Source organism: Sorangium sp. So ce295 (genome assembly GCF_051527405.1).
GTDB classification, from domain to species: domain Bacteria; phylum Myxococcota_A; class Polyangia; order Polyangiales; family Polyangiaceae; genus Sorangium; species Sorangium cellulosum_B.
Genome location: NZ_CP150324.1, coordinates 6,991,240 through 7,106,582, shown reverse-complemented (window position 1 = coordinate 7,106,582; position 115,343 = coordinate 6,991,240). Strand labels below are relative to the sequence as shown.

89 protein-coding genes and 1 pseudogene (1 of these 90 running past the window's edge) are annotated in these 115,343 nt (G+C 70.9%); 40 read left to right on the top strand and 50 right to left on the bottom strand.

The genetic code is table 11. The features are described 5' to 3' along the window. Positions 1–260: 260 nt before the first annotated feature. On the top strand, positions 261–2,135 hold the full coding sequence (locus WMF11_RS26875) for a N,N-dimethylformamidase beta subunit family domain-containing protein (RefSeq protein WP_437972734.1): 1,875 nt from the start codon (positions 261–263) through the stop codon (positions 2,133–2,135). Positions 2,136–2,287: 152 nt separating this feature from the next. Beyond that, positions 2,288–3,271, top strand: a complete 984-nt coding sequence (locus tag WMF11_RS26870) for an aldo/keto reductase (protein WP_437972733.1) — start codon at positions 2,288–2,290, stop codon at positions 3,269–3,271. A 113-nt stretch (positions 3,272–3,384) separates the two neighbouring features. Here WMF11_RS26870 and WMF11_RS26865 read toward each other — a convergent pair whose 3' ends face one another. After that, positions 3,385–4,341 (bottom strand): hypothetical protein, encoded by a 957-nt coding sequence (locus tag WMF11_RS26865; RefSeq protein WP_437972732.1) that lies wholly within the window; start codon positions 4,339–4,341, stop codon positions 3,385–3,387. A 287-nt stretch (positions 4,342–4,628) separates the two neighbouring features. Continuing rightward, entirely contained in the window at positions 4,629–5,372 is a 744-nt protein-coding gene (locus WMF11_RS26860; protein ID WP_437972731.1) for a hypothetical protein, read from the bottom strand. 162 nt (positions 5,373–5,534) lie between these two features. Here WMF11_RS26860 and WMF11_RS26855 point away from each other — a divergent pair, with 162 nt between their 5' ends. The 4 genes from WMF11_RS26855 to WMF11_RS26840 all read left to right on the top strand — a co-directional run bounded on the left by WMF11_RS26855 (position 5,535) and on the right by WMF11_RS26840 (position 12,245). Then, complete coding sequence (locus WMF11_RS26855) at positions 5,535–6,005, top strand: hypothetical protein (RefSeq protein WP_437972730.1); 471 nt, start codon at positions 5,535–5,537, stop codon at positions 6,003–6,005. Positions 6,006–6,321: 316 nt separating this feature from the next. Then, complete coding sequence (locus tag WMF11_RS26850) at positions 6,322–7,248, top strand: PAS domain S-box protein (protein WP_437902146.1); 927 nt, start codon at positions 6,322–6,324, stop codon at positions 7,246–7,248. A gap of 237 nt (positions 7,249–7,485) precedes the next feature. Then, a complete protein-coding gene (locus tag WMF11_RS26845) occupies positions 7,486–9,027 on the top strand; it encodes an NCS1 family nucleobase:cation symporter-1 (RefSeq protein WP_437540875.1) in 1,542 nt (513 codons plus the stop codon). A 437-nt stretch (positions 9,028–9,464) separates the two neighbouring features. Then, positions 9,465–12,245 carry a hypothetical protein gene (locus WMF11_RS26840; protein ID WP_437972729.1) on the top strand — a complete coding sequence of 927 codons (2,781 nt, stop codon included), beginning with the start codon at positions 9,465–9,467 and terminating at the stop codon, positions 12,243–12,245. A 59-nt stretch (positions 12,246–12,304) separates the two neighbouring features. Here WMF11_RS26840 and WMF11_RS26835 read toward each other — a convergent pair whose 3' ends face one another. The 5 genes from WMF11_RS26835 to WMF11_RS26815 all read right to left on the bottom strand — a co-directional run bounded on the left by WMF11_RS26835 (position 12,305) and on the right by WMF11_RS26815 (position 18,223). Next, positions 12,305–13,558, bottom strand: a complete 1,254-nt coding sequence (locus WMF11_RS26835; RefSeq protein ID WP_437972728.1) for a vWA domain-containing protein — start codon at positions 13,556–13,558, stop codon at positions 12,305–12,307. Next, a complete protein-coding gene (locus WMF11_RS26830; RefSeq protein WP_437902143.1) occupies positions 13,555–14,913 on the bottom strand; it encodes an AAA family ATPase in 1,359 nt (452 codons plus the stop codon). Before WMF11_RS26830 ends, WMF11_RS26835 begins: the two co-directional genes overlap by 4 nt. A 188-nt stretch (positions 14,914–15,101) precedes the next feature. Further along, the gene (locus WMF11_RS26825; RefSeq protein ID WP_437972727.1) at positions 15,102–15,710 is read right to left on the bottom strand and encodes a hypothetical protein; all 609 of its coding nucleotides are present in this window, start codon (positions 15,708–15,710) and stop codon (positions 15,102–15,104) included. Positions 15,711–16,029: 319 nt separating this feature from the next. Further along, positions 16,030–17,028, bottom strand: coding sequence for a hypothetical protein (locus WMF11_RS26820; RefSeq protein WP_437972726.1), 999 nt, complete (start codon positions 17,026–17,028; stop codon positions 16,030–16,032). Between the two features lie 139 nt (positions 17,029–17,167). Beyond that, entirely contained in the window at positions 17,168–18,223 is a 1,056-nt protein-coding gene (locus WMF11_RS26815; protein ID WP_437972725.1) for a hypothetical protein, read from the bottom strand. A gap of 577 nt (positions 18,224–18,800) precedes the next feature. Here WMF11_RS26815 and WMF11_RS26810 point away from each other — a divergent pair. Both WMF11_RS26810 and WMF11_RS26805 read left to right on the top strand, forming a co-directional pair. After that, a complete protein-coding gene (locus WMF11_RS26810; protein ID WP_437972724.1) occupies positions 18,801–19,385 on the top strand; it encodes a DUF3995 domain-containing protein in 585 nt (194 codons plus the stop codon). A 5-nt stretch (positions 19,386–19,390) separates the two neighbouring features. Beyond that, positions 19,391–19,984, top strand: coding sequence for a TetR/AcrR family transcriptional regulator (locus WMF11_RS26805; protein WP_437972723.1), 594 nt, complete (start codon positions 19,391–19,393; stop codon positions 19,982–19,984). Positions 19,985–20,003: 19 nt separating this feature from the next. Here the strand turns inward: WMF11_RS26805 and WMF11_RS26800 are convergent, their stop codons facing one another. After that, positions 20,004–20,324, bottom strand: a complete 321-nt coding sequence (locus WMF11_RS26800) for a hypothetical protein (RefSeq protein WP_437972722.1) — start codon at positions 20,322–20,324, stop codon at positions 20,004–20,006. Between the two features lie 386 nt (positions 20,325–20,710). On the opposite strand from WMF11_RS26800, the gene WMF11_RS26795 reads away from it, so the two are divergent. Continuing rightward, a complete protein-coding gene (locus WMF11_RS26795; RefSeq protein WP_437972721.1) occupies positions 20,711–22,783 on the top strand; it encodes a TonB-dependent receptor plug domain-containing protein in 2,073 nt (690 codons plus the stop codon). A 66-nt stretch (positions 22,784–22,849) separates the two neighbouring features. Here WMF11_RS26795 and WMF11_RS26790 read toward each other — a convergent pair whose 3' ends face one another. The 3 genes from WMF11_RS26790 to WMF11_RS26780 form a co-directional block, all read right to left on the bottom strand. Continuing rightward, the gene (locus WMF11_RS26790) at positions 22,850–23,482 is read right to left on the bottom strand and encodes an NUDIX hydrolase (protein ID WP_437972720.1); all 633 of its coding nucleotides are present in this window, start codon (positions 23,480–23,482) and stop codon (positions 22,850–22,852) included. 160 nt (positions 23,483–23,642) lie between these two features. Then, the gene (locus tag WMF11_RS26785; RefSeq protein WP_437972719.1) at positions 23,643–25,319 is read right to left on the bottom strand and encodes a carboxylesterase/lipase family protein; all 1,677 of its coding nucleotides are present in this window, start codon (positions 25,317–25,319) and stop codon (positions 23,643–23,645) included. 11 nt (positions 25,320–25,330) lie between these two features. After that, on the bottom strand, positions 25,331–25,573 hold the full coding sequence (locus tag WMF11_RS26780; protein WP_437972718.1) for a hypothetical protein: 243 nt from the start codon (positions 25,571–25,573) through the stop codon (positions 25,331–25,333). On the opposite strand from WMF11_RS26780, the gene WMF11_RS26775 reads away from it, so the two are divergent. Next, a complete protein-coding gene (locus WMF11_RS26775) occupies positions 25,572–27,506 on the top strand; it encodes a hypothetical protein (protein ID WP_437972717.1) in 1,935 nt (644 codons plus the stop codon). The two genes, WMF11_RS26780 and WMF11_RS26775, sit on opposite strands and share 2 nt — an antisense overlap. 51 nt (positions 27,507–27,557) lie before the next feature. Here WMF11_RS26775 and WMF11_RS26770 read toward each other — a convergent pair whose 3' ends face one another. From WMF11_RS26770 to WMF11_RS26755, 4 genes are all read right to left on the bottom strand, one after another. Further along, positions 27,558–29,372, bottom strand: coding sequence for a hypothetical protein (locus WMF11_RS26770; RefSeq protein ID WP_437972716.1), 1,815 nt, complete (start codon positions 29,370–29,372; stop codon positions 27,558–27,560). A gap of 287 nt (positions 29,373–29,659) precedes the next feature. Continuing rightward, a complete protein-coding gene (dsrP, locus tag WMF11_RS26765; RefSeq protein WP_437972715.1) occupies positions 29,660–30,934 on the bottom strand; it encodes a sulfate reduction electron transfer complex DsrMKJOP subunit DsrP in 1,275 nt (424 codons plus the stop codon). 15 nt (positions 30,935–30,949) lie between these two features. Next, positions 30,950–31,852 (bottom strand): 4Fe-4S dicluster domain-containing protein, encoded by a 903-nt coding sequence (locus WMF11_RS26760; RefSeq protein WP_437972714.1) that lies wholly within the window; start codon positions 31,850–31,852, stop codon positions 30,950–30,952. Continuing rightward, complete coding sequence (locus WMF11_RS26755) at positions 31,849–32,469, bottom strand: hypothetical protein (RefSeq protein ID WP_437972713.1); 621 nt, start codon at positions 32,467–32,469, stop codon at positions 31,849–31,851. The genes WMF11_RS26760 and WMF11_RS26755 overlap by 4 nt, the downstream gene beginning before the upstream one ends. A gap of 276 nt (positions 32,470–32,745) precedes the next feature. On the opposite strand from WMF11_RS26755, the gene WMF11_RS26750 reads away from it, so the two are divergent. The 7 genes from WMF11_RS26750 (at position 32,746) to WMF11_RS26720 (ending at position 40,597) form a co-directional block, all read left to right on the top strand. Continuing rightward, on the top strand, positions 32,746–32,988 hold the full coding sequence (locus WMF11_RS26750; RefSeq protein ID WP_012237335.1) for a hypothetical protein: 243 nt from the start codon (positions 32,746–32,748) through the stop codon (positions 32,986–32,988). After that, positions 32,985–35,408, top strand: a complete 2,424-nt coding sequence (locus WMF11_RS26745; RefSeq protein WP_437972712.1) for a molybdopterin-dependent oxidoreductase — start codon at positions 32,985–32,987, stop codon at positions 35,406–35,408. The genes WMF11_RS26750 and WMF11_RS26745 overlap by 4 nt, the downstream gene beginning before the upstream one ends. Beyond that, a complete protein-coding gene (locus WMF11_RS26740; protein WP_437902125.1) occupies positions 35,405–36,178 on the top strand; it encodes a nitrate reductase cytochrome c-type subunit in 774 nt (257 codons plus the stop codon). The genes WMF11_RS26745 and WMF11_RS26740 overlap by 4 nt, the downstream gene beginning before the upstream one ends. Beyond that, positions 36,175–36,531 (top strand): hypothetical protein, encoded by a 357-nt coding sequence (locus WMF11_RS26735; protein WP_437972711.1) that lies wholly within the window; start codon positions 36,175–36,177, stop codon positions 36,529–36,531. Before WMF11_RS26740 ends, WMF11_RS26735 begins: the two co-directional genes overlap by 4 nt. Positions 36,532–37,207: 676 nt before the next feature. Continuing rightward, positions 37,208–38,461 carry a carboxylate--amine ligase gene (locus tag WMF11_RS26730; protein ID WP_437972710.1) on the top strand — a complete coding sequence of 418 codons (1,254 nt, stop codon included), beginning with the start codon at positions 37,208–37,210 and terminating at the stop codon, positions 38,459–38,461. Beyond that, a complete protein-coding gene (locus WMF11_RS26725) occupies positions 38,427–39,206 on the top strand; it encodes a metallophosphoesterase family protein (RefSeq protein ID WP_437902122.1) in 780 nt (259 codons plus the stop codon). Before WMF11_RS26730 ends, WMF11_RS26725 begins: the two co-directional genes overlap by 35 nt. 86 nt (positions 39,207–39,292) lie before the next feature. Further along, positions 39,293–40,597 carry a GNAT family N-acetyltransferase gene (locus tag WMF11_RS26720; protein ID WP_437972709.1) on the top strand — a complete coding sequence of 435 codons (1,305 nt, stop codon included), beginning with the start codon at positions 39,293–39,295 and terminating at the stop codon, positions 40,595–40,597. A gap of 105 nt (positions 40,598–40,702) precedes the next feature. Here WMF11_RS26720 and manA read toward each other — a convergent pair whose 3' ends face one another. Then, positions 40,703–41,902 (bottom strand): mannose-6-phosphate isomerase, class I, encoded by a 1,200-nt coding sequence (manA, locus tag WMF11_RS26715; RefSeq protein WP_437972708.1) that lies wholly within the window; start codon positions 41,900–41,902, stop codon positions 40,703–40,705. Positions 41,903–42,028: 126 nt separating this feature from the next. Here manA and WMF11_RS26710 point away from each other — a divergent pair, with 126 nt between their 5' ends. Together WMF11_RS26710 and WMF11_RS26705 are read left to right on the top strand one after the other, a co-directional pair. Further along, the gene (locus WMF11_RS26710; protein ID WP_437902119.1) at positions 42,029–42,649 is read left to right on the top strand and encodes an MmcQ/YjbR family DNA-binding protein; all 621 of its coding nucleotides are present in this window, start codon (positions 42,029–42,031) and stop codon (positions 42,647–42,649) included. Positions 42,650–42,868: 219 nt separating this feature from the next. Beyond that, complete coding sequence (locus WMF11_RS26705; RefSeq protein ID WP_437972707.1) at positions 42,869–43,900, top strand: endonuclease/exonuclease/phosphatase family protein; 1,032 nt, start codon at positions 42,869–42,871, stop codon at positions 43,898–43,900. Between the two features lie 46 nt (positions 43,901–43,946). Here the strand turns inward: WMF11_RS26705 and WMF11_RS26700 are convergent, their stop codons facing one another. The 6 genes from WMF11_RS26700 to WMF11_RS26675 form a co-directional block, all read right to left on the bottom strand. After that, positions 43,947–44,579 carry a DUF6151 family protein gene (locus WMF11_RS26700; protein WP_437540800.1) on the bottom strand — a complete coding sequence of 211 codons (633 nt, stop codon included), beginning with the start codon at positions 44,577–44,579 and terminating at the stop codon, positions 43,947–43,949. Between the two features lie 48 nt (positions 44,580–44,627). After that, positions 44,628–46,082 (bottom strand): endo-1,4-beta-xylanase, encoded by a 1,455-nt coding sequence (locus WMF11_RS26695; protein WP_437972706.1) that lies wholly within the window; start codon positions 46,080–46,082, stop codon positions 44,628–44,630. Between the two features lie 458 nt (positions 46,083–46,540). Further along, a complete protein-coding gene (locus WMF11_RS26690; RefSeq protein ID WP_437972705.1) occupies positions 46,541–47,560 on the bottom strand; it encodes an SUMF1/EgtB/PvdO family nonheme iron enzyme in 1,020 nt (339 codons plus the stop codon). Between the two features lie 691 nt (positions 47,561–48,251). Beyond that, entirely contained in the window at positions 48,252–48,638 is a 387-nt protein-coding gene (locus WMF11_RS26685; protein WP_437902114.1) for a VOC family protein, read from the bottom strand. Positions 48,639–48,735: 97 nt separating this feature from the next. Then, positions 48,736–49,428: a DUF4956 domain-containing protein gene (locus tag WMF11_RS26680; protein WP_437972704.1), complete on the bottom strand. Its 693-nt coding sequence runs from the start codon at positions 49,426–49,428 to the stop codon at positions 48,736–48,738. Further along, the gene (locus WMF11_RS26675; protein WP_437972703.1) at positions 49,425–50,222 is read right to left on the bottom strand and encodes a polyphosphate polymerase domain-containing protein; all 798 of its coding nucleotides are present in this window, start codon (positions 50,220–50,222) and stop codon (positions 49,425–49,427) included. The genes WMF11_RS26680 and WMF11_RS26675 overlap by 4 nt, the downstream gene beginning before the upstream one ends. 510 nt (positions 50,223–50,732) lie before the next feature. Between WMF11_RS26675 and WMF11_RS26670 the strand changes: the two genes are divergently transcribed. Then, a complete protein-coding gene (locus WMF11_RS26670) occupies positions 50,733–53,156 on the top strand; it encodes a substrate-binding domain-containing protein (protein WP_437972702.1) in 2,424 nt (807 codons plus the stop codon). 11 nt (positions 53,157–53,167) lie between these two features. On the opposite strand, the gene WMF11_RS26665 is transcribed toward WMF11_RS26670, so the two are convergent. The 5 genes from WMF11_RS26665 to WMF11_RS26645 all read right to left on the bottom strand — a co-directional run bounded on the left by WMF11_RS26665 (position 53,168) and on the right by WMF11_RS26645 (position 58,099). Next, positions 53,168–54,238 (bottom strand): ABC transporter permease, encoded by a 1,071-nt coding sequence (locus WMF11_RS26665; RefSeq protein ID WP_437540786.1) that lies wholly within the window; start codon positions 54,236–54,238, stop codon positions 53,168–53,170. Further along, on the bottom strand, positions 54,235–54,414 hold the full coding sequence (locus tag WMF11_RS26660; protein ID WP_437540784.1) for a hypothetical protein: 180 nt from the start codon (positions 54,412–54,414) through the stop codon (positions 54,235–54,237). Before WMF11_RS26660 ends, WMF11_RS26665 begins: the two co-directional genes overlap by 4 nt. A 45-nt stretch (positions 54,415–54,459) precedes the next feature. Beyond that, the gene (locus tag WMF11_RS26655; RefSeq protein ID WP_437902110.1) at positions 54,460–55,488 is read right to left on the bottom strand and encodes a substrate-binding domain-containing protein; all 1,029 of its coding nucleotides are present in this window, start codon (positions 55,486–55,488) and stop codon (positions 54,460–54,462) included. 331 nt (positions 55,489–55,819) lie between these two features. Further along, positions 55,820–56,890: a hypothetical protein gene (locus tag WMF11_RS26650; RefSeq protein WP_437972701.1), complete on the bottom strand. Its 1,071-nt coding sequence runs from the start codon at positions 56,888–56,890 to the stop codon at positions 55,820–55,822. A 192-nt stretch (positions 56,891–57,082) separates the two neighbouring features. After that, positions 57,083–58,099, bottom strand: a complete 1,017-nt coding sequence (locus tag WMF11_RS26645) for a hypothetical protein (protein ID WP_437972700.1) — start codon at positions 58,097–58,099, stop codon at positions 57,083–57,085. A 729-nt stretch (positions 58,100–58,828) separates the two neighbouring features. On the opposite strand from WMF11_RS26645, the gene WMF11_RS26640 reads away from it, so the two are divergent. From WMF11_RS26640 to WMF11_RS26620, 5 genes are all read left to right on the top strand, one after another. Continuing rightward, complete coding sequence (locus WMF11_RS26640; RefSeq protein ID WP_437972699.1) at positions 58,829–59,512, top strand: RNA polymerase sigma factor; 684 nt, start codon at positions 58,829–58,831, stop codon at positions 59,510–59,512. Further along, positions 59,509–60,267, top strand: coding sequence for a hypothetical protein (locus WMF11_RS26635; RefSeq protein WP_012237317.1), 759 nt, complete (start codon positions 59,509–59,511; stop codon positions 60,265–60,267). Before WMF11_RS26640 ends, WMF11_RS26635 begins: the two co-directional genes overlap by 4 nt. Further along, a complete protein-coding gene (locus tag WMF11_RS26630; RefSeq protein WP_012237316.1) occupies positions 60,264–62,813 on the top strand; it encodes a CHAT domain-containing protein in 2,550 nt (849 codons plus the stop codon). Before WMF11_RS26635 ends, WMF11_RS26630 begins: the two co-directional genes overlap by 4 nt. A 344-nt stretch (positions 62,814–63,157) precedes the next feature. After that, positions 63,158–65,107: a S8 family serine peptidase gene (locus WMF11_RS26625; RefSeq protein ID WP_437972698.1), complete on the top strand. Its 1,950-nt coding sequence runs from the start codon at positions 63,158–63,160 to the stop codon at positions 65,105–65,107. 558 nt (positions 65,108–65,665) lie between these two features. Then, complete coding sequence (locus WMF11_RS26620; protein WP_437972697.1) at positions 65,666–66,760, top strand: hypothetical protein; 1,095 nt, start codon at positions 65,666–65,668, stop codon at positions 66,758–66,760. Between the two features lie 101 nt (positions 66,761–66,861). On the opposite strand, the gene WMF11_RS26615 is transcribed toward WMF11_RS26620, so the two are convergent. Both WMF11_RS26615 and WMF11_RS26610 read right to left on the bottom strand, forming a co-directional pair. After that, the gene (locus WMF11_RS26615) at positions 66,862–67,686 is read right to left on the bottom strand and encodes an SDR family oxidoreductase (protein ID WP_437540775.1); all 825 of its coding nucleotides are present in this window, start codon (positions 67,684–67,686) and stop codon (positions 66,862–66,864) included. Between the two features lie 68 nt (positions 67,687–67,754). Further along, entirely contained in the window at positions 67,755–68,021 is a 267-nt protein-coding gene (locus tag WMF11_RS26610; RefSeq protein ID WP_437972696.1) for a hypothetical protein, read from the bottom strand. Positions 68,022–68,325: 304 nt separating this feature from the next. Here WMF11_RS26610 and WMF11_RS26605 point away from each other — a divergent pair, with 304 nt between their 5' ends. Then, the gene (locus tag WMF11_RS26605; protein WP_437972695.1) at positions 68,326–72,213 is read left to right on the top strand and encodes a serine/threonine-protein kinase; all 3,888 of its coding nucleotides are present in this window, start codon (positions 68,326–68,328) and stop codon (positions 72,211–72,213) included. A gap of 112 nt (positions 72,214–72,325) precedes the next feature. Here the strand turns inward: WMF11_RS26605 and WMF11_RS26600 are convergent, their stop codons facing one another. After that, the gene (locus WMF11_RS26600) at positions 72,326–73,267 is read right to left on the bottom strand and encodes a hypothetical protein (protein WP_437972694.1); all 942 of its coding nucleotides are present in this window, start codon (positions 73,265–73,267) and stop codon (positions 72,326–72,328) included. A 372-nt stretch (positions 73,268–73,639) separates the two neighbouring features. Here WMF11_RS26600 and WMF11_RS26595 point away from each other — a divergent pair, with 372 nt between their 5' ends. The 3 genes from WMF11_RS26595 (at position 73,640) to WMF11_RS26585 (ending at position 76,410) form a co-directional block, all read left to right on the top strand. Continuing rightward, the gene (locus WMF11_RS26595; protein WP_437972693.1) at positions 73,640–74,428 is read left to right on the top strand and encodes an SDR family NAD(P)-dependent oxidoreductase; all 789 of its coding nucleotides are present in this window, start codon (positions 73,640–73,642) and stop codon (positions 74,426–74,428) included. Positions 74,429–74,560: 132 nt separating this feature from the next. Then, complete coding sequence (locus WMF11_RS26590) at positions 74,561–75,943, top strand: MFS transporter (RefSeq protein ID WP_437972692.1); 1,383 nt, start codon at positions 74,561–74,563, stop codon at positions 75,941–75,943. A gap of 101 nt (positions 75,944–76,044) precedes the next feature. Then, complete coding sequence (locus WMF11_RS26585) at positions 76,045–76,410, top strand: hypothetical protein (protein ID WP_437972691.1); 366 nt, start codon at positions 76,045–76,047, stop codon at positions 76,408–76,410. A gap of 37 nt (positions 76,411–76,447) precedes the next feature. On the opposite strand, the gene WMF11_RS26580 is transcribed toward WMF11_RS26585, so the two are convergent. Then, positions 76,448–77,284 (bottom strand): hypothetical protein, encoded by an 837-nt coding sequence (locus WMF11_RS26580; protein WP_437972690.1) that lies wholly within the window; start codon positions 77,282–77,284, stop codon positions 76,448–76,450. Between the two features lie 226 nt (positions 77,285–77,510). Between WMF11_RS26580 and WMF11_RS26575 the strand changes: the two genes are divergently transcribed. After that, complete coding sequence (locus WMF11_RS26575) at positions 77,511–78,029, top strand: DUF2243 domain-containing protein (protein ID WP_437972689.1); 519 nt, start codon at positions 77,511–77,513, stop codon at positions 78,027–78,029. Here the strand turns inward: WMF11_RS26575 and WMF11_RS26570 are convergent. Further along, a complete protein-coding gene (locus tag WMF11_RS26570) occupies positions 78,003–78,836 on the bottom strand; it encodes a hypothetical protein (protein WP_437972688.1) in 834 nt (277 codons plus the stop codon). The two genes, WMF11_RS26575 and WMF11_RS26570, sit on opposite strands and share 27 nt — an antisense overlap. Before the next feature lie 103 nt (positions 78,837–78,939). Continuing rightward, the gene (gene ybaK, locus WMF11_RS26565; RefSeq protein ID WP_437902100.1) at positions 78,940–79,425 is read right to left on the bottom strand and encodes a Cys-tRNA(Pro) deacylase; all 486 of its coding nucleotides are present in this window, start codon (positions 79,423–79,425) and stop codon (positions 78,940–78,942) included. A 40-nt stretch (positions 79,426–79,465) separates the two neighbouring features. On the opposite strand from ybaK, the gene WMF11_RS26560 reads away from it, so the two are divergent. After that, a complete protein-coding gene (locus WMF11_RS26560; protein WP_437972687.1) occupies positions 79,466–80,758 on the top strand; it encodes an ABC1 kinase family protein in 1,293 nt (430 codons plus the stop codon). Between the two features lie 38 nt (positions 80,759–80,796). Here the strand turns inward: WMF11_RS26560 and WMF11_RS26555 are convergent, their stop codons facing one another. Continuing rightward, the gene (locus tag WMF11_RS26555; protein ID WP_437972686.1) at positions 80,797–81,717 is read right to left on the bottom strand and encodes a hypothetical protein; all 921 of its coding nucleotides are present in this window, start codon (positions 81,715–81,717) and stop codon (positions 80,797–80,799) included. A 214-nt stretch (positions 81,718–81,931) separates the two neighbouring features. Between WMF11_RS26555 and WMF11_RS26550 the strand changes: the two genes are divergently transcribed. Continuing rightward, positions 81,932–82,456 (top strand): hypothetical protein, encoded by a 525-nt coding sequence (locus WMF11_RS26550; protein ID WP_437972685.1) that lies wholly within the window; start codon positions 81,932–81,934, stop codon positions 82,454–82,456. 46 nt (positions 82,457–82,502) lie between these two features. Here the strand turns inward: WMF11_RS26550 and WMF11_RS26545 are convergent, their stop codons facing one another. The 9 genes from WMF11_RS26545 to WMF11_RS26505 form a co-directional block, all read right to left on the bottom strand. Next, positions 82,503–83,366, bottom strand: coding sequence for a sulfurtransferase (locus tag WMF11_RS26545; protein ID WP_437902097.1), 864 nt, complete (start codon positions 83,364–83,366; stop codon positions 82,503–82,505). Between the two features lie 78 nt (positions 83,367–83,444). Next, positions 83,445–83,930 carry a response regulator gene (locus WMF11_RS26540; protein WP_437902096.1) on the bottom strand — a complete coding sequence of 162 codons (486 nt, stop codon included), beginning with the start codon at positions 83,928–83,930 and terminating at the stop codon, positions 83,445–83,447. An 83-nt stretch (positions 83,931–84,013) separates the two neighbouring features. After that, a complete protein-coding gene (locus WMF11_RS26535) occupies positions 84,014–89,377 on the bottom strand; it encodes a trifunctional serine/threonine-protein kinase/ATP-binding protein/sensor histidine kinase (protein WP_437972684.1) in 5,364 nt (1,787 codons plus the stop codon). Positions 89,378–89,997: 620 nt separating this feature from the next. After that, complete coding sequence (locus WMF11_RS26530) at positions 89,998–90,483, bottom strand: response regulator (protein ID WP_437902094.1); 486 nt, start codon at positions 90,481–90,483, stop codon at positions 89,998–90,000. 515 nt (positions 90,484–90,998) lie between these two features. Then, positions 90,999–91,232 (bottom strand): hypothetical protein, encoded by a 234-nt coding sequence (locus WMF11_RS26525; RefSeq protein ID WP_437972683.1) that lies wholly within the window; start codon positions 91,230–91,232, stop codon positions 90,999–91,001. Positions 91,233–91,341: 109 nt separating this feature from the next. Further along, positions 91,342–93,222, bottom strand: a complete 1,881-nt coding sequence (locus WMF11_RS26520) for a DUF885 domain-containing protein (protein ID WP_437972682.1) — start codon at positions 93,220–93,222, stop codon at positions 91,342–91,344. A gap of 64 nt (positions 93,223–93,286) precedes the next feature. Beyond that, complete coding sequence (locus WMF11_RS26515) at positions 93,287–93,601, bottom strand: rhodanese-like domain-containing protein (protein ID WP_012237276.1); 315 nt, start codon at positions 93,599–93,601, stop codon at positions 93,287–93,289. 188 nt (positions 93,602–93,789) lie between these two features. Beyond that, on the bottom strand, positions 93,790–95,751 hold the full coding sequence (locus tag WMF11_RS26510) for a family 2A encapsulin nanocompartment cargo protein cysteine desulfurase (protein WP_437972681.1): 1,962 nt from the start codon (positions 95,749–95,751) through the stop codon (positions 93,790–93,792). Then, entirely contained in the window at positions 95,738–96,646 is a 909-nt protein-coding gene (locus WMF11_RS26505) for a family 2A encapsulin nanocompartment shell protein (protein WP_437902090.1), read from the bottom strand. Before WMF11_RS26505 ends, WMF11_RS26510 begins: the two co-directional genes overlap by 14 nt. A gap of 517 nt (positions 96,647–97,163) precedes the next feature. On the opposite strand from WMF11_RS26505, the gene WMF11_RS26500 reads away from it, so the two are divergent. The 5 genes and pseudogenes from WMF11_RS26500 (at position 97,164) to WMF11_RS26480 (ending at position 100,020) form a co-directional block, all read left to right on the top strand. Further along, a complete protein-coding gene (locus WMF11_RS26500; RefSeq protein ID WP_437972680.1) occupies positions 97,164–97,340 on the top strand; it encodes a hypothetical protein in 177 nt (58 codons plus the stop codon). Next, positions 97,337–97,759: a hypothetical protein gene (locus tag WMF11_RS26495; protein WP_437540735.1), complete on the top strand. Its 423-nt coding sequence runs from the start codon at positions 97,337–97,339 to the stop codon at positions 97,757–97,759. Before WMF11_RS26500 ends, WMF11_RS26495 begins: the two co-directional genes overlap by 4 nt. Positions 97,760–97,870: 111 nt before the next feature. Continuing rightward, positions 97,871–98,164, top strand: a pseudogene (locus WMF11_RS26490) (short-chain dehydrogenase); the annotation flags it as partial. Positions 98,165–98,334: 170 nt separating this feature from the next. Continuing rightward, a complete protein-coding gene (locus WMF11_RS26485) occupies positions 98,335–99,045 on the top strand; it encodes an HPP family protein (protein ID WP_437540732.1) in 711 nt (236 codons plus the stop codon). 438 nt (positions 99,046–99,483) lie between these two features. Then, complete coding sequence (locus WMF11_RS26480; protein WP_437902089.1) at positions 99,484–100,020, top strand: hypothetical protein; 537 nt, start codon at positions 99,484–99,486, stop codon at positions 100,018–100,020. A 78-nt stretch (positions 100,021–100,098) separates the two neighbouring features. On the opposite strand, the gene WMF11_RS26475 is transcribed toward WMF11_RS26480, so the two are convergent. Then, positions 100,099–101,130, bottom strand: a complete 1,032-nt coding sequence (locus WMF11_RS26475) for a tetratricopeptide repeat protein (RefSeq protein ID WP_437972679.1) — start codon at positions 101,128–101,130, stop codon at positions 100,099–100,101. A 367-nt stretch (positions 101,131–101,497) separates the two neighbouring features. Between WMF11_RS26475 and WMF11_RS26470 the strand changes: the two genes are divergently transcribed. Next, positions 101,498–102,421, top strand: coding sequence for a hypothetical protein (locus WMF11_RS26470; protein WP_437902087.1), 924 nt, complete (start codon positions 101,498–101,500; stop codon positions 102,419–102,421). Between the two features lie 52 nt (positions 102,422–102,473). On the opposite strand, the gene WMF11_RS26465 is transcribed toward WMF11_RS26470, so the two are convergent. The 4 genes from WMF11_RS26465 to WMF11_RS26450 all read right to left on the bottom strand — a co-directional run bounded on the left by WMF11_RS26465 (position 102,474) and on the right by WMF11_RS26450 (position 107,849). Then, on the bottom strand, positions 102,474–103,634 hold the full coding sequence (locus WMF11_RS26465) for a hypothetical protein (protein WP_437972678.1): 1,161 nt from the start codon (positions 103,632–103,634) through the stop codon (positions 102,474–102,476). An 8-nt stretch (positions 103,635–103,642) separates the two neighbouring features. Continuing rightward, complete coding sequence (locus tag WMF11_RS26460; protein ID WP_437972677.1) at positions 103,643–105,178, bottom strand: hypothetical protein; 1,536 nt, start codon at positions 105,176–105,178, stop codon at positions 103,643–103,645. Positions 105,179–105,298: 120 nt separating this feature from the next. Beyond that, a complete protein-coding gene (locus WMF11_RS26455; protein ID WP_437972676.1) occupies positions 105,299–106,627 on the bottom strand; it encodes a cytochrome P450 in 1,329 nt (442 codons plus the stop codon). A gap of 31 nt (positions 106,628–106,658) precedes the next feature. Next, on the bottom strand, positions 106,659–107,849 hold the full coding sequence (locus tag WMF11_RS26450) for an STAS domain-containing protein (protein WP_437902083.1): 1,191 nt from the start codon (positions 107,847–107,849) through the stop codon (positions 106,659–106,661). A 572-nt stretch (positions 107,850–108,421) separates the two neighbouring features. Between WMF11_RS26450 and WMF11_RS26445 the strand changes: the two genes are divergently transcribed. After that, on the top strand, positions 108,422–109,648 hold the full coding sequence (locus WMF11_RS26445) for a cytochrome P450 (RefSeq protein WP_437972675.1): 1,227 nt from the start codon (positions 108,422–108,424) through the stop codon (positions 109,646–109,648). A 95-nt stretch (positions 109,649–109,743) separates the two neighbouring features. Here the strand turns inward: WMF11_RS26445 and WMF11_RS26440 are convergent, their stop codons facing one another. Further along, complete coding sequence (locus tag WMF11_RS26440; protein WP_437902081.1) at positions 109,744–110,403, bottom strand: carbonic anhydrase; 660 nt, start codon at positions 110,401–110,403, stop codon at positions 109,744–109,746. 64 nt (positions 110,404–110,467) lie between these two features. Continuing rightward, positions 110,468–114,451, bottom strand: a complete 3,984-nt coding sequence (locus WMF11_RS26435; protein WP_437972674.1) for a M36 family metallopeptidase — start codon at positions 114,449–114,451, stop codon at positions 110,468–110,470. 668 nt (positions 114,452–115,119) lie between these two features. Between WMF11_RS26435 and WMF11_RS26430 the strand changes: the two genes are divergently transcribed. Continuing rightward, positions 115,120–115,343 carry the 5' portion of a diacylglycerol/polyprenol kinase family protein gene (locus WMF11_RS26430; RefSeq protein WP_437972673.1) on the top strand. Its footprint extends 724 nt past the window's final position, so the window shows 224 of its 948 coding nt (coding positions 1–224); the start codon lies at positions 115,120–115,122; its stop codon lies beyond the right edge, outside the window.

Below are 115,343 nucleotides of genomic sequence, written 5' to 3'. Positions count from 1 at the left end.
CACCGATTCAGCTCTCCGGGGAGGGTCTCGGCACCCTCCGCCCGGTGGTCCGAGCGTGGTCTGTCGCCCGCGAGCGCGGCAGCGCGGGTGCCAGGGCAGGTTCCGCGATCGGGGCTTGACGTTTCCGAAATGCTTGGACTCCGTTCCACGGAACGGCCGTGATTCCTGGCGCGGTGATTCCGGGCGTAGCCGTCACCCCCCCGCACGCCAGACCGCGGCCCGCCCGTTGCTCCCGGGGGAAGCGGAAGGGCAGGAGGCTCATGGCTATCGACGCGTATACCGCGCGCAAATCGGTCATGCAGGGCGAGGCGATCGGGTTTCACGTGAGCAACACCGCGGCAGATCCCGCGGTGCAGATGGCCATCGAGCGGATCGGGGCGCGCGCGTCGCTCGGCGCTTCTGTCAGGTTTTCCGCGGGCGCCCACGCGACGCCGCCGGACGCCTACGCGGTGGGCTGCGGCTGGCCCTGCGCCCATGAATGGCTCGTCCCTCCCGATTGGCCGAGCGGCGTCTATCTGGCCACCCTGAAGAACACGGATGGCGAGGAGGCGTCGCTGCGCTTCGTGGTGAGAGCCCGCGCCCCTGGCGCGAGCATCCTCGTTTGCATCCCGTTCTTCACCGACGAGGCCTACAATGGCTGGGGTGGCAAACGGCTCTATCCATGGGCCTCGCCGGACCGCTCCAGGAGGGTGTCCTTCGAGCGCCCCGGCGGCACGGAAGCGAAGAGCGCGCTGCCGCTCGTGCGCTGGCTGGAGAGGGAGCAGATCGCGGTCGATTATTGCTCCAGCATGGACCTGCACGCGGAGCCCGACCTCTTGCGAGGTGTTCAGCTCCTCGTCAGCACGGGCCACGACGAGTACTGGTCCAGAGAGATGCGCGATACGGTCGAGGCATTCGTGCGCTCAGGCGGCAATGTGGCGTTCCTGAGCGGCAATACGTGCTACTGGCAGGTCCGCATCGAGGACCAGGGCCGCACGATGGTCTGCTACCGCGACGCCGTCGAGGATCCGCTGGCGGGGATCGACAACGATCGTGTGACCGTGCAATGGGCCAACGCCCCCGTGGATCGCCCGGAGAATCACATGACGGGCGTCGGCTACCGGGTTGGCGCCGGCAACTGGCTCGACCCGGAGGCGCAGAAGGAAGCGGTCTACCGGGTGAATTTCCCCGAGCACTGGGTCTTCGACGGCACGGGGCTCGCGCTCGGAGATGCCTTCGGGAGAGGCTCGGTCGGCTACGAGACCGACGCGGCCGAACTCGTCGATGTCGGCGGGATCGCGCGCGCGACCGGGCTGGGCGGCACGCCGTCGACGTTCGTGGTGCTGGCCGTCGCCGATCTCCGGCAATGGCGGGCGCAGGGGCAAGGCGGGCTCGCGACCATGGGCATCTACCGCCGCGGAGGCACGGTGTTCACGGCCGCGAGCGTCGACTGGGCGGCCCCGTTCGACGAGGGGACCGCTCCGGAGATCGAGCGCATCACGCGCAATGTGCTCGAGAAGCTCTCGCGCCGGTACCCCGAGCACGGCTGGCAGCGGGTGGGCAGCGCGCCGCGCATCGCGGCGATGACGGGCGCCGAGGGCCTCCTCTTCGCGGCCACCGAGGACGGCGCGCTGCTGTGGCGGGAGCCGTCGAGCCAGAACCTCCCCTGGAGGTCCGCGGGGGTGGCCCGCGGCGTCGTCGCCATGCCGTGCCCGATCGAGGCCGAGGCGGAGCAGCCGATCGGGATCTTCCTTGTGACCGCCGAGGGGCGCCTCTTCTTCCGCGAGCCCTTGCGCGAGGAGGTCGTCTGGCGGCCGGTCGGCGCTGGGCCCGGTATCGTGGCGATGGCCACGACCCATTTCGATCTGTTCGCGGCGACGAGCGGCGGCCTCTTGCTCACGCGCCCCACGCGGGGCGGCGATGTCCCCTGGAAGCCCATCGGGCGCGCGGAGGGCGTGATCGCCATGGCGGCGATCAACGGGAAAGTGTACTCGGTCACGGGGGAGGGGCGCCTCTCATGGCGTGCGCCGGTGCGCCACGAGAGCCCATGGGTCTCGATCGGAGAGGCGAAGGACGTGCGCGCGCTCGCGGGCGCGCAGGGGAGGCTCTTCGCTGCGACGGGCACGGGCGCGCTGCTGGCGAGGGACGGCTTCTAGCGCTGCTGCGGGAAGTTGCCCCGGACAGGCAGAAGACCGCCATGGCGGTTCGTCGCCGCGCCGCCGCGCCGGCTGCCTCTTGACTCCGGCCGCCCGCTACCTCTTACGGTGGCGTCCGCCGCCGCCTCTCCGCGGCGCCAAGGAGCCCAACCATGCACACACGCAAGCTCGGAACTCTCCAGGTCTCCGCCCTCGGCCTCGGCTGCATGGGCATGAGCGATTTCTACGGCGAGCGCGATGAGGCCGAGTCGATCGCAACGATCCACCGCGCCATCGAGCTCGGCGTCACGCTGCTCGACACAGCGGACATGTATGGTCCCTTCACGAACGAGGAGCTCGTCGGCCGGGCCATCGCGGGCCGGCGCGATCGCGTCGTCCTCGCGACCAAGTGCGGCATCGTCCGCGACCCGAACGACGTCACGGTCCGCGGCATCAACGGCGCGCCGGAGTACATCCGCTCGGCGTGCGACGCGAGCCTGCGGCGCCTGCGCGTCGACGTGATCGATCTCTACCAGCTGCACCGCGTGGATCCGAAGACGCCCATCGAGGACAGCGTCGGCGCGATGGCGGACCTCGTGAAGGCCGGCAAGGTGCGCGCGATCGGCCTCTCGGAGGCGAGCTCGTCGACGCTCCGGCGCGCCCACGCCGTGCACCCGCTCGCGTCGGTGCAGACGGAGTACTCGCTCTGGACGCGCGATCCCGAGGACGACGTGCTCGCCACGTGCCGCGAGCTAGGCATCGGCTTCCTCGCGTACAGCCCCCTCGGCCGCGGCTTCCTCACGGGGCAGATCCGGCGCTTCGAGGATCTCGCGCCGGACGACTACCGCCGCATCTCGCCGCGATTCCAGGGCGAGAACTTCCAGCGGAACCTCGATCTCGTCGCGAAGGTCGAGGGCGTCGCGCGGGAGAAGGGCGTGAAGGCGTCGCAGCTCGCGCTCGCGTGGGTGCTCGCGCAAGGGGACTTCATCGTCCCGATCCCCGGCACGAAGCGCCGCACCTACCTCGAGGAGAACGTCGCCGCGGAGGCGATCACGCTCGGCGAGGCCGATCTGCGGCGCCTCGAGGCGGTGGCGCCGAAGGGCGCGGCCGCCGGCCTCCGCTATCCGGAGGTCGGCATGCAGTCCGTGAACCGGTGAGCGACGCGGCCTGAAGAGCGCGGCTCGGCCGCGCTCGCCGGGCGGCCGCGCGCGTCGCTCGCGATCGAGGGAGCGGCGTTCTGTGAGCGAGCAGCGACCGTGCTTGCGGCACCCTACTGGCACGCGGTGGGCACGCTGCCCCAGTGGCTCTTGGCGACGACGAAGCCGTCCGGGCCGGACGTCGAGTGTGAGCCGCACAGCCCATTGGCGTCCGAGATCACGGAGTCGATGCCGATGCCGTACTCCCAGTATTTGACCTCGAGGCTCGAGTCGTGGGTCGTGCCGCTTCGCACCGGGATGGAGGGGACGAGGATGCCGCTCGACTCGAAGAACTCGAAGCCCTCGATCGAGATCGAGAGCGTCACGTTGCGCACCTGGCCGACGCAGGTCGTCCTGCACGTGGGGTAGCCGGCGGTGCTCTCCACAGTGAAACCGGAAGGGCAGCTGGACGCATACGTGCAGTAGCCGGTGCATTTGACGGGCAGGGGCCCCGGCAGGTCCACGCACTCGTACTCTCCGCGGCCCTGGATCGTCTGGCGCCGGGTCTCGAACCCCCCTGACGTCACCGAGGTTCGGCTGCCGAGCTCTCGGTACAACACGTAGTCGTTCTTGAACGACTCGTCGTTCGTGCAGAGGCCGCCGTTGCAGTGCGCGACCGCGGCGAACAGCCCGGACTCCTGGCCTTCCAGGAGATAGCGCTCCCCCGCGATCTCGACCGCATGGTCTTCACCACCCAGCTCGCCGATCAAGCCCGCCTTCGCCGCGGCGATCTCGTCGGGCGAGCCGATCGACACGCCGGCCACCTTGATGGGCCGGCCGTCCTCGTCTCGTTCGACCGTCACCGGGCCCATCTCGAGCTCTTCGGCCCGCCTGGCGACCCACCCGAGCGCGTCGTGCTCGCTCGCGAAGCGCAGCCCGCCGCCAGCCGAGGGCTGGGCGAGAGGGGCGGCGTCGTCCGCCTCGGTCGACGCGGCGGTGCAGCCCATCATGAACGCCGCGGCGAGCAGAGGCGCGGCTCGGTACGTTCGGCGAGGAGTGTTGGCGAGAAGCCTGTGAGTTCTGTCGGTCATGGCGCGATTCTTTAATCACGCTCCGTGCCACGCCTCGCGTCGAGGGCCCACGACCTGGCCAGGCGCTCCGGGGACGCGACGCCGCGGTGCGCGAGCGCGGGGTGGCCTGCGCTGGTTTGCTCAACTTGAGCAGGGACTCGCGCAATCAGGGCGGCGTCGCGCAGGTATGGCCAGGCGCGCGGGCCACAGCGGCGGGGACATCCGCGCGGCACGAAGGCGCGTTGCACTGGGCGCCAGCCCGCGACGGATTGGGATGTGGGCCGGACGCCCCGAGGGGCGCGCGGCGATCACACCTCTTCGGGCACCCCGGGCAGCCGGAGGACGCACAGGGGACCCTCGGACGAGAGCAGACCGGCGAGCGCCGGATCGGTCATCACCTCGTGGAGATCGCGCTCCGCTTCGTCGACCGTGCACCGTCGCCGCACGAGGCGGACGACCTGCGAGTAGTCCACATGATCCGGATCGTGCGCGAGCCCGAGCGGTTGCCACAAGGTCTGCTGGCCGTGCCTGTGGGCCGCGCCCGGGTCGAACCAGCCGTAGTTGGCGGCCCGGTCGGGGCGGTCCGCGAGGCGGTTGGTGAGTACCCAGTGCTTGCCCACGTTCTCGATGAGCCCGGTCCTCCCTGCGACCTGCTCCTCGAGGCGGCGGTGGTGCTCCAGCATGCGGGAGGTGTTCGCCATCGAGGCGTCCGGGGCGCCGATGCACGGCGGGATCCGCACGGTGGCCTGCTCCCACACGAGGTCGCAGAGGCGCGTCGTCAGCATCGCGCACTCGAGCAGATCCGCGATTCGCTGGGTCGTCCGGGCCGAGGCGTTGACGCGGACGGAGTCCTCCGCGTCGCCGATGCGGAGCGCGTCGGCGCTCACGAGGAACGTCGCGCGGCGCTCGTCGAGCTGGCTGTACACCGGGACCCACGAGATCGGCGCCAGGTGGCCGGCCTGCACCGCTTCGAGGATGGCCTCCTCGCGCGCGGCGCACGCGTGCTCTGGAAGGCCTGCGACGAAATCGGTGCCTCTCAGGACGTCTGTCATGCTCCCCCCTCCCGCGAGCGCGACGGCGGCGCTCCAGGTGGAAGCGTGAGCGGAAGCGGACGCGGCAGGAAGAGGTTTCGCGCTCTCGCCTGCGGCGTGCCCACGGCCGCGCGCACCTGCGCCGCTTTGCGCTGTCCGTCCGCTCGCCCTAAGCTCCGCCCCATGTCGCCCTCGGCGAGCCGTCCATCCCCCTCTTCTCGCTCCCTCCTCGTCGCCTGCGCCGCTCTCCTGGCCGCGCTGGCCGCCGGCTGCGGCTCGAGCGCCGCCCGGGGGCCCGAAGCGGGGGCCGAAATCGCGTCGATCGACGCGCGCCTGCGCGGCAGCTTCCGGCTCGTCCGGTTCGAGCCCGAGGTCCCGCTCGAGCCGATGCTCGCGTCGATGCTCGAGTTCCAGTACGCGCACCTGGTCGTCCGCTTCGATGGCAAGCGCATCCTCGCGGACTCGCCCGGCCTCCACGTGGACCGCGCCTACGAGATCCGCGACCCCGCATGGGATCGGTTCAAGCTGGTCTCCTACGACGAGGCGGGGGTCGCCTACGAGGCGCTGTGCGAGTTCTCGGACCAGGGAGAGCTCGTCGTGCACGCGCAGACGCCGCCCTGGAAGGGCGTCGCCACGCTCCGGCGGGCGCAGTAGCGAGCGGCCTGTCCTCTCGCGTCGACGCAGGCGAGCGCCGAAGCGGGAGCAGATCCGCGGCGAATGCGCCTGCCATGCTCTCTTGATGAGACGAGGAGACGCACGCTCATGCATGCGTGATCTGGTGCGCTGCGGTGCGTCGATGGGACGACAGGGCATGCGCTGTAGGAAGCGCTGCGCGCGCCCTCGGCACGCTCGAAGTTCACCCGGCGGGGTCGTCCTTTGATAAGATAGCTAGGACGGACGTAACTGTCCACACGGCGCGCCAAGGAATCACCGGATCATGAACGACGGCGAAGCGGATGTTGTCGCTACCATGCGAGCGGAACTGGAGTTGCTCCGCCGGCGCAACGCCGAGCTCGAGCGGGAGCTCGCCGAGAAGCAGCGCGTCGAGAACGACCTGCGGGAGAGCGAGGCGCGCTACCGGGGCATCGTCGAGGACCAGACCGAGCTCATTTGCCGCTTTCGGATGGATGGCACGCTGACCTTCGTCAACGACATCTACTGCCGGTACTTCGAGAAGACGCGCGAGGAGCTGGTCGGCCACCGCTTCATGCCGATGGTCCCCGAAGAGGACGGGCTGCTCCTCGCCCGGCAGTTCGCGAAGCTCGGCCCCGAGAACCCGATCGTCCACACCGAGCACCGCGTCATCCTCCCGAACGGCGCGGTGCGCTGGATGCACTGGACCAACCGCGCACCGCTCGGCGAGGGGGGGCCGCTCGCCGAGTTCCAGGCGATCGGCGTCGACGTCACCGAGCGCCGGCACGCCGAGGACGAGGTGAGGCGCCTCAACGCCGAGCTCGAGCTGCGCGTCGCGGACAAGACGAAGCGGCTCGAGCAGATGGTCCGCGAGCTGTCGACCCCGCTCATGCCGGTGGCGGATCAGGTCATCGCGGTGCCGCTGATCGGCTTCCTCGACAGCGACCGCGCCGCGGCGACGCTCGAGACCGTGCTCAACGGGGTCATCACGCACAGCGCCAGGACGGTGGTCCTCGACATCACCGGCGTCGGGGTCATCGACTCCCAGGTGGCCGACTCGCTCATCCGGCTGGCCAAGGCGGTGAACCTCCTCGGCTCTCAGGTGGTGCTCACCGGCATCCAGCCGCGGATCGCGCAGACGCTGGTCGCGCAGGGCGTCGGTGTGGGTGGCGTCGTGACGCTCCGGACCCTGAAAGAGGGTATCGCGTTCGCCCTGCGGCGCGGGCTCACCGCCCCTCGACCTCCGGCCCGCCAGGGCAGCTAGCTCCGAGCCTCGGAGATCCCGCCAGGGATCACCGCACCACGGCACCAGAACAACCGCGGAGCGGACGCCGAGGCCCGGCGCGCAACATCGAGGAAACAAAGGAAACAAAAGGAAACAAAGCGAGCGCCGCGCGCGCTGCGCCTGCTCGTTCGGGCTCACCGGACAGCCGGCGTGCTCCGGCGACGGTGCGTCTGTCCACTATCCCGTCTCACGTGCGATCGTGTAGCCTCATCGACGATGGCGCACACGCAAACGACTGCTCAACCCGACGTGCATTCGGCTGCTCACGGCGCGAAGGCCAGCGAGGGCTTTCAGCAGATAGGAGGGGACATCGACTCGCGCTACATCAACGAAGATATCGCGCCCGTGCGCCTGGACCAGCGCAAATGGGGGATGAAGGACATCGCTGCGCTGTGGGTCTCCATGTGCGCATGCACCCCGACGTACATGCTCGCCTCGGGCCTGATCGCCGAGGGGATGAGCTGGGGGCAGGCCGTCCTCACGATCCTCCTCGGCAACGTCATCGTGCTCATGCCCATGATCCTCAACGCGCACGCGGGCACGAAGTACGGCATCCCGTTCCCCGTCTACTGCCGGAGCGCCTTCGGCATCCGGGGGGCGAACGTGCCCGCGGTGCTGCGCGCCCTCGTGGCCTGCGGCTGGTTCGGGATCGGGACGTGGCTCGGCGGGTGGGCCATCTACAAGATCGTGGCGGTCTTCGTCCCGTCGATAGAGCAGATGCCGCCGACGCCGCTGGGCATCAACGTCGCGCAGCTCGCCTGCTTCCTGCTCTTCTGGGGCGTCAACATCTGGATCATCCGCATGGGCATCGAGTCGATCCGGATCCTGCTGAACATCAAGGCGCCTCTCCTGATCGGCCTCGGCCTGGCGCTGCTCCTCTGGGCCTACAGCCGCGCCGGCGGGTTCGGCCCGATGCTCGAGAAGCCCTCGTCCTTCGGGGTCGGGCAGCCCAAGGAGGGCCAGTTCTGGGTCTTCTTCTTCCCAGCGCTCACGGCGATGGTCGGCTTCTGGGCCACCCTGGCCCTCAACATCCCGGACTTCACGCGCTACGCGCATTCGCAGCGCGATCAGGTCATCGGGCAGGCGATCGGCCTGCCGCCCACGATGGCGTTCTTCTCGTTCATCGGCGTCGCCGTCACCTCCGCCACGGTCGTCATCTACGGCGAGACGCTCTGGGATCCGGTCGTCGTCATCACCCGCTTCGAGAACCCGGTCGTCTTGATCATCTCGCTCGCGGCCCTCTGCATCGCCAACCTGGCGACCAACATCGCCGCGAACGTCGTGAGCCCGGCCAATGATTTCTCGAACCTCTGGCCGTCGCGGATCTCCTTCCGCACCGGCGGCCTCATCACCGGCATCATCGGCATCCTGATGCAGCCGTGGCGGCTCGTCAGCGACCCGACCGGGTATATCTTCACCTGGCTCGTCGGCTACTCCGCGCTGCTCGGCCCCCTCGGCGCGATCCTGATCGCGGAGTACTACGTCGTCCGCAGGACCAACCTCGATCTCACCCAGCTCTACAAGCGGGAAGGGATCTACTGGTACGCGGGCGGGTGGAACCCCGTCGCGATCGTCGCCCTCGTCGCCGGCGTCTTGCCCAACTTGCCTGGCTTCCTCGGCACCATCAAGGTCGCGACGGTCCCCAAGGCATGGATGGATCTCTACAGCTACGCCTGGTTCACGGGCTTCGCCATCTCGTTCGTCGTCTACGTCGCCCTCTCGCTGATCCGCCGCCCGGCCAAGCTCGCCGCGGCCTGATCCGCGTCGCCTCGCGGCGAGGCGCGCGACCTCGCCGCCCCTCCAACTCCGTATCAGCGCGGGTCCACGGCGAACGCCGCGTCGTTGTCGTTCCCGTGGCGCGCGCGCGCCCGAGGCCGAGGAGGCCCTCTGCCTCGGGAGCGCCGCCGGCTCCTCGCCCGCGCGCGCCGCCCTGACGGGTCGTTTTTTTGTGTATGCGGGCATTCTTCTCGTGATCAACGACGAGGCTCGCTGATGGCAACAACGTTGTTGTGGGGCGGGGCCCCACCGTGGGAGACCTGTGGCGTGTTGTGGAGCGCTCCCGCCGCCGAGGCGCTCCGCGCTTTAAAGGTGTCTTGCCGAACAACGTGGGTTGATTCCATCCGTCTGTCTATTGCTCCGTGGGCGCCTTTCGATGGATCATAAAATGTCGCTCTCCTCCCGCCTTCGAGGTGCCCATGAACAAGCTCGTCCTCTGGTCGCTCCCGGCTCTCGCCCTGGCCGCATGCGCTGACAGCGGTACGCCTGTCGACGAAACCCCGACCGTAGCGAGGGCTCCGATCACGGTCGCCGCCGCCCGGCCCTACTCCCTCTTCGAGAGCGGCCAGGTCCGCCCTCTCGCCCTCTCGCCCGACGGCTCGATGCTCTTCGCCGTCAACACGCCTGACAACCGCCTCGAGATCTTCAAGGTCCAGAGCGGCGGGCTCGAGCACCGCGGCTCGGTCGCCGTGGGCCTGGAGCCGGTCGCCGTCGCGGCGCGCAGCGACGACGAGGTCTGGGTCGTCAACCATCTCTCCGACAGCGTGAGCGTTGTCGACGTCTCGAGGCCGAGGAAGCCCCGCGTCGTGCGCACCCTGCTCGTCGGCGACGAGCCCCGCGACATCGTCTTCGCCGGCGCCGGCAAGGGCCGCGCCTTCATCACCACGGCGCACCGCGGACAGAACAGCCCCGTGGATCCGGCGCTCACCACGCCGGGCGTGGGCCGCGCCGACGTCTGGGTCTTCTCGGCGGCGAGCTCGAGCCCCGCGCCGCTCAACATCATCACCCTCTTCAGCGACACGCCGCGCGCGCTCGCCGCCACGCCCGACGGCTCACGCGTCTACGCGGCGGCCTTCCACTCCGGAAACCGCACCACCGCGATCGAGATCAACCTGGTGAACCAGGGCCTCGGCCTGCCCCCGCCGACCACCAACGCCGCCGGGGCCCCGCAGCCCCCGATACCCCTCATCGTCAAGTTCAACGGGACGCACTGGGTGGACGAGCTGAACCGATCCTGGGACGACAAGGTGAACTTCTCGCTGCCCGACAAGGACGTCTTCGTCATCGACGCCCTGGCCAACCCGCCCGCGCCCGTCGAGGGGCCCGGGGGCGTGTTCCAGGGAGTCGGCACGGTCCTCTACAACATGGCCGTCAACCCGGTGAGCGGGCGCGTCTACGTGGCCAACACGGACGCGTTCAACGAGAATCGCTTCGAGGGCGCCGGCGTCTTCGCGGGCCACAGCGTGCGCGGCCGGTTCAACCACAACAACATCACGGTGCTCGACCCCGCGACGGGCGGCGTCGCCCCGCGGCACCTGAACAAACACATCGACTACAGCGCGTGCTGCGCCCCGGTCCCGAACGCCGAGAGCCGGAAGAGCCTCGCGCTGCCCACGGGCATGGCCGTCTCCAGCAACGGAAAGAGGCTCTACGTCGCCGCGCTCGGCTCGGACAAGATCGGCGTCTTCAACACCGCGGCGCTCGAGGCCGACACCTTCGTGCCGAGGCGCGCGCGCCAGATCCCCGTCTCCGGCGGCGGGCCGACCGGCGTGGTGCTGGACGAGGCGCGCGGGCAGCTCTACGCCCTCACGCGCTTCGACAACTCCATCTCGATCATCGACGTCGATGCCAGGGCCGAGATCGCGCACGTGCCCATGTACAGCCCCGAGCCGGAGAGCGTGGTCCGCGGCCGCCGCTTCCTCTACGACGCCTCGTTCACGTCGAGCCACGGCGACTCGGCCTGCGCGACCTGCCATGTCTTCGGCGATCTCGACAGCCTGTCGTGGGACCTTGGCGACCCCGACGCGGCGAACACGCCGATGCCAGGCCCGTTCATCCTCGATCCGACGCTCTTCGGCGCGCCCGCCGAGTTCGCCGCGCTCAAGGGGCCGATGACGACGCAGAGCCTGCGCGGGATGGCCAACCACGGGCCGATGCACTGGCGCGGAGACCGCACCGGCGGGAACGACGCGCCGAGCGCGCAGCCGGACAGCGGCACCTTCGACGAGGAGGCGGCGTTCAAGAAGTTCAGCGTCTCCTTCGTCGGCCTGCTCGGGCGGGACGCGCCCATCCCCGCGGCGGACATGCAGGCGTTCACCGACTTCGTCCTCCAGGTGATGTATCCGCCCAACCCCATCCGCGCGCTGGACAACAGCCTTACCGCCGATCAGGCGGCGGGCAAGGCATTCTTCACGCTGCCGGCCAGCGAGGGCGGGCCGTGCGCTTCGTGCCACGTGCTCGATCCCGCGGGCAACGCCGAGTACGGGGTCCCGTTCCCTGGCTTCTTCGGGACCGACGGGCGCTACACGTTCGCGTTCATCACGCAGAGCTTCAAGGTCGCGCAGCTCCGTAACGTCTATCAGAAGGTGGGTATGTTCGGCATGGTGGAGAACCCCCGCTTCAACGACCGGAATTTCGAGTTCCAGGGCGATCAGATCCGCGGGTTCGGCATTGGCCACAACGGGACGATGGATACGATCTTCCGCTTCCACGATCAGAACGGCTTCAACGAGGTGCCGGGGGTCAACGGCTTCCCGCCGGGCGCGGCGGGCGACGTGCTGCGCGGGCAGGTGACCGCCTTCCTTCACGCCTTCGACAGCAACCTGGCGCCGATCGTGGGCCAGCAAGCGACGCTCTCCGGCGTGGGCGACACGGCCGCCGAGCTGCGGGTAGATCTTCTGATCGCGCGCGCGGACGCGGGGGAGTGCGATCTGGTGGCGAAGGTCCGCAGGCACGGGGACGAGGAGGGTTTCCTCTATCAACAGGGCGCTGGCACATTCCTGCGGGACAGGGCGGCGAGCCCGGCGATCAGCGCGACGGCGCTGCGCGCGATCGCGGCGTCGGGCAAGGCGCTGACCTTCACCTGCGCGCCGCCGGGATCGGGGGTGCGGATGGCGCTCGACCGCGACAGCGATGGGGCGCTCGACGGCGACGAGGCGGACGCGTTGACCGACCCGGCCGATCCGGCGAGCGTGCCCTGAGGCTCCGCCTGCGGCGCGCCGCCTCCCGCGCGGTCATCCACGCCCGATGACCGCGCAGCTCACCGTGGCCGAGGCTTCCTCGCGAGCCACGCCCGGTCTCCCCACGGGCACGTGAAATCGAGCGGCTTCGTCAGGATCCAGAGCACCGGCAGCGGCGGCGGCGCCGGGGGCGTGGGCCCCGCGCCGTCCGTGAAATAGATCACGCCGGAGACCTTCCGCGCCGCCAGGAACTCCGGGGCGAACACCGGCCGCAGATCGGTCCCGCCGCGGCCGCCGACCTCGTCGAGCCGCCCGTCGAACGCGTACACGCGCCCGATCTCCACGTCGCACTCGACGACGGTGATGCGCGCCGACTCGCTCATCACCTGCAGCTGCCGGGCGATCTCCGAGAGCTCCTCGCGCCGCATGCTCATCGACGTGTCGATCGCCACGAGCACCGACGGCTTCGAGATCGCGCGGGGCGCGTACGTCCTGCCCGGGACCTCGCCGACGCGGCCCGGGAAGCGCCGGTTCGGCCGCGCGTACGTGTGCACAGGCGCGCGCTCCCTCGCCACGAACATCCTGAGCGCGGTCTTCCAGTCGAGCGGGTGCGCGGGCGGGCCCAGCGCGTCCGTCAGCTCCTCGATGAGCCGCCCCGGCGTCTTGCCCGCGAGCAAGAGGCCGGGCACGTCCGCCGGATCGCCGTCGTTCGCGAGCGCGTCCGCCTCCTCGGCGGCGCGCAGCAGGAGCTGCCGCGTCTGCTCCACCGCGCCCGGCTCCCGCGAGGGGCGCCGGAGCACGCGGTGATCGTCGACGGCCTCGCCGCCGCGCTGCGGGAGCTTGCCCTCGCGCGCCGCGCTCACGAGCAGCTCGTAGCGCTCGAGCGTGCTCTGGCCGCCGCGCAGGCCGATCGGGGCGTAGGGCTGCCAGCGGATCGGATCGGGCAGCGGCTCCTCGATGTACTCGTTGGCCGACATCTCCAGGGCGAGGTCCATGAGCTCCGGATCGTCCGCGCCCGCGAACTTGGGGTGGCACAGGTGCCCGAGCGCGACGTGGTGCACCTCGTGGAGGAGCACGCCCCGCAGGAACACGGGCTCGTTCATGAACGACTCCACGTTGACGTGGAGGAAGAAGCGGCCGTCGAACAGCGAGACGGCCATGCGCTTGACCGAGGGGTCCGCGACCGGCGCGAGCCGCGCGAGGATCGCCGCGTAGCAGGGATACCGCTCCAGGAAGCCGGGATCGCGCACGAAGGCGTCGAGCCACGCGGCGACCGCGTCCTCTGGCACCTCGCGCACCTCGCGCACCTCGCCGCGCCCCGCGGCCTGGCTCATTGCGGCCGGACCGGCGTGACGCCGTGCTTCTTCAGCGTCGCCGCGAGCCGGAGGGCCCAGCGCTCCGGCAGCTGCGCGAGCAGCTGGCCCAGGCACACGCGCGCGACGTTGCTCCGCCGCACGTCGACGAGCTTCGCCTGCTGGCCGAGGTGCGCCGACAGCGCGGTCACGACGAGCCCCACGCGGTGCTGCCGCAGCGGATCGGCGCGCCACGCCAGCACCTTCTGCTCGGCGGCGCTGCCCGCGTAGTTCTGGAGCAGCTCCTCGGGGCGGACGTCGATGAGCTGCGTGGCCGTCGCGTTGCCGCCGAGCGCGTCCTGGAGCCGCTCGCGGTGGTCGCCCGGCAGGTCGGCGAGCAGCGCCTCGAACGCCCCCAGCGACAGCTTGCGCTGCGCCGCGAGCACGCCGACCTCCGGCCCCTCGAGCAGCGGCGCGAGCCGCGTCGTCACCTCGTCGAACCGGTCGGTCTCCCCGCGCTCGCGCGCCCCGCGCAGCACCTTGCCCGCCGGCGAGCTCGGCCCGTAATCGGCGAGCAGCGCGCGCAGATCGAACGGCAGCCGCGTCGACCAGGTGTCCTTGGACGCGAGCAGGAGCTCGACCCAGCTCGGGGGCAGGTACCCGCCCAGGGCGTCGCGCAGCAGCACGCCGTCCGCGAGCTCCTCGGGGCGGAGCGCGCTCAGCACGTGCGACGCATAGGTCCAGGTGCGCGGGGGCACGTCGTCCAGGACGCGCTCGTGCCCTTGCGCGAGGGCGATCACGCCCGGGTGGAGCCCGTTCACCTGCGCCCAGGCGAGCCAGGACGCGCGGTCCGCGCGGACGTTCAGGTGGAGGAACCGCGCGCGGAGCGCGCGATCGAGGGGGGTCACCTGGTAGTCGGCCGACTCGGGGTTGACGGCGGCGAAGCACACCCACCCCGCGGGCAGCTCGTATTCATGCAGCCGCCGGGCGCTGAGCAGCTGGAGCGCCGGCTGCTGGATGTACCGCTCCGCCCGGTTGAGCTCTTCCAGCATCAGGATGCCGGCGCCGTCCTGGGGCAGCACCGACGGCGCCGCGTAGCTGGTCCGGCCGTCCCGGATGACCGGCAGGCCCACGAGATCGGGCGGCTCGAGGAGGCTCAGATCGAGCACGACGGTCGCGATGCCGAGCCGCTCGGCGAGCTGCCGGACGAGCTCGCTCTTGCCGATCCCCGTGGGTCCCTCGAGCAGCACCGCGCGGCGCGCGCGGTAGGCGAGCTCGAGCACGGCCTCGAGGCGCGGCCCGAGCGGGATGGGCGCGGAGCGTCCCTCGAGGAGGTTCGGTGAAGTCGCCGGGGTCGCCCTGCCCGGCGCGTTGCCATCGGATCTGGGCTTCGTCACGGATGAAGAGTGGGTGTCGCGCGAGGGCGCGAAGAAAGGACCGCCGGGGCCCAGGAGGCTCGGCCCTTCCGTACCCGACGGGCTTCCGGCGCGCATCGTCTTTCTTGCCGGGTCGCCCCGAGCTCTAGCAGTCGCTGCGCGACCTGTCATTCGCCACCGCCCACGCGACGGGGCGGGCCGCGGCGCGCTCAGGCGCCAAGGAGCAGCCCGAGGGCGGCTGCGAGCGCGGCGTCGCTCCACGAGGACAGCCCGCGGGGCAGGAGCACGGTCGCGTGATGAGGCTGGCCTTCGCAGCGCCGCGACCCCTCGTAGGTGCGCCCCGTCCGCGTGAGCTCGTAGCTGCAGCGCCCGATCGTGCCCGTGAGCTGCCGCTCGTCCAGCCGGTAGTCGGAGAGGGCGCCGGCCAGGAGGCCTTGCGCGCGGAGCCCTGCCTCCGCCCGGGTCACCGAGAGCTCCAGCGGCATGGCGCCGACGATGCCGGCCGCGCGCTGGCCCGTCGCTGTGACGTTCACGGTCCGGTTGAACGCCACGCCCCGGACTGTCTGCCCGTCTCGCCCTCTGTCGGCGGCGTACACGCCGAGGTTCACGTCCGGCCCGACGACGCTCCCCGGCTCGATGTCGGCGCTGACGAGCTCGCCCCGGGCGGTCAGCAGGATGAACTCGTTCGGCCCCGCGGCGCGGAGAATATCCTCGCGCGCCGGGGATTCCGCGCCCGGCGCCGTCCCGCACGCCGCGGTGAGCGCCAGCGCGAGCGCGAGTAGCCAGTGACCGCGCCCGGGGAGAAGGTTCATCCGCATCGCAACACCTCGCCGCCCGATCGGGTGTGCCCGATCGGCCACGCGCAACGTGATGCCGTCGACGCCAAATCGGTAGACGCCTGCACCGCCGTGAGCGCGCTTCCCGGATCCGTTCCCGATGCCCTCAGGAACGCCCCTGGTAAGTCCGTCCCGGGGCCTCCTCCCACTCCGCCCGCCTCACCCCCCTGCCGATCAGAGCGGCGGTCTCCCGCACAGGAGACGGGCCCAGATCGGCGTTTTCGGCGCGGAAACGCACTCCGGTGCGCTGAGCACCGAAAACGTCGAGGTGGGCCCGTATCCGAAGCGGGTGACCGTCGCGCTAGAGGGGCAGCTCGAGGGGGGCGCAGGTCGAGACGCCTGCGCCGACGATGCGGAAGCCGATGTTCGTCATGTAGTCCGTGTCGATCGAGCCGTCCGACGGGCGATAGCGGCTCACGTTGGTGGTGCGCGACGACCCGAGCTCGCTCGGGGCGGTGTAGAAATAGAAGTCGCCACCCCAGAACGAGAACGCCCAGGCGCTCGGGGTCTCGATGCCCGGCAGGTCCGTGGCCTCGATGATCTCGCCGGTCTCCTTGTCGATCTCGGCGAGCTGAACCGGGGTGGTCGTGAAGAAGCCGAAGAGGCGTCCATCCCCGGTGCCGGTGAGCTCCGCCGAGATGTCGCGCATCGAGCCGCTGAACTCGCCGACCGGCGTCACGGACGCGCCGTCGATCCTCCCCAGCCCGATTCCCGGCGTGCCCGTGGCGCCCGCCACGAACAGCTCCTCGGTGTCCGGGCGCGAGAGGTCGCTCGAGAAGCCCATGCCGAGCCGGGACCACCCGTCGGAGAGCGTGGCCCCGGAGGGCTCGCAGCTCGCGTCCTCGGTGCTGACCTTGAACAACGTCCCCTCGCTGTCGTCGGGCTCCACGTAGTTGACCCACGCCACCGCGTTGCGATCGATCGCCATCGAGTTCGGATCCATGCCGGTCCGGCACCCCAGGACACCAATCTTCGTGAACTCCTTACGATCGGGCCTGAAGCTGTAGAGCTCGTTGTCCTGTGAGAGCACATACACGAGGGAGGCTCGCTCGATGCACCCGTTGTCAGGGGCCCCACTCCCGTTGCCCCCATTCCCGACGTCTCCGCTGTTCCCGCCGATATCGGTGCCGGAGCCAAACGGGTCGTCCTGGCCGCCCGCGCCGCTCCCTTCACCGCTCCCTTCGCCGCTCTCTCCGGCGCCCGAGGACGGGTCGGCCTCCGTCGCGGACGTGCCGCGGTTGGACGCGCTGCAACCGGCCGCGGCGAGCGCGATCCAGAAGCACCATCGTGCGATTCGCATATCCGCTCTCCCTTTCGCGTGATTCGCTCTTATAGCCGCGAAGCACGCGTACGGGTACACGAAGTCGCACCCTCGCTCAATGGGTGCGTCCGGGTCGAACAGCTCGAACAGCTCGAACAGCCGTTGACGGGCGGGGTCATCAGTAGATAGGGATGACCTCGTCTGACTGGCAGCAATAGTAAGCCGGGCTCTGCGGTGTCACCTCGCCCATGGCGACTCCTCCGGTCGGGGCGCACCGGCCTGGGTCGTCCCTGATCCAGCGCGCCACCATGCTCTCGAGCCGCAGATCCGGCCCCGCGACGCACTTCGGCCCGGCCATCGTCACCGTCTCTGCGCCGAGGAGCTCGCGACAGCTGCCGTCCTCGTAGACGGAGACGAGCGCGGCGCACGTGGCGTCCTCGAGCTCCTCGCACGCGCAAGGCGTGCAGCTGCGCGTGTCGTCGAAGCCCTCGGCGATCGCCAGCAGATCGGGATATGGCTCGGGGCACTCCGGCGTGCTCTGGAGCAGATGGCGGATGCACATCGTGAAGCCCCCGGATCGCTGCCTGGGGGCCGCGACACACATCATCGAGGGATCTCTGCACTTGTTCTCGTCGGCCGCGCCGGTGCACGCGCGCACCCGGGTGCTCGCGGGGGCGGCCAGCTCGGGCGGCGCTCCTCCGGGATCGTGCGCCGGGGCGCACGCGCTCACGGTCGGCGCCGGGATGAGGAGCGAGCTGAGCTCGCCCGAGGTCGCCGCGGCCGGCGCCGTGCACGCGCCGCTCCACCCCTCGGGGGCGGCGAACGACGTGGACGCCGTCCCGTCGCACGTGGCCGAGGCGCTCCCCAGAAGGCCTGAAGGCAGCTCGCAGGAGGGCTTCGTGCAAAGGCACGTCGGACACCTGTGCTCGCCGGCGAATCCGCTGTAACCGTCGAACAGGAGATCCGGCGCCTCCACCGGGCACTCCGGTGGGGACGTCCCGCCGGTCGCGTCGCCCCTCCAGAGCAGGATGGGATCGTCGAACCCGAGGGACGGCGGCGGCACGCACGCGCCGTCGCACACGGGGCACGGATCATTGCACTCGTGAGCATCCAGGCTGAAGCACGGCTCATTGCACGAATAGATCTGGACAGCGCCGCCTTCCCAGCAGCCCGCGAAGCTGCCGGCGCCGGCGAGCGCGAGCGCCATGCCGAACGGGTCCTTCCTTCTCCTCATCGTGATGGTCCTTCTCTCGCGTGTCGCGTTTCGGCTCTTCGGCAAGGGCACCACGACGATCGCTCGGCGCTGCCCCAAGCCTCTCTTCCCGCTCCTTCACGCCGGCGAGGCGACCCGACCGGGGGCGCGCGGCGCCCTTGTCACTTCGGAGCCAAGGAGAGCTCGAACTCCTATTTCATACTTGGGCAGGCGCGGACAAGGAAGCCGAATCGGCCATGAAGGCGCGATGAATCGAATGTATATCGAGTGTATTTCGATAGGCCCCGAGAAGAACTCAGCATTTGTTGGTCGTGCGCTTTTCGTGAGAATCTCACCGAGGAGGGTGGAAAGCACGGTGGCGCTGCCGGCGGGAATCGGGCCGCGCCGGGCGGTGGCGGGCGGCGCGCGCAGGGAGTCGCGGGGCAGCGTGCGCGGCGGCGGGCGAGAGCAACCCGAGGCGCCGAGGGCCTCGCGCGGCTCGGGAGCGTCCGTGGCGGAGCGCCACAGCGACGGTCCCTGCGCCGTGCGTTCAGTGAGGCGCAGACGCTTGTCCAGCACCATACCATACCGTATGGTATGGTTTGAAGGTGAGGCCACGATGGATCCACTTCTCTCGAGCGCGGCGGTCGTCGCCCCGCTCCTCGTGCTGGTCGCCGGCGTGTCCCGGCTCGGAGCGCCGCGCGGCGTGTCGCCATGGACGCTGCTTGGCCTGCTCGCGATCCTGTGCGCGGCCGGGGCGCTGGGCGTGGGGGTCCCGCGGCGGGACGTGCTTGCCCTGGCGTCGGGCGGCGCCCTCGGGGTGCTCGCGGCGATCCACGTCTACTGGGGCCTGGGAGGCGCGTGGCCCGGGGATGCCCGGCACGAGAAGGTGGAGATGGTGGTCGGCTTGCCCAAGGGCAGTCCCTTTCCTTCCCTCGGCGCATGTCTCGTCGTGGCGTGTCTCCTCGCGTCGTCCGCCGCGCTGGTGCTGGCCCAGCGGTACGGCGGCGGTTCGCCGACGCTGCTCCGGCTCGGCGCGTGGGCCGTCGCGCTGGTGCTCGGGGCGCGGGGCGTCGGCGGCTACCTCGAGGCTCGCCTGCGGCCCGACACGGGCGCCCTGCCGTATCACCGGCTGAACCGCCTCGTGTACTCGCCGCTCTCGCTCACCCTCGCCGCCGCCGTCGCGGGCGCCACGCTCGACTGACCCGCATGGCGCGCACCTCGAGGAACGACTGGCTCGACCAGGGGCTCGACGCGCTCCGCGACGGCGGCGAGGGCGCGCTGACGATCGACGGGCTCTGCGCGAGGCTCGGGCGAACGAAGGGCTCGTTCTATCACCACTTCGAGGACATCGCGGCGTTCCTCGCGGCGCTCCTCGCTCGCTGGGAGGAGCGGCAGACGTCGGCGCCGATCCACCACGCCGAGGCGGGCGGGAGCCCCGAGCAGAAGCGGCAGCGGCTCTCCGCTGTCGTGCGCTCGCTCGACGGCCGGCTCGAGCTCGCCGTGCGGGCGTGGGCGCTCCGAGACGAGCGCGCCGCGGCCGTGCTCCGGCGCGTCGACGCGCGCCGCGTCGAGTACCTCGCGTCCCTGTACGCCTCCGAGGGGCGCGCGCGCGGCGCCGCCTTGCTGCTCGCGCGGCTGGAGTACGCGGCCTTCGTCGGCGCGCAGATGCTCTTCTCCGACCTCTCGGCCGAGGGCGCGCGCTCGCTGGGGCTCGCGCTCGATCGCGCGCTCGAGCTCCTGGCCAAGGACGAGCGTGTCGCGCGTCCGCCGGGCGCGGCACGGAGGCGGCGAGCGACGTGAGGCCTTGCGGCGGGCGCGCCTATCGCTGCGACCGATCGAGCGCGTCCACGGCGTCGAGCTGAGGCCGGAGCAGGGCGCGCTCCTCGTCGGAGAGCGGCGCCTCGTCGATCTCGTCGCGCAGGGCGCGGGCGCGCGCCTGCTCGCCCAGGGCGACGGCGAGCTCCAGCCGGGCGGCGAGGGCGCGGGCGCGCTCGAGGGGGTCGTCCGGCTCCTTCCGGGCGAGCGCCACGTCGAGGACCTTGGCGGCCGCCGCGTCGTCGTTCTTGAAGTCGCGCAGCCGCGCAGCCGCCGCAATCTCAGGGAGCTCGGCGTGGCAGGGAGGCCCGGCGGGAGGTTCCAAGGCGCGATCCCGTGCCAGGTTTGAAAGCAGAGATCTCAGAATCGAAAGGTGTCGGGGGCATCCTTAAGGGTAACCCCATGAATACAGAAGGGAGTAGCCTTGGCCCGTGTCCTGCAAAACACGGACGTCAGAGCGCCCGTGACGGCTTCCCCCCCGCCGTCGAATGGGCGCTCTGTTTTTTTGTCTCCCGGATCGGGCAAGCAGACGCGCCGCCCGTCGATGGGGCTGACGGGCGCCTCGCGAGCGCGGGGATGCGCGTCCAGGGCGCGTGGGTGGCCGAGCGTGCATGGACTCCCCGGCTTCCGCCGAGCCGCTGGATTTGCTAATCCCGGGGCGCCACGGGGGAGGTTCTCCCGGCTGCCCAGCGGCGTAGCTACGACATCCGCGTGAGATCCCCAGGCGCACTCTTCTCCCTCGCGCTCGCGGCCGCCGCGGCCTTGCATGCGGGCGAGGCGCGCCCTCAACCTGCAGGCCGCCCGGCCGGCGAGCCGGCGGGAGCCGAGGCGGCGCAGGCGCCCGGCGCGGCTCCGGCCGAGCCGCCGTCTCCCGTGGTCCCCGACGGACAGGCCGCCGCGCCCGCCGGGATCGAGGTCACCGTCGAGGGCAACCGGGCTCCGCCGGGCTCCGTCTCGCTCACGCGGCGCGACGTCCGCGAGCTGCCCGGCGCGCTAGGCGACCCCTACCGCGCCATCGAGATCCAGCCCGGCGTGACCTCGATCGCGAGCGGCATGCCGTACTACTACATCCGCGGCGCGCCCCCGGGGAACATCGGCTACTTCTTCAACGGCATCCAGGTCCCGCTCCTCTTTCACGTGGGCGCCGGCCCCAGCGTCATCCCGGCCGCGATGGTCCAGCGCGTCGAGATGCACCTCGGCCCCTATCCCTCGGACATCGGGCGGCTCGCGGGCGCGGCGATCGAGGCCGAGAGCGCGCCGCCGTCCGACGTCTGGCGCGGGGAGGGGAGCCTCCGGTTCGTCGACCTCGGCGGCGTCGTGGAGGGGCCGATGGACAGCGACACCCACGTCCTCGTGGGAGGGCGCTACGCCGCCGGCGCGGCGCTCACCTCGGCGCTCGTCCCGAGCGTCGACGTGGGCTACGCCGACTACCAGGGCCGGATGACGCACCGGCTCGGGCCGGAGGAGCGCTTCACGGTCTTCGCCTTCGGCGCGTATGACTACCTCGCCAGCATCGGCGAGGAGGACGGCGCCGAGGCGACCGACGTCCTCCTCGACAGCGACTTCCACCGCCTGGACATGCGCTACGACCGCGACGACGCCGCCTCGGGCGCGCGCGTCAGGTCGGCGCTCACCCTCGGGCTCGACCGGTCGCGCGGGGTCGGCGTGGAGAGCGCCGAGGCCTGGAAGCTCAACGCGCGGATGAGCCTGGCCCGGCCCATCCTCGCGGGGCGCGCGCTCGTGCGGGTAGGCGTCGACGCCGCGGTCGACCGCTACGTGGTGACGCCGCGCCCCGGCGCGTCGGACGGCGAGCCCGGAGGCGGCGCGTCCACCGAAGACGACGCGCCCGCCGAGGGGACGGCCCAGCTCGACGAGAGCTTCCCGGAGCTCTTCCGCAGCCGCCTCGACCTCGCGCTGGGCGCGTGGGCCGACGCGCTGCTCGTGCTCGACGAGCGGTCGACGATCACGCCCGGCGTGCGCGTGGACCACTACACCTCGCTCGGCAAGAGCGCGCTCGCCGTCGACCCGAGGATCGTCGGCCGCTTCGGCGTCGGCGACCACGTGCGGCTCATCCCGGCGTTCGGCCTCGCCTCGCAGCTGCCCGGCCTCGCCCCGCTGCCGGCGCTCCAGATCGGCGGCATCCCTGGGGGGCTGCAGCGCAGCCTGCAGTCGAGCTTCGGCGTCGAGGTCGACGCGGGCCCTGTCAACTTCAGCGCCACGGTGTTTCGACAGGCGACCTTCGGCCTGAGCGATCCGATCGGGACGGGCCGCGGCACGACCCTCAGCACGGAGCGCTTCCTCACGCGGAGCCTCGGCGACACGTACGGTCTCGAGCTCGGGGCGCGCGGGGCGCTCCGCCGCGACATGTTCTTCCTGGCGTCGTACACGCTGTCGCGCTCCACGCGCACGCGGGGCAAGTCGACGATCCCCTCCGCCTACGATCGGACGCACGTGGCGCACCTCGCGCTGCTCTACGACCTCGGCGCGGGCTGGCGCGCCGGGATACGCCACGTCTTCTACACCGGCTTTCCCGCCGACGAGGCCGCCCCGGGGCGCCCCCCGAGCGAGCACCCGGATCGCGTCGCGCCGTTCTATCGGCTCGACATGCGCCTGTCGAAGCGCTGGGCGCTGGGCGCGCGGAGGTACCTCGGGCTCGTGCTCGACGTGCAGAACGCGACGCTGGCGAAGGAGGTGTTCGACGTGAGCTGCGATGACGGCGCGTGCACGCCGCGGAAGATCGGGCCCATCACGATGCCGGGGCTCGCGATCGAAGGTGGGTTCTGAGGGGAATCCGAGGGGAACGCGGCCAGCGACGCCGCGGCAGACCGGCTGATCCGGCGGCCGCGCGAGCTACCGGTGAAGCACCTCGAAGAGCTGCTTCAGCATGAGGTACGTCAGCCCCCAGACGACCCGCTCGTCCACGAGCAGACACGGGAGCTGGAGGACGTTTCCCTCGTGCGTGTACGCATAACGCGAGGTGCGCTCGCCGCGCGCGAGCGGCCCGAGCGGCGTCCAGAGCGCCTCGGCCACCTCGTCGCTCAGGGTGAGCTCCGGCGTGGAGCGCAGCGCGAAGACGAACGGGGCGACGATCATCCCGGCGCGCCGCCCGCGCGCGACCGCCGGGACCTCGGGCAGGCGCGCGAGCAGGGTCCCGTGCGCCGCCAGGTCGATCCCCACCTCCTCCCGCGTCTCGCGGATCGCGGTGGCGAGCAGGCTCTCGTCCGCCGGCTCGCGCCGCCCGCCCGGGAGCGCCATGTGCCCCGACCAGGGATCGGCCGGGTGATCGGCCCGGCGGATCAGGAGGAGCTCGGCCTCCCCGGGCTCCCGGCCCCCCGCAGGATCGAGCGCCGAGCCCGGAGACCCCGCCGGCGCCCGCAAGATCGCGGCGACCGCGGCCTGGCGCTCCTGCGTGAGCAGGTCGAGCGCGGCCTCGCGCGCGTCGAGGCGGGCCATGATGGCGGCGAGGTCGTAGGAGGAGAGCACCGTGGTCAGGATAGCATAATATCTATCGCTATTTAGCGCGCGGCGGCCGCGCTCGGGGATCGCGCTCGCGGCGGGCCCTGACTCAACACTCGAGCCGCGCAGGCCGCTCGCAGGGCCTCGGCCATCGCGTGACGCGCCGCGGCCCTCCGTGCGAGCACCGTCAGGGGGCCGCCGTGGCGAAGGAGTCCCACGCGTCGCACTGCTCTCCCTTCAGGCCGGCTTGCGGCGCGATGTCGCGATCGAGGGCGAGGCTCTCGTCCCCCTCCGCGTTATACCTCGGCCACGCGACGGCGCCCTCGCCGTTGGGGTCCCCGCTCGCCGCGTGGCGCGACCAGTACCCCATGATTTTCTGCGACATCTCGAGCTCACCCTCGGTCAGCGGCTCCGGCAACACCATCGTCGGGTTGCCGAACACGAACTTGATCTCGGCAGAATGGAAGGCGCCGAGATCGCCGAGCAGCGAGCTCTCGGGCGCATAGGTGAAATGATAGAGATACGTCGCCGCGCCGGCGCCCGCGATCGCGCGCGCCGCCCGCCGCGTCGGGCACACGAACATCGAATCACCCAGCGCCGCGATCGCCGCCGCCTGCGCCGAGCCGTAGGTCTCGCTCGGGTAGAGCGCCACCACCTCCTCGCCGTGGCCCGGGGCGAGCGTCTCGGCGAACGCCTCGAACGCGGCGTCGTCGGCGACCGCCGCGGACTCGCCCCAGAGCGTGACGAAGAGCGTGCCCTCGTCCGCGTTGCTGCCGAGGATCGTCGGCATCTTCTCGAAGCTCCCGGCCTCGAGGAGCTTGCCCGGCGTGTCGGGCAGGTTCCATCCGTCGACGACCGGGAACCACGTCGGGCCGGCGCCCTCGAGGAAGGCCGCGCCCCGCGGCAGCGCGCTCATGATCTCCTCGGCCGATTTGCCGCGAAGGCACTCGAGGACGGAAGGCGCGTCGGTGCAGCCCAGCGCCTCGACGAACTCTTGCCCTTGCGCGCTGGCCGTCGCCTCGTCCGCGGCGGAGTCGCACGGTCCGCTCTCGATGATGGCGGTCTGGAAGAGGCCTTTGCTCCTGGGCGACACCAGATGCATGCAGACGCTGATGCCGCCCGCGGACTCGCCGAACAGGGTGACCCTGCCAGGATCCCCGCCGAACGCGGCGATGTTGGCCTTGACCCACTGGAGCGCGGCGCGCTGGTCCTCCAGGCCGTACGCGCCCGTCGAGGGGTGATCGGGATCCTCCGACTTGAGCTCCGGGAGGGCCAGGAACCCGAGCGGGCCAAGGCGGTAGTTGAAGGTGACCACCACCGATCCTGTCGCCTCGGAGAGCGCCCGGCCGTCGTAATCGGCCTCCCCGCCGCTGCCGAGCTCGAAGCCGCCGCCATGAATCCAGACGAGGACGGGTGCGGACGAGGACGCCGGGCGCTCGGGCGTCCAGACGTTCAGGGTGAGGCAGTCCTCTCCCGAGATCTCATTGAAGCCCGGGGTGAGCAGGTTCAGCTGCGAGCAGGGAATGCCCACCTCGACGGCAGCCCGCGGCTCGGTCCACGGCTCGTGCGGCGCGGGTGATCTCCAGCGCAGGTCCCCGACCGGCGGCGCGGCGTACGGGATGCCCAGGAAGGTGCGCGTCGCGCCGACGAGCGCGCCCTCCACCGGACCCGCCTCCGTCTCGACGAGCGGCGCAGCCACGTCGCCGCCCCCCGAGCCACCGGCGCCGCCGGAGCCACCGGCGCCGCCCGAGCCACCGGCGCCGCCCGCGCCGCCGGAGCCCTCCAGAGCCGGCTCGCTCGAGCTGCAGGCGGCAGCGAGCAAGCCAAGAAGAATGGTGTGCGACAATGAAGGTCGAATGGGCATGATCGTCTCCGTCAAGAGCAAATCGTGAATGCGGGATCGTGGGAGGAGGAGAGCGCGGCGCCGAGGACGTAGGGGGCGATGAAGGCCGCCAGTCGGCGGAGCGACGTTCTGTGCACGCGGAATTCAACCATGAAGTGCGAGCGGTGGTGCTGGAATTTGACGTCGTTGTCTGAGAAGCGCCCACGTGACGGCTTCGTGCCGTGGGGCAGGGCAAGCTTGACATGGCGAAGGGCGCGAACTCCTTCTGTGCCCATGGCAACTCATCGGAGATACGGGATCGCGGGCGGCCCCGGGCGTCGAGGGGCTTCGGCGCATGGGTACCAGGGCCGCGCGGCCCGCATCGGGAAATCAGGCTGGTCCGGGCTGCTGGCGTGCATGGCCATGGCGGGCGCCCTGGCCGGGAGCGCGTGCAGCTCGGATCCGGACCCCGGGGGGACAGGGGGAACCGGCGGCATGGCCGCGTCCAGCGGGAGCGCGGGCGGCGAGGGCGCGACCACGGCGACCGGCGCGGGGGGAGAGGGGGCTGGAGGCGACATCACGCCGGTCATGCCCGAGTTCGACCCCGAGGTGTTCGGCACGTTCGACACGTCGGAGCTGACGGTGTTCGCGTTCAGCCAGGTGGAGGTGAACGAGGCGGATCCCCAGGTGCTGGAGCTCGCCCCGGACATGGTGCCGAGAGCGTGGCAGCGCTGGCGCGACACAGGGATCCAGGCCGACGATTACGACGCCGAGTACCTGGCGAGCTGCCGCGAGCGCGGCATCCGCTTCGTCGCGGGCAGCACCGCATCCATCGTCTTCGAGGACGAGGTCGACAGCGAGGAGCAGTTTCTGGAGCAGACAACGCGCAACGCCGCGGGCGAGCTCGTAGCCCACGACCAGATCGTGCCAGGCGCGCACCGATCGAGCATGGCGTCTCCGAGCTACCGCGCGCGGCTCGTCGAGATGGGCAAGCTCCAGATCGACCTCGGCGTCGACGGGCTGAACTTCGACGAGATCAACGGAGGCTACGGGGGCGCGGAGTACGACGGCAACGAGGGGTTCGACGATCACCATGTAGCGGACTTCGGAAACTACCTCTGTCGCAGGCACGGCGGCCGTCCGGACGGCTGGCAGCAGGGGTTCGATCTCCTCCCCGAGGACGGGCTCGACTGCGGAGGAGCGCCCGAGACCGCCGGGAGAGGCTTTGATCTCCGCGGTTACCTCCAGCGCGTGAACGCCACGGAGAAGCCCTTCGACAGCGGGAACGAGCTGCTCGTCGAGGAGTGGGGCCGGACCGTGGGAAACCGTCCAGACCCGCAGCTCGGGACCTTCGTCGAGGTCTATCCGGCGCTCGTCTACTGGCAGGAGGTGGTGCTCGCGCTCCGCCGCTACGCGCGCGAGCAGCACGGCCGCGAGATCTTCATCTCGTCGAACGGCATCGTGCCGTTCGTCGACATGCAGAGCGTGGGCCTGTACGACTGGAACATCGACGGCGACGGCCCGCGCGGCATGAACTGGGTGCCTGTCGTGGAGGGACACCTCGACGGGACCGTGTCGTTCCAGACGGCCCTGCGGGGGCTCAAGGCGCGCTCGAAGCGCGTTCAAGAGCTCGTCGGCGGCAAGGAAGTCCCGCTGATGCTGTTCCTGGACTGGCCCAATGACATGATGAACCGCTACTACGGGCTCCCGCTGGAGGAGCGGAAGGACTATTTCCGCATCTTCGCCGCGGAGGTCTACGCGAACGGCCTGTACTTCGCCCTGCCGCTGCACACGACGACGGACGAGAGCACCGCGACCGCGCTCGAGATGATGGAGTTCTTCGCGCGCTTCCGCGACTTCTACAAGTCCCACGAGGACCTGGTCCACGGGGCGACCGACGTCACAGGGACCGTGACCCTCTCCTTCGAGGAGTGCGCGTCCGCCGAGCAGCCCGAGGCGTGCGCGGGCGAGAAGAAGATGAGCCACAACCTCGTGCGCCTCGCGGACGGCCGCACGGTGCTCCACGTGATCAACCACGAATACAGCGCAGGTGTTGTGGAGCAGGTGGGGGTGACGGCGAGCTTCCCCATGGACGCGAGCCCGACGCAGGTCACTGTCGCGTCGATCGACTTCGAGGAAGATCGCGTGGTGCCGTTCTCGTACGAGGACGGCGTGGTCACGGCGGTGATCGGGGCGCTCCCGGCCTCCGTCGCGATCGTCGCGGAGTGAGCGGGGCAGCGCCGCAGGCTCAGCTGTCCACCCGGGACGCCTGGGGGGTGGTTACTGGCCTGTGACGTAGAACACGCCCCGTAGATCCTCGGTCGCGGAGATGGCGCCCGGCTCGCCGCCCGGGGAGCGCCAGGAGGTCACGCGGAACTGATAGTACATGCCAGGATCGAGGGGACCGCCGTACTCGACCGAGACCTCGTCGACGCCGCTCGATCCCGGGATGCTCGACCCAGCGCACGTCGGGTCGTCCCCGAGGCACCACACGAGGTCACCATAGGCGTTGTAGACGACCACGGTATAGAAGTCCTCGCTGGCGTCGTCTCCCCACCGGAGCGTGGGCGCGGCCGTCACCGGCTCGGGATCCGTCGCGCCCGGGCCGATCACCGGCAGCGACTCCGTGATCTTGAACGAGGTCGGCAGCGCGACGTCCTCGCCGGGGCTCGGCATCTCCACGGTGACGAGCTGCGTGCCGGCGATGTTCGGGTCGGGATCGCGGACGAGGCTGTCGTTCTCGAACGCGGCCAGCACCACGTATTTGCCAGCGGGCACGCCGGAGATGCTGAATTCGCCGCTCACGTCGGGCGGCCCGCTGAGCGGCGTGCGCAGCCCTCGCGGCACCTCCCCTCGGACGAAGGCGTCGTTGAACGTGGACGCGACGACGACCACCACGCTGGTGGTCGAGCCGCCAGGAGCATTGACGATGTTGAGCGTGCCAGTCAGGGTGCCGAGGGCGGCGTCCGAGCGCGCCAGATCCACGCCCGTGACCGCCGCGTCCCCGACCTCCGCGGCCTTCGGATCGAGCGCGAGCCCCGCCGCGTAGCCGCTCACCGAGTAGCTGCCGGGCGGCACGTTGAAGATCGTGTAGGCGCCGCCGCGATCGGTCACCGCGCTGAACCCCTTGCCGCCCTCGTCCTCGGCCACGACGAGCACGCCGCCGGACTGCTCGTCCGCGAGCACCGCGCCCGAGATGCTCGGCAGCCCCCGCTGGTCCTCGGGCAGCGGGATCAGCGCGATATCCGTGAGCGCGGTCTCGATGCTCCACCCGTCGTCGCCCGACGTCGCCTCGCTGGAGGCGATCGGCAGCGCCGTGCGGAGCCCGCCCGGGAAGGGCTGGTGGTCCTGCGCGCTCGCCCGCAGCGTGAAGATCACGTCTCCGACCGGCGCGCCGTCCTCCGTGCGGGGCACCGGCACCTCGAGCACGTAATTCCCTGCGGCGTCGGTGGTCGTCACGTCCGTGATCGCGGTCGCCTGATCGTCGAGCGCGAGCACGAGCGCGCCCTCGATGCCCGCGGTGCTCTCGGAGTCGAAGACGCTCCCTCTCGCCAGCACGGGCGGATAACACGCATGGCCACCTGCGACGAGCTCGGCGCAGGTGAGCCCGCCTGCGCACAGCGGGGCCTCCGGATCGCACGCGCCGCCTTCAGCGATGCCGCAGATTCCCCCGCCGTCTCGCGTCTTGCCGCAAACCGCCTCGTCGAGGCAGAGATCGGGGCCCGCCGGATCGCACGCGCCGCCGGGCGGGGTCTGGCAGGTTCCGTCAGCGCCGCACGTCGTGCCTTCTGCGCAGAAGTCCTTCGCGTCCCCGGCGCAGGGGCCGCCGAGCGGAACTCGGCATGTGCCGTCGTCGCCGCAGACGGCATCGCCCAGGCAATAGTCGGTGCCGCCCGCATCGCAGCCGGCGCCGGGCGGCGCATAACAGATGTGGTCCTCGCCGCCCTCGGCGCACACGAGGCCGCTCGGGCAGCCGTCATCCGGAGCACATTCATCGCCGGCCTTCTCCGGGTCAGGCCCGCAGCCCAGCGCGACGAGCGGGAGAGCCACGGCGGCGGCCTGCGCGGCCAGACGAGCGTACTCGGCAACTTTCATTGAAGTATCCTCCCTCTTGTAAGTTGAAATGCGACGCGGTCGCCAGCGCGGCTCAGCGCTCACTCGCCCGGGCAATCTGGATGACGTGAGGCGATTGCCACTCTCGCCCTGGGCCAACGAGCTGGCCAGCACATGCCCCCTGCAGTGCCCGGGCGATCCGTGGACGGCTCAGCTTTTCTATTGTCCGAGGAAGTGCCACTTTCCGGGCCAGCGACCACGCAGGCCGACACGCGCGCTCGCGCGACGCCGGAGGTGTGTCCGGCGGCGCGCCGAGGCACACAGCAGCGCTATTGCGCGAGCGGCGGCGCGTGCTCGTCTGCGCGGGTGGCACCGGAGCGCGGCTCGACCGACATCTCGCCGGTGAGCACCGTCAGCGCGACCTTGATGGCGATCGTGAGCACCATGAACCCGACGGCCCAGATGCCCGCCGTGATCTTCCACTCGGCCATCGAGGGCACGTACTCGACGAGCTCGTGCAGGGTGCTCGGCACGAAGCCCGGGATGATGAGGCCCATGCCCTTCTCGATCCAGACGCCGGCGAAGGCGGCGACGCAGGCCGCGTTGAGGTAGGCGCGGCTCCCGCGGCTCGCCGGCAGGTGCAGGAGCGCCGCGGAGGTCACGTTCAGCGCGACCGCCGACCAGATCCACGGCACGAGCGCGCTCTTGCCGTGCAGGCCGAAGAACAGGTAGGTCACCGCGGTGCTGTGCGTGCCGCCGGTGTAGAGCGACGTGAAGAGCTCCGAGCCCAGCATGAACAGGTTGAGCAGGACGGTCACGCGGAGCACGGAGGTGAGCGTGCGGATCGGCCCGTCGCCCACGCGAAACCGGGTCAGCCGGGCGACGAGCTGGAGCAGCAGGATCACGAAGGCCGGGCCGGTGATGAACGCAGAGGCGATGAAGCGGGGGGCGAGCAGCGCCGAGTTCCAGAAGGGGCGGCCGCCGAGGCCCGAGTAGAGGAACGCCGTCACCGTGTGGATCGACACCGCCCAGCCGATGGACAGGAACACGAACGGCAGATACCACTTCCTGTCCGGCTTCCTGCCCAGGTACCTCGTGTAGATGAGGTAGCCCGAGATGTGCAGGTTGATGAACAGGTAGCCGTTCAGGACGATGGCGTCCCATGTCAGCATCGAGATCGGCCAGTTGAACCGCCCGAGCCCGGGCAAGATGTGCCAGAACCTGTCCGGTCGCCCCATGTCGGCCACGATGAACAGGAGGCACACGACGATGGCGGCGATCGCGAGCAGCTCGCCCAGGATCACGACGTCGTGCATCTCGTGGTCGTCGTAGAGATACGCCGGGATCACCATCATCACGGCGCCCGCCGCGAGCCCCACGCCGAAGGTGAAGTTCGCGATGTAAAGGCCCCACGAGACGTGGTCGCTCATGCCGGTGACGCGCATGCCCTCGGCGAGCTGGTGGGCCCAGGCGTTCGCGCCGACGAGGGCGATCGCCGTGAGCACGGTCATCCAGAGATAGAAGCGCCACGAGCCCTCGAAGCTCTGGCCGATGACCCGGAGCAGGAAGCGCGGGTAGGTGATGGCGTGCGTGTCGTTGCCCATCGTGGCTCCGCTCGCTCAGACGTCGAAGAAGTAGAAGAAGCGCGGCCGCGTGCCGAGCTCCTCCTTGAGGATGAAGATCCGCTTGTTCTCGAGCACCCAGCGGATCTCGCTCTTCGGATCCAGCAGGTTGCCGAAGACGCGCGCGCCCGTGGGGCAGGCCTCGAGGCAGGCCGGCATCCGGCCCTCGCGCGTTCGATGCAGGCAGAAGGTGCATTTCTCCACGACGCCCTGGGGCCGGATGCGGTTCGACAGGTAACCCTGGTCGGGGTTGATCTCGTCCGCGGGCACCTCGGGCTTCGTCCAGTTGAAGCGCCGCGCGTGGTAGGGGCAGGCGGCCTCGCAGTAGCGGCAGCCGATGCACCAGTTGTAATCGACGGCGACGATGCCGTCGGGCTCCTTCCAGGTCGCCTGGACGGGGCAGACCTTCACGCAAGGCGCGTTGTCGCACTGCTGGCACTGCACCGGCAGGTAGTATTTGCCCTTCGCGGGCACGGCGTGCTCATACGTCGCGTCGCCCTTCTCCATGTCGAAGCTGCCCTGATCCATCTCGAGCACGCGGATGTAGGAGTTGTTCGTGCGCCGATCGTGGTTGTTCTCCACGTGGCACGCCTCCACGCACTTGCGGCAGCCGATGCACACGCTCAGGCTGAGCGCGTAGCCGAACTGCACCCCTTCCTGCGGGCGGACGTCGCGGATCGTGACCTCGCGGCCGTACTCCTCGCGCGTCTCTCGCTCGAGGCGGTCGATGACCTCGGCGAGCTCTTCCCTCGTCATCTCCTTGTAATGGCGCTGCAGGAACTGATCGAGCGAGAGGTCCTTGCTCCACGCGCGGAGCGGCTCCATCGCGTGGGCGAACGCGGAGGCGCCGAGCGTGGCTCCGAGCACCTTGAGCGCGACGCGCCTGGATGTCTGGGTCATTCGTGGGCTCCTTCTCCTGCGCCGTGCGCCTCCACGAAGCGGTCGCGCGGGGGCAGGACAGGCATCGACGGCTGGAACGCCGGCACGTGCGGATCGTGGCAGTCGACGCAGTGGTTGCGCACCCGCGCGCCGCCCGCGTAACTGCCGTTCATCCCGCCATGAGCCCCGTTCGCGTAGTCGCGGAGCTGGGGGCCGTGGCACTGGGCGCAGAGCTGCATGGCGTCGCGCATCGGGAGGAGCGCGCCATCGGCCTTGCGCAGCGTGTCCTGCTCGCCGATCACGTGGCACGAGGCGCAGCTCAGCCCGCCGTGCTCGAACCTCAGCCCGACGTGGAACTCGTCGAGCTCCGCCGTCGAGGTCGGCAGCGCATCGGGCCTGCGGAGCGAATGGCATGTCACGCACGCCGCGCGGATCGGCCGGCCCAGCGAGTCCCGCTTGTCCGTGGCGATACCGGAGAGCTTGTCAGGGCGGTGGATGCTCGCGGAGGCGATCGGCGTCGCGTCGAGCGTGGGGCGCAGCCCGAGCGGCTGATCGCGACCCTGGCAGCCTGCCGCGTGCGTCACGCACAGGAGGCCCAGGAGCGCGGCGGCCCCGGGAAGACGAAGAGAGGAGTGCACGGCGCGTTTCGCATCGCACGCCACGTGCCATCACGCGCGTCCGGGGCGGCGCCGCGGCCCGCGGCTCCGCGCGGTGCAGGCCGCGCGTCCGGACGCACCGTTTGCGCTGCCCCGCGGTCCGCGCGCGCCAGGGATCTCCGGTGAGGAGCAGGGCGCGAGCCGCGATGGACGGGCCTCCCGGCGTCGATCTCGCGTGGCGTGGACCTTGCGATGTCGTGATCCGACGCTCGACCCGCTCGATCACATCCACCCGATCAACCCCAAACAGGCGTTCCGATGCCCCTCAGTGCTCTTGTCATCACGCTCTCCGATGAGCCCAGCGCGCGAGCGCGGGCGTGTCGCTCTCTCGCCGCGGAGGCGGCGCTCTCGCTCGGACCGCCGTGTGGCTCGAGGCTGCCCGCGATCGCCGAGACAGCGACCCTGCTCGCGGGGGAAGAGCTCGTGGAGCGGATGCTCTGCACCGACGGGGTGGACTTCGTCGATGTGGTCTCGGTCGACTTCTCGGATCTGGAGCCATGATGGATCGCCGCGATTTTCTGAGGTGCTCCGCGATGGGCGCGGCGACCGTGGCCGCCAATCGGCTCGCGCTGGGCAAGGACGGCATCGCCGCCGCCCAGGCGGCGCCCGGGGCGGGGACCGCCTCCGATGTGATCTGGAACAAGGCGCCGTGCAGGTTCTGCGGCACCGGCTGCCACGTGCAGGTGGGCGTGAAGGGGGGCCGCGTGGTCGCGGTCGCGGGCGACCAGAGCGCGGACGTCAACAAGGGCCTGCTCTGCGTGAAGGGGTATCACGTCGGCCTCGCCCTCTACGGCAGAGACCGGCTCACGAGGCCGCTGCTCCGCAAGAACGGCAAGCTCGAGCCCATCGGCTGGGACGAGGCCATCGCGATCGTCGCGCGGCGCGCGATGCAGAACCCGGCGGGGTTCGCGCTCTACGGCAGCGGCCAGTGGACGATCCCCGAGGGGTACGCGGCGAACAAGCTCGTGAAGGCGGGGATCGGGAACAACCAGATCGACCCGAACGCGCGCCTCTGCATGTCGTCTGCGGTGACAGGCTTCCTCTCCACCTACGGCGTGGACGAGCCGGCCGGCTGCTACGAGGATCTCGACAAGTGCGATGTCCTCCTCATGTGGGGGAACAACCCGGCCGAGATGCACCCCGTGCTCTTCTCGCGCGTCGTCGACCGGCGATCGCGGGGCGAGCAGGTGCTCCTCATCGATCTCACGACGCGGCGCACCCGCACCTCGGCCTTCTGCCAGCACACGCTGTATTTCAAGCCGAACACCGATCTTGCGATCGCGAACGGCATCGCGCACCTGCTCGTCGAGCGCGGGACGTTCGACCGGGCGTTCGTTGACAGGTTCTGCAACTTCCGCAAGCGGACGGAGCACCCCACCCTCGAGGGGCAGCCGATGAGCTTCGAGGAGTACAAGATGGCGCTCGCCGAGTACACCCCGGAGCGGGTGGAGGCGATCTCGGGCGTCGCCGCGAAGGACATCCGGATGCTGGCGGATCTCTTCGGGCGCCGCGATCTGCGGATCACGAGCGTCTGGTGCATGGGGATGAACCAGCACACCCGCGGCACCGCGATCAACGATCTGGTGCACGGTGTGCACCTGCTCAGCGGCCATTTCGGCAAGCCCGGCGACGCCCCGACCAGCCTGACGGGCCAGCCGTCGGCCTGCGGCACGGTGCGCGAGGTCGGCACGCTCGCCCACGGGCTCCCCGGCGGACTCGTCGTCACGAACGCAGAGCACCGGAAGGAGGCCGAGCACCTCTGGAACCTGCCCGATGGGCGGATCAACCCGAAGCCCGGCTACCACACGGTCGAGCTCTGGAAGCGCTTCTCGACCCCGAAGGAGCAGGGGGGCGACATCGACACCATCTGGGTGATGGTGACCAATCCAGGCCAGTCGCTGCCGAACACGAACGAGCTCTTCGACGCGAGCCGCAAGATCCCGGGCAAGTTCCTGATCGTGTCCGACGTCTACCCGACGGCCACGGTGCGCGCCGCGGACCTCGTCCTGCCCTCGGCCATGTGGGTCGAGAAGAACGGGATGTTCGGCAACTCCGAGCGCCGTACGCAGCAGTGGTTCAAGATGGTCGAGCCCCCCGGCGAGGCGCGGGACGATGCATGGCAGATCATCGCCGTGGCGCGCAAGCTCCACGACATGGGGCTCGCCGGGATGAAGGACAAGGACGGCCGTTTCCTGTTCGACATCCGGAAGGACGGCAAGGAGGTGCCGGTCTGGGACTACAAGCGTTACCACGACGTCAACGTCGACGAGCACCTCTTCGAGGAGTACCGCGAGTTCAGCCGGTTCAAGCACAAGGACCTGGCGCCGTACCGCGAGTACGTCAAGGCGCGGGGCCTGCGCTGGCCCGTCGTCGAGCAGCCCGACGGCTCGTGGCGGGAGACGCGGTTCCGCTTCGCGAGGTTCGACGACCCTTATGCCACGAAGGAGGAGATCCAGTTTTACCACTCGGTGACCAAGGACGACCGGGCGCTCATCTGGTTTCACCCCTACGAGCCGCCGCCCGAGTCGCCCGACGCGGAGTATCCCTTCTGGCTGTGCACGGGCCGCGTCCTCGAGCACTGGCACACGGGGTCGCTCACCATGAGGATACCCCAGCTACAGCGGGCGATGCCGCAGTCGTACCTGGAGATGAACCGCGAGGACGCGCGGAAGCTCGGTGTCGGCGACGGCGAGGTCGTGATCCTGGAGAGCCGGCGCGGCGCGCTCGAGCTGCCTGTCTGGATCGAGGGCCGGGGCGCGCCGCCGCCTGGCACGGTGTTCGTGCCCTTCTTCGATGAGACCGTGATGGTGAACCGCGCGACGCTCGAGGCGTACGATCCGCTCTCGAAGCAGCCTGATTACAAGAAGTGCGCGGTCAGGATCCGCCGCAAACCGCAGGCCAAGCGAGGAGAGGCGCGATGAAGGACGCTCGCGGCCTGCACGTCGGCCTCGCCGCGATCGTCGCTGTCGCGGCGGCGGGCTACTTCTCGGGAGTCCGCGGCACGGAGCAGGGGGTCGCCGAGCTGCACGGCGATCCCCCTCCGCCCTCGGCGAGCGTCGAGGCGCGCAGCTACGCCGACATGCGCGAGCGCGCGCACGGCCCGAACGCCGGCATGTACGAGGGCGCATTCGCCCGGCTCGAGGCGGCGGACGCCGATCTCTACGCGCCTGTCGAGCAGTCGGAGGCCGATCGAGAGGCGGCGCTCGAGCGGCGCGCTTCCCGCCGCGCCTACGACGGCGCGCCGCCCACGATCCCGCATCGCATCGAGCAGCTCGGCGTCCCGGATTGCCTGTCGTGCCACGAGCGCGGGCTGCGCGTCGCGAACCTCACCGCGCCCAGGATGAGCCACCGTCGCTACGAGAGCTGCACGCAGTGCCATGTCGTCGGCGACGACCCGAGGCCGCTCGCGGAGGCGCCGCCTCCGCCCGACAACACCTTTGCTGGTATGCCGTCGCCGCGGCGAGGCGCCCGCGCCTACGAGGGCGCGCCGCCCACGATCCCGCACCCGACGCTGATGCGCTCCGAGTGCGCGAGCTGCCATGGCGTCCATGGCGCCCTGGGCATTCGCTCGACCCACCCTTACCGGCAGAGCTGCACCCAGTGCCACGCCCCTTCGGCCGAGCTGGATCAGCGCGCGCCCACGCCTCTCTCCGCGTGGCCGCCGCCGAGCATGGGAGCGGACAGGCCATGAAGCTCCCCTCCACGGGTGAGACGGATGTCGGTCCCGAGATCCCGCTGCCTCCCTTGCAGGAGGCGGTGCTCGACGAGGCGACCCTCGATCAGCTCTTCTTCGACCTCGCCGAGGCCGCGGAGCTCGTCTCGGTGTCGCTCAAGGCCGGTGCGACTGCCCGCGCCGGCGATCTCCAGCGGGCCGGCAGCGCGGGCGGCGAGCTCGCCCTCGCCCGCCGCGCGCTCGGCGACGGGACCGCGCTCGGGGTGCAGATCCGTTATCGCTTCGCGGGCTCGGAGTGGTGGGACACGCTGCTCCGGGGGCCCTCCGGCGTGCGCCTCGTGCGCGTCCGGATCGAGGACGCTCTGGGATAGCGCGTCGCGCACGGGTGGCGCCGTCATTCGTCCTCATGCTCCTTGACGACATGATGATCCGAAGTCGCTGAGCGGACGCCGCCGGCGCGGCTCAGCGCTCTTCCGCATGGCTCATCAAACGCCGGACGGAGACCACCCACGCTTGCCTGGAGACCAGCCCGTCACCCGGGCGACCGCATGCCCTCTACAGTGCCCGCGCGATCTGCCGACGGCTCACCTTTCGTAACTGGCCAAAGCCGTCCACGTCGTGGACGAATGAACACGCCGACCCAACAGGCACCCTCGGCCAATCCGCGCGCGGCGAGCGCCGCGCGCGAGGCGCGCGGCCGCCCGGACACGGTGTAGAACAGCTCGGTTCGGCGCGGCGGCCCATGTCCTTATCCTGGTCGGACAGTCCAGTGCCTTGGCTTTCCATTCCTTGCGTGATTCTCTTGTCAGCCAGCAAATCCCCCGTATACTGATTGTGAGTCGCGCTCCTGCCGTCCGCCATGTCGTCCTGAGGCGTGTCGCAGCGCTCGTGTCGATCCGCCGGATCGAGGCTCCGACCGTCCCAGGTCCGTTCCGGCGATGCCCTGGACGGCGCGCTCGCCGCTGGCGCTCGTGAGCTGAGCGGACGCCGGAGCGCTGCCGCCACCGATCTTCGCTGTGGTCAAAGGCTCTCGAAGGGGGAGGACTCATGTCAAACGTGGTGATCAGGGACGGACAGGACATCGACGTTGCCCGCTTCTCCCCCGAGCGCCCCCCCGCGCTCGTGTTGGGAGACATCACCCTGGTCCGGCCCCACGAGATGGCCGGGATCCCGGTCATTGCGGTGACCAAGGACCCGACCGACGCGGTCGTGTGCTCGCGCCACGTGAGCGCCGCGTGCCTCGTGCCCGGCTTCGACGAGGCGAGCCGGGCCGCGTCCGCGGCGACCCTGCTGCGCCTCGGGGCGCGGCTCCACGCCGCCCTCGGACGCAGGATCCCGCTGGTCTACGGCACCGACCCGCAGCTCGAGCTCGTCTATCGCCACCGGAGAGCGCTGGCGCAGCACTTCCTCTTCCTCCTCAACGAGGAGGACGTGTGCTGGTCTCTCCTCGACAAGGAGGGTTTTTACGACCTCTGCGAGGCGAGAGGCGTCCTTGCGCCGCGCACGCTGCGGCCGGGCGGCGATCCCGCGAGCCTGCGCGAGCCGCTCCTCGTGAAGCCGCGCCGCAAGTCGGCCTGGGCCGAGATCCAGCGCGATCTGCTCGGCGGCGCTGGCAAGGCGCGCCTCTTCGACACGCGCGCCGAGCTCCTCGCGCACCCGCATTTCGAGCGCCTCAAGCAGGACCTGATCGTCCAGGAGCACATCCCGGGCGGCGTCGTCGATCTCGTGTCGTTCCACGGGTTCGCGGACGAGGAGGGAGAGTTGCTCGCATGGTTCTGCGGACGCAAGCTCCGCACCTACCCGGCCTTCGCCGGTGAGAGCGCGGTCGTCGAGATCACGGGCGACGAGGCGGTCGCCGAGGCCGGGCGCGACGTCGCCGCGAAGCTTGGGCTGAAGGGGCCCTTCAAGATCGACCTCGTCCGCGACGCAAGGAGCGGCGCGCTCTACACCCTCGAGGTCAATGCCCGGTATACCCTCTGGAACCACGTGGGCGCCGCGGCGGGCGTCAACCTGCCGCGCGTCGCGTACGACTACCTGGTCGAGGGCAGGCGCCCGCCTGCGCCGCCGCGCGCCGCCCCGAGCCACCGCTGGCTCGACCTCTACCGTGTCTACCGCGCGTTCCGGGAGCAGCGCAGCAGCGCGTCCCTCGCGGGTTGGCTCGGCACGGTCGCCGGGGCGCGCACCGTCTACGACGCGTTCGCCTGGGACGACCCGAAGCCCTTCGCGCGATGGGCCAGCTCATTCCTCACACGAAAGGTGGCAGGCCATGCTCTACGGGATCATCGCGGACATTCACGGTAACCTCGAGGCCCTCTCGGCCGTGCAGGCGTTCCTCGCGGAGCGGGGGGTGGAGCGCCTGCTCTGCCTCGGGGATATCGTCGGGTACAACGCGGACTCCGACGTGTGCGTGCGCCTGCTCGCGCGACCGCCGACCCTCGCGATCGCGGGCAACCACGACCTCATCGCGATCGATCGGATCGGCGTCGAGCGTTGCGGAACCAAGGCGACGTTCGCGCTCCAGCGCACGCGCGTCGCGCTCTCCTCAGACAGCAAGCGGGCCCTCGCCCTGCTGCCCAGGCGGCGCCTTATCGAGGGCGAGATCGTCCTTATCCACGGCGGCGTCGTCGACCCCTGTCAGTACATGGTGAGCCCCGCGCACATCGAGGCGAACGCGCTGCTCCTCAGGGAGCGCGAGCCGAGCGGGCGCATCTGCTTCTTCGGGCACACCCACGTCCAGGCGCTCTACGAGGTCGAGGCGGGGGTCGCGACGCCGCGGCCGACGGGCGAGCGGATCTCGCTCGGCCACGGGCGCCGGTGCTTCTTCATCAACCCCGGCTCGGTCGACGCGGCCCGGAGGCGCGAGAAGCTCGCCGAGCTCGCCGTCTTCGACTCGTCGCGACAGGAGATCTCGTTTCATCGGGTCCCTTATGAACACGAGCGCGCCGAGCGGCGCGCCGCCGAGGAGGGGTATCGAATGACATGGCTGGACAAGCGGTTCGCCGCGGCGCGGACGGCGCTTGCCCAGCTGCGGCCACGATGGCGCTGAGGGGAGCGACGCCGCCGCCGCGCCGCTGAGAGGCCCGGCAGAGCGGCGGCGGACGGCGTGCGGGGTTGTGCGGAAGGGAGGGGGAGATGCTGCGGTTTCACCTGGTCACCGATGTCGCCGAGCTCGGCGCGATGCGTGGGGCGTGGGAAGAACTGATGGGGCGGAGCGGCATGAACGAGCCGATGCTCACGCCGGACTGGATGCTCGCCTGGTGGCGCGTGTTCGGGGCGCAGGGCCGCTCGCTGCGCGCCGCGCTCTTCTTCGATGGGTCCCGCCTTGTCGGCCTCGCGCCGCTGCTGGAGCGCCGCTGCCGGCACCGGAGCGGCATCGTGTTCCGCCGGCTGGAGCTCATCGCCTCGGGGGAGGATCAGGCCGACGAGGTCTGCTCTTGCAACCTCGGTGTCATCGCCGAGCGGGGCGCCGAGGCCGACGTCGCGCACGCGCTCGCCGGCGCGCTCACGGGCGCGGCGCTCGGGGCCTGGGACGAGCTGGTGATGCCGGCCATGCGCCCCGAGGGCGCGCTCGCCGTGATCCTCTCGCGCGAGCTCCGGCAGCACGGCATCGACGCGCGGATCGAGGTCACGGACGCCTCGCCCTACATCCCGCTGCCGTCCAGCTGGGAGAAGTACCTGAGCGCGCTCTCCGCCTCGCGCCGCTACCTCGTGCGCCGCTCGACGCGCGATCTCGAGGCGTGGGCGGGCGGCACGCTGACGTTCGAGCGGGCGAGGACGCGCGCGGAGCTCGAGCGCGCGCGCGAGATCCTGCTCCGCCTGCACGCCGAGCGCTGGTCGGCAGATGGGCGCGCCGGCGTGTTCGCCTCTCCGCGCTTCCGCGAGTTCCACGACGAGGTGATGCCCGCGATGTTCGAGCGCGGCGCCCTCGATCTCGCGTGGCTCTCGGCGCGCGGCGAGCCCATCGCGGCGCTCTATAACCTTGTGTGGAACAACAAGATCTACTTCTACCAGTGCGGGCGCAGGGTCGACCTGCCGAAGGGGCTCCGGCCGGGGACCGTGATCCACGCCTTTGCCATCCGCGCTGCGATCGCGGAGGGGCGGCACGAGTACGATTTTCTGGACAGCCCTTGCCAGTACAAGCTGGCCCTCTCGCTATCGGCGCGGCCGCTCATCGAGCTCCGGGCCGCGCGCCCCTCGGTGAACGACAGCGCCCGCCGCGCCGCGGAGCTCGCCGCGCACGAGCTCCGCGCGCTCAAGCGGCGCGTCCTCGCGACGTGGCGCGCCGCCGCCGGGTCGCTCGCGCGCGGGCCCGCGGATGGCCAGGAGACCCGGCGCGGCGAGCCTGCAGTCGCCCAGGGAGATCCCGCCATCCCCCCGCGGGAAGCGCGTGAGCGAGCCTCCTCGGAGCGAGCTGTTCGCCAAGAACAGAAATCCTAGGCTTCCGTCCCGTGCTCTGTGGCCCTCTGTTCCTCTTCTGTGGGCAGAGGCCGGGGGCCGGAATCGGACGTTGCCCGGCGTCGCTGTGCGTCTCTCGAGGTGGCCTCAGAGGCCGACGGTAGCCCGGAAGAGCTGGCCGTGTCCCTCGATGGCGTAGCTCCCCGACGAGAACGGGACGAAGATCGAGCCACCCTGGCGGAGCTCGCGGGCAGCGCCGCGCGCGTCGACCAGCGAGGCCTGTCCCCTGGTGCAGAGGACGATCTCGGGGCCGCGGCGGTCATCGGTCCTCCAGGGGGCGGCGGCGTCGAGGTCGATGCGGGAGAGCCGGAACTCCGGCGCTGGCGTGTCATAGAAGGACTCCACGCCCACCTGGCGTGGCACGATGGGCTCGACACGCCACGGCGCGAAATCGAGGACGCGAACGAGCTCGTCGACGTTGACGCGCTTCGGCGTGAGCCCGCCGCGCAGCACGTTGTCGGAGCTCGCCATGATCTCGATCCCGACCCCTTGCACATAGGCGTGCAGCCGGCGCGGCGGCAGGTACAGCGCCTCGCCCGGCTCGAGGTGCACGTCATTGAGCAGGAGCGCGATCACGACGCCGACGTCGCCCGGGTAGAGCTCGTTCAAGCGGAGCGCCCAGCCAGCGGCCCGCGCGAGCCATCCGCCCGCCTGGGCGCGCTCCCGGCACGCCTCGACCACCGAGGACACGAGCTCGCGCCGGGCGGCCGGTTCGAGCGCGAGCAGGCCCTGAACGAGCCGCGCGACAGCGGCCGCGTCGATCGCGTCGGCGCCGCGCGGGACGAGCGCGTCCCCCGGGCCTCCGGCGAGGAGATCGAAGACCTCCGGCAGGGCCGTGGCCGGCCGGAAACCGCAGAGGGCGTCGAACGGGGTGAGCGCGCAGATGAGCTCGGGTTTGTGGTGCGGGTCGCGGTAGGTGCGCTCGGGGGCGTCGACCGGGACGCCGGCGGCGTTCTCCGCGTCGAACCCGCGCCGCGCCTGCGCTTCGTCCGGGTGTGCCTGCAGCGACAGCGGCTGGTCGGCCGCGAGCACCTTGAGCAGAAAGGGGAGCCGAGCGCCGAAGCGTTCGCGCGTCGGTCCTCCGAGGAAGGCGTCTGCGTGCCTGGAGATGGCGTCGATCAGGCGCTCTCGTCCCCCGTCGAGCTCGATGCACGAGGAGGCCGCCGGGTGGGCTCCCATCCAGAGCTCGGCCTGTGGCTTGTCGGAGGGGCGCTGTCCGAGCAACGTCGCGATGGCGTCCCGGGAGCCCCAGGCGTACTCCTGAACACGGTTCTCGAGCGAAAACATTGGGATAACGTGCTCCTGCAAGGCGCCACCCTAGCTCATGGCACCGGAGAAATCAGCCCTTGAGCGGGCTGTGCGCAGGCGCCGTTCCGGCTTTACGAGGTCGTGCGAGCGCTCTACGCTCGCCCGATGACGATGCGCCAGGACGACGCAAGGTTCACGCCCATCCTCGCGAGGCTGCGCGACGCCGCGCTGGCCTATCCAGAGGCCGTGGAGGAGTTCCCCTGGGGCGACCGTGTCGCCAAGGTGCGCGGGAAGATCTTCGTCTTCCTCAACAGCCACGAAGGGAAGCTACGTGTCACGGCCAAGCTCCCGCAGTCGGGCGAGGCCGCGCTCATGCTGCCGTTCGCGGAGCCAACGGGGTACAACCTCGGCAAGAGCGGCTGGGTGACGGCGCGCTTCGGCCCGAAGGATCGCGTGCCCGAGGCGATGCTGCTCGAGTGGATCGAGGAGAGCTACCGCGCGGTGGCGCCGAAGCGAGCGTTGCTGTCGCTGGGTGGCGCGGCGCTGGCGCCGGGGAAGCCAGTGAAGAAGGGGTCTCCCGCCAAGAAGGTGGCGGCGGCGAAGGGAGCTCCGGAGAAGAAGGCTGCGGCGAAGAAGAGGACTCCCGTCAAGAAGGTGGCAGCGGAGAAGGGAGCGCCGGAGAAGAAGGCTGCGGCGGAGAAGGGGACTCCCGCCGCGAAGGCTGCGGCGAAGAAGGGGTCTTCCGCCAAGAAGGCGGCGGAGAAGGAGAGCCGGCGAAGTCCATGACGCTTGTGAACGAGGCGGCGCCAGCGGACGCGGCCAGCGCGCCCGGCCGGTGAGGCTGAGTGCGTTCGTCGCCGCCGCGCGTCGAGACGGACTCTACACCCCGACGGAGGAACATCGATGCGCCACCGCGAGCCATCCAGGGATGCGTCGTCCGAGCCGCAACCGCAATCCGCCAGGCGTCCTTCGTCCCCACCACGCTGGCGCCGGCTCCGGTTCGTCGTGCTCGCCGTCGCCGTGCTCTACCTCCTCGCGGTCGCGTCGATCTGGCTCGCCCTGCCCCTCGTGGGCGACCGGTGGTGGCCAGGGACGCTCTTTCTCTTCGGCCCGCGCCGGATCGTCGCTCTCCCTCTCCTCGTGATCGTGCCCGCCGCGCTCCTCGTGCAGCGCCGCGCTCTCCTCCCGGCGGCGCTGGCATCCGCGATCGTGGCCGGGCCGATCCTCGGTTTCACGTTCTCTCTCCGGGCCCTTACCGGAGACGCCGACAGGCACGATCTGCGCGTCGCCTCCTTCAACACGGGCAGCCGCGCGATGGACATCGATCGACTCAAGGGCTTCGTGGCCGAGACCCGGCCCGACGTGATCGCGATGCAGGAGTGCTCGGCGTCGGAGCCGGAGCTGAACGCAGCATTTCCAGGATGGTCCGTCCACGTCGATACCGGGATGTGCCTTGTGAGCCGGCACCCTCTCCTCAAGGCCGAGTCCAGGGATCGCCGTGACGTCTGGGATCAAGGCGGCCACGGCGCGATCCTGCGCTACGAGATCGCGCTGCCGGACGCGCCACGGCCGAGCTCGGAGGAGCCGCCCGGGACCCGTGTCTTCAGCCTGCTCAACCTGCATCTGGAGACGCCACGCGAGGCGATCGAGGCGCTGATCCACGGCCTGTGGAAGCAGGCAGCGGAGCACGACCGCGTCATCGCATTGCGTGTCTGGGAGTCCGAGCTCGCGCGACAGTGGGTCGACGAGGCGCCCTATCCGGTCGTCATCGCCGGCGACTTCAACATGCCAGTCGACAGCGCCATCTACCGGCGCTTCTGGGCGGGCTTCGAGAACGCGTTCTCGCGCGCCGGCCTGGGGTTCGGTGCGACGAAGCGCACGCGCTGGTTTGGCGTCCGCATCGACCACGTGCTCGCCGGGCCTGGCTGGACGACCGAGCGCGCATGGATCGGCCCGGATCTCGGCTCGGATCACCTCCCCATCGTCGCCGACCTGCGCTGGAGTGGCACCCCGCGCGAAGGGCGCGCGGAGCGCTAGCGCGGCGACGCCGCGAGGACGAGCGGGGGAGGTTCGAGCCGGCCCGTCATGCGCGCGCGGGGCGCGGGCCGCACAGCGGGCGCAGCGCCTCGCGCTCGGCCGCGGACAGCACCGTGATGGGGTACTTCGGATCGCCGCTCGCGCGATCGAAGAACGGATGCGGCCACGCCTTGCCGCGGAGCTTCCAGCCGAGCAGCTTCCGGGCCACGTGCGCGAGGAATCGCACGCTCGGCCTCAGCGACCCGGGCGGCGGCTCGCCGATGGCGAACTTGCCCAGGATCGCGCCGCGCGGCGCGCCGAAGACCTCGTCGCACGGGCGCGCGCTCGGCGCTTGCTGGAACAGCTCGGTGACGATGCCGACGAACGGCAGTCGCGGCGTCAACGTGTTGCCGAGCGGCGTCTTGCAGCAGCTCGCGTACCAGCGATAGAGGCCCTTCGGCGTCAGGCGCACCGCGGTGACGAGCTCGCTGCCGCGGTCGAAGGAGACCGCCGAAGGAGCCACCTGCACGATGTCCGTGCCGCCCTGCTCATCGAGCAGGTCGGCGCGGCCGAGATGGTGCAGGAACGCCTGACAGTCGTCGCAGTAGCAGACGGCGCGGTTCACCGCTTCCGGCGATGCACCGCGCAGCCATCCATGGACCTTTCCGCAGCGACACTGGAGCTCGACGTCTCTGGACATTCGGCTCGCATAGCACGGCTCGACGCGCGCCGCGCGCGCTTCTGGTCGTCAGCGGTCGAGGAAGTCCATCAGCCACGTCATGGCCGGCCGCATGGTGCCGTTCGGCTGCTGGAGGCCCGTGTTGGCCCTCCAGGTGGAGCCGACGATGTAACCCCACAGCGTGACGCCGGGAACGGAAGGGTGATTCCAGAACATCGTGAACTGCTCCTGCATCACCCGGCGCTGCTCCTCGTCGTTCGCGATGCCGATATCGTACTCGGTGATGTACACGGGCTTGCCCAGCGACGCGAGCTTGTCGATGTACCCTTTCACCGTGCTCGTGTTGAGCCTGTATGCGTCGTGGGCCTGCGCGCCGAGCGCGTCGACCGGGGCGCCTGCGTTGATCACCGCCCTCGCGATCCGCATGAAGTTCTGGTGCTCACCCTCATACTCGATGTTGTTGTAGTCGTTGAGGATCAGCTTCGCGTTCGGGCAGAACTCGCGAGCCCACTTGAAGGAGTTGACGATCCAGTCATAGCCGCTGGCGCCGTCGCCGCCGATGCCGTTCTTGTAAGAGGGCGTCGTGTGGGGCGGCGGCTCGTTGACGACGTCGATGTACTTGGTGTCGGGGTAGCGCGCGCAGAACGACCGCATCCAGTCCCTCACGGCCGCCTGCTGCTCCGACCCGGAGAGGCCCGCGAGCCACTCTGGCTGCTGGCTGCCCCACACGAAGGTGTGCTGCTTGAACGGGATGCCGTTGTCCTTCGCGTACTTGTAGATCGTGTCGAGCTTGCTCCAGTCTTTCTGGCCGCGCGCCCTCTCGACGGAGCCCCACTTGCCCTCGTTCTCGGGCGTGATCTGGTTCCAGTAGTTCGCGAAGCCGGCGCGGACGGCGCCATTCGTCGTGATGTTGCCCACGAACTTCGCGCCGGTCGGGGTGCCGCCGCCGGAGCCGCCGGAGCCGCCCCCGCCACCGGAGCCGCCTGCACCGCCCCCGCCGCTGCTCGCCGAGGAGCTCGAGGACGAGCTCGAGCTGCTGCTGGTCGATGAGGAGCTCGAACTGCTGCTGCTCGATGAAGAAGAGCTCGTGCTGGTGCTCGAGCCTCCATTGCCCTTGACCGAGACGATCGTGGGGCTCCCGGTGCCGCTCGCGCAGAACCCCCATGACGCCGAGCGGCCCGCGGCGATCGAGCCATTGTAGCTCTCGTTGGTGACGTTCAGCTGCCCGCCGGACGGCGTGTAGCGCGCGTTCCACAGGCTGGTCACCGTGGCGCCGTTGAGCCCGACGACCAGACCCCAGGACGTGGCCGGGCCGGTGCTCGTGTTCGTCACGGTCACGTTCGCGCAGTACCCGCCGGTCCATTGCGACTGGAACGTGAGCTCGGCCTTCATCGTGTTGTCCGGGCTGCTCAACCCCGACTCGAGGGCGTCGCTGTCCTCCAGGTCAGCAGGCTCCATGGCGCAGGCGACCAGGCAGCACGCGAACGAAAAGGAGACAGTGCCAAGTAAGCGATTGATACGCATAAGGTCCTCCATGATCCGGCCGGCCGAGCCGCAGGGTTGTGCTCAAAGCAAATAAGTAAAACAGAGTTGCGTCAGCGAGCCCTGCAGCCCATCGGGTCGAATTTGTAAGATTGCGACCGGAGCGATACGCGATCGACAACGGCCGTTGCACGATCACACCGTGACTGTCGAAGCAAGGTTTACACGTGCCATGCGCGGCGCGAGACGATGCCGAGCATGCCATGTGACTTAAGCATGCAACTGGGAACCGATGTCAAGCGCTTCGCGCGATCGGTCTCCTGGTACAGTCACGTCGCATTCACTGGCCCGCGACGGAACGGCGTGCGTGCCGTCCGCCGTCCTGGAGCTGCAACGATGGTTCGATGGCCGAGCTGTGCGCTCAGGGGGATACCGTCGCTCCCGCGGTCTGCGGGCGCGAGGTCAGAAGTCCGGGCCGACGTGTGGCCCGCGGGCCGCGCTCACCCGGCGGGGTGTGTCTCGGCGTCCGCGCAGCAGCGGAAGCCGACCTCGTAGCCGTAGTCGTCTTCCTTGTGAAAGGTCGTCATCGGGCGGCACTGGCTCCGGATCGGACCCCACCATCCGCCCTTGAGCCCGCTGCGGTAAGGGGCCTTCTGATCGGTGCGCACCACCCACTCGTTGACGTTGCCGTTCAGGTCGAAGACGCCCGCCCACGAGGCGCACTCCGCGCGCCCGCCGGACGGCTCGCGGCCGTCCAGGCGCGCGAGCTCGGCGGCGCATCGCGCGTTCTGCTGGCACGCTTCGTAGTGGAGCAGCCGCTGCGAGTGGTCCGGAAAGCGGTAGTCTCGGTCCTGATTGCACGTCTCGGCATTCCGCTCGTAGCCGTAGACGTAAGGCTGCGATTCAGGGCCTTCGCAGGCGAAATTGAACTCGGCCTCGGTGCAGAGCCGCTTGCCCTCCGCCGCGCAGAGCCCGGCGGCTTGCTCCCACGAGGTCAGCGTGCGCGGCAGCGCGCCCGGGACATTCGGGTACTCGTACCGGTCCATGCAGAACGAGAGGTGCTGGGTCTTCTCGGCGACGCACCGCGACGGCTCGCGGAATCGCAAGCATCGGGCGGCGACCCCCGGCTCGCCGTGGCGCTTTGTCCATTCGGGATGGTACTCGAGGCATTCCTGCACCACGGCGCTGCAATACTCGCCCTCCACCCGCACCATCCCGTCGGGGCAGCCCTGGGTCGAGCCGGGCAGCGCGATCGGCACCTCGATCATCGCCGGCTGGTCCAGCGGCTCGTCGTTCTCCGCGGCCGGAAGCTCGACCGGCAGCGGGTCCGAGTTCTCCGCCTCCGTCGCCGGCGTCTCGACCGGCAGCGGGTCGGACATCTCCGCCGACTGCTCGGGAATCTCGACGTGCCGGGCGTCGCCTCCAGCTCCGCCCCCGCTCCCGCCGCTGTCCGAGGGACCGGTGCAGCTCGAGGTCGCAACGCCAAGCAGTGTCAGTACCGTGAAACCCAGGATACGCACGTTAACCTCTTCCCACGTTTGGCTACATCAGCCTACAGACGTGGGCCAAAATTGATGCTGACCCGGGCTCGCCTCGATTTCTCGCGAGCGTCGGGAGCCGTCCGGAGGCACTGCAAAATCTCGGCCTGCCTCCGCACCCCGGAAAACCGGTCTAGGGGGCTGTTTGACGTGGCTTTATCCCGTGGCGTGGCCGCCCGGTGGTCCAGGATGGCCGGCCAGCGCGGCCACCCCGGCACATCGGCCAGCGCGCGAACTGCGCGCCCTGCGTCCTCTTGCGCCGCGGGTCGGTCGCCGCCGTCATGTCGCGTCGACCGAAGGGCTCAGGCGGGGATCTGGGCCTCTCTCTCCTGTCACGCCGGCACGCCGCAAGCGGGGCAACTCAGGGGGTCAAAGCGCGTCCAGTATCCGCGGAACTGCACGACCCTTGCAGGTCTGGAAGCCTCGGCGTGCGCCGCGGGCGCTGGCGCCGGCGCCGACGGCCGAGCGATGCGAACGGGCACCGCGGCGCCAAGGCGCTCGACGGGGATGCCTGGATGGATCGGGCTCGGAACCAGTTCGCCAGGGCCGCTCTATCGAGTTTTGCAGAGGAGCGGGCGTGAGCGCAAGAATGGGTAGGGTTGTGTTACGTTATGGTGAATTGCACGAAATAATGAGTTGCCCATTGCGGGCGTCGAGGCCGGAGCCGCCGCTTCTATACGGGGTTCCCCTCGTCGTCCCACGTGGAGAAGCCGTGCGCGTCCGGGTGATGGGTCCTCACCACGCAGAAGCGCTGGCCGGTCGGCGCCTCGAGCACCCACCACGTCGAGGCCTGTGTGACCCGCTTGGCGCCGAGCCGCTCGAGGCGGCGCACCTCGGCTTCGACGTTGTCGGTCTCGATGTCGAGGTGAACGCGGCTCCCGTGCTTCACGCTCTGCACTTCGACCGAGAGATCGCGCGCAGACGCGTCCAGGCGGACGTAGGCCTCGCCGTCTTGGCCGCGCGATCGCATCCCGAGCGCCGCGCTCCAGAAGCGGGCGGCGCCATCGAGATCGTCGGTTCGGCAGTCGATGATGAACCCAGCCAGGCGACTCTTGTGCATGCGATCTGTTAGCACGGCCACCACGGTGCGGCGGCGACGCAGGGCGCCCACGTGAGATTGCTGCCCACGCACCAGCTGATGTGGTGCGTCGCCGTGGTCAGAGGTCCAGCGTCGGCTCCTGGAGCATCAGGCTCACGTCCGCCACGCCGGGCAACGCCTGCAGGCTCGTCACGAGGCCGGCCCGCATGTCGGGGTGGCGAACGCGGATCTGGTAGGCGTGCTCCATGACGGTGCCCTGCGCCGCCTCGCGCAGGGTCACGAGCGAGAAGGTGCCGCAGTGCTCGCGGAGGATGCCCGCGATCGGGCCGGCGATCTCCGCGCCGGCCTGGCCGGCCGGCGCCACGAACCGGAGCAGCCCGTCGGGCTGCCGGCGCGACCCGTAGCCGGTGACGTGGAGCAAGAGCGTCGCGACGCCGAACATCGCCGCCCCCGCGATCGCCGCGCCGTAGGCCCGCGCGCCGCTCGCCATGCCGATGGTGAGCGACGCGAAGACGAACACGACGTCGCGCGGGTCGCGCAGCGTGGTGCGGAACCGGATCGCGGAGACACCCCCCGCGATCCCGATGCCGGCCGCGATGTTGTTGCCGACGGCGAGCATGAGCGTGCACGTGATGATGCTGCCCAGCGCCATGCTCTGGACGACCGTCCGGGAGTACGAGAGGCCGCGGAACGTGAGCATGTAGACGCCGGCGATGCCCTGCGTGAGCCCGAAGGCGACGAGCAGGGCGAGGAGCGCGTCGCGCCACTCGACGGCCTCGCCGTGCGAGAGCGCGCTCAGCCAGTCCATCATTGCCACCCTGCGACCCGGGTCGCCCGCGCCTCCGGGAGCGTCAGCTGCGCGGTGACGCCGTAGCAGTACTTGGAGAACGAGTGCCGGACGAGCTCGAGGCGCCGCACGAGCGCCACCATCCACGCAGGCGGCCTGCGCTCGAACTTGAGCTCGAGGACGCAGACGGGCTCCGGCGTCTGCGTCTGGACGGGGTGGTCGACCGGGCGCCACCCCCCCTCGGAGGCGTCGAGATCCATCGTTTCCCTGCGCTGAGAGACGATCTTCCGGTCAAACGTCAGGCGCGCGTAGGTGTCGACGACGCTCTCGTACGCCTCGCGCTCGTAGTCGACGAGGAGCGTCGGTCTGAGGTCGTGGCGGTGGAACGCGCCGATGAACTTCTCCGCGCCCTTCCGCGCGCCCGGTGAGAGGTGATCGAGCGAGACGGGGCGGCCGTGCGCGAGCAGATCGCGCCACTCGCTCGCTGGCACCGCCGCGCGCGACTTGATGATCACATCCTGGACGCGCCGCTTCACCTCCAGGAAGGCCGGGCTGGTCTTCCCGGGATAGGTGCGCACCCGCAGCTTGAAGCGGTCGCGCTGCTCGCGGGCGTTGGCCCAGTAGAGGTCGAACCCGCGGGTGTCGAGGTAGAGCGACCGGATGCGGTACACGCCGCCCGGGCCGGCGTACCGGTCCAGCCGGCCGATGGCGCAGGCGGTGGCCCGGATCGCAGGGACCAGACGCTCCGGCACCAGGTATTTGAACTCGTATCGTTCGATGACGTCCAGGACTCTCGCCTCCTCGGTCGTCAAGGGCAAGCGCGCCGCGCTGCTGCGCGTCGCAAGGTTGTTACGGTAACCGCGCAATAATGACACAAATTTCGCCGGCGTCCGCAAGCGGAATCCATGGCCGCTCCGCGAGATCTTTGTGCTTTCCCTGCAACCCGCGCGCCTGCGGCAACGCGGCTGGGGGAGCGCCCGGCGCGGCTCGGGGCCAGCGCGGGCGCTGCTCCTTGCGGTGGCTCCTTGCGGTGGGCGGACAGGGGCTCGGGGCCGGCGCCGGCGGGGCGGGCCTTCGGCTGCCGGGGTGACGCGGGCCGGCGCGCTCCCGCGCCTGGGGCGGAGGTCGCTGCCTGTTTGTGCCACGAGCGCCCAGCTCATGATCGCGTCGTCATGAGTCGATGTCGTGAGCGGCTCCTCGCGAGGCGCGCCGCCGCTCGGCCGCGCAGTCTCTTCCGATCCCTGATTGACCCGATCGATCGATCGATCGATCTCGCGCGAAGTTGTTGAAGGCCGCCTGGATCCAGGCGAGATCGTGGAACGATACGCATGCGTCAGGTACCCGACCTCCTCGCCGTCCTCCAGCAGATTGTGCGGCGGGCCGTGGCCGTCCTCCCGCACGCGCCGCGCGGGAGCCTGCTGCTCCGCGAGGGCGACCGCTTCGTGGCCCGAGCGCTTGTCGGGTTCGACGCGGCGCCTGGGGTCTCCTCGCGCGTTCCGGTCGGCGCGGAGGTCGAGGGGGGCGCGCTCGGCACGGCGGCGCCTCCCGACGGCGCGCACGGGAGCCGCATCGTCGATGCGCGGGCCTGGTACGGGACGTACCTGCCTTTCGCGATCGAGGCGGGCTGCGGCGTCCCCGAAGGCGCCGGGGTGCTCGTCGCGCCCATCCAGCTGTGCGGCGAGCCGGCCGGCTATCTCGCCATCGAGCAGGCCACCATGGAGTCTCCGGGCGAGGAGCGCCGCGCCATGATCGAGGTCCTCGCGGGCACGGCCGGAGATGCGCTGGAGCGGCACAGGCTGTATGACGACAAGGCGAGCGCGGCGCAGGAGATCCGCCTGTTCGAGCGGCTGCTCCACGCGGTGGGCACGACGCTCGCGCTGCACGACCTCATCGAGACCATCGCTCACGGCATCAAGAGCGTGCAGCTCGATCCGAGCTGGGACACGGTGGAGATCTGGCTGCTCGACGAGGACCGCGTCGGGGACGGCCCCGAACTCGCGCGGGGCGACCTGTGCGCCCGCGTCTACCGGGCCCCGGCGTCGGAGCCGACGACCTACTTCCAGAACATCCGCGCCGGCGCGGACAGCGCAGCGCGGCCCCTCGGCGTCTCCATCGACTGGCGGACCGGCCATGGCGGCGACGGCGACGGCTCTCAGCGCGCCCTGCTCGATGAGGCGATCGGCCGGCGCATGTCCGGCATCGTCGTCGCGCCCAGCAACCCCGAGAGCGCGGAGGAGGCGTTCCGGCGGGCGGCCGAGAGGGACATCCCGGTCGTCGTGATCGACACCCCTCCGATCCCGGGCAGCCGGGCGCCGCTCTACATCGGGACGGACAACGTGGCGTCGGGCAGGTTGGCGGCCGAGGTGATGAAGCGGCTGCTCCCGGGCGGCGGGGTCGTCGCGTCCCTGGGCGCCGTGGGGCTCGCGCTGAACATCCGCGAGCGCGTCGAGGGCTTCCGCGTCGCGGCGCTCGGGTCGAACCTCACGGTGCTGCCGACGATCCCGTGCGACTGGGATCAGGAGGCCGGGACGAGGCTCGCCACGGCGGCGCTGGAGGGGCGGCCCGACGTCGCGGGCGCCTTCGGCGCCGCGGCGGACAACGGGCCGTCCTGGGGCCGCGCGGCGCGAGCCCTCGGCAGGGCCGGAGATCTCAAGATCGTCGGCTTCGATCTCGTCGCCCGCACGGTCGCCCTGCTCCGGCAGGGGGCGATCCACGCGACGATCGTCCAGCGCGAGGACGACATGGGCTTCCGCGCCATCGAGACGATCCACCGGATGATCACGCGCGGCGTCGGGCCGACCCTCGCCGAGCTGCCGCCTTCCCGTGTCCTCCACACCCGCGTCGATTGCGTCACCCTCGAGCAGACGCCGTGGTCCACGACGCTGAGCGACTACCTCTCTCTCGAGGCCGCCCGCCGGGCCGCGGCCGGGAACGGCGGGCGGATCGCGCCCGTCGCCCCTGCGATCGAGGTCATGATGATCGGGGTCGCGCCCCCCACGAGCTCCGTCGTCGAGGACCAGGTCTCGATCCCGGCGCGCTCGCTCGTGCGTTGCGCGATCGCGTCGGGCCGCCCGGTCGTGATCGACCCCGCCGAGGGGGGCGCGGACGCCGCCCTGCCTGCCGCGCACGACGGCGCGCGCACGGCCATCGCGGTGCCGCTGCAAGGCCGCGGCAACGTCCTCGGCGCCCTCGTCCTGAGCAGCGCTCGCAGGGAGGCGTGCGGCGCGGGCGACGTGGCGTTCCTGGTCCGCGTCGCCGGCACGGTGGCGATCGGCGTCGAGAACGCCCGGCTGCTCCGCCGCATCTCCGCGCGGAGCGAGGAGCTCGAGCGCGCCAACCTGCAGCAAGCGGCGATGCTCCAGACGATCCGCGAGCTCTCGAGCCCCGTGGTGCCCATCGCGGACGGCATCCTCGTGATGCCCGTCGTGGGCGTCATGGATGCCCGGCGCTCCGGCGACTTCATCGCGTCGATGCTCCGCGAGATCGACGCGAAGCGCGCGCACGTCGTGCTGATCGACGTCACCGGCATGGCGTTCGTCGACGCGACGGCGGCGTCGCGGCTCGTCGAGGCGGCGCAGGCGGCCGCGCTGCTCGGCGCCGAGGCGGTGCTCGTCGGCATCCGGCCGGAGGCCGCGCAGATGATGGTCCGGCAAGGCCTGGACGTCGGCTCGATGGTGACGCACGCCAACCTGGCGAGCGGCTTCCGCCATGCGCTCTCGAGGGTGCGCCGCCGCGCGGCGAAGCGCCGCTGACCGCGCGGCGGCTACTCCGCCCCGGCGGGCGGCGCCTCGATGGGGTGCGGCTCGGCGGCCTTCGCCTCGCCGGCGCGCCGGGCGCGCCGCTGCGCCTGGGCGACGTGCACCACCTGGTCGAAGACGACGGCCACGAGGATGACGGCGCCGATGATGATGAACGTCCAGTTCGGGTCGAGGCGCCAGATGCGCGGCACGCCGGCGTCGCTGTGGCGGATCTGGAACATGTTGATGCCGTTGTCGATGACCCGCATGAGGGCAGAGCCGATGAGGATCCCGAGCGCGCCGCCCTCGCCGCCGCGCAGCGAGCAGCCTCCGAGCACGGCGGCCGCGATCGCGTAGAGCTCGTAGCCCATCCCGACCTGCTGCGACATCTGGCCGATGTAGGACGCGTAGCAGACGCCCGCGATCCCGCCGGTGGCCGACGAGATGACGTACGTCGAGACCTCCACCCGGCGCACGTCGATGCCCGAGTACTCGGCGGCCTCGCGGTTGCCCCCGATCGCGAACATGTAGCGCCCGAGCACGGTGAAGTGCAGCACGTACGCGCCGGCGGCGAGGACCACGAGGAAGATGACGAGCGGGTAGGGGATGAGCGCGTCGCTTCCCACGCGCAGCAGCCCGCCGTTGGCGAGGCCGAGGAACGGCGAGTCGCCGAAGCTCAGCGTGCCGCCCTCGGCCACCGTCTGCGAGACGCCGCGCACGAGGAGCATGCCGCCGAGCGTGACGACGAACGGCTGCAGCTTGAGCCGCGTGATGAGCAGCCCCTGCGCGAGCCCCACCAGCATCGCGGCGGCGAGCGCGGCCGGGATGCCGACCCAGAGCGGGTAGCCCAGGCACCCCATCCCCGAGGACGAGATCTTGGCGAGCAGGACGCCGGTGAAGCCGATCACCGAGCCGATCGACAGGTCGATGCCGCCGGTGATGATGACGAACCCCATGCCCATCGCGAAGATGCCGAGCATCGCGATCTGCCGCGTGGTGTTGACGACGTTCGATTGCCCGAGGAAGTCGGGGTTGGAGATCCAGAGCCCCGCGCACATCAGGAAGAGCACGACGCTCATGCCCAGCTCACGCCTCATGCGGTCACCGCGCTTTCCACGTCCCCTTCCGCGCCCCTCGCGCTCCCCGTCATCAGCGCGGCGACGCGCTGCTGCGTCAGCCCTTCGCGCGGGAGCACGCCCGTGATCCGGCGCTCGTGCATGACGACCACGCGATCGCTCATGCCGAGCACCTCCTCCATGTCCGAGCTGACCATCAAGAGCGTGATCCCTTCCGCGGCGAGCGCGGCCCCCCAGAAAGGCTATTTCTTCAGCTCCACGAGCTTGGCCTTGAACTCCGCCACATTCTCCTTGCGGATCACGTCGACGCCGGTGTCGACCATCTTGTCCTTGGGGATGGCGGCCATGGCCGCGTCGCCCTTCGTCGCGAGCTCGTGCATCCACTTGCTCGACAGGTAGCCGAACTGGAACGGCTTCTGCACGACGGTGCACGCCACCGTGCCGTTCTCGATGCCGCTGAGCGTCACGTCCTCCTCGTCGAACACGGCCGGGATGACCTTGCCCTTCTTCCCGAGCGCCTCGACGGCCGCGATGATGGCCGGCCCGTTGTACGACCAGAGGCCGGTCGCGACGTCGAGGTCCGGGTGGGCGTTGATGATGTCTTCGACGTTCGCGCGCGCCTTGGCGCGATCGGCGTTGTCCTCGCGCTTGTCGACGATCTGGATGTTGTGGGCGGTGACCACGTCCTGGATGCCCTTGAGGCGCTGGGTCGCGTTGTCGACCGCGAACATGCCGACGAAGACGGCCATTTTCCCGCCGTTCGGCAGGATCTTCACGATCTCGTTGCCGAGCGCCTTGCCGGCCTCGTAGTTGTTCGTGCCGATGTAGAGCAGCCGGTTCGACTTCGGGGCGTCGGAGTCGAACGTGATCAGCTTGACCTTCTCGGCGACCCTGTTGAGCACGGCCACCTGATCGTTCGGCGCCAGGACGGTCACGGCGACGGCGTCGTATCCCTGGCTGGCGAGGCTCTCCAGGATCTGGTTCTGCTCTTCGGGCGTGCCGTTCGGCGGCGCCTTGATGTCCACTTGAATCTTCGCCTCTTGCTCGTACTTGTGGACTCCGGCCCCCGCGATGCGCCAGAACTCGCTCGTCCCGCTCGTCACGAAGGCGAGCTTGACGACCTTGGCTGTCGTCGGGGCGCTCTTGCCGTCGCCGTCGTGGCCCTTGGCCGCCTCGTCTCCGCCCCCCTGAGCGCAGCCGGCGATCCATGTCATGGACAGCACCGCGAACGCTGCAAACGCTAGCTTCCAGAAACGATTCTTGTCTTTCACGGCAGTTCTCCCCTCCTCGCCTGCGAAAAGCGCGTCGATGTCGGTGTCGCCGAGCCGCGACACAGGAATCCCCCGGCGCGAGGTTAGCGGACGCACCCCGTCGATGTCGCGCCTCGCGTGAACGACCCAAACGGAAAAGTCGGGGACAACGTGTCCGAGTTGCGAGCACCTCAGGGGGCGGGTCGTGTGCGAACCCACCTGCTCCAGGGAGCGGGGCGACATGCGCTCATGATGTGGGGGTGCAGCGCGGCGTTTGATCCGCGGGGGACTCAGGGATCAACGACGGTCCTGGAAGCTCATGGTCGCCGTCGGCCTCCTGCCCGCGGCGCGATCACTCGGGGCACGCCGCGGCGCAAGCCGCGCCGCCGCAGTCGACGCCGGCCTCGTCGCCGTTCTGCACGCCGTCGGTGCAGGTCGGCGCCTGGCAGACGCCGCTCCAGCACACGCCGCTCAGGCAGTCTGCGCCGGTCTCGCAGCCCCCGCCCACCGGGCAGCGCGGGCACCATAGCTTGCCGCAGTCGACGCCGGCCTCGAGGCCGTTCTTTATCCCGTCGCTGCACGTCGGGATCATGCAGCTTCCGTTCGTGCACACGCCGCTCTCGCAGTCCGTGGCGGCCTCGCAGCGCTCGCTCGATGGGCAGGGACGGCATGAACCGCCGCAGTCCAATCCTGTTTCGCGGGGCCCCTCATCTCGCGCGCCGTTCACGCAGTGCTCCGGCACGCACCAGACACCATCACACGCGAGCCCGCCAGGGCACAGCAGCGTCGGGTCTGTGTCCACGCACTGCACGCACGCGCCCTCATGGCATCGTCCGGCGCCCGAGGCGGGACATGCGACACCATCCAACAGGAGATGTCGCGGCTCGTCGATCTCGCAGGCGTCGAGGGTGCACTGGTTGCCGTCGTCGTAGGGGTCGACGGCCGCCACGCTGACCACGCGGCCGTCGGCCGTGCACTCCTCGACCTTGCAATCGCCGCGGATCTGCGAGGCGATCGGCCCTCGTTCGATCTCCACGACGCACGCGCCGTCCACGCACCTCCCGACCCCGCACCGCGGGTCCGGCGGGCCGGGGCACTCCGCGTCGCCCTCGCAGCTCCCGGGCGGAGCCGGCACCCCCGAGCACTCCTCCGTGCCCTCGGCGCACTCGTCGCAGGTCCGGCACTCCTCGAAGCAGCTCGGCTTGTCGTCGCCGCGCGCGCAGCAGATGACCTTCCCCGGCTCGCCACACTCGCAGTGCTCATCGACGCAGATCGTGCCCGGCACATTCTGCTGGTCCGACTGGCAGTGGTCCGTGGTCGCGCACCTTCCACCCACGTAGGGCCCGTCGCCGCACGCAAAGAAGGTCGCCGAGGTGATGAGAAAGAGCAGAGCAGCAGCACAACGCGCGATGGGTCTACCCATGCGTCCAGTCCTCCGGCACGAGGCTGTGGCGCCGGCACCCAGGCGGCCCCAATCCGCCGGGGTGTCGTTTGCCAGATCGTCTCGGGGCGCAGTATGCCGCGGTCAGGCGGCCGCCGTCACGCAAGTTTTCGCAAGATCGCGCAGCGCGCGAAGCGTCCTTCGATCAGAGCAGGGGCAACGTCGAAGCGCACATCAAAACGTGCTCGTTAACGTAAGCGCCTTGGCCGACACCGTGATCTCTGCCGGCCCGCGCGGATAGAACGTGTAACCGAGCGTGGCGGCCAGGACGGCCCCTCCCGCGATGAGGCCGGCGATGCCCACGCCGCGGTAGGTGATCGCGTCGTCGTAGGCCGACGCCGACTGCTGGCAAATCGGCCGGGTCAGCCGGAAGCAACGGTTCGGCCCTGCGGAGAGCGCGGCCGTGTCGCCCGCGTCGTCCTTCTTCCCCGCGCCGACGAGCATCACGCCGCCGATCGCCGCAAGGGTGGCGGAGAGCCCGAAGCCGCCGGCGACGAGCTCCGGCCGCGGCCCGGGCTGGGGAGGCGGGGGGGCGAGGGGGGAGGCGCGGGGGCCGGGGGGCGGCGCCGGCGCGCCTGCGGGCGCGGCCGGGAGGCCTGGGAGCGGCGCAGGCACGCCGGCGGGCCGGGCAGCGAACGTGAGCACGACTTCCCGCGCCTCGCCGCGCGGCACGTCGATCTCGGCCGTCGCGACGTCGCCGTCCAGCACGGCGCGCACCACGTGGTGGCCGGGGGCGACGGGGATGGGCTTGTCGCCCTCGAGCTCGGCGGGCGCGCCGTCGATCGTGATCTTCGAGCCCGCGGGGGCGACCACGTGGAGCTCGCCGGCGAGCTGCCGCGCGCGGGCCAGGTCGCTGAGCCGCGACGCGACGAGCGCGCGCTCCGCGGGCGTCCTGGGCGCGCGCATGATCTCCTGGCAGAGCGACAGCCAGCGCACGGCGGCCGGCGCGTCGCCGAGCCGGAGCGACAGCGCCCCGATGTTGCACGCGGCGACCTGGGCGCGCTCCAGCCGCCAGACCGCCATCCACAGGTCGCGCGAGTCGGCGAGCCGATCTTCTCGAGCGGCCGCGTTCGCCTGCGCCATGAGCCGGGCGACCGCCTCCGGCGGGGCCTCGGCGCGACCCTCCGCCGCGCCGGCCAGCAGGGCGATGCACAGCGGGAGCGCGGCGACGCGGCGTGTGTTCCTTAGCACGGGTGCGGATCTCCTTGGCCGAGCCTCGGTCTGAAGGGCCGCTCCGGAGCCGGGGCGCCGGGCGACGGCCCCACGTACCAGAAGGAGGCTGTCGGTGGAAGCCCTGGAAGACGCCGGGACGCGGTGGGGCCAGGCGATGGAGGTTGGCCAGGCGCGATCTCGCGCGCTGTGGCGATGCGCGCCAGATCTCCAGCCGCCATCGAGGGCTGATCACCGGCGATTCTTCACGATGTCCGTCTCGAGGCCTGGTGCGAGGCGGGATATCGGTCGCTCTCAGGGGAGGTGTGGCGCACCTGCGATGAGGAGCATCAAGAGCGGAATCGCCGTCCCGATCGCGTCAAGCGCCCGCCGGGCCGCTCGAAGCGCTCTGCGGCCCTTCGCTGTCGTCGTCGCCTACGCCCATGTCGGTGTCACCACGTTCGTCGGGTCGTCTGAGCGTCTCTCACGCGAGACTTGACAAGTCCGATGAGCCATCGGTTATGATGGCTCTCGCCTCATCATGCGACGACGCCATCCGGCATGTTCGGCCCGATGAGGAGTGGCGGACCGTCGCGTCTTCACCGCCACAGGTGTCCCGCGGCGCTTCCGGCGAGCCTGCTCGCGCCGGCGTCACCCGGCGGCGATGCGGACGACGGAGCTCCTGCGTTGCGAGATCGGCGTTGCTCGTCCTACCTTCGTCTCCGGCAAGCGCTGTCTTGATGGACAGGCCGCCGGTGAGCCCCCCGCTCGATGCCCGAACATTCGACCGCCTCGGTTTCTATCTCCACGAGACCCGCGCTCACGTTCGCGCTGGTGCAGCGCGCGGCAGGGCAGGATCCGCGCGCGGAGGAGGATCTCTGCCTCGCGCTCGAGCCGGCCATCCAGCCCGTCGCCGCCCGCCTCCTCCGCGGGTGCCGCGCGCACGGGCACGACGCGCGCTGGGAGGTCGAGGACCTCTTGAATGAGGTGCTGATGTTCCTCGCGGAGGATCGTTGGCACCGGCTCCGCCAGTGGGACCCTGCGCGCGGCGCGGGCCTCCAGGGCTTCGTCGCGGTCCTCGCGCGGAACCGGATCATCGGGATCCTCCGTAGCAGACGCCAGAACCCGTCGCTCGAGCAGCCGGTCGATGACAAGGAGATCGAGCGGCAACGCGAGATCGAGGGGAGCGTCGAGGACGTGTTCGGCGACGCCGAGCGCCGCGCCCTCCTGCTCGACGCCGTCGAGCACGGCCTCGGCGTGAAGGACGCCCAGCTCTTCCGCTGGTTCTATGACCTCGAGCTCTCGGCCGAGCAGGTCTGCGAGCTGACCGGGCGGAGCCGCGCGCAGGTCTACAACGACAAGCACCGGCTGCAGGAGCGGCTCAAGGCGGTCGTCGGCACCGCGCTGCGAGAACTGCTCGGCTCCCCGCGTAGTACCGTGGATGGTGAGCCATGAGGGACGAGGAGCTTCTGGAGGCGCTGGGGAGAGCAGCACGGGAACGGGATCCTTTCGTCGATCCGCGCTGGGAGGCGCTCGCCGAAGGGAAGCTCTCCGGGCAGGAAGCGGAGGCGTTCCGCGCGGAGATGCAGCGCTCCGAGGAGGGACGGCTGGCGGAGGAGATGCTCCGGCCGTTCGACGTCGAGGAGCGGAGGCTGAAGGTCCGGCGCCTCCTGGCCGAACGGCGGGGCAAGGCGGGCACTGTGGCTGCCGGCGCGGCGGTTCGGCGCCTCCCCTGGCGCAAGGCGGTCCCGGTCGCTGCGCTGGCGGCCGCAGCCGCGCTGGCCCTGCTGGTGCTCCCTCGTTCGCCAGAGCCGCTCCCCGCGTATGCGCTGTTGACCTCGGCGGAGCGCGGGGATCCGGCGGCCGGGCCCGCTGTCCACCTCCGGTCGGGCGGCAGCCTCACGATGACGCTCCGACCCGAGGCGGCGGTGAGCGGGCCGGTGATCCTGCGGGCGGCGCTCGTGCGCGAGCAACGCGCGGCGCTCTGGGACCTGCCCGCCGGCGCGGCGCAGATCGCTCCCACCGGCGCGGTGAAGATCGCCGGCACCCGCGAGGCCCTGTTCCCGGACGGCGCGATCGGGGTCTACGAGATCGTGCTGGCCGTCGGCCGGCCCGAGGCCCTCCCGGAGGACGCTGATGCGATCGCCCGCGCCGAGCCGCGGGACGGCGTCCGCGTGCTGCGGCAGCAGGTGATCCTGGAGCCGCCTTGAGCGGTGCTCGGAGGTCGCGGAGTGCGCGGCGGCTCTCCGTAGCGCTGTTCCTCGCGGGCCTCTCGCTCGCACCCCATGCAGAGCACGCCGCGCAGCCCAGGGACGCTGCGCGTCCCGAGGACGCCGCGCCCGAGCTCGGCGTCGCCGAGTCGCTGCGGCAGAGCGGCAAGCTCGATGAGGCGGAGGCGCAGCTCCTCGCCCTCCTGGGTGACCCGCGGGCCGCCGTGCAGGCGCAGGCCGTCGGCAAGCTCGCAAGGATCGCCCGGACACGAGGCGACGCCGCGAAGGCCGAGGAGCTTCTCTATCAGGCCATGCGCATGGACCGCGCAGCCGGGCTGCGCGCGCAGGAGATCTCGGACGGGACGGTCCTTGTGTTCACGTTGATCACGGCAGATCGCCGCTTCGGTGAGGCCCGGGCGGTGATGGATTCGCTGAGGCCGCTGCTCGCCGAGGACCCGGCGGCGCGGGCCGATGCGCTCTATTACGAGGCGCTGATCCCTTACGAGGCCGGGGATTTCCGGGCCGCGCTGCGCCTGCTCCGGGAAGCGCAGGCGGAGGCGCTGCGGTTCGGGATGGAGCGCGCCCGGTTCGGCGCGCTCCAGAGCGAGGCCGCGCTGCTCTCGAACATGGGGCGCTCCAGCGACGCCCTCGACCGCTTGGCCCTGCTCGAGGATCAGCTCCCCTCGGCGCTCGGCGACTGCGATCGGGCCGCCTTCTTCAACAACTTTGGATGGGCCGCGCTCCGGGCCGAGATGGCGATCGGCGAGGGCGTGCCCCAGAAGCGGGACCCCATTCCGCTGCTCGATCGGGCGCGCGGCCTCTATCAACGGGGATCGTGCCGCGAGGGCGCGAACCTCGCGAACGTCTTCACCAACCTCGCCATCGCAGAGCTCGACCAGGGGAGATCGGCGCGGGCCCGCGAGCACCTGGACAGCGCCCGCGCGGTGGACCCGAACCCGAGCGTCAAGATCAGGGCGTGGTGGCTGATCGCCGAGGGCCGGATGGCGCTCGAGGAGGGGGCGGTGGAGCGGGCGCTCCTCGTGGCGAGCGAGCTCGCCAGGCTCGGCGCCAGCGGAGGCCTTCCCGAAGCGCGGATCGAGGCGGCCATGACGCGCGCGCTCGCGGAGGAGCGGCGCGGCGAGCCGGGGGCAGCCGACGAGGCGTTCGCCGAGGCCGAGCAGCGGATCGAGGACTGGAGCCTGTCCGTGCCCCTCGGCGAGGGGCGCGACGACTTCCTCGCGCAGCGCGAGCGCGGCGCGCGCCTCTGGATCGAAGCCCTCCTCCAGCGGCCGGGCGGCGAGGCGGCGGCGGTCGAGGTCGCGCGGAGGGGGCGCGCGCGGCTGCTCGCGACCTCGCAATGGCTCAGCGAGCGCGACGCGCTGCCCCCGGACGCGCGCGCGCGATGGGAAGAGGCGCTCTCGAGCTACCGGCGCGGGCGCGCCGGGCTGGAGGCGGCGCTCTCGAACGTGCGCTGGGACGAGCCCGCGACGACCCTGAACCAGGTCGTCGCACGTTACCAGGACGGTCAGGACCGGCTCCGTGCCGACCTGGAGGGCGCCGCGCCGGGCCTCCGCCGTCTCCGCGCGTCGGGGAGCGACGTCGAGCGGGCCGACCCCGCCCCGGGGGAGCTCGTCCTCGTCTATCACCCCGTCGAGGAGGGCTGGGTCGGCTTCTCCCTCACGACCGCCGGCGTCGCCGCCCACCGGCTCGGCGAGGTCGACGTGCGCGCCCCTCACGAGCGGCTCGCCGCGCAGCTCCTCGGCCCGTTCACGGGCCTGATCCGCGGCGCCGAGCAGATCCGGCTCGTGCCGTACGGCTCGCTCCAAGGGGTCGACTTTCACGCTCTTCCCTTGGAGGGGCAACCGCTCGCCGCGCTCGCCCCCGTGGCCTACGGCGTCGAGCTTCCGCGGAAGCGCGGGCCGGACGGCGCCCTGGATCGCGAGGGAGGCCTGGATCCGACGGCGCCGGGCGGCGCGCCCGCGCAGCCGGTGGCGTTGCTCGTGATCGACCCCGGGGACAGCCTCCCTCGCGCCCGCGACGAGGGCGACCAGGTCGAAGCCGCGCTGACGCAGCGCGGGTGGCGCGTCGAGCGCCTCGACGGGGAGCGGGCGACCTACGAGGCGGTGATGCGCGCCCTCGCGGCCCCGGCGGTCGAGCTCCTGCACTTCGCCGGGCACGCCGACTTCTCGGGCCTGGACGGCTGGAAGAGCGGCCTGTGCCTCGCCCACGACGGCCGCCTCACGGTCGCGGACATCCTCGCGCTCCCCCGGACACCTGCGCAGGTCGTCCTCTCCGGGTGCGAGACGGGGCGGGCCGAAGGCCTCGGCCTGGCGCAGGCGTTCGTGGTGGCAGGCTCGGGCTCCGTGGTGAGCAGCCTCCGTCGCATCGACGACGGGGTGGCCGCGCGGACGATGCGCGCGTTCTACACGGCGCTCCCGCTCGGCGCGCCGGACGACCCCGCGCTCGCGCTGCGCGAAGCGGCGCTCCGGATCCGCGCCGAGGAGCCTGCCGCCGACTGGGCGAGCTTCCGGGTGATCGTGCCCTGAAGAAAAACGCGCCGGGCTGATAGACCAGCGCCCGAAGGGGCGTAGTGCAGGAGAGGCCGCGGATCGCGCGGTCCGACTCACCCTTCACCCTGGCGCCTGTCGGGCGCCCGGAGGTTCGTCTCATGTCGACGCAACATCGTATTTGGCGTTCCGTTCCCCTCCTCGTGACGATCGCGTCCCTGCCCCTCACCGCGATCTCCGCCTGCGGCCCCAGTGACCCGGACCCGATCCAGCCGTCTGGGGGAGGCGGCGGCTCCACGTCTGAGGGAGGCGGCGGCTCCACGTCTGAGGGAGGCGGCGGCTCCGCGTCTGAGGGAGGCGGCGGCTCCGCGCCTGCGGAGGTGGTGGCCGGTTGCACCGGGCGCCGCTGGGTAGGCAGGTTCCCCGGCGGCGTCTGCCCGGCGGCCCCGACGGACATGCCCTGGAAGGGCAGGAAGCTCTTCCAGAGCGAGATCGAAGTGCCCGCCTTCCTCGCCGAGTACTGCGTTTACGAGTATTCCGGCGCGGGTGCGCCCGACCCCGCGGCGACTGCTGCGCTGCAGGCCGCCGTTGCCGGGAGCAGCGATTGCACGTTTACCGAGGACTGCGTCACGGTCGGCCCGCTCACCGACGAGAAGGAGGTCGATGCCACGAGGAGCATCCTTCACGACGAGTTCATCCAGCAGGTCAACGGCGCGGCGCTCCCGCCGGTGAACCCGGGCGAAACCCTGGCGATCGCCCGGGTCGCGGTGATCGACACCAAGGCCGGGGCCCAGACGCCGGAGAACCCTCACGCCACCGTGGTCGGAGGGCTGATCCGCGATCTGACCTGCTCGGATCCTGGCGTTCGCTGCGCCGCCGATGTGACCTACGAGCTCGGCCTGCCGCACCTCAACAACATCAAGCTGGACCCCAGCGGAGGCCATTTCGGGAGCATGAGCCAGGTCGCGACGGCGATCTACCGATCCGTGAGCGACTGGCAATCGCAGAACTATACAGCGCCGGGCGTGCCCCCCGTCAATCCCCGGCTGGTGATCAACGCCAGCATCGGCGCGCAGCCTGGGTTGGACTGCGGCCCGAACGCCCAACAACTCTCGTGCGCGGCGCAGTCCGCGTACGACGCGATCAGGCACGCGACATGTCAGGGCGCGCTCGTGGTGACTGCCGCCGGCAACAGCCGCGGCGGGGAGTTGCGACACGAGCCAGGCATCGACGGCTCGGGCGCGGATTACTTCTCGGACGGGGAGGTCGAGCTCTCAGGGGGAACGTGCCCGGCTGCCTGGACGCGGATGATCTCGAGAGACGAGTGCGAGGGAATCGAAGGGCAGGGTTACGACGCCGTGTTCATCAACGAGGGGTACGCCCCGTTCAGCGAGTCCTCGCCGGGGGCGACGATCGAGACGCCGCTCCTGGTGCCGGTCGCTGGCGTCGATGCCTCCAACGCCCTCCTGCCCAACGCGCGCAAGGGCTCTCTCCCCCGCAATGTGGCCTTCGGCCTCCTGGGGACGGCGAGAGAGGACCCGACGCTCCCCTTCCCGCCACCCATGACCGGCTCGTCGCTCGGCGCCGCGGCCTGGACGGCCACGGCGGTCAACGCCTGGGCGTACCAACCGGAGCTCACGCCGCGCGAGATCATCGATCTCCTCCACACCACCGGACGCCCGATCCGCGACGCGCAGAACGCGGTCCGGACCGCGGAGGTCGACTGGGACCACGCGCCGCCGCTTGAGGAGGTGAAGCGGCCTTCCGTGTGCGCCGCAATCCGGCAGATCTGCATCTCGACCTCGCCGCCCGCGGCGTGCCCCGCGACGCCGATGCCGGCGTGCGAACCGTTCGCGTCGAGCCCGACACAGAACCGCGACCTGAGGGCGCTCGCGCCGCACTTCAGTGCTCTCTTCGCCAACACCGCCTCGATGCCAGCATCCTTCTTCGGCCCCTCCGCAACACCCTCCTCTGCTGTCCCAGTCGACAAGCTCCGGAATTTGTCCACGCCGTCCTGGATTCATCCGCAGCCAGAGACCTTCCCTTGCGGGAACTGCGTCTTCAACCTGGGGCTGGGCAACGTGCAAATCTACATCAACCCCGATTTCACTTCGACGATCCTCACGGCGAGCCTCCTCCTCAACGATGCCAATGGCGGCAGGCTAGGTAGCGTTCCCCTGATTCCCCCGTCGTCGTGGATGAGCGCTCCTGCGAAGCTGAGCTACACGATCAGCAACTTGCCTGCGAATGCCGCGCAGGCAGTGATCTCGTTCGAGGTGGAGAGCGGCGGTGTGACCGGTTCATCGACGGGAACGATCCCGTTCATACAGTGAGATCATAAATCGTTGGCGCGCCCTGCGGCGTCGGGAGGCGGAGGTCGATGATCTCCGCCTCTTTTCTTTGTGATTTCGATCGCTACTGCACTCCATTTCATCCGGGCGATGCCTGGCTGCGAGCCCCTCGACGAGCGCTCGATGGCTCGAGATCTTCCCTTGCGGCGACCGCGACTCGCACCTCTCCTTGCTCAGGGCGATGCAGCGCTGAGATGGTGAAGCCGCGGCGCGCCCTGCGGCGCCGGGAGGCGGAGGTCGACGATCTCCGCCTTCTCTTTTTTTTTGGTGTCTTTGATAGATCGGCGGCTGGGCGGCGTAACCCATTGAAGAGGCAGCACGGCCGGGCACTGGGCCCGAACGCAGACGCTACCTGTCCTCACCTCGACGTGAGGAGAAGGAACGACCATGTATAACGAGTTCAACAAGACGATGCCTGCCAGCGAGAAGGACACGGAGAACGCGCGGGCCCGATCCCGGGCCAGAGGAGACAGGGCCCTCCTGGTCCTCGCGTTCTGCGCCACGCTGGGAGGGACCTCGATCGTCGGAGGCTGCACCTACGTGTCGATTTACCCGTGCGATGCCGACGGCAGCGGCTGCGGTGAGGGCAGCGACGACAGTGAAGGTCGCGAAGGTCGCGAAAGCAGTGAAGGCATCAAAGGCGATGAAGGCGGTGAAGGCAGTGAAGGCAGTGAAGGCAGTGAAGGCAGTGAAGGCCCCTGCACGGACTGCGAAATCCCCGAAAAGCCTTGCGTCGATCTGTCCATCCAGAAGCGGCACGAGGGCGCGTTCGTCGCTGGCGGCATGGGCGTATTCGAGATCGGCGTCAGCAACAACTCGAGCGCTACGGCTTACGGCGTCACCGTGACCGACGTGCTCGATCCGATGTTCACGTTCGTATCGGCCTCCCCCTCGCCCCCGTGGAGCTGCGCTGCCGTGGGGCAGACGGTGACCTGCACCCTCGCCGGCACGCTGCCGCCGTTCACGTCGCTGGCTCCGATCCAGCTCCAGGTGCAGGTGAACGACCGGCCGGCGACGCCCAAGGTCGAGAACTGCGCCTCCGTCAGGTCGAAGGGGGACGATGTCTCGCCCAAGGACAACACCTCGTGCGACGTCGTGGAGATCGACCTCTGCCCGCCGATCGAGGTCGACCTGTCGACGGGTGTCGACACGGCATCGGGCGTGCCGGGTTCGGTCGGCGACCAGGACGATTCGTGGACGATCGTCGCGGCGCCCGATTCGGGCTTGATCGGCAGCTCCACGATCCTGTCACCGCACCCCAACTGGTCGCCGGCGCTCCCGGGCTCCCAGTGGGTGGGACCGGCGGACGGGGCGACCGATGGCGATGGCATCGCGGGGTTCTACACCTACGAGAGCTGCTTCAACCTGGCGCAAGGCTTCACCGCGCCGACGCTGGATCTGTCCGTGCGGGGCGACAACCGGATCACGGCGATCACCCTCAACGGCTGCGCGCTGCCGGTGCCGTCGGGTGGCGAGTACGACAGCGTGACTCCGATTCAGGTGCAGGAGAACAGTCCGTCGTGCTTCCAGCCTGGAACGAACTGCGTCGACATCACCGTATGGAATGACGAGGGGCCGACCAGCCTCAACGTGGCCGGATCGGTGACGGCGGAAGACGGGCAGTGCTGCAGGTAGAGCCTATCCCGGGACAGAACCCCTGAGAACACCCTCCCCGGGGCCGGGCCATTCCGCGAGACCTCCCGCTCTGGCCGGGAGGATCGCAGGCGGCGAGCCGCTCACCCCACCGCCGGCCCGGCCTTCCGCTGCGCGCTGTCGCAGACCCACCGGACCACCCCAGGGATGACCCCCTGCGCGATCGCGCTCACCCGCGAGCCCACGTCGGGGTAGATCTCGAACCGCCCGCGCGCCATGCCGTCGGCCATGCTGCGCGCCACGGCGTCCGGCTCGAGCGTCTTCACGTTGCCCGCGATGGCCTTTGTCTCTGCCGGCTTGTACTGGTTCTCGAACGCCAGCTGCGGAGTGTCGGTGTCGGGCGGCATGCACACGCTCACCCGCACGCCGTGAGGCCACATCTCCGCGCGCAGCGCCTGCGAGAAGCCGATCAGCGCGAACTTGCTCGCCGCGTACGGCGTGTACCCGTAGATGCCGATCACGCCCGCGAGCGACGAGACGTTGAGCACATGGCCGCTGCCGCGCGCCGCCATCGCCGGGAGCACCGCCTTGCACAGGTGCACGGCGCCAAAGAAGTTCACGTCCATCATGCCGCGGAACTGATCCACCGGCAGCTCGAGGAAGCGCCCCGGCATCACCACGCCCGCGTTGTTCACGAGGTGATCGATCGGCCGCTCGGCGAGCCGCGACTCCATCGCCCGCGCCACGTCGTCCGCCCGGCTGATGTCGAGCTCCAGGACGTCGACCCGCGCGGACGGGTGCTCGCGCCGGATGCCCACGGCGGCCTCGTCGAGGAGCGCGCGGCGGCGCGCCACCAGCGTGACCGCGGCGCCGTATCCCGCGACGAGCCTCGCGAACGACAGCCCGATGCCGCTCGAACCGCCGGTGATGAGAACGCTCTTGCCCTGGAAATAAGTTCGGGTGTCCATCGGCGGCCGAACCTACCCCAGGACCGCCCGAGGCGCGAGGCGGTCGTGCAGGCCCGCGGCGGCGCGCGTCATGACGGCTGCGCCAGCTCGACGTCGGGGTGAGCTCTCCCCGATTCGCCATTGGCCAGCTTCAAACCGCACAGCGCGCCCGCCCACGCCCTCACCTTCCGGCTCACGGCGGTCTTCGCGCTGCTCAGATAGTTTCTCGCCTCACCGCTGTACAGGCCTGCCGCGAACACCGCTGCGAGGCCCGCCGCCGCGGCCACCGGCCGGAGGGCTCTCCGGGCGAGCTTGTTGAGCTTCCTCTTTTGCTTCTTCGAGAGCTTCGCCTTCATGATCCCATCAGCTCAGCAGGGGTCGTGCCATGGCGATCGAGGCCCAAGCGGGGTGACGAGCGCAATGCGCCCCTGTGACACGCGCCCCGCAGACAGGACGTTTTGCCTCGGTGGGGAGAAAATGTCCCTCCCCACGCTGGCGCTGATGAGCGATGTTTGGCAGCTCACACTTCGATCGGGCTCGCAGCCGCCGGCGGGCAGCCTCGTCCGGCCGCTGGGGGCGGAGTCGCTGGCGATCGGGGCCGAGTTCGTTTACTCCGTTGTAAGCAGGCTCATGCGAGGTCTCAGGTAAGGCGGGGACGAGATGCGCGTGGGAGACGTCATCGACCGTCGCTTCCTGATCGAGCGCCTCGCCAGCTCGGGCGGGATGGGGGACGTCTACCGCGCCTGCGATCTGGTCACGAACGAGCCGGTGGCGCTGAAGGTCTTGCAGCGGCGAGGGCTCCAGGAGGCGATCCGGTTCGCGCGTGAGGTCGAGGCGCTCGAGGCGCTCACCGCGCTGCGGCACCCGGGCATCGTGCGCTACATCGCGCACGGCGCGACCGACGCGGGGCAGCCCTACCTCGCGATGGAGTGGCTCGCCGGCGAGACGCTGGCCGAGCGGCTCACCCGCAGCTCGCTCACGATCGCCGAGAGCATCGCGCTCGCGTCGCGCATCGCGTCGACGCTCGGCGTCGTGCACCGCGCCGGCATCGTCCACCGCGACCTCAAGCCGAGCAACCTGCTCCTCGTGGGCGGCGCGATCGAGGGGGTCACGCTCATCGACTTCGGCGTGGTGCGCCTCGGCGCCATGGACCGGCACCTCACCATGCCCGGCACGATGCTCGGCACCCCGGGCTACATGGCGCCGGAGCAGGCCCGCAGCGAGCCGAACATCGACCCACGCGCCGACGTCTTCTCGCTCGGCTGCGTGCTCTTCAAGTGCCTCACCGGGCGCTCGGCGTTCCAGGGCGCCGACGGGCTCTCGGTGCTCATCAAGGTCATCCTCGAGGATCCGCCGCGGCTCCGGGAGCTGCGCGGCGACATCCCCGAGGCGCTCGACGACCTCGTCGCGCGCATGCTCGCGAAGGCGCAGAAGGACCGGCCCCGCGACGGCGACGCGGTCGCGGCGGAGCTGCTCGCGCTCGACGACGCGAGCGTCGGCGCCGCGAGCAGCCGCCCGTCGAACACCCTGCGCGGGGGCGAGATCACCACGAACGAGCGCAAGATGATGTGCCTCGTGCTCGCGCGCGACGCGAGCGGCGACGCCGAGGCGACGCGCTCCCAGGAGGAGGACCTGGAGCGCAGCAAGGCGCTCATCGCCGTCGCCGAGCGCTACCAGGGCGAGCTCGAGATCCTGGAGTCCCGCTCGCCGCTCATCGTGCTCACCGCCGGCGGCGCCCCGACCGACCTCGCGGCGCAGTCCGCCCGCTGCGCGCTCGCGCTGAACGCGCTGCTCGGCAGCGTGCCGGTCGCGCTCGTCACGGGCCGCGCGGAGATGTCCGCGCGGCTGCCGGTCGGCGAGCTCATCGACCGCGCGGTCCACCTGCTGCCGCCCGCGCACGCGCCCGCGCCGGCCGGCGCGCACGCCGTCTGCATGGACGAGGTGACCGCAGGGCTGCTCGGCGCCCGGTTCGACGTGACCCGCGACGCGGGCGGCCTCCGCCTGCACGGCGAGCGCGAGGAGCTCGCCTCCACGCCGCCCCTGCTCGGCAAGCCGACGCCGTGCGTCGGGCGCGACCGCGAGCTCGCGCTGCTGGAGGCGGCGTTCTCGCACTGCGTCGAGGAGTCGACGCCGAGCGCCGTGCTCGTGACCGCGCCCGCGGGCGCAGGGAAATCCCGCCTGCGCTCCGAGCTGATCCGGCGGCTCCGCGACCGCGGCGAGGACCTGGAGGTGTGGATCGGGCGCGGCGACCCGATGAGCGCCGGCTCGGCCTTCGCGCTGCTCGCGCCGGCGCTGCGGCGCGCCATCGGCCTCTTCGAGGGCGAGCCCATCGAGGCGCGGCAGCGCAAGCTCCGCGCGCGCGTCGCGCGGTACGGCCACGCCGAGTCGGCGCGCACCGCGGCGTTCCTCGGGGAGCTCGTCGGCGTGCCGTTCCCCGACGGCGACAGCGTGCAGCTGATGGCGGCGCGGCGCAGCCCGGTGCTGATGAGCGACCAGATCCGCGTCGCCTGGGAGGAGCTCCTCAGGGCCGAGTGCTCGGCGAGGCCCGTGCTGCTCGTGCTCGAGGACCTGCACTGGGGCGATCTGCCGAGCGTGCTGCTCGTCGACTCGGCGCTCCGCAACCTCGGCGATCAGCGGCTGATGGTGCTCGCGCTCGGCCGGCCAGAGGTGCGGGAGCTCTTCCCGAAGCTCTGGGCGGGGCGCGGCGTCCACGAGGTGCAGCTGTCGGGGCTGCCGCGGCGCGCGAGCGAGCGGCTGGTGCGCCAGGTGCTCGGCGAGGACGTCGCGCCGGAGCTCCTCGCGATGATCGTCGACCGCGCCGACGGCAACGCGTTCTACCTGGAGGAGCAGCTCCGCGCGGTGGCCGACGGCAAGGGCGCCGACCTGCCCGAGACGGTGGTGGCGATGGTGCAGGCGCGCATCGAGGCGCTCGACATCGAGGCGCGGCGGGCGCTGCGGGCGGCGAGCGTCTTCGGGCAGACGTTCTGGCAGGGCGGGGTGTCGGCGCTCGTGGGCGGGGCGCAGGTCGCGCCGACGCTGGTCGAGCTGGAGCAGCGCGAGGTGATCTCCCGGCGCGGCGAGGGCAGCCTCCCCGGCGAGGTGGAGTACGGCTTCCAGCACGCGATCGTGCGGGAGGCGGCCTACGGGATGCTGACGGACGGCGACCGGCGGCTCGGGCACCGGCTCGCCGGCGAGTGGCTGTCGCGCGCGGGCGCGGGCGCGGTGGACGCGATGGCGCTCGGCGAGCACTTCGAGCGCGGCGGCGAGCTGTCGCGGGCCGCGGCCGCGTACTGCCGCGCGGCGGAGCAGGCGCTGCGGGCGCAGGACCTCGCCGCGGCGATCGAGCGCGCCGAGCGCGGCGTCGCGTGCGGCCCGAACGCGCAGGCGCTCGGCGCGCTGCGCCTCGTGGAGGCCGAGGCGCACGTCTGGCGCGGGGAGCTCGCGCTCGCGGAGCAGCGCGGGACCGAGGCGGTGGACCGGCTGCCCGCCGGCTCCGCGGCGTGGTTCTCGGCGATCAAGCACGTCGCCATGGCCGCGGGCAAGCTGGGCGGCTTCGAGCGGGTGGAGCGCTGGATGAGCGCGGCGCAGGCCGCCGAGGCGGAGGCGGAGGGCGCGCTCGTGGCGAAGCACATGTGCCTCGGCGAGGGGGCGCTGCTGCTGGTGTTCGGGGGGCGCTACGCGTTCGCGGACGCGCTGATCGACGCGATCGAGGGCGACGGGACGGATCTCGCGGAGCGGGAGGTCGAGGTCGTGGCGCGGCTGCACGCGGCGCGGTCGGCCCGGGCGCTCGTGAGCGGCGATCCCAGCGCGTGCCTCGCGGGGCTGTCCGCGGCGCTCGCGGCGTTCGAGCGCGCGGGCGACCGCGGCAACGCGTGCGCGTTCCGCATGAACGTCGGGTACATGCACGCGGAGCTCGGGGATTTCGCGGGCGCGGAGGAGGTGCTGCGCAGCGCGCTCTCGGGCGCGGAGCGGATGGGGTTGCACGATCTCGCGGTGGCGACGCTCAGCAACCTGGGGCACGTCCTCGGCTACCGGGGGCGGATCGAGGAGGCGGAGCGGACCGAGCGCGAGGCGATCGCGCTGTCGCAGCGGCTCGGGGATCCGCGCACGGAGGGGAGCGCGCGGACGTACCTCGCGCGGATCGCGCTGCTCGCGCGGGACTTCGAGGGGGCGGAGCAGGAGGCGAGGGCGGCGGCGGAGCTCCTGCAGAGCGCGCCGCCGCTGCGCGCGGCGGCGGTGGCGGCGAGGGCGAGGGCGCTGCTCGGGCTGGGGAGGTTCGACGAGGCGCTCTCGGCGGCGGGGGAGGCGTTCTCGATGCTGAAGGCGCTCGGGGCGATCGAGGAGGGGGAGTCCGCGGTGAGGAACGTCTACGCGGAAGCGCTGGCGGCGAACGGGATGGAGGCGGACTGCGCGGCGGCTATCGCGGCGGCGAGGGAGAGGTTGATGGAGAGGGCGGGGAAGATCAGCGATCCGGTGTGGAGGGAGCGGTTCCTCACGATACCGGAGAACCAGCGGACGCTGGAGATGGCCGCGCGGTGGGCGGGATAGGGAGAAGAAGCCCGCCCCCTTCCACCATCGGTCACCAACGTGAACGTGAACGTGAACGTTCGGATGTAGGAGAACGCGGCGCGAAGCTTGGTTGGCGCCTACGGGACCGGGCTCAGCCCTCGCGGGGCTCCGCCGGAAGGCCGGCGTTCTTGCGCAGGGTGGCGATGAGGCGGTCCATCGCCTCGCGGTAGGTCTTCTGGGCCGCGACGATGCGCTCCTCCATCGTCTCGTCGATCTGCTTCGCCTGGGTCGCGGACGAGTCGAGCATCGCCTTGCTGCGCCCGAGCTCCTCGATGCGCGCCTCCGACGCCTTCTTCTCCTCGTCGGTGCGGCTGCCTGAGGACTGGAATGCTCGCTCCGCCTCGACCGCCTCGTCGATCGACTTCTTGATGGTCTCGATCTCCTCGAGCATCCGGCGGAGCCGGAGCTTGTGCTCGACCATGTCGATGTGGACGACGTAGCTCACGAAGCTCACGGCGTCGGCCTGCTTCTCGAGCGTCGCGGCGTTCTCCTTGCCGAGCGAGGCGCGGTAGCGCTCGATGCGGCGGTGCGCCTCGCTGCGCTCGCGGACGTACTTCTCGAGCTGGCGCTCGACGCCGTCCTCGAGCGCGTGCGCCGTGGCCCCGGTGACGTCGACGTCGCACCCCTTCTGCTTGACGACGTACTGCGCGGCGCCGCTCACCTTGCGGGTGAGGTCCTCCTTGTTGTCGTTGAAGAACGCCGCCGCGCCGTCGACGGCGCGCACGCGCTCCACGTAGTCGTAGCTCCGGCCCGCCGCGTCCGCCTGCTCGATGACGTCGAGGACCAGCTTCCAGTCCGGCTTCTTGAGCTGGTCGGGATAGCCCGCGAACTGCTCGGTGGCGCGCTTCGCGAGGTCGTCGCGCTCGCCGAACGACGTGGCCGTCGCCTGGAGCTCGGCCGGGTAGCGCTCCGCGTAGCCGCTCTGCGAGGCCGAGGACGCGATCTCGGGCTCCGGCTTGGGGGCGCTGCAGCCGAGCGCGAAGAGGTGGCCGGCCAGGAAGAGCGCGCCGGCGATAAGGTACGGTCGGTTCATGGACGCTGGCCTATAGCCCATCTCCGCCGTGGCCGCGCGCTCCGCGCCGACGCCACCTCGGTCGAGGGTGGCGTGACCCACATCCGCGCAGCCCGGCGCGACCAGGGCGACGCACGCGCGACATCACGGCACAAGGAGCCATGTCGCGCGTCGTGTGCGCGTCGTGTGCGTGTCGTGTGCGTCTCGTGTAGAGGCGCGTAGAACGCCGGAATCGCTTCCCTTTCGTACCCGCCCTTGGCATCGTCACGGGCCCGCTCTGCGGGCTCGATTTGCGCTCCAGACGGTCGAAGACGGTTGTTCCTCAACTCTGCATTTCACGAGCGCCGGCGCCTGTCACGGAGGCGCCGGCCACCTTCGCGAGGGATGTGAGGCATGGGAGCTCTGAAAGACAAGGTCGTCATCGTCACGGGCGCGAGCTCGGGCATCGGCAGGTCGACGGCCGTCGCGCTGGCCGCCGAGGGCGCCAAGGTGGTCGCGAGCGCGCGGCGCGAGGCGCAAGGGCGCGAGCTCGTCGCGGCCGTCAAGGATCGCGGCGGGGAGATCACCTGGGTCACCGCCGACATGCGGGTCGAGGGCGACGTCGAGGCGCTCGTGAAGGCCGCGGTGTCCACCTACGGGCGCCTCGACTGCAGCTTCAACAACGCCGGATCCGGCTTCTTGATGCCGCTCGCCGACATGTCCAACGCCGACTACGACCTGGTCATGGACACGAACCTCCGCGGCGTCTTCTGGTGCATGAAGTACCAGATCAAAGCCATGCTCGCGAGCGGCGGGGGCTCGATCGTCAACTGCGCGTCGGTGGCCGCGTCGCGCTTCTTCCCCGGGCTCGCGGTCTACGCTGCCTCCAAGGCCGGCCTCGTCGCGCTCACGCGCACCGCCGCGGTCGAGTACGCGCAGAAGGGGATCCGCATCAACGCGGTGAGCCCCGGCGTCGTCGAGTCGGAGATGTCGACGGCCGGCTGGCGCCTCGACGATCCCCAGGGACGCGCCTTCGCCGCGTCGCTCCACGCCATGAACCGCGTCGGCGGGCCCGAGGAGGTCGCCGCGCTCGTCGCCTTCCTCTTCAGCGACAAGGCCTCGTTCATCACCGGCCAGGACGTCGCCGTCGACGGGGGCCTCCTCTCGGCGGCGTGGCCCGCCAACTACGCGGGCGGGGGCTGATCCGCGCGCCGCGGCGGCGCCCGGGGGAGCGCGCCGCGGCGGAGCCCGGCCGGAGGCCACGCGCCTCACCCCGCCGCGCTCGGATCCTCCGAACCCCGGGTTCCCGGGCCTTCCGCGCCCCATACTTCGGCCATGGGTCAGCCTGAAGCGGAGCCTCCGCCCGCGGCGGGTCGTGGTGAGCGCTCGGCGGCCTCCGCCCCGTCGCTGTTGCGCGCGCTCCGCCACCGCAACTACCAGCTCTTCTTCGCCGGCCAGCTCGTCTCGCTGGTCGGCACCTGGATGCAGTCGGTCGCCCAGTCGTGGCTCGTCTACCGGCTGACGGGCTCGTCGCTGCTGCTCGGCGCCGTCGGGTTCGCGACGCAGATCCCCGTCTTCCTGCTCGCCCCGATCGGCGGCACGGTGGCCGACCGGCGGAGCCGCCACCGCATCCTGCTCGCCACGCAGTCCGCCGCGATGGCGCTCGCCTTCGGGCTCGGCGCGCTCACCCTGAGCGGGCACGTCCAGGTCCCGCACATCCTCGGGTTCAGCGTGCTCCTCGGCGTCGTCAACGCGTTCGACATCCCGACGCGGCAGGCGTTCGTCGTCGAGATGGTGGGCAGGGAGGACCTCGCCAACGCCATCGCGCTCAACTCCTCGATGTTCAACGGCGCGCGGATCCTCGGCCCGGCGGTGGCGGGCATCCTCGTCGGCGCGATCGGCGAGGGGTGGTGCTTCGTCGCGAACGGGGTGAGCTTCCTTGCCGTGCTCGGGAGCCTCCTGGCGATGCGCGTCGCGCCCCGTCCGGCCGCCGCAGGGCGCGTCTCCGCGTTCGCCCATACGGTCGAGGGCTTCCGGTTCGTCGCGCGCACCAGGGCCATCCGCGCGCTCCTCGTCCTGCTCGGGGTCGTGAGCGTCACCGCGATGCCGTACGCGGTGCTGATGCCGATCTTCGCCGATCGGATCCTGCGCGGGGGGGCGCAGGGGCTCGGCATCCTGATGGGCGCGTCGGGCGTCGGGGCGCTGCTTGGCGCGCTCGTCCTCGCCAGCCGGAGGCGGCTCCGGGGCCTCGGCCGCTGGGTTGCCGCGGCCTGCGCGGGGTTCGGGGTGGCGCTCGGGCTGTTCGCCCTGTCGCGGTCGTTCTGGCTCTCGGCGCTCCTGCTCGTGCCCGTCGGCTTCTCGATGATGGTGCAGATGGCGGGGTCGAACACGCTCGTGCAGGCGATGGTGCCGGACGCGCTCCGCGGGCGCGTCATGGCGGTCTACGCGATGATGTTCATGGGGATGGCCCCGCTCGGCGCGCTGCTCGCCGGCTGGCTCGCGGGCAAGATCGGCGCGCCCGCGACCGTGGCCTCGGGCGGCGCGTGCTGCGTCGCAGCGGCGGCGGTGTTCGCCGCGAGGCTCCCCGGGCTGCGGCAGCAGGCGCGGGAGCTGATCATCGCCCAGCAGATGGCCGCCGGGACGCCCTCGGAGCAGCTCACGCAGCCGGTCGCGGTGGGGGCCGCCTCGGAGGAGCAGGGCGCGGCGCGGCCGGCGTGACCGGGCGGGGCCGGCGCGGTCCGGCACCTCGCATGCACGCCGCGGGTCGAGGCGGGCGTGTGTGCGGTCGACGCACTGCGCGCCGGGCGAGGGAGGGGATCATGGGGCAAAAGGCCAAGCAGCGGTCCGAGGCGCAGGCGCAGGCGCCGGAGAACAGGCGGTTCGACGAGGTCGATCAATCGAAGGGGATCTTCCGGCTCGACGGGCCGCACCCCAAGGACGCCGAGCTCCGCGCGCCGGGCTCGCTCGGCGGCGGGCCGTACGAGGAGTCGGGCCGCGGCGGCCCCGCGGGCTCGCTCGAGCTGCGAGAGACCGGCGCGGAGGCCACGGCCGCGGGCGCCGCGGCCCCGCCCGAGGAGGAGACGCTGCCGGAGAGCGGCGCGACCGAACAGGTGCAGCCGAGAGGCGCGTTGCCCCAGCACGAGGAGCCGGGCGAGAAGGACCGCAAGGCCGCCGGGCAGAGATAGCGGGGCGCGGCGGCGCTTGCGCCGGCGCCTCGCGCGCTCACCGCGGGGCGACGGCGCTCGCGACGCCGAGGGCGACGTATTTGCCGACGGTGCCGGCCACGCCCATCGTGTCGCGGAAGCCCTTCATGAGCCGGCTGGGCAAGACCAGATCGTCGAGCAGGAAGCCGCCGAGCGCCGACAGCGCGCCCGTGAGCGCGCCGCCGCGCCGCCCCGCCGCGTCGAGCGCCTTCTCGTAGCCGATGCCCCACACGAGCAGGCCCCCGGCGAGCGCCGCCATCCCTGCGGGCGTGGCGACCGGGTCGAACCGGCGCTTCGCGCGGCGACCCCCGAGGCCGACCGCCGCCGCCATGGCGTTCATGGCGGCCCAGGGCGATCCGCGCTTGAGGGTGGACGCTGCCATCATCGTGCACATCGTCGCTGCCGTCAGCACGGCGCCGGTCCGCAGCCCGCGCGTGACGATCTCGCTCATCCGGAGCGCCTGCTGAGGGCGCTGTGCCGCTGCGCGAGGCGCCTCCCAGGGAGACCCGGGCGCCGCCGCAGGCGGCAGGGCGGTCGCCTCGGGCGGCAGCGCCGTCGCCTCGGGGGCCACGGACGCGGCCTCGGGCGGCAGGGCGGTCGCCTCGGGCGGCAGCGCCGTCGCCTCGGGGGTCATGGACGCGGCTTCGGGCGGCAGGGACGTCGCCTGGACAGGTGACGTCACCCGCTCCGAAGGCGGGATCAGCGCCTCGGGCTGATCCGACTCCGCGCCTTCCCGGCGGCCGACATGGAGGTAGTCCTCGCGACCGTCATGGTACGTGTAGGGGACCGGCCTGGGACCCTGGTGCTCCGGCTCCGCCGTTCCTGCGGCGCGTTCCGGGTTCATTCGATTGTCCATCTGGCACCTTTCAGCGATTTCTGCGGCTACGTGGGATCCTCGCATGTGCCAACTCCATGCCAGGCCCGACCTGGCCAGCTCACGGAGTCGGGGGCTGCCAGATCGCGGCCGGCCGGCGAGGCGCCGCGGCGGCGGACCGGTCGCCCCGCCTGCCCGCTGGATCCGTCCTCCGCCGCCCGACGGCTGTGGTTTGCCGCTCGCATGGGGGCGCGCTCAGGAGGATTTCATGAGCACAGCCCGCCCGCTCGAGATCACCACCGCCACGAGGACATCACGCGCCGTGAAGACGGCGGGAGTGCTCTTCGGCATGGGCGCAGGTGGCCTGATCGACGGCATCTTGTTTCATCAGCTCCTGCAGTGGCATCACCTGATCTGCTTCAGCTGCCATCCAGGCGCGACCATCGACGATGTGAGGCGGAACATCTTCGCCGACGGTCTGTTCGGCGTTGTCGCATTGGGCCTCACTGTGGCAGGTGTGTTCAAGCTCTGGGGCGCCCTGCGCGTGGGCGGAGCCGAGCTCCCGGGACGGATGCTCCCGGGCGCTGCCGCCATGGGCTGGGGGCTGTTCAACGTGGTCGAGGGGGTGATCGACCATCACCTCCTGCAGATCCACCATGTCCGTCCAGGTCCGGGGCAGCTCGGCTGGGACCTGGCCTTCCTCGCGTCCGGTGTCCTGCTGGTGCTGGTCGGCCGGCGCCTGATGCGCGAGGCGCCCGCGTCAGCCGCCGCGCCGGCTCGGACCTGACTCGCCCCCGCACCAGGCCAGCTGGACCAGGCGGTGCAGCAGCGACAGCGAGGGCGCCTGAGGGCCGGCCTCGAGCGACGGAAACGCGCTCGTCAGCTGGGCCGCGGCGAACGGCGTCCTCCTGGCGATGAGCAGCTCGCAGCGGCCGTTGAACACCGCGGGGTCCCCGGGCGAGGCGGGGGGAGCCAGCGATAGCCCCGCCGGGAGCTCTGCGACGGCCCGCCTCAGGTCGTCGAGCTCCTCGAGCGCGAGGCGCCGCTCGTGCGGCGCTTCTGCGCCGTCGCCGCCCGCGCGCAGCAGCGCGTGCCCGCTGGCCTGCGAGCGGAACGGGCCGTCCGAGGAGGGGGACAGCGAGAGCTCGACCTTGACCCAGCGGCGCCCTCCGCCGGCCGGCGCGACGCCCTCGAGGACGAGCAGCCAGTCGGGGGCCGCGGGCCGGCGCGCCAGCGCGCGCCTCGCCCAGCGGCGCTGCGCTGCTGGCCCGACCCACGGCGAGAGCCCCGCGTGCCACGCGCGGAACGCGAGCTCATCGCGGTACGCCGCGCCCGGGAGCCACCCCCTGGCCACGCCGATCGACTCCCAGACCGCGAGCCCGGCCGCGAGCGCGGGACCCACGCTGATGCACTGGACCAGCCCCGGAATGCAGGCGCCGGCCGCCGCGAGCACGGCGCCTCCGGCCGCCGCCGAGGCGGCCAGCTGGACCGCGCCGAGCCCGAGCTCCCACGGCTTGCAGCCCCGGCACCGCTGCCGCAGCTCGGCGGTGCTCAGCTCGCTCGGATCGCGCAGGTCGCATGCCGCTCTGGTCATATCCCTCGTCGCCGCCCGGCGCCGGACCGGAGGCGAGCTCTGCCATCATACCGCGGATCCGGCGGCGCGCGCGTTCAATCCGCGTCGCCGCCGGGCGACGTGTTCAATCCGCGTCGCCGCCGGGCGACGCGATGGCGCCGACCTTCGCCCTCGTCGCGCGCAGATAATCGCCGGGAGCGACGAGGATCTGCGTGCCGCGCACGCCGGCCGAGATGGAGACGACCTCGAAGAGCTCGATCGTCTCGTCTGCATAGACGGGATAGGCCTTCTTCGCGCCCAGCGCCGTGACCCCGCCGCGCACGTAACCGGTGAGCGGCTGGACCTCCTTCAGCGATACCGTGTCGACCTTCCGGTCGCCGGTGAGCCTGGCCATCGCCTTCAGATCGAGCTGGGCGTTGCCCGGCACCACCGCGAAGCAAACGCCGTGGCGATCGCCGCGCGCCACAAGCGTCTTCCACACCTGCTCCGGCGGCAGGCCGATCTTCCTGGCCACGGTGCCCGCGGTCAGGTCGCTCGGGTCGACCTCGTAGGTGCGCAGCTCGTACGCGATGCCGAGGCTGTCGAGGATGCGCGCGGCGTTGGTCTTCATGGGGGTGGGCCGGGCCATGCTATACGCGCCGGCTGCGCCGATGACGATCGAGAAGAAGCTCCCCGAGGGCCGGCTGAACCGCTTCGTCCGCCTCGCGGGCCTCGGGGCGCGCGCGGGGGCGGCCCACCTGCTCGGGCGGCGGGGCGACGCCGCCGCGGACGCCGCGGCGCACGTGGCCGAGGTGCTGGGCACGATGCGGGGGCTCGCCGCGAAGGTCGGCCAGATGGCGAGCTACGTCGACGGCTTCGTCCCCGAGCCGGAGCGAGCGGCCTACGAGGCCGCGCTGCGCTCGCTCCGCGCCGCCGCGCCGACGTCGTCGCCCGCGGCCATCCGCGCGGTCGTCGAGGAGGACCTCGGGGCGGACATCGGCGAGCTCTTCGCGGCCTGGGACGACGCGCCGTTCGCGAGCGCCTCCATCGGCCAGGTGCACCGCGCTTTGCTCGCGGATGGGCGCGCGGTCGCGGTGAAGGTGCAACACCCGGGGATCGACCGGGCGCTCGCGAGCGACCTCGAGAACGCCGGCGTGCTCCAGGCGATCGTCGGCGCGCTCGGGCCCAGGGCGCTCGACTCGAAGCGGGTGCTCGAGGAGGTCAGGGCGCGCTTCCTCGAGGAGCTCGACTATGTCCTGGAGGCGGAGCGACAGCGCTATTTCGCGGGCGTCCACCGGGGGGATCCGACCATCCATATCCCCGAGGTCATCGCGGCCCGCTCGTCGCGCCGCGTGCTCACCGCCGAGCTCGCGCGCGGCGCGACCCTGGAGGAGGCCGCGACGCGCGACGAGCGCACCCGGCGCGCCTACGCCGAGACGCTGTGGCGCTTCGTCTTCAAGGGCAACCTCGTCGGCGGGATGTTCAACGCGGATCCGCACCCGGGCAACTACCTCTTTCACGAGGACGGCCGGGTCACCTTCCTCGATTTCGGCTGCGTGGAGCCGCTCGACGGCGCGCGGCTCGAGCACGGGCGAGCGATGCACCTCGCGGCGCTCCGCAAGGACGAGGCGGCGTTCGCGCGCCACGCGGCGCTCATCCTCGGGACGCGCGGCGGGCGGTTCGAGGAGCTCTCGCTGGCGTACACGCGCCGGTGCTTCGAGCCGCTGTTCAGCGCGCCGTTCCGCGTCACGCGGGCCTACGTGACGGGGCTCGTGGAGGGCGTGAAGGCGATCAAGGAGCAGATCCTCGTGAAGGACAGCGGGTTCGTGCAGCTGCCGCCGGGCATGCTGTTCCTCAACCGGCTCCAGTTCGGGTTCTACTCGGTCCTCGCGCGGCTCGACGTGGAGGCCGACTACGCCACGGTCGAGGGGGCGTTTCTGCGGGAGGCGGGGCTGCTCGGGTAGGCGCCGCTCGGGTAGGCGGCCGAGCGCGCGGCACCGGCTCAGCGCGGGCGGCGGTCGTGGAAGAGGAGCATCTCGATGGTGCCGGCCTCGCGGAGCCAGGGCTGGTCGTGCGGGCCCGGCAGGACGCGGAGGGTGCGGGGGATGGACCGCTTCGCGAGCTGCGCGGCGAGGGCGGCGTTCGCGTCGCGGAACGGGTCTCCCTCGCTGGTGAGCAGGTGGAGAGCGCGCGGGCCGGCCGCGGCGACGGCCCTGGCGAGCCGGTCGGCGTAGGCAGGGGCGCGGTGGGCGCTGATGGCGGACTGCACGCCGCCCCAGGCGCCGAAGAGCTCGGGCCGGCGGAGGAACACCTCGATCCCGATGAAGCCGCCGAGCGAGCAGCCGTCGAGCGAGGTGCGGGCCGCGTCGTCGAACACGGGCGCCTCGGCGCGGGCGCGCGGCAGGACCACCTCCGCGAGCCAGCGCGCGTAGCCGTCGAGCGCCGCGGCGGGATTCGGGGCCTTGTGGACGTTGGGCGTGAAGGGGCACGCGATCGCGAGGCCGCGGAACGGCCGCGCCGCGAGCGCGGCGTTCACCTCGGCGAGCCGCGCGTCCGTCCAGTCCTTCCGGCGCGAGGTGCGGCCGAGCGGCGGGCGGCGCAGCCGCTCGTAGGCCGGCCCGAGGCCGTACCGCTCCAGCCACGCGAAGGCGCCGAGGCGCTCGTCGCCGGTCTCGCCGAGGCCGTGGAGGAGCACGAGAAGCGGCACGCGCTCGCCCGGGGCGAGGTGCTTCGGGACGAGCAGCGTGAACCGCCTGCCGAGGGCGCGATCGCCGGGGACCTGGAGGTCGCGGATGTCGAAGGCGGGCGGGGAAGCGGGGGGCGGCGGCGAGGGCGCCGCGGCGCCGGCGGGGTCGGCGACGGCGGTGCTCGGGGCGAGGGCTGCGGCGCACACGGCCAGGAAGGGGCGCCGGTGGAGGAGCATGCGCGGAGTGTCGCAGCTCCGCGGCCGTCAGCCAGCCCGCGGCGGAGGTCTGTGGCGATCCAGACCTGCAGCGGCGCTTGAACGACGCCGTTGCCATGCCTCCCTCGGACTTGAAGGGAGGTGGTCCAGCGCCGTGAGGGGCTGACAGGAAATGCCCGAGATGCGCGGGAGGGGGTGGACGCGCCGGGCGCGCGGCGGGTACACCGACGCGTCCATGGACACGACGCACGATGCGACGGACGCGGCGCACGACGAGGTCGGGCAGACGCACCCGATCCGTCCTGAAGATCAGGACCCGAAGCTTTGGAAGGGGAACGGGTGGACGGCGCGGGTCATCAAGAACGAGGACGACGATGGGTGGGCCGTCGAGATGACGTGCGACGGCCAGAGCGAGCCCTCGCTGGTGGGGCCGTGGACGATGGGGCGTGACAAGAAGAACCCGAAGCCCCTCGACGCGAGCGCCTTCGCCACCCTGGTGAAGACGGCGAACGAGATCCTCTCGCGGCACGACCAGCAACGCCGGGCGCAGCTGCACCGGAGCGTGACGACGGTGGTCGGGGGCGGCGCCCGGATGCGGGTGGACCTCGACATCGTGCCCGACGAGGACGATCCCCACGCCATCCTCACGGGGCGAGACGCGGCAGGGGAGACCGTCAGGCGGTCGAGGGTGCCCCCGGACTTCAAGCTCACCGCCGAGAGCGCGCGGACGTGGCTCGAAGAGGGCGTTCCGGAGCCGTGACGGCCGGCGCGCTCGACGCTGGTGATTGCGCCTGGGCCCGAGCGCGTCAGCCCACTTCCAGCGGGAGCGCGGGATCCGCCGTCCACTCGGCCAGGGACCCGTCGTAGACGGCCACGTTCTCCGCGCCGAGCAGGCTCAACACGAAGGCATCGCTGCACGCCGCGATCCCGCCGCCGCAATACGTGATGATGCGCTTGCGCCCCAGGGCTCCGGCTGCCTCGAAGCGGTCCCGCAGGATCGCCGGAGCCAGGTACGCGTGCGAGCTCGGATCGACCAGAGCGCCTGCGGGGACGTTGACGCTGCCCGGAATGCGCCCGGGCCGCGCGACGCGCGTCACCTCTCCGGCGTGCTCCTCGGCCGACAGCGCGTTGACGATGCATGTGTCCGTGTCGCCCACCGCGGCGAGCACCCCGCTCTTACCGACGATCCAGCCGGCGCGAGGCCGGGCCACGAACCGCGCCCGAGCATGCCTGACGGCGTCGGCCGATACGGGTCGGCCCTCCGCCGTCCACTTCCGCCACCCGCCGTCGAGCACGGCGGCGTGGTCGAAGCCGAACGCCCTCAGCATCCAGAAGACGCGGGCCGCCCACATGTTCATCGAGGCATCGTAGAGCACCACCCGGACGCCGTCGCCGACGCCGTAGCTGGACATCGCCGCCGCAAACTGCTCCGCAGGAGGCATCATCACCGGCGATGGATCTCCTCGGTCCGACAGATCCGCGAGGAGGTCGGCGAACGCGCTGCCCGGGATATGCGCCTCGGCCCACGCGGCGCGCCCGCTCTCGACGTGGACGCCGCCCGACGTCGGTGTCAGGAAGACCGTGCAGTCCAGGATGCGCAGATCGGGGTCGTCGAGGTGCTCCTGCAGCCAGCCGGTGTCGACGAGAGCCTGTGGGTTTGCGAACGTCATGGATGAAGACCTCGGTGACAGGTAGGCCGTGGAGGACGGCGGCAACACGCATCCAGAGGCGCCGGACGTCGGTCGCCGTCAGCCGTCGCGCCTGGTGCCCTTCAAGGAATCGTTGAACCGCTTGTTTTCCATCGTCAACGTGTAGACTCGCACGGCGGTCTCGATCGACGTCAAGATCCTGTTGATGTCACCGTCCTTGATGACATAGGCGAACGGCCGATGTTCTCTGATGACCCTCGCGGGGTCCTTGATGTTCTGGTAGGCCGAATAGAAGATGATGGGGATATCGGGCTGCCTCTTCCGGAGCTGGTCGCACGCCCAGAAGCCGTCGTGCCCCTCCATCTTCACGTCGAGGACGACCGCGTAGACGCCGTCGCGCAAGGCGGCCAGCCCCTCCCTCGCCGACGCGCACAGCAGGACGTCGTACTTCTCGCTCAGGATGAAGTCGAGCGAGTCTCGCGCCGCGGCGTCATCGTCGATCACGAGGATCACGGGGCGTGGCGGCGCGTTCGCCGGTGGTTCGCTCCTCTTGCGCCATGAGTATCTCAGGTCGTTGAACGCCATTGCCCGCATCCTTGCAGCACGGGGCCACCCTCTCGCCGGTTCGTGCTCACCCCGGCTCTTCGCTCGCTCACGATGCCCATCACCTACGACACGCCCGCCGTCGGCAGGGTCACCGTGAACCGGGTGCCCTTGCCCCATTCGCTCTGCACCTCGATGGTCCCGCGACTGGCGTCGATGATCCGCTTGACGACGGCGAGACCCAGGCCGGTCCCGGTCGCGGGTTTCGTGGAATAGAACGACTCGAAGATGTTCGGTAGATCCGCTTCCCGGATGCCCACGCCGTCATCCGTCACCTGGAGGACGCACGCACCGGCCTCCTCCCTCGCCGAGATCTCGATCAGGCCCGCGCCACCTCGCCCGCTCCTCTCGAGGATGGCGTCGCGCGCGTTGTTCAGGAGGTTCTGCAGGACGGAGTAACACTGCGTCGGATCTGCCACGATGCTGATGGTCCCCGCGATGTCGGCCTGGACCGAGATGCTGGATCCTCCGGTCGTCTCCCTGAAATCGACGAGCGCGCTGTCGATCAGCTCGTTCAGGCTGATCCGTTCCCATGAGCGCTCGCCGCCCGTGATCCTGGAGAAATCAAGGATCGCCTTGGTGATGGTGAGCACCCGGGTGGTCGCCTTGAGCACGAGGTTCAGGGCGGCGTCGAGCGCCTCCTGGTTCTCGAAGACGCGCTGGAGCCGCGCCGTGAGCGGACCCAGCGCCTCGCCCGGCAGATGCTCGGCGAGCTCCTCGTGCAGCTTGCCGAGCTCCACAGCCGAGTCGAAGGTGAGGCTGGGGCGCGAGGCCGTCTCATCCTGCCCGAGGACCCTCGCGAGCACCAGGCTCGCCCCCGCGAGCGCGTTCCGGATCTCGTGCGCGAAGGCGCCCGCCATCCGCTTCTCCGTCGCCTCGCGCTCCAGGCGGATCAGCTTCGCCTGGGCCTCCTGGAGCTCCGCCGTGCGCTCTTTGACCTTCTCTTCGAGCCTGCCGTACAGGCGGCTGTTCTCGATCGAGATGGCGGCCTGCGCGGACAGGACCTGCAGGACCTTGATGCGCGCCGGCGTGAACGCGTCCTCGAGCAAGGTGTTCTCCAGATAGAGGACCCCGACCAGCTTGCCTTGCTGGACGATCGGCGCACACAGGATCGATTTCGGCTTCTTCCGCGCCATGTACGGGTCGGACAGGAATGTGCTCTCGCGCGCTGCGTTGGCGAGGACGACGCGCTCCTTCGTCTTCTGGACGTATCGCACGACCGCCCGCGAGAGGCCCTCCACCTCCTCGAGCGGCACCGACTGGAGGACGCTGCTGGGCGGCTCCTCGGCGTCCGCCGCCGCCTCGACGTACAGCTCGTCGTTGTTCGCGAGCAGCAGGTATCCCTTGCTGGCCCCCGCGTTCTCCATCGCGGTCCGCATCAGCCTCTCGAGGAGCTTGCCGAGCTCGATCTCTCCCGAGATCGCCTGGGAAGCCCGCACGACGGTCGCGAGATCCAGCATCTCGCCGGCCCCGACGATCGTCGCTATCTCCGTCGGCCCGGCAGCCCTCGCCGCCCCCGCGTCCCGCGGCAAGAGCTCCGCGTACTTCTCCTTGAGCTGCATGGCCTTGGCCGCGGCGCCCCAGCGCGTGTAGCCGTAGAGGGCGTCAATCATGTAGACGCGCGCGATCTTCGCCCTGCCCCTCGCGAGGTGGAACCTCGCGGCGAGCTCGTTCGCCAGCGCCTCGTGGTGCGGGAACTCGTTCTCGTGCGCCGCCATGATCGCCCGCTCGTAGAGGTCCATCGCCGCCGCGTCGTCGCCGGCGATGCGCGCGCGCTCGGCGGATAGCAGGAGACGCCTGTGGTGGAAGTTCTCCGGGCAGCTGTCCGCCCACACCGCGATCTCGGCCGCGTACCGGTCGAGCTCTCTCTCGTAGCGCTCTCGCTCGGCGGGCGCCGCCGCCGGGTACAGCGCCAGCATGATCAGGCTCCCGTAGAACGGGATCTCGGTCGAGATCCACATGTGGCCCAGGTACGGGCGCAGCCGCTCCGCGAGGGCGACGAAGGACAGCGCGCGCTCGTGGTCCTCGTAGAGGAACGCGAGCTGCGCCTTGTGGACGTTGTAGTATGCCGCCATGTGCTCGAGGCCCGGGGCCGCCATCTCGGCGTCGAACGCCGCCTCGTCGAAGGCGCCATCGCTCAGGGTGTGGCGGCCATGCGTGCGCCCTCGCAAGCTCGCGACCATCTGCTTCGCCGAGGTCACGATGAGGATGGCCACGACGTTCTTGGTGCGCTGGAGGAAAGGGGAGCCCCTCTCTATCTCCTCGGCGATCGCGGCGAGGTTGTTGCCGACGCCTATCCCGTTGACGATCCCGTGCATGACGGAGTAGCTGGCGAACTGGATGTCCCCCACCTCCAGGCCGTCCTGGTACGCCTGTGAGAGATACGAGAACGATAGCCGGAGCGGCTCCCGGTAGTGGGCGATGAACACCGCGAAGCTGGACTTCACCTTGGACGCCGTGTCGACACAGGCCATCTTCTCGTTGAGATCCATCGCGAGCTTGCCGAACTCGTAGGCTTCCGAGTACCGACCCAGGCCGATCAGGACGATCGCGTAGACCAGGTAGCCGAAGGGGGAGCCCTCCGCGTGGCCGTGCTTCAGGGAGATGTTGGCCTGCTTGACGCTCGCGAGCGCGTGGAGGGAGGGATACCCGAGGAGGAGGGCCGCGCTCGCGTTCGTCAGGATCGTGAGCGCCGCGCTCTGCTCCGGGTCGGTGAGCGCCGGGGCGTCGAGCAGGTCCGTGATCCGGCGGCCCGCCAGGTTCGATGGCACCTCCGCGAGCTCCGCGGCGAAGGCCGCCTTGATCCGCTCCTCGTCCTCGGGCAGCTCGATCCCGAGCAGCGCGAGGGCTGCCCGCGCGCTGCTCACGGATTCGGCGAACTTCCCGGCGACGTTGAAGAGCGGGATGCGCAGGGCGTGGACGTGCACGCGATCGAGGCGGGTCCTGGCGCGGTCCAGGACGACGTTGAACAGCGATTCGGCCTGCGCGACATGGCCGCTCAGGAACGCGCAGCTGGCTCGCTCGGTGTGGAGCGCGAACGCGAGATCGTAGTCCTGCTCCCACCCGCGCTCGTCGAGGAGCGACGTCCCGGCCCCGAGGTAGGTGGCGGCCACGTCGTAGGCCGCGGACGCCTTCGCCCTCCTGCCGGCGGTGAGGTTCAAGCGCGCGAGGCTCGTCCGCTCGCCCTGCGAGGAGATCCGCGCGGCGCCGAGGTTGAGGTGATTGACCGTGTCGAACAGGTTCTCTTCCGTGTCGCCGATCTCCCGTTGCGCGAGCATCAGGCGCCCGATCCTGAGGTGCAGGTCCTCCTTGCGCTCGCCGTCGATCAGCGAGTAGGCCGCCTGCTGCACGCGATCGTGCAGGAACCTGTACGAGACGTTGATGTCCCAGGGGGCCGGCTCGCCATCTCCAGGCTGGTCGGGCGCGGCGTGGAGGAACCGGTACTCGGCGTCCAGGGGCAAGACGAGGTTCTCAGCGAGCGCCTCCCAGAGATCCGCGGCCGTGCTCCCGGGCGGCCGCTCGTCGATCATCGAGAGCGTCTTCAGATCGAACCGGTGGCCGATGCAGGCGGCGAGCGTGAGGATCCGCTGCGTGCTCGGCGCGAGCCGCCGGAGCTTCCTCGCCATGAACTCGGCCACGTTGTCCGTGATCGCCGCGCTCCGGATGCGATCGAGATCCCAGGAGAACGAGCCCGATGGGACGTCGAAGGCGAGCAGCTGATCCTTGTGCAGCGAGGTCAGGAATTGATTGATGAAGAACGGGTTCCCCTGGGTCTTTTCGAGGACGAGCGTCGCCAGCGGGGCGGAGCGCCGCGGATCACAGCCGAGCGCGTCGACGAGGAGCTGGTTGATGTCCGGCAGGCGCAGCGGATCGAGGGTGACCTCGGCCATGTCCGTCCCTGCCTTCCGGAGCTCTGCCCGGGCCGTCGAGAGCGGGTGCCCCGCGTCGATCTCGTCGTCGCGGTAGGCGCCGATCACGAGCAGGTGGCCGCGCTCCGGATCCGACAGGAGCTGCGTGAGGAGCCTGAGCGAGGCGAGATCGGCCCACTGGAGATCGTCGAGGAAGAGGACCAGCGGGTGGTCGGCCGTGGTGAAGACGCGGAGGAAGCGCTGAAAGACCAGGTTGAAACGGTTCTGGGACTCGGTCGACCCGAGCTCGGGCACGGGCGGCTGGGGGCCGACGACGAGCTCCAGCTCCGGCATCAGGTCGACGAGGACCTGCCCGCTCTGGCGCAGGGCGGCCGCGAGCTTGCGCCGGAAGAGCGCGAGCGTCTCGGCGCGCTCGGTGAGCAGGTGCCGGATGAGATCCTGGAAGGCCTGCGCCAGCGAGGCGTACGGAACGCTCCGGTTGAGCTGGTCGAACTTGCCCGAGATGAAGTGGGCTCGCCGTCCGGCCATGACCTTGTACAGCTCGCTCACGACCGCCGATTTGCCGACGCCGGCGTGGCCGGAGATCAGCACGAGCTCGGCCGCGCCTCGGCTCGCGCGGTCCCATGCCGAGAGGAGCGCCGATATCTCCGCCTCGCGGCCGTAGAGCTTCTGCGGGATGAGCAGCCTGTGGTCGCGGTCGTACCGGCCGAGCGGGAAGGGGGCGATCTGGCCCGTCGCCTCCAGCTGCGCCAGGCACTCGCGCAGGTCGGCCTTGAGCCCGTGCGCGCTCTGGTACCGGTCCTCGGCCGCCTTGGACAGGAGCTTCATCACGATGTTCGACACCGCCTCGGGGACCGCGGGCGACCGTTCGCGCGGCGGCGTGGGCCTCTTGGCGATGTGGCAGTGCAGGAGCTCCAGGGGATCCGTCGCCTGGAAAGGCAGCGTGCCCGTCAGTATCTCGTAGAGGGTGACGCCGAGGGAATACAGGTCCGTGCGGTGATCGAGGGTTCGATTCATCCGTCCGGTCTGCTCCGGCGACATGTAGGTCAGGGGCCCTTCCAGGGAGTCGGGGCTCTTCGCCTGCTGGATCTCCTGGGAGAGGCGCGTGGCGATGCCGAAGTCGATCAGCTTGACCTGACACGTATCCATGTGGACGAGGATGTTGTGCGGCTTGATGTCCTTGTGGATGATGTGACGCCGGTGGATCGCCTCCAGGGTGTCTGCGATGGATTCGGCGATCTGGAGGGAGGTCTTCAAGCCGAGCTCCTGCGTCCGGAGGACGTCGTCCAGCGGCCGTTCCTCGAGGTTCTCCATGACGAGCGCCAGGTTCGTGCCGATCCGCTCCAGGCCGTACACCTTCACCACACCAGAGAGGTCGAGGCTCCTGGTGATCGCGACCTCGTGCCGTAGCTTCGCGATCTGACGGGAGCTAGGGTATTCGCTCTTGAAGAGCTTGATCGCGACCGGCGCCCGATCCACGTTCCGGTACCCACGATAGACGATGGTCTCGACGCCGCTGTGGATCTCGTCCGTGATGGTGTAATGGGGAAGGCTGATCATCGTGTCTCCTACACGGAATCGGTGCAATCACTCTCGCTGGCGAGTCGATTCGCGGGTGGTCGAGGCTGAAGAACGTCGATTGAGCTCTGGTCGGCGTGGGTGGAGAGAGCAGAGGGTGGAGCCCCGACGCGCCCTGGCGCAGCCGCGGGCGCGCGGGATGTCGCTCGGAGTCGATTCGCTCGCTCTCCGACGGTCGTCGCGCGCATCGACGCGGGTCGACTGCAGAGTTGTTGCCTCGCTACTTCCCCCCTATCCACATTGCACGTATAGCATTCTCGCACCATGCGAGGAAACGGAATTCCACCAGAGACGTCCGGCGATCCAGCGCCGACTCCCGGCGATCCAGGGCGACTCGACGAGGGCCCCATCGAGTCGCGTGCGGACCGGTGATGGTGGTCACATCACGGTCTCGGCTCCGATCCAGGGGACTGTAAGAGCTTCGTGGACGGTGTGGGCGGGAAGCGCGGCGGGCTATCGCGTTACGTCGTCGATTTCTCGTCTGAATGTCATCGATGAAGAGCCGGCTGCGTCACGAGGACCGGCCGCGCCGCGCCGCGCGGCCGATCAGCCATCGACATCGAGCGCATCGAGCGGGCGCGCGTCGCGAACGCCGGCTGCCGTCAACCATCGCGCTTGGTGCCCTGCAAGAGGTCGATGGACCTCTTGTTCTCCGTCATTGTCGTGTGGACTCGCACGGCTGTGTCGACCGTGGTCACAATCCTGTTGATGTCACCATCCTTGACGACGTAAGCGAATGGCTGGTGCTCCCGGACGACCCTGCTGGGATCCTTGATGTCCTGGTAGGCCGAATAGAAGATGATGGGGATGTCGGGCTGCTTCCGGCGGAGCGCATCACACGCCCAGAAGCCGTCCAGCGGCTCCATCTTCACGTCGAGGATGACCGCGCAGACATCGTCGCGAACGGCGGCCAATCCCTCCGTCGCCGATCCGCACAACAGGACGTCGTACCTGTCCTGCAGGATGTAATGAACGGACTCTCTCGTCGCCGCGTCATCGTCGATCACCAGGACCACGGGGCGCGGCGCTTCGTCCTTCGGTGGCGCTCTTCTCTTGCGCCATGCGTCTTTCAGATCCTTGAACGCCATCGTAGGCACCCTTGCAGCGCGGGTCCAACCTGCCGCCGGTTCGCGCTCACCCCGGCGCTCCGGTCGAGAGCGACGATCGAGCGCCTGCTCCACCCGGCGGCGGCCTGCGCGAAATGGCCGCGCAGGACCTCGCATCCGGCGCGATCGAGGCGGAGCGCGGACGCCAGATCGTATGCCTGCTCCCACGCTGCATCATTCGCGCTTGGCCGCAAATTTGCCGCTGGATCGTTCTTCCCGCCCACACCATGTGAATAGCATTCTCGCATCTTGCAGGTAAACAGATTTTGACCGACGTCGTCGTGCGCCCCGACGCCGACTCCGGGCGAACCGGGGCGGGTCGACGAGCAGCATCATGCAGTGCCGCTTGGATCGCTGTTGCGGTCCCAGGTCGAGGGGGGAGAGTTTTGCTGCCGGTGTAAGCGACCCGTGAGGCGCGACGGGACGCCGCGTGGGGAGGGCGGAGCGAGCCAGGTGAGCGGCTCGCACGTCGCAGCTCCCCGCCTGGCGCACTGCGTTCAGCCCGAGTGGATCGGCGTCCAGGCCGGCGGGTCGCTCGCCGGGAACGACTCGTCCGACGCCTCGTCCACCGGCTCCCACGCCTCGCGCTGCGAGGGCGCCCCGCCGCGATCGAGCGGTGTCTGCGGGCTCCGCTCCTTGCGCGTCTTCGCCCTCGTCGCCTCGGGGCCGGCCGCGGCGCCTTCAGGTGATTCCGGCTGTCGCTCCGCTGTCTTCTTCTCGTTCATTCCCATGCTTCACCCTCCGGCGCTCCCGTGCCCGACACGACAGGTGGAGCCGGCGAGGCGCGCCGCAAGGGGACGCCGCGCTGGATCGAGGCCGCTCTCGCTCGCTCTTCCTCGCTCAGCGCGCCGGCTGATCCCCGACGAATCGCTCGAACACGGCCTTGCGCAGCAGCTCCGGCGGCAGGATCCCCTGGGCGAGCACGAAATCGTGAAATCGCTGCGCATCGAGGCGAGGGCCCATCATGGACTCGACCTCTGCCCGGAGCTCCATCAGCCGGATGAACCCGTAGAAATACGATGTCGCCTGTCCCGGCGAGCGGAACGTGTAGCGCTCCACCTCGGACCGAGCGAACGGCGCCGACAGCACCACTTCCTGCTCCAGGAAGGCGCGCGCGGCCTCAGGCGTGATCTTGCCGGCCTGGAGCTCCGGGTCCAGGAAGGCGCGCGCGGCCCGCAGAAGGCGGTATTGCAGCGAGACGAGCTGACCTTCGGGCGGCATGAACGGGAACACGAGGGCCTCGGAGTACAGCCCCCACCCCTCGACGTTGGCGCTGTTCATCGCGAAGACCGCCCGGGCGATCGAGACGCCGCGCTCGACGAGCGAGGCGAACTGGAGCTCGTGTCCGGGGCGCGCCTCGTGGGCGGTGAGCGTCCACGACGCCGCTGCATGGGTGAAGTCGTCGACCTTCTGCAGATCCTCCGCGGCGCCGGGAGCGCCGGGGAGGCTGAGCGGCAACACGAACTCCCCCACTTCCCCCTGGTTGCCGAGCAGCCGCGGCGGCCGCAGGTGCGGCGCCGGCGTCTCGGCGCTCTCGGCGGCGGTGCCGAGACGGATGCGCGCGGGCCGCTCGGGCAGCGTGACGAGGCGCTCTTTCCTGATGATGTCCTCTATCTGGGCCAGCCGCGCCTTGTAATGCGGCAAGATGGCCTCGCCCACCAGCTGCTCTTTCTTCAGGGCGCGGAGCACGTCGCGGTAATCCGCGCCTGGCAGCTTGCGCGTCCTGGCGACCGAGCTCGAGAGCTCCTGCATCTGCGCCGTCAGATCCTCGAAGGCGGCGTGGGCCAGGGGCGCCAGCTCGGCGGGCGGCAGATCGACGCCGTACGACTCGAGCGCGAACGCATAGAGCGGCCGCGGCAACGCGAAGTCGGTCCGCGCCCGGGGGAGCACGTCGCTGCGCAGCGCCGCGTCGTACGCCTCGAGCTGGCGATTCAGCGCCGCGAGCGGCTCGTCATGGCCGCTGATGCCGTATTTCCTGAACAGCTCACCGATGCCCTCCCGCACGCGGGCATTCGTGGCGAGGTGCCGCTCGATCTCCATCCTGGGCGGGGCGAGCAATCCGGGCTTCTCGAGGTCCTGGAGGAGCCTGGCCATGGCCTGCTCGGCGATGGGCACATAGCCCGCCTCCATGCCGGCATAACGCCGGAGGCGCGTGCGGGCCGCAGCCCGCCGCGCCGGGGATACCCGGTCGTCCAGGAGGTTCGAGATGCCGTCGAACACGAGCCCTGTGACGTGCACGTAGGTGACGCTGTATTTCTCCGCGAGCTCCGAGCTGCGAACGGCCCGGTCCGCGGCGTCCAGCAAGATCTGCAGATCTTCGGCGACCGCCGGGTCCTTCTCGGTCTCTCGCCGTTTCTGGAGCTCCACGATGGCCGCGCGGAAGGCCGCGCGTCTCTGCGCCTCGACCCCGGGCGAGAGATCCGCGATCTCCCGATCCGCGCGCTCGATCCCCAGAGCTCCGGCGCGCTCCGGCGAGAACCGGACGAGCACGTCGAGGAGGACCTTTGCGTGCTCGTTGCTGCGCTCGACCCAGGCGGGGAGTCGCCGGGCCGCTGCAGGTGCCGAGCGCGCGGCGGGCGCGGTGCTCGCGGCCTCCGAGGGCGCCGGCGAGGGCAGGGGAGCCGGCGCGGCGGCAAGAGGCGGGGCGCCTCGGGCGCACGCAGCGGCGAACAGGGGGACGAGGACGAAGGTGCGAAGTGCGCGCAGGGTCATGCCGCACATCTTGCGACGGCGCCGCTGCGCGCCAGCCGCAACGCGGGGCAAATGCGGCCGGCGCGAGCCCAGCTCAGCTGTGCTCGAGCGGAAGCCCCGCCTTCACCCAGCCGCTCGTGCCGCCATCCAGGTTGTAGAGCTGGTTCAACCCGAGCCGCTCGGCGAGCTTCGCCGCCGTCAGGCTGCGGGCGCCCTTCGCGCACACGAACACCACCCGATCGCGCGGCAGGGCCCGCTGCGGATCCGCTCTCAGTTGATCGAGGGGCACCAGCCGCGCGTGCGGCACGTGTCCGACCGACCACTCGCGTGGCTCACGCACATCCACAACGTCCACCTCGCCGCTCTTGATGAGCTCGTCCGCGTCCCTGGGCGATATCGTCTGGATCATCCGTCCATTATAACGGACGCGTCCGACAGTGGCAACCCGGGGGACACAAGTTCGCCGTCGAGACGAAAACCTGCGAAATCCCATGTGTTCAGCCTGTTTCGAGGATCCAGCCAGCGGGTTGGACGGCGAGGGCGGCTGGCAGAGAGCCCGGCGGCGTCCGTCTCAACGGACAGCCGCCGGGCGGCCGGTCAGCGCGACCTCCCGATCTGGATTCGATGCAGCGCGTCAACCAGCGCGTCGATGTCCTCGCAGGTGTTGTAGGGGGCGAGCGACGCGCGCACGGTGCTCTCCAGGCCGAAGCGGCGCAGGATGGGCTGCGCGCAGTGGTGGCCCGAGCGCACCGCGATACCCTCCCGGTCGAGCGCTCCGCCCACGTCCTCGGTGCGCTGCCCATCGAGGACGAAGGAGAGCACGCCCGCCTTGTCGGCCGCGGTGCCGATGAGCCGCAGCCCGGGGACGGTCGCGAGGGCGTGGGTGGCGTAGTGGAGCAGCTCGTGCTCGTAGCGGCCGATGTTCTCGATCCCGATCCGCGTCACGTAGTCGAGCGCGGCCCCGAGGCCGACCGCGTCCGCGATGTTGCCGGTGCCGGCCTCGAAGCGCGCGGGCGGCGGATGGTAGATCGTCCGCTCGAAGGTGACGTCCGCGATCATGTTGCCGCCGCCCTGCCAGGGCGGCATCGCGTCGAGCACCTCGCTCTTGCCGAACACGGCGCCGATGCCCGTGGGACCGAACACCTTGTGGCCCGAGAACACGTAGAAGTCGCAGTCGAGCAGCTGCACGTCCGCGCGCATGTGGGACACCGCTTGCGCGCCGTCCACGACCACGCGCGCGCCGTGCCGGTGCGCCATCGCCACCATCTCGCGGGCGGGCGTGATGGTGCCGAGCGCGTTCGAGACCTGCGTGATCGAGACGATGCGCGTCCGCGGGCCGAGCAGCTTCTCGTACTCCTCGAGGATCACCTGGCCCCGGTCGTCCACCGGAGCGACACGGAGCCTGGCGCCCTTCTCGGAGCAGAGCTGCTGCCACGGCACGATGTTGGCGTGGTGCTCGAGCCACGTGATGACGATCTCGTCGCCCGGACCCACGTTCCTCCGGCCCCAGCTCTGGGCGATCAGGTTGATCCCCTCGGTGGTGCCGCGCACGAACACGATCTCGCGCGTGGACGGGGCGTTGATGAAGCGGCGCGTCGCCTCGCGCGCCGCCTCGTACGCGTCCGTCGCGCGGGCCGCGAGCGCGTGCGCCGCGCGGTGGATGTTCGAGTTCTCGTGCTCGTAGAAGTACGAGAGCCGATCGATGACGGCCCGGGGCTTCTGGGTCGTCGCCGCGTTGTCGAGCCAGACGAGCCGCTTGTTGTGGACCCGCTCCTCGAGGATGGGGAAGTCGCGGCGGATCGCGTGCGGGTCCAGGATGCCGGCCGAGCCGCTGACGCCGCGGACCAGCGCCGGATCCACGGCGCGGATCTCGTGCGCTTCGACCTGGGGAGGGCCGACCGGCGACTCGATGCCCAGCGCGGGCGCGCCGGGCACGAAGTACGGGTCGGCGTCGCGGCCCGCGAGATCGCCCAGCACCCGGATGCGGAGCACCTCGTCGGCCGCTCCCAGGCTCAGCGGATCGGAGCCCACGAGCGGGACGCGGACGAACCCGGCGCGCACCGTCGAGTCCGGCAGCGACACCTCGCCGGGGAAGGCGGGCGTCGCGCCGGAAGAAGCGAGGACCGAGCCGGGAGCCGGCAGCGCCGCGCCGGAATAGGGGGGAACAGAGCCGGAGTAGGCGGGGACAGAGCCGGAGTAGGCGGGGGCCGACCCGGGGTACACGGGGGCCGCCGCCGCGGACGGTCCCGGTACAGGTGCCGGCGCCGCGCCAGCCGCCGCCAGGTGCGGGACGGGCGACTGCGACGGCGCGGCGCCAGGCAGCGGCGCCGGCTGCGCAGCCGCCCCCTGATTGACCGGCGCGCCGAGCATCTCGTTCGCGAGCTGCGCGATCACCGCGGCCAGGGAGGCGGGGTCGAAGCTGGCGACAGCGGGCGCCGGCGCGCCGCCCGGCGCCGAGAGCGGCACGTTCAAGGGCGCGATCCCAGAGCTCCCTACGGCGCGGGTCACCTGCGGCAGAGCACCCTGGAGATCCGCTGTCTGGATCTCACTTGTACTCATAGTAGCTGTCCACCTGGACGCCCTCGAGCACGCCGAGCGCATCTTCGGTCAGAACCGCCGCCGAGCAATAGAGGGACGCGAGGTACGAGGCAGCCCCGAGCTGGTTGATGCCCATGAAGCGAATCGACAGGCTCGGGCTCACCTCGCCCTGGATCCCCGGCTGGAACAGGCCCACGACACCGCGCTTCTTCTCGCCGGTGCGGACCAGGAGGATATCGGTCTTGTTGCCCGCGAGGTGCAGCTTGTCGGTGGGGATGAGCGGGAGGCCGCGCCAGGTGAGGAACGGCGAGCCGAACAGGGTCACCGTCGGCGGCGGAACACCGCGCTTCGTGCATTCGCGACCGAACGCCGCGATGGCCCGCGGGTGCGCCAGGAAAAAGGCGGGCTCCTTCCACACCTTCGTGATCAGCTCATCGAGATCGTCCGGCGTGGGGCCGGCGCCGCGCGGCTTGATCCGCATGCTCTCGTGCACGCTGTTCAGCAGGCCGTAGTTGCCGTTGTTGATCAGCTCGTCCTCTTGCTTCTCCTTGAGCTTCTCGACGAGGACGGTGAGCTGCTCTTTCACCTGATCCATCGGGCTGCGGAACAGGTCGGAGATCCGGGTGTGCACCTGGATCGTCGTTGTCACCGTGTTGAGCACGTATTCGCGCGGCTGCTCTTCATAGTGGATGCGCGCCACGGGCAGCTCGGCCGCGTCATCCGGGCTGCAATCGACCGCGAAATCGTTGCTGCAGACCCGGTTGAGGCGGTACACGCCTGCTTCGACGGGCGTCCAGGGGAGCAGCTGCACGAGCCAACGCGGGGTGGAACCGGCCCACTGGGGCGGCGTCTTGCTCGTGTTGGCGTGTTGCCTTGCGGCGCGCTCGCCAAGCAAATGGCTTTCGTGGTTTGTCATGGCAGGGCTTTTCCTCGAGCTTTGACGAGTGGGGGGAGAGCTACGCCAAAGCTGAGCCATTACTACAGCTTCTTCCTACGTTGCCGCAATGGCGCTCGTGGCGCCCTGGGCGCTTTCCTCCTGTAAAGCAGATGTGCTTTCCAGCATGCTGGACTCCTGTAAAGCGGAGCTTTTTCCGTAATGGTGGAGCGCAGCAGCACGCGCCGCGGCGGATGGCGACACCGGCGGACGTCAGCCGAGGTCGAGGCTCACGGGTGTTGCGGCGTTGTTGCGGTGTCGTTGCGGCGTTGTTGCGATAGCGTCCGACATGAAAGATAGGAGTCAGGCGATGGAGCGCCGGCCCCGAGCAACCGACCCCTGAGCGGCCACCGTCTCCGGCAGCGCACAAAGCGCTTGGCGGATTTTGTCCGTTATGTTGGATGAGCATCCGCTGGTAATCAAGCGCGGCGTTCGCTGCCCGCTCGACGTCCTCGGACATCGAGGACGCGGAGGCATGCCGTCGCACCCCAGAGGGCCCATGTCGAACGTCACACGCGGCTGGTTCGAAGACAACGCAGAATCCATCGGCCGCACGCCGCTCCTGCGCCTCCGTCGCGTCGTCGAGGGCGCGCTCGTCGCGGGCGAGATCCGGCTCGTGCCCGGCGCCGGCGCGGTGTATGAGCGCCGGCCTTCCGCCGAGGTCGCCCCGCGATGATCCCCCGCCGCCGCCTGCACCGCGCCGTCTTCGCGCTGGCTGCCCTCTACAACGCCTGCTGGGGGCTCTACGCCGCCGCCGACCCGCAATGGCTCTTTCGCTTCGCGGGCATGGAACCCCTCAATCACCCGCAGATCTTCGCCTGTCTGGGGATGGTCGTCGGGGTGTACGCCATCCTCTACGCGGAGGTCGCGCGCGCGCCCGAGCGCGGGTTCCTCCTTGCAGGCGTCGGCCTGCTCGGCAAGGTGCTCGGGCCGATCGGCCTCGCGGCGCTGCTCGCCACCGGGCAGTGGCCGCCTCGGTCCGCCGTCCTCTGCTTGACGAACGATCTCGTCTGGTGGATCCCCTTCGGCCTGTACCTCCACGACGCATGGCCGTTCTTCGTGCGGCAGTGGAGGGATGCGCCGGGGAGCCCGTAGCTCCTCCGGGGGGCTGACCTCCGGACCGAGCCGGGGACGAGCTCGGCCGGCATGTGTCGTTCGTGCGGGCCAGGACAGGCTATACGCTGCCGCGGTTCGCCGGCGCGAGGGGCCTCGCTCCGCGGCGGAGCCCGCTTCGCGTCCCTCGCCGTCGGCAAGTTCGGCCTGCGGGCCGTCGCGCAGTCGCTCGCGCGCGAGCTCGGCCCGCGCGGCATCCACGTGGCGCACGTCGTCATCGACGGGCTGATCGACACCCCGCGGGTGCGCGCGATGGTGCCCGGGAGGAAGGCCGACACCCTGCTATCGCCGGAGGCGCTGGCAGAGACCTACTTCCAGCTCCACGCCCAGGCGCCGAGCGCCTGGACCCACGAGATCGACGTGCGCCCGTCGGTGGAGAAGTTCTGACCCTGCCCTGGGCGGCGGGCCCGAGCGCGCCGGGCGAGATCCCCGATCCATCCCGCGGAGCCCGGGGGTAGAATCGTGGTGCGCCGGCCGTGGCGCCCGCCGGCGAGCGTGCAGACGCGGAGGCGGGCGCGCGCCGCGTGGAGGCGCGGCCCGCCCGCAAGGAACGAAGGATGACAGAGAGAGACAGGCAATCGACCCCCGCGGCGGCGGAGCTGTGGGGAAACGGGCGCGGTTACGGCCCGATCTCGCCGCGGCACCCGCTCGGCGGCGAGATGACGGACGTGGTGCGCGGCATCTTCACGCGCCTCAGGCTCCCGTGGCTCCTCCAGCGCTACGCCAAGATACCGGTGCTCGCGGTCTTCAGCTGCGTGAACGGGTTCGTGAGCATCGGTCTGATGGCGGCCCTCGCCGTGGTGACGAAGTCGCCCTTCGTCTTTCCGTCGCTCGGGCCAACGGCCTTCCTGTTCTTTTACACTCCCACGGCGGCGTCGGCCGCGCCGCGCACCACCATCGTTGGGCACAGCATCGGCATCGCGGTAGCGTACATGAGCCTGCTCGTCACCGGGCTCACGCACGCAGGTCCGGCGACAGCGACCGGGGTGACCCTGCCGCGCGCCATCGCCGCGGCGCTCTCGCTGGGGCTCACGGCCGGCCTCATGGTGCTCGCCCGCGCGCCACACCCTCCCGCGGGCGCGACCACGCTCATCGTCTCGCTGGGCATCCTGTCCCGGCCCCCGATGCTCCTCGTGCTCCTCGGCGGGGTCGTCCTGCTCACGCTCCAGGCCATCGTCATCAATCGCCTCGCCGGCGTCGACTACCCGCTGTGGGCCCCGCGGCAGGCGCGTCCGGAGCAGGATCCGCCGCCTCCGCCTCCTCCTTGATCCAAGGGCCTCCCGTTGCCGGGCGGCCGAGGACGGGCGACTCGCGTCGTCGCTCCATGCCAGCAGGGCGCCTCGTCGCGCGTCGCGCCGCGTCTGTCTGCGATGTCACGATCGCGGTGTGACATGTCACGATCGCGGCGTGACATGTCACGCCGCGATCGTGACATGTCACGGTCGCCCATCGGAGATGGGGTTGGGCTCCGAGCTCCCGCGCGTCCAACGAAAGGGCCCGATTCGGCAGGATCCGCCGCCCGTTCGGGCCGCGGAGATCGACGTCGAGCGGCTGCAGCGGAGAGGTCGTGGTTTCCCGGGCGCTGGCGCACCGGTTGCTGGGCCGCTCCGCCAGGGGCCCTGGGGCCCGGCCCGGCGGCGATCGCTGCCTTGGTCGTTGCTTCGGGGCCCCGCACGTCATGTGGGGAGTCCAGCGACGGAGGTTTTGTGAAACATTCATGTGTGATGGTCGGGACGCTGCTGCTCGCAAGCCTGGGAACCGCGGGCTGCGTGGTGGAGAGCGTCGAGAACGAGGGAGGCGAAGACGCCCTCGGCGAGGCAGAGCAGGCGCTGGCGTCCAGCCCGGCGCTCCGTGACTTTGGGCAAGTTCAGCCGCAGACCACGGCCTGGCGCACGGTCACCGTGGACAGCCAAGGGGTGACCCTCACAGGTTGCCAGTGCAGCGTCTCGAGCCAGCACTTTGGCGTCTCGAACTGCCCGGTCTCCTTCAAAGGCCAGCGGAACGTCGACGTGTCCTTCACTGCGCCAGGGTCGCCGGGGACCTATACCGCGACGTTCAACATCACATGCGGAGGGCCGTCCTCGCCCTTTGCCAGCAGCAATCTGAGCGCCGTCGCCCCCATCGGCGTCAACCACAACGGCACGCTCCTCCGGGCCGGCGGCGCGAAGCCGAGGGCCGGGCGCAAGGCCGCGCGGCAGGCGCGGACCACGGGCTCGGCGCCGTCGAGGCGACGCTCGCGGTGAGCCGTCGCGCGGCGCCGAGGGCCAGAGCCAGCGACGCGCCACGCTTCGATCCGCCGCGACCGCGCGGCGTGGTGCTCGTCAGGCCACGATCGAGCCGGCATGACCCGCCTCCGCCAGGTTCTCCCGGCAGGCCGCGATCGTCGGGTGGCCTGGGCCGAGCGTCGCCATGTAGATGGAGAGCGCCCGCTCCAGCAGCCGGCGCGCCGACGCCCGCTTGCCCTGCCGGAGGCGCAGCACACCGAGGTTGTTGAGCGCCATCGCCAGGTCGGGGTGGGTCGGGCCCAGGAGCCCCTCCATCGTCCCGATCGCCTTGCGGAACAGGCGCGCTGCGGCGTCGAGCTCGCCCTCGGCGTAGAGGAGGGCGGCGAGGTTGCTCGTGGTGAAGGCGACCTCGTGGTGCGCGGGGCCGTACGCGCGCTCGAAGATGGCGAGCGCCCGCCGGTAAAGCGCTGCCGCCTCGCCGCGCTTGCCCTGCGCGTCGAGGATGGCCGCGAGCGCGGCCGCGTCCTCGGCGACGAGCGGGTGCTCGGGCCCGAGCGCCGCCTCCCGCAGCGCCACCGAGCGGCGCGCGAACGGCTCTCCGCGGGCCGCCCGGCCGCGGGCGTGCTCGAGCCCGCCGAGGTTGTGGAGCAGGGGTGCGAGATCGGGGTGATCCGGCCCGTGCACCCGCTCGAGGACGCGGATCGCCCGGCGGTACAGCCGCGCCCCCTCGGCGAAGCGCGCGCGGTACTTGCAGCTCATCGCCAGCTCGTTGAGGCAGGCGGCGACCTCGACGTCGCGGGCGCCGAAGGCGGCCTCGGCCAGCCGGAGCGCGTGGCGGGCGCGCGCCGCCGCGTCTGCGTAGCGCCCCTGGAGCCGCGCGGTCGCGGCCAGGGCGAGCCATGCGTGGACGCGGAGCCGCTTGACCTCGCCGCCCCGCCGCGCCCGCGCGAGCACGAGGACGGCGCGGCGCGCGTGCGCCTCGGCGGCGGGAGGGTCGCCGGACGCCGCCGCGATCCGCCAGTGCACGAGCAGCGCGCCGGCTGCCTCCGGGTCGGCGGGCCCGAGCTCCCGCTCGACGAGCGCGAGCGCCTCGCCCGCATCCGAGCGGGCCTCGCCGAGCATGCCCATGGAGAGATGGAGGAGGGCGCGCTCGCGGAGGGCGCGGGCGCCCGCAGCGGCCTGTCCCCGCGCCGGCCGCGCCGCGCGAGGGGCGGACGCGGGGGAGGCGCTCACGAGCTGTCGGCGCCGCCGGTCAGGAGGGCGATCGTGGAGGCTGGCATGGGGCAGGGAGGATCGGCGATCCGGCGAGCGCGCGCCAGGGGGCGGTGAGCGCATGAGGGAGAGGCGGATTGACCACATGGCACGAGATGCGGTTGGCGGCCGCGCGCGGGTAGGCGGACGCCGGCGCGCCTTGACGTCTGGCGAGCGCTCGTGTGCTCTCGTTCTGCTGCTCTTCGCGCGACGCCGAGCGGCTCGACCAGGAAAGGGAGGAATCATGCTCACGCACAGCTACACCTACGAGGCGGCCCTGGCGGATTCACACAAGATCACCTGGCGCGTCGAGGACATCATCGGCGGCGACAAGCAGCTCGACTTCTCGAGGCCCTTCCTGCCGGAGTCGCTCGCGGGCACGGCGTCGATCCGCTGTCTGAGCGCGCGAGAGAAGCTCCTGCTCAACCAGATCCGCGGCAACAGCTATCTTTACCTCTTTGGCTTCGTGGAGGAGTTCATCCTGCCGTTCGTGCTCGATCAGGCGCGCACCGCGGTCCACGGAGCCGACGCGGTCGAGGTGCGCGCGCTCGTCACGTTCGCCGACGAGGAGGCGAAGCATATCCACCTCTTCCGCCGGTTCTCCGCGGAGTTCGCGCGCGGCTTCGGCGCGGAGTGCGGGGCCATCGGCCCCGCGAAGGACGTCGCGGCGGCGATCCTGAAGCACGGCGCGCTCGGCGTCGCGATGGTGACCCTGCACCTCGAGTGGATGACGCAGCGCCACTACCTCGACAGCGTCAAGGAGGGGGACGCCGAGGGCCTCGACCCGCAGTTCTCGAGCCTGCTCCGCCACCACTGGATGGAGGAGGCCCAGCACGCCAAAGTCGACACGCTGCTCGTCGCCAAGCTCGCCCGCGAGGCCGGGCCGGAGGGCATCGCCCGGGCCTTCGACGACTACGTATCCATCGGCACGATGCTCGACGGCGGCCTCGCCGCGCAGGCCAGGCTCGACATCGAGGCCCTGGAGCGCGCCGCCGGCCGCACGCTCGCCGAGGCCGAGAAGGCCGAGATCTTCGAGGCGCAGCAGCGCTCCTACCGCTGGACGTTCCTCGGCTCGGGCATGACCCACCCGAGCTTCGTCCGCGCGCTCGGCGAGCTCAGCCCCGCCGGCGCCGAGCGCATCGCCGCCATGGCGAGGGCGCTCTCCTGAGCGCCCCCTGGGCAGCGACGCTCCGCCGGGCGGCGCGCCAGGCGCCGCGGCGTCACTCCGCGAGCGCAGCGTCGCCCAGCGTGTTCACGTAGCCCGACTCGATGATCCTCTTGAGGAGCATCAGGAACACGCCCGCGTCGCGCCAGCACTCCGCCGGCAAGCTCGCCACGCCGCCGCGCACGACGTCGACGAATCGCTCGACGACGCGGCCATCCCCGGCGCTGTCGTCGGCGGCGAGGTCGCGCAGCGTCGCCGCGATGACGTCCTCGTCATCGACGCCGACGAACCGCAGGGTGGCCTCGACGAGCCTCCGGTTCGGATGGTTGAAGAGGTTGAGATCGAACCGGCCCCGGGCGCCCGAGCGCCCATCGACGTCCTGATCTCCCACGTCGTCGAAGATGCGCGAAGCCGCGTCGGCGAACCGCTCGCACACGCGCCTGATCGCCGGGGCGGCCAGCACCTGTCCTATCGTGGGGAGCTCGGGGCTCGCGCTCCGGTAGAGGCTGTAGACGACGGCGACCGTCCCGGCCGTCTGAATGCTCCCGATCGCATGCGCGACGAAATCGTCGGCGTGCTCGTCCCAGAACGCACCCTCTTCGCGCTCGAGATAACGCTGGCTGAGCTGCCGCATGGCGGAACCATGGCTCAGGAAGCCGGCGACGGGCGACTCGATGAGCGCGCCCGCGTCCTCGGGAGAGCTCAGGCGACGCAGCAGGCGCGCCACCTCCGCGAGAGGTCGAGCGCGCGCCGCGACGAGGGCAGGATCGGGGCGCGGCGCCAAGGCCGCGTCGAGCTCGCTCCGGAGGACGGCGGACGCCAGCTGCTCCGCGTCGTTCGCCGCGGGAATGTGCAGGCGCGGCGCGTGAACCTCGATGAACAGGTGCGTCGCGGCCACCATCGCCAGGTCCCCGTCATCCATCAGGCCATCGAACAGGAACAGGAGTCCAAATACGATGGAGACCTCGGCGAGGCGCTCGACCTCCTCGATTTCGATCGCGATGGCGGCGCAGAACGCCGTCGCCTTGGGGCCGATCTGGCGCACGACGCGCTCGACGTGCTCCGGAGCGAGGTCGGGTAAGGCGCCCTGGACGATCGGGCGGAACCTCTCGAGAAAACACGCGTGGACGGCGCGCATCCTCTCGGAGAGCGCGCGGCGGCCGACGGCGGTCGGGTAGGAGTCGCCGAAGACGTGGCTCTGCCACGTCCTTTCCATCAGATTGTCTAGCTTTCCCATGACGGTTGCGACACGAGCAGCGCGCCGAGGACCCACGCGCGGTCCACCCGCGCCGGGCAATACAGCTCCTTGCCGATCCAGCGGAGATCTTCCTGGCCGGCGCCGACGTCATGGTTCGACATCAGCCAGTCGCGCCCCCGTCGCCAGGCGCCCCGCGCCATCGATTCGAGCTCGCGGTTCCTTCGGGCGGCGCGGAGCGCGAGCACGGCGTAGGCCGTCTCTGCCGCGGTGGGCGCGCCGCCGGCTCCCCAGCCGCCGTCGCCGCGCTGGGCGCGCAGCAGCGCCTCCACGCCGCGCTTCACGGCGGGCAGCTGCCCCTCGTGCGAGAGGGCCAGGATGACCTGGCTTGTCGTGTACAGCCAGGAGCTGTGCCACTTGTCGCCGACCCACCGCCCGTCCGGCTGCTGACGCTCGAGGAGGTACCGCGCCGGCTCCGACGCCTTCTCCCCGCGGGACGCGAGGGCGTGCATCGCGTGGGCATTGGTCGTGAGCGAGGGTTGCAGCTCGTTCGCGTACGTGATGAACATCCCGCCTCGCTCGAAGCGCCGCAGCGTCTCGATGGCGCGGGGCGCGGCGAGCTCTCCCAAGGTGGCGATGACCGTCGAGGTGATGTCGCCGTCCTGCGTGAACGCGTCGCTCATGCCGACGCCCTCGGGGCGAAGCGCGGCGCCGAGGTCGAGCAGCTGCGGCCGCGCCACGTCGCCGAGCCGGGGATGGTCGAGGAGATCGAAGGCCCGCAGCGCATACAGGACCCAGGTCTGCTCGAATCGGCGGATGGGCCACACCGTGGGGACGACGCCGGGGATCCCGACCTCGGTCGCGTCGCTCGCTCGAAGCAGGTACTCGCGCGCCGCCGCTCGTGCGCCCGCGAGGCCGGCCTTGTCCCGGGATGCGTGAAGCCAGGCGGCCGTGGCCGCGGGGCTGTGCCCGACGCCGCCGCTCACGTCGAGGAGGTCGGGCGAGGGGCCGCTCCCCCAGCCTTCCCACGAGTGCGAAGCCGCGCTGCCGGCCGCGGGCCGGGCCTTGCCGATCAGGGCCCGGCGCCGCTCGCCGAGCGCAATGAGCGCCCTGTACGGGCCCCAATCGACGCCGAGGCCGAGCGAGGAGGCCCGGTCGAGGAGCCTGGGCATGAGCAGCTCCAGCCCGACAGGGATGTCGTTCGGCAAGGACGTCCCCCAATGCGCTGCCTGGTTGCGCAGGAACGCAAGGCCCCCCTCGCAGGCGCGGCGCACCTGCGGCATGAGCTCGCGGCAGGGATGGAGGGCCACGAGCGACGCCAGCGTCGGGAGATCGCGCGCGCGCGGCACCGATGACAGCCCCCAGCCCCCATCCGACCGCTGCTGATCCAGGAGCCATGGAATGATGCTCGCCCTGGCATCGGGAAAGACATCGAACATCAGCACGGTGGCGGTGTCGTACACCGACGGGCTGACGAGACCTCCGCCACGCCCGAGGTCCGCCACGAGCTCGCGAAGAACGGCCAGAGCGCGATCGGAAGGACTCGAATGCGGTGAGGTGTTCATGTGCTGATCCACCCGGTGAGGGCCGGCTGCCGCCGGCGACGGTGTTGATGGTGAGCAGCGTCATCCCGTCGGAGATCGCGGCCGATGGCTCGATGCAATGGGCGCTCGATCTTTGCCCGTTCAGCACCGACGAAAGGCGACCCGTGTCGCGGCCGTCGGATGCCCGGTCGGGAAGTACACGTGCTTCGGTGAAGCGCCCTCCAAGTGTGGAACGAGCCCGGCGCGGCGCAACGCCCGGACGAGGAGGAACTGAAGCTGGAGCGCCTCGATGCAAGCGACGTTGTATCCAAGACAGAAGTGCGGCCCTCCGCCGAACGCGGCCAGCTCCAGCGGACCCGGCGGGCTCGAGCGATCTCTCCAGCGGTTCAGATCGAAGCGATCGGGGTCCGGGAACAGCGATGAATCATAACCGAATTGCGCGGGGCTGAGGGCCAGCGGCGTATTTCGAGGGACGCGTTTACCGTTCAGCGTGATCGCCTCGGTGACCGTCCGGAAGATGGACCAGACCGGCGTGTACATCCGCAGGACTTCCCGGAAGATGGCGTTGGCGACGGGGAGCCGGTCCGCCTCTCTCGCGGACATGGGCACGGACGCGTCCGGCGCGGCCGCGTGCTCATCGCAGAGCGCGCTCCACACCTCGCTCCGGCGCGACAGGACGATGACGATCCAGGCCAGGATGGAGGCGCTGGTCTCGTGCCCGGCGAGCAATATCGCGCGAAGGTTGTCGACGATGTCTTGGTCCGACAGGGGCACGCCCTCGTCGTCGCGAGCCTTCGAGAGCATCTCGACGAGGGAACCCGCGGCGCCGCCCCCGCGAGCGAGCGCAAGGAGCTTCCGCAGGTGGTCGTCTATCCAGGCGCGCGCACGAGCCGAGCGGTACGCGGGCATGCCTGGCAGACGACCCGGGATCGGGTAGACACCCAGGAACAGCTCGCGATAGGCCCGGCTCCAGGCGCGCACATCCTCTGTCGGGACCCCGCAGATTCGAAAGATGATCTCGAGGGTCAGATCCCGCATGGCGGGATGGACCGCGAAGCTCTCTTGCTGGAGCCAGGCATCGATCTTCGCGGCGAACGCGGAGGCGATGGTGGCGGAGGCCTCCTTGGCGAACCCCTGAGGGGAGAACGAGGGGTTGATGGCCGAGCGCATGTGCCGGTGCAGGGGCCCGTCCTGCGCAGCCATCGAGCGGCCCACGATCCCCTTCAGGTGCTCCGGATGGTCCATGACCACCTCAGGCGCGCGCAGGAGATCGAGGGCGTCGGCTCCGACATAGAAGAGCCGGCGCTGCGCGAACCCGAGGTTGACCCAGAAGAGCGGACCCAGCGCGCTCCTGCTGCGGCGCAGCAGGCCGACGGCGTCCCGGTGGAGGACGGACAGGTGACCGATCACCGGCAGCTCTCCCGCCGCGGTGGGGAAGCTGTCTCGGTCGGTTCGACCCAGGGAGAGCATGGCGCGCAAGCAGGAGGGGAGGGGCCGCGGCTCAGCGGCCCGAAGCGCCGCTCGTCGCCGACGCCGACGCGAGCTGGCGCATCTGGTTGATGCAGAACATGATTCCAGCCCGCAGGTTCGACCGCGTGACCATGCTGTTCAGATCGAGGCCCAGCTCGACGATCGTCTGCGCGACCGACGGCCTGATGCCGCAGATGATCCCGTCCGCGCCGAGGAGCCGGATGGCGTTCACGAGCTTGAGCAGGTGATTCGCCACCTGCGTGTCCACCATCTCGACGCCCGTGAGATCCAGGATGGCATACCGCGCGCTGGTGCGGACGATCTCGTCGAGCAAGTTCTGCATGACGTCGGCGGTCCTCGCGCTGTCGACGACGCCGACCATGGGCAGCGCGACCACCCCGTCCCAGACCTGGATGATGGGCGTCGAGAGCTTGCCGATGACCTCCTGCTGCTTCTGGATCTGCAACAGCCGTAGTCGGAGCTCCTCTTCGGCTCTCTTCGCCTCCGAGACGTCGAGCGAGAGCCCGATCACGGACTCGACGTTTCCGAGCGGGCTCTGGATCGGCACCATCCAGTTCTCCCAGAACGAGTTGTTGCCGGGGACGTGGCTCATGGAATGGGAGGGAGACCCGCGGAGCGCCCTCCTCACGTTCTCCGTGCCTTCGGGAGCGTTGGCAAAGACGTCGAAGAGGTTCGTCCCGACGAGCTGCCCCCGCTTGAGGCCGAGCCCCGCCAGGCCCTTCCCGTCGTGGCGGGTGATGACGCCCGCCGCGTCGCATGACCAGACGATGACAGGGAGGTTGTCGGAGAGGGCGCGGAGCATGTCCGCGTCCTCTCCCTTCCCGGGCTCGGCGGCGGGATGATCGTCGGCGCCGGACGTCGCGTGCAGCGAGCCGTAGACCGCCTGGCCGTGCGGCGCTCTGCGCAGCACGCAGGAGAAGGACGCATACACGTTCCCGGCCGTCATCACCCGCCCGCGGAGCTCCACGGACCCGGTCGCCTCCAGAAGCCCGGACCACTTCGCCCGGGCCGCCTCCCGGTCGTCGTCGTGGAAGAGCTGGAAGAACGCCGTCCCCGGCGTGGCCGCGTGCCCGACCGTGTGGCCGAAGGACTCGCTCCAGTGCGACAGCGTGCCATCGACATTCGCTACGAACAGCGCCTCGGGGGAGTAAAGATAGGCTGCCTCCCACGTGTCGCGTGTACTCGTGTAATGCTGTGTCATGACGAATGTTGCCCTCCCCCAAGCCCGATTCAGGCCTCCTACCTGTGCTCACCTCGTTCGTAGGGGCCGTGGATCGCGCATGATTTTGACCAAGAATCGGCGTCAGCAGACTCACCCCTCTCAGGACCCGCGAGCGCGATGACGAGCGCTCGGAGATGTGCAAACGCTTCGATCCCAGCGAGAGTTCCAGCTTGCATTGGGAGATTACAAGCCACACATCTCCGGCTGAGGCCGGGTAGATCCGGAACTCGCGCTAAGGCCATTCCCGATGTGTGTTCGTGATCGGCGTCCAGGATGCTGTTCAATCCGTTCGGCCCGGAAGCGCTCGCGAGGCGAGGGGGATTCAGACGAGATCATGACGGTGCCTCACGTCGGTGCCTCATGACGGTGCCTCATGACGGTGCCTCACGACGGTGCCTCACGACGGTGCCTCACGTCGATGATCGAGCGGACGCCGCCCGGAGTTTCATGGGGGCACCTATGCTGTCGTCCCGCCAGGGGAAAGGACTTGACTTCCACGAACCGCTTGGATGTGCTGTCCGGAAGTGCGGCTGCGCCGCTGTGAGCTTGACATGGAAACCGAGACCGCCCCGAGCCCCTCGCCCGAGCCGATCGACCTCTCCGCGCCTTCGGTGATAGCCGATCCTTACCCCGCGTACCACGCGCTGCGCGGGCGATCTCCGGTGCTCTATGCGCGCGTGCCCGCGGGCGGCGCGGCGGGCCTCGACGAGCCAATCCATGCCTACGCGCTCCTGCGCCACGCGGAGGTGCTCGCCGCGCTGCGGGATCCCCAGACGTTCTCGTCGAACGTCACGGACAAGATCCGTGTCCTGCCGAGGATCACGCTGCTGCACGACGATCCGCCCCGGCACACCCACCTCCGCAGGCTCGTCAGCCGATCGTTCACGCCGCGGCGCATCGCTGAGCTCGAGCCGTGGATTGGCCGCCTCGCCGCCTCGCTGCTCGAAGCGACGGGCGACGGGCCGTCAGACCTCATGGGCACCTACGCGATGCCCCTGCCGATGATGGTGATCGCCACCCTGCTCGGTATCCCGGCGGAGCGCTATGTGCAATTTCGGAGCTGGTCCGAGTCCGTGATGTCCTACAGCGGTATACCGGCGGAGGAGCGCGCGAGTCGCGGTAAGGCGATGGTCGACTTCTTCGCGGCGGAGATCGAGGCGCGACGGCGCGCGCCGTCAGGCGATCTCATCTCGGCGCTCGTGGAGGCCGAGATCGACGGCGCGCGCCTCGACACGCCCGAGGCGGTCGGCTTCTGCGTAGGCCTGCTCGTCGCCGGCAACGACACGACGACGAACCTCATCGGCAACATGGCGCACCTCCTGTCCGAGCGGCCCGAGCTCTACCGGCGCGCGCAGCAGGACCGGCGTCTCGTGGAGCCGATCATCGAGGAGACGCTGCGCCACTCGAGCCCGGTGCAGCGCCTCCTGCGCGTCGCCACGCGGCCGGTGGACGTGAGCGGCGTGACGATACCGGCCGGACACCTTGTCGACGTCGTGTTCGGCGCGGCGAACCGGGATCCGGCCGTCTTCGAGGCGCCGGACGCGTTCCGGCTCGACCGGCCTCCGGTGGAGCACATCGCGTTCGGGCAGGGGACCCATTTCTGCATGGGCGCGGCGCTGGCGCGGATGGAGTCACGGATCGCCCTGAACGCGCTCCTCGACTGCTATGAGTCCATCACGCCCGGCGAGGCGCCTCCGCTGCGGCAGACGCGGGCGATCATGCCGCTCGGGTTCGAGTCGCTCCCGCTCGTCCTGCGCCGGAGCCGCGCCAAACCCTGATCTCGGATCGCTTGCTCCGCAGCGGCCTTATCAGGTGATCTCGTCTCATGCGTCGAGTCGCCGACTGGCGTGCAGCGACGGGGCGCGCCGGCCCGTCACACGCGCGGGAGGAACGTCACCTTGCCGGTCTCGAGGGCGTACTCGGCGCCCACGATCAGCATGCCTTCCTCGGTGCACAGCCGCTCGAGAAGCCGGCTGCCGTGCCGGAGGTGATCGCACGAGTTGCGCACGTTGGCGCGCACCGCCTCGCGCAGGAGAAAGCTCCTGTCGGCGTGGCGGCCGGCGGCGCTCACCACCGTCTCGACGGGAGCTCGGCAGCGCTCGACGATATCGCGGATGTTGTCGGTGAGGTGGCCGCCGTGGTCCTCGTCGAGCAGCTCGCTCAGCGTGGCGTCGATGGCGCCGCAACGCGAGTGGCCCATCACCACGGCAAGGCGGGTCCCGAAGGCGGCGGCGGCGAACTCCACGCTGCCCACGAGCGAGGGCGCCACCACGTTGCCCGCGACCCGGATGACGAACAGGTCCCCGAGCCCCTGGTCGAAGATGAGCTCCGATGGCGCCCGCGAGTCCGAGCAGCTGAGGATGATGGCGAAGGGCTGCTGCCCCTCCACGAGGGCGGCCCGCGCCCGCGCTCCCATCACGACGTGCTCGCCGCGGACGTTGTCCACGAAGCGCCGGTTGCCCTCGATCAGGCGTTCCAGCGCCTGATCGGCCGTCACGACGGGAGAGGCGGGCGGAGCGTTGCTGAGTCCCATGCTGACCGGCCACGGTGGGGGACCGGGCCGCGGGCGTCAATGGGTGAAATTTCCGCCTCACATGTCAGCTGCCGGGCTCATGGCTCATCGCTCGCGCAGCGCCACCGCCGCGCCGCCGCCTCGCAAACGCCGCGAGCGCCGCGGCGGCCCCGAGCGCGGCCAGCGGCCCGCGCGGCGCGCCCCTCGGGATCGCGCACCCGCAGCCTTCGCCTTCAGCTTCCGGCTCCTTCGCCAGATCGACCACCACGCTGACCTGGTCGGTCGCCTCCAGGATCCCGTCGCTGACCGTCACCTCGAACGCCAGGGCCGTCGTCGCGGCGACCTCGGGCGCCACGAAGGTCGCCCGCGCGCCCTCGCCGGTCAGCTCGACCGCGGGCCCCGCCGTCTGCACCCAGGAGAACGTCAGCGTGTCCTCCTCGGGATCCGAGCTCCCCGAGGCGTCGAGCGTCACGAGCTCGCCGATCGCGACCGCCTGGTCCGCCCCCGCGTCGGCCACGGGCCCGCCCTGGCAGGAGGCGGTGTCCTCGACCACCGTCGCGAACGGCTTGTTCTTCAGGCCCGCGAACCCGATGTCATCGAGCTCCCAGCCGGCGTCGCCCGCGGCCGCGTCCGTGCCGACGCGGAACCGCACCTGCACCGTCTTCCCGGCGAACGCGGTCCCCAGGTCGATCGCCACGTGGTCGACCTCGGGCCACGAGGGGCTCTGGCCGACGAAGGCCCTCCGCCTGCCCAGCGGATTGCCCGACTCCACGGTGACCCTCCCGGTGTAGCCGGGCTGCGCGCGACTCCCGATGTCCCGCCATGTCGCGCCGCCGTCGGCGCTGATCTCGACCACCGCGCCATCCCAGAACGTCTCGTCGCTCGTCTCGAACCGGTGCCGGTGCGCGAACGTCAGCACGAAGCGCTCGGACTCGCTGACCTCCAGGGCCGGCGAGACAAGCGCCGTGTCGGACACGCTCCCGAGGTTGACGCCGCGCCACACGCGGTTCGGCGCGGTCCCCTCGGCGCGCGACCAGACGAGCTCGCTGGAGAGCCCCTCGACGCGCCAGGTCGTGCGCTGCGCCTCCACGTCGTCGACCGACGAGGACGCCGGCAGCTCGTCGAAGTTCACGCGGCGCACCAGGGCCTCGACCCGCACCGGCGTGCACGCCGCGGCGCTCTTCAGCGTCAGGCTGAGCTCGAGGTCCTCGGCGGGCGGCACGGTCCGGTCGAGCTTCACCGCCACGGTCGCGGTCCCGGTCGCGAACGGCGCGATGTCGCCGAACGACGCGCGCGCGCCGTCCGGGAACGTCACCCCGGCGGAGGGCGCCTCGATGGACGCCACCGCCCCGGTCAGGGGCGCCGCGCCGCGATTGACGATCTCGATCGCGATCGTGCCGGACTCCTCCGCGTCGAGCAGCCCGTCGCGGTCGCAGGAGCCGGCGCTGTCATCGAGCTCCGCCCGGACCAGCGAGATCTCGGGCTGGACGCCGAAGCTCTCCACGACGCCGGAGAAATCGTGCGAGTCGGCGCGCGGGGACACGGCGCACGTGCCGGCGCCGCGCCGGGCGAACGCCTCCGCCAGCGCGAGGAAGTCGCCCTGATCGCTGGCGAGCGCGGCGGCGAGGAGGGCGTCGCGCTGCTCGGTGTACGTCGGGCTCACCGGCGCGAGCTGCATGCCGGCCACCACGTAATCGCTCATCCGCCGCCGGGTCTGCTCGAACGCGCGCGGCGGGGTCAGGCCGCTGCCGTGCCGGATCAGCCCGACGTAGGCCTCGAACAGCATGCTCGCCCAGACCTCTCCCGCGTTGTGCTCCTCGGAGTTGTCGGTGGACGAGGAGCTGAGCGGGTGGTCGGGGAGGCGGGCGCCCTCCGAGATGTGCTTGAACGTCAGCCCGTTCCTCGTGAAGTCGACGGAGTAGGGGGCGCGGCGGATGCCGAAGTAGCTGTCGCCGAGCGCCGCGCTCCCGTAGCTCGAGAGCGGGAAGACGCCGTCGAGGTCGTCGCCGTCGCGCAGCGCCATGTGCAGGGCGATGAAGTCGCCCCACCCCTCGCTCTGCGCGCCGCACATCTTCGTGCCGCACGCGACCTGACGGAGGTGGATGTAATGGCCCCACTCGTGCGCCACGATGGTGTTGTCGATCGTGCCGTCGCGCTCGACGCCGGGCTCGCGGGTCATGGTGACCGTGAGCGGCGCGTCCGCGGCGGCGAGCGCCGCCTTGAGCGCGCTGCCGTCCTCCTGCGAGACGCTCTGGGCGGGGGTCGTCACCTCGGGGGCCTCGCCGGACAGCCGCGGGGCCCCGTCGCTCTCCCGGTTGTTGGCGATGATCACGCCGATGGCGCCCGCCGCCTGCGCGCTCTGCGCCTTCTCGGCGAAGGTGCACCCGCCCCGGTCGACGAGGGCGATCTTGCCGGCCACGTCGCTCGTGATCGGCCCGCACGCGTCGCCGCGGGGCTCGGCGCCGTCCTGGGCGAGGGCGAGCTCGCCGGTGACCTCGTAGCGCCGGGGCCCGAACAGGGCGGTGTTCGACGCGTAGCTGGCGTTCTGCGGCGTGACGCTCAGCGAGCGCTGATCCGGCCCGGACCACAGGTACATCTGCATCCGGGGCGACGCGCCGTCGTACGTCGCGTCCATGTTCGCGTTGTCGCGGCTGCCGCCGGTCGCGTCGTCCTGCGCCTCCGCGAGGAGCGGATCGCCGTCGAGGCCGCCCCGGCCGAGGTTGTCGCGCTGGGCGTTGCCCGCGGCCTCGGTGAAGCCGGAGTCGTAGTACCAGTCATGGAGCCAGTTCGTGACGTAGAAGATCTGGGTGACGGCCGCCATGGTCTGCTCGGGCGTGGCGAGCGGATCGGCGAGCGGGTCATAGAGGTGATCGAACGAGCCCGGCCCCGAGAGCGCCGCGCGGATATCGCCGCTGGAGAACCCGTCGGGCGCGTTGTGGTCCGCGTAGGCGTCGACGTTGTTGCCGCGGGTCGAGGTCGCGTCGGCCGGCAGCCACGGATCGGCCCCGCCGTCGAGGTTCGTGTTGAAGCCATCGATGGAGATGAGGCTCGGCGCGACGAAGCGAGGGACCTGGCCGTCGGGCCGCCCGGTCGGGTGCGGCGAGAGATCCGCGAGGGGGCCGTCGAGCGGCGTGTGATCGCCCCCTTCCTCCGCCCAGACCCGGTAATCGAACGCGGCGTGGGAGAGGTTCTCCCGGGAGAGCATCTGACCGTCGCTGGCCCCGAACACCCAGGCGTACGCCGCGGAGCTCGTGCCGCCGGCGTCGCCCGAGACGAGCTCGACGAAGTAGCCGGCGACGAGCCGGTCGGGCAGGGGAAAGAGCACCTTCCTGACCCGCGCCGGCTGCGTGAAGCGCAGGCTCCCGGCGCGCTGGCGCGCGTGATCGGTGTCCGCGATGTCGAAGAGCCGATACCCGCCCTTCGCCTCGCCGAGCTCGCGGAGGTCGGCCGTCTTGATGTCGATGCGGTGCGCGTCGCGCAGGGCGCGGACGACCGCCTGCGCCGGCGAGCCGGAGAACGCCCGGCCGCGGAGCGCGCCGGCCGCCGGCGAGGCGGCGACGGGCGGCAAGGGGACGGCCGACGCGTGGAGGTTGCCCGCGAGGGCGACGAGCCCGAGGTCGCGCTTCATGAGCACCTTGAGCCCGCTCCGGAAGACCGGGATCCCGTCGACGTCCTGGCCCAGCGTCACGACGATGCCGCCGCGCCCGGTGTCGTGGACGTGGCGCACCACGGCCGTATCGAGCGCGGCCTGCGGGAGGCCGTAGAGGTGCGCGTACCGCTGCACGTACCACCGGGCCGCGGCCTCGGGCGTCGCGTGGGTCGCGGCCGGCGGGCGGTGGCCCGGGGACGTCGCCCACACGAAGGTGGGCACCCCGCGCTGCGGATCGGTCGACGCCACGACGGCGCGCGTCGTCGACGCGCGCTCGTCGACGTCGATGACGCGCGCGCGGACGGGCGGCGCGGGTGGGGCCTTGAAGTATGCGTCGTAGTTCGGGCGCTCCCGCGCATGGGCGATGGGGCCTGCGAGCAGCGCGAGCGATAGCGCGGTGTACCGAACTGAGACCTTCATGTTCATCGATTCTCCGACTCCGAGGGGACGACGCATGACCGGCTGCGCGCGGGTAGGTCGCGCGCTGCCTCCCCGGGCGCCTCGCGCCCACCCGTCGAATCCGCGGCGCGAGGCAACCTAGCCCCAGCGCGCGCGCAGGGAAAGCGCGATGGCTATCGCCCTGTCCGGCGTCGTAAGGCGCCTCTCATGCGATCTCGTCCGGGCGCTCCCGAGAGCGCGAGTCACGCGGCGCCGACACCAGAATGGAATAGAGAAGCAATCCTTGCTGGCGCATTGCATGAATCCATGAATTGCCGTGTCATGCGTCCTCGCGAGGCGAGCCGAGCGGTTCCCTCGGTCGCCGCGGGGTGGGCAGGAGGGTGGTTGTCGCGCCCGCGATCGGCTCCAGGACCTGGACGGCGTCGGGTCGGCTCGCGCGGCGCGTCGTGCAGGGCCGGCTCGCGGGGCGCGGGCTCGCGCGGCGCGTCGTGCGGCGCCGGCTCGCGGGGTGCGGGCTCGCGCGGCGCGTCGTGCAGCGCCGGCTCATCGGGTGCGAGCCCGTGTGGTGCGGACTCATGCAGGGCTGGCGCCGCGAGCCAGCTCACGCGCGGGGTGCCGGTATGACGAAGCGCTGACATGGCGCCCGACCCCCGGGGATTATCTTCGCAAAACCCAACGTGATTCACGCCTTGCACATCGAGACCAAGCTCGTCTCCGAAGAGCTCTGCGTACTGTTGCGTCAGGTCGATCCCGCGGTCTTCGTCTTCCATGACGAACCCGAGGTTCGCGCCCGGGTCGAGCGGGTAGCGTCGCGGCTCCGCGAGCTCGTCGTGGCGGCCGAGCGCGACGATGCCGGGGGCAGGATCGAGCGGCTCCGCGAGCGGCTCCGCGTGCTGCTCGCGGCGGTCGAGCG

Excerpts from the sequence above, each read along its gene's own strand:
- WMF11_RS26875 (WP_437972734.1), top strand. The coding sequence starts at position 261 with ATGGCTATCGACGCGTATACCGCGCGCAAATCGGTCATGCAGGGCGAG.
- WMF11_RS26870 (WP_437972733.1), top strand. The coding sequence starts at position 2,288 with ATGCACACACGCAAGCTCGGAACTCTCCAGGTCTCCGCCCTCGGCCTC.
- WMF11_RS26865 (WP_437972732.1), bottom strand. The coding sequence starts at position 4,341 with ATGACCGACAGAACTCACAGGCTTCTCGCCAACACTCCTCGCCGAACG.
- WMF11_RS26860 (WP_437972731.1), bottom strand. The coding sequence starts at position 5,372 with ATGACAGACGTCCTGAGAGGCACCGATTTCGTCGCAGGCCTTCCAGAG.
- WMF11_RS26855 (WP_437972730.1), top strand. The coding sequence starts at position 5,535 with ATGTCGCCCTCGGCGAGCCGTCCATCCCCCTCTTCTCGCTCCCTCCTC.
- WMF11_RS26850 (WP_437902146.1), top strand. The coding sequence starts at position 6,322 with ATGCGAGCGGAACTGGAGTTGCTCCGCCGGCGCAACGCCGAGCTCGAG.
- WMF11_RS26845 (WP_437540875.1), top strand. The coding sequence starts at position 7,486 with ATGGCGCACACGCAAACGACTGCTCAACCCGACGTGCATTCGGCTGCT.
- WMF11_RS26840 (WP_437972729.1), top strand. The coding sequence starts at position 9,465 with ATGAACAAGCTCGTCCTCTGGTCGCTCCCGGCTCTCGCCCTGGCCGCA.
- WMF11_RS26835 (WP_437972728.1), bottom strand. The coding sequence starts at position 13,558 with ATGAGCCAGGCCGCGGGGCGCGGCGAGGTGCGCGAGGTGCGCGAGGTG.
- WMF11_RS26825 (WP_437972727.1), bottom strand. The coding sequence starts at position 15,710 with ATGCGGATGAACCTTCTCCCCGGGCGCGGTCACTGGCTACTCGCGCTC.
- WMF11_RS26820 (WP_437972726.1), bottom strand. The coding sequence starts at position 17,028 with ATGCGAATCGCACGATGGTGCTTCTGGATCGCGCTCGCCGCGGCCGGT.
- WMF11_RS26815 (WP_437972725.1), bottom strand. The coding sequence starts at position 18,223 with ATGAGGAGAAGGAAGGACCCGTTCGGCATGGCGCTCGCGCTCGCCGGC.
- WMF11_RS26810 (WP_437972724.1), top strand. The coding sequence starts at position 18,801 with ATGGATCCACTTCTCTCGAGCGCGGCGGTCGTCGCCCCGCTCCTCGTG.
- WMF11_RS26805 (WP_437972723.1), top strand. The coding sequence starts at position 19,391 with ATGGCGCGCACCTCGAGGAACGACTGGCTCGACCAGGGGCTCGACGCG.
- WMF11_RS26785 (WP_437972719.1), bottom strand. The coding sequence starts at position 25,319 with ATGCCCATTCGACCTTCATTGTCGCACACCATTCTTCTTGGCTTGCTC.
- WMF11_RS26775 (WP_437972717.1), top strand. The coding sequence starts at position 25,572 with ATGGCAACTCATCGGAGATACGGGATCGCGGGCGGCCCCGGGCGTCGA.
- WMF11_RS26780 (WP_437972718.1), bottom strand. The coding sequence starts at position 25,573 with ATGGGCACAGAAGGAGTTCGCGCCCTTCGCCATGTCAAGCTTGCCCTG.
- WMF11_RS26770 (WP_437972716.1), bottom strand. The coding sequence starts at position 29,372 with ATGAAAGTTGCCGAGTACGCTCGTCTGGCCGCGCAGGCCGCCGCCGTG.
- dsrP (WP_437972715.1), bottom strand. The coding sequence starts at position 30,934 with ATGGGCAACGACACGCACGCCATCACCTACCCGCGCTTCCTGCTCCGG.
- WMF11_RS26760 (WP_437972714.1), bottom strand. The coding sequence starts at position 31,852 with ATGACCCAGACATCCAGGCGCGTCGCGCTCAAGGTGCTCGGAGCCACG.
- WMF11_RS26750 (WP_012237335.1), top strand. The coding sequence starts at position 32,746 with ATGCCCCTCAGTGCTCTTGTCATCACGCTCTCCGATGAGCCCAGCGCG.
- WMF11_RS26745 (WP_437972712.1), top strand. The coding sequence starts at position 32,985 with ATGATGGATCGCCGCGATTTTCTGAGGTGCTCCGCGATGGGCGCGGCG.
- WMF11_RS26740 (WP_437902125.1), top strand. The coding sequence starts at position 35,405 with ATGAAGGACGCTCGCGGCCTGCACGTCGGCCTCGCCGCGATCGTCGCT.
- WMF11_RS26735 (WP_437972711.1), top strand. The coding sequence starts at position 36,175 with ATGAAGCTCCCCTCCACGGGTGAGACGGATGTCGGTCCCGAGATCCCG.
- WMF11_RS26730 (WP_437972710.1), top strand. The coding sequence starts at position 37,208 with ATGTCAAACGTGGTGATCAGGGACGGACAGGACATCGACGTTGCCCGC.
- WMF11_RS26725 (WP_437902122.1), top strand. The coding sequence starts at position 38,427 with ATGCTCTACGGGATCATCGCGGACATTCACGGTAACCTCGAGGCCCTC.
- WMF11_RS26720 (WP_437972709.1), top strand. The coding sequence starts at position 39,293 with ATGCTGCGGTTTCACCTGGTCACCGATGTCGCCGAGCTCGGCGCGATG.
- manA (WP_437972708.1), bottom strand. The coding sequence starts at position 41,902 with ATGTTTTCGCTCGAGAACCGTGTTCAGGAGTACGCCTGGGGCTCCCGG.
- WMF11_RS26710 (WP_437902119.1), top strand. The coding sequence starts at position 42,029 with ATGACGATGCGCCAGGACGACGCAAGGTTCACGCCCATCCTCGCGAGG.
- WMF11_RS26700 (WP_437540800.1), bottom strand. The coding sequence starts at position 44,579 with ATGTCCAGAGACGTCGAGCTCCAGTGTCGCTGCGGAAAGGTCCATGGA.
- WMF11_RS26695 (WP_437972706.1), bottom strand. The coding sequence starts at position 46,082 with ATGCGTATCAATCGCTTACTTGGCACTGTCTCCTTTTCGTTCGCGTGC.
- WMF11_RS26685 (WP_437902114.1), bottom strand. The coding sequence starts at position 48,638 with ATGCACAAGAGTCGCCTGGCTGGGTTCATCATCGACTGCCGAACCGAC.
- WMF11_RS26680 (WP_437972704.1), bottom strand. The coding sequence starts at position 49,428 with ATGATGGACTGGCTGAGCGCGCTCTCGCACGGCGAGGCCGTCGAGTGG.
- WMF11_RS26670 (WP_437972702.1), top strand. The coding sequence starts at position 50,733 with ATGCGTCAGGTACCCGACCTCCTCGCCGTCCTCCAGCAGATTGTGCGG.
- WMF11_RS26665 (WP_437540786.1), bottom strand. The coding sequence starts at position 54,238 with ATGAGGCGTGAGCTGGGCATGAGCGTCGTGCTCTTCCTGATGTGCGCG.
- WMF11_RS26660 (WP_437540784.1), bottom strand. The coding sequence starts at position 54,414 with ATGGTCAGCTCGGACATGGAGGAGGTGCTCGGCATGAGCGATCGCGTG.
- WMF11_RS26650 (WP_437972701.1), bottom strand. The coding sequence starts at position 56,890 with ATGGGTAGACCCATCGCGCGTTGTGCTGCTGCTCTGCTCTTTCTCATC.
- WMF11_RS26640 (WP_437972699.1), top strand. The coding sequence starts at position 58,829 with ATGCCCGAACATTCGACCGCCTCGGTTTCTATCTCCACGAGACCCGCG.
- WMF11_RS26635 (WP_012237317.1), top strand. The coding sequence starts at position 59,509 with ATGAGGGACGAGGAGCTTCTGGAGGCGCTGGGGAGAGCAGCACGGGAA.
- WMF11_RS26615 (WP_437540775.1), bottom strand. The coding sequence starts at position 67,686 with ATGGACACCCGAACTTATTTCCAGGGCAAGAGCGTTCTCATCACCGGC.
- WMF11_RS26610 (WP_437972696.1), bottom strand. The coding sequence starts at position 68,021 with ATGAAGGCGAAGCTCTCGAAGAAGCAAAAGAGGAAGCTCAACAAGCTC.
- WMF11_RS26605 (WP_437972695.1), top strand. The coding sequence starts at position 68,326 with ATGCGCGTGGGAGACGTCATCGACCGTCGCTTCCTGATCGAGCGCCTC.
- WMF11_RS26600 (WP_437972694.1), bottom strand. The coding sequence starts at position 73,267 with ATGAACCGACCGTACCTTATCGCCGGCGCGCTCTTCCTGGCCGGCCAC.
- WMF11_RS26595 (WP_437972693.1), top strand. The coding sequence starts at position 73,640 with ATGGGAGCTCTGAAAGACAAGGTCGTCATCGTCACGGGCGCGAGCTCG.
- WMF11_RS26590 (WP_437972692.1), top strand. The coding sequence starts at position 74,561 with ATGGGTCAGCCTGAAGCGGAGCCTCCGCCCGCGGCGGGTCGTGGTGAG.
- WMF11_RS26585 (WP_437972691.1), top strand. The coding sequence starts at position 76,045 with ATGGGGCAAAAGGCCAAGCAGCGGTCCGAGGCGCAGGCGCAGGCGCCG.
- WMF11_RS26580 (WP_437972690.1), bottom strand. The coding sequence starts at position 77,284 with ATGGACAATCGAATGAACCCGGAACGCGCCGCAGGAACGGCGGAGCCG.
- WMF11_RS26575 (WP_437972689.1), top strand. The coding sequence starts at position 77,511 with ATGAGCACAGCCCGCCCGCTCGAGATCACCACCGCCACGAGGACATCA.
- WMF11_RS26570 (WP_437972688.1), bottom strand. The coding sequence starts at position 78,836 with ATGACCAGAGCGGCATGCGACCTGCGCGATCCGAGCGAGCTGAGCACC.
- ybaK (WP_437902100.1), bottom strand. The coding sequence starts at position 79,425 with ATGAAGACCAACGCCGCGCGCATCCTCGACAGCCTCGGCATCGCGTAC.
- WMF11_RS26560 (WP_437972687.1), top strand. The coding sequence starts at position 79,466 with ATGACGATCGAGAAGAAGCTCCCCGAGGGCCGGCTGAACCGCTTCGTC.
- WMF11_RS26555 (WP_437972686.1), bottom strand. The coding sequence starts at position 81,717 with ATGCTCCTCCACCGGCGCCCCTTCCTGGCCGTGTGCGCCGCAGCCCTC.
- WMF11_RS26550 (WP_437972685.1), top strand. The coding sequence starts at position 81,932 with ATGGACACGACGCACGATGCGACGGACGCGGCGCACGACGAGGTCGGG.
- WMF11_RS26545 (WP_437902097.1), bottom strand. The coding sequence starts at position 83,366 with ATGACGTTCGCAAACCCACAGGCTCTCGTCGACACCGGCTGGCTGCAG.
- WMF11_RS26540 (WP_437902096.1), bottom strand. The coding sequence starts at position 83,930 with ATGGCGTTCAACGACCTGAGATACTCATGGCGCAAGAGGAGCGAACCA.
- WMF11_RS26535 (WP_437972684.1), bottom strand. The coding sequence starts at position 89,377 with ATGATCAGCCTTCCCCATTACACCATCACGGACGAGATCCACAGCGGC.
- WMF11_RS26530 (WP_437902094.1), bottom strand. The coding sequence starts at position 90,483 with ATGGCGTTCAAGGATCTGAAAGACGCATGGCGCAAGAGAAGAGCGCCA.
- WMF11_RS26525 (WP_437972683.1), bottom strand. The coding sequence starts at position 91,232 with ATGGGAATGAACGAGAAGAAGACAGCGGAGCGACAGCCGGAATCACCT.
- WMF11_RS26520 (WP_437972682.1), bottom strand. The coding sequence starts at position 93,222 with ATGTGCGGCATGACCCTGCGCGCACTTCGCACCTTCGTCCTCGTCCCC.
- WMF11_RS26515 (WP_012237276.1), bottom strand. The coding sequence starts at position 93,601 with ATGATCCAGACGATATCGCCCAGGGACGCGGACGAGCTCATCAAGAGC.
- WMF11_RS26510 (WP_437972681.1), bottom strand. The coding sequence starts at position 95,751 with ATGAGTACAAGTGAGATCCAGACAGCGGATCTCCAGGGTGCTCTGCCG.
- WMF11_RS26505 (WP_437902090.1), bottom strand. The coding sequence starts at position 96,646 with ATGACAAACCACGAAAGCCATTTGCTTGGCGAGCGCGCCGCAAGGCAA.
- WMF11_RS26500 (WP_437972680.1), top strand. The coding sequence starts at position 97,164 with ATGTCGAACGTCACACGCGGCTGGTTCGAAGACAACGCAGAATCCATC.
- WMF11_RS26495 (WP_437540735.1), top strand. The coding sequence starts at position 97,337 with ATGATCCCCCGCCGCCGCCTGCACCGCGCCGTCTTCGCGCTGGCTGCC.
- WMF11_RS26485 (WP_437540732.1), top strand. The coding sequence starts at position 98,335 with ATGACAGAGAGAGACAGGCAATCGACCCCCGCGGCGGCGGAGCTGTGG.
- WMF11_RS26475 (WP_437972679.1), bottom strand. The coding sequence starts at position 101,130 with ATGGGCATGCTCGGCGAGGCCCGCTCGGATGCGGGCGAGGCGCTCGCG.
- WMF11_RS26470 (WP_437902087.1), top strand. The coding sequence starts at position 101,498 with ATGCTCACGCACAGCTACACCTACGAGGCGGCCCTGGCGGATTCACAC.
- WMF11_RS26465 (WP_437972678.1), bottom strand. The coding sequence starts at position 103,634 with ATGGAAAGGACGTGGCAGAGCCACGTCTTCGGCGACTCCTACCCGACC.
- WMF11_RS26460 (WP_437972677.1), bottom strand. The coding sequence starts at position 105,178 with ATGAACACCTCACCGCATTCGAGTCCTTCCGATCGCGCTCTGGCCGTT.
- WMF11_RS26455 (WP_437972676.1), bottom strand. The coding sequence starts at position 106,627 with ATGCTCTCCCTGGGTCGAACCGACCGAGACAGCTTCCCCACCGCGGCG.
- WMF11_RS26450 (WP_437902083.1), bottom strand. The coding sequence starts at position 107,849 with ATGACACAGCATTACACGAGTACACGCGACACGTGGGAGGCAGCCTAT.
- WMF11_RS26445 (WP_437972675.1), top strand. The coding sequence starts at position 108,422 with ATGGAAACCGAGACCGCCCCGAGCCCCTCGCCCGAGCCGATCGACCTC.
- WMF11_RS26440 (WP_437902081.1), bottom strand. The coding sequence starts at position 110,403 with ATGGGACTCAGCAACGCTCCGCCCGCCTCTCCCGTCGTGACGGCCGAT.
- WMF11_RS26435 (WP_437972674.1), bottom strand. The coding sequence starts at position 114,451 with ATGAAGGTCTCAGTTCGGTACACCGCGCTATCGCTCGCGCTGCTCGCA.